The 113,773-nt window shown below is 68.8% G+C and carries 101 protein-coding genes and 4 pseudogenes (1 of these 105 cut by a window edge); 41 read left to right on the top strand and 64 right to left on the bottom strand.

Features of this window, described 5'->3' with window-relative positions; all coding sequences use genetic code 11:
• Positions 1–728 carry the 3' portion of an RNA methyltransferase gene (locus FHR19_RS06745; RefSeq protein ID WP_184026208.1) on the top strand. It extends 1 nt beyond the left edge of the window, so only the last 728 of its 729 coding nucleotides appear in the window; the start codon is cut by the window's left edge — 2 of its three bases fall inside, at positions 1–2; its stop codon occupies positions 726–728.
• Between the two features lie 36 nt (positions 729–764).
• On the opposite strand, the gene desA is transcribed toward FHR19_RS06745, so the two are convergent.
• A complete protein-coding gene (gene desA / locus FHR19_RS06740) occupies positions 765–2,162 on the bottom strand; it encodes a syringate O-demethylase (protein WP_184026205.1) in 1,398 nt (465 codons plus the stop codon).
• Positions 2,159–2,878 carry an alpha/beta fold hydrolase gene (locus tag FHR19_RS06735; protein WP_343053195.1) on the bottom strand — a complete coding sequence of 240 codons (720 nt, stop codon included), beginning with the start codon at positions 2,876–2,878 and terminating at the stop codon, positions 2,159–2,161. The genes desA and FHR19_RS06735 overlap by 4 nt, the downstream gene beginning before the upstream one ends.
• A gap of 110 nt (positions 2,879–2,988) precedes the next feature.
• Between FHR19_RS06735 and FHR19_RS06730 the strand changes: the two genes are divergently transcribed.
• The 3 genes from FHR19_RS06730 (at position 2,989) to FHR19_RS06720 (ending at position 6,827) form a co-directional block, all read left to right on the top strand.
• The gene (locus FHR19_RS06730) at positions 2,989–3,867 is read left to right on the top strand and encodes a methylenetetrahydrofolate reductase (protein ID WP_184026202.1); all 879 of its coding nucleotides are present in this window, start codon (positions 2,989–2,991) and stop codon (positions 3,865–3,867) included.
• Between the two features lie 14 nt (positions 3,868–3,881).
• Positions 3,882–4,733 carry a formyltetrahydrofolate deformylase gene (gene purU, locus FHR19_RS06725; RefSeq protein WP_343053193.1) on the top strand — a complete coding sequence of 284 codons (852 nt, stop codon included), beginning with the start codon at positions 3,882–3,884 and terminating at the stop codon, positions 4,731–4,733.
• Positions 4,734–4,805: 72 nt separating this feature from the next.
• Positions 4,806–6,827 carry an alpha/beta hydrolase family protein gene (locus FHR19_RS06720; RefSeq protein WP_184026197.1) on the top strand — a complete coding sequence of 674 codons (2,022 nt, stop codon included), beginning with the start codon at positions 4,806–4,808 and terminating at the stop codon, positions 6,825–6,827.
• 114 nt (positions 6,828–6,941) lie between these two features.
• Here the strand turns inward: FHR19_RS06720 and mobA are convergent, their stop codons facing one another.
• The 6 genes and pseudogenes from mobA to FHR19_RS06695 all read right to left on the bottom strand — a co-directional run.
• Positions 6,942–7,460, bottom strand: coding sequence for a molybdenum cofactor guanylyltransferase (mobA, locus tag FHR19_RS06715; protein ID WP_184026195.1), 519 nt, complete (start codon positions 7,458–7,460; stop codon positions 6,942–6,944).
• Entirely contained in the window at positions 7,457–8,236 is a 780-nt protein-coding gene (gene fdhD, locus FHR19_RS06710; RefSeq protein WP_184026193.1) for a formate dehydrogenase accessory sulfurtransferase FdhD, read from the bottom strand. Before fdhD ends, mobA begins: the two co-directional genes overlap by 4 nt.
• A 30-nt stretch (positions 8,237–8,266) precedes the next feature.
• Complete coding sequence (locus tag FHR19_RS06705) at positions 8,267–8,668, bottom strand: hypothetical protein (RefSeq protein ID WP_184026190.1); 402 nt, start codon at positions 8,666–8,668, stop codon at positions 8,267–8,269.
• A 23-nt stretch (positions 8,669–8,691) separates the two neighbouring features.
• Positions 8,692–9,573, bottom strand: coding sequence for a tyrosine recombinase XerC (locus FHR19_RS06700; protein WP_184026188.1), 882 nt, complete (start codon positions 9,571–9,573; stop codon positions 8,692–8,694).
• Positions 9,574–9,598: 25 nt separating this feature from the next.
• A pseudogene (copM, locus tag FHR19_RS17495) lies at positions 9,599–9,817 on the bottom strand (CopM family metallochaperone); the annotation flags it as partial.
• 54 nt (positions 9,818–9,871) lie between these two features.
• Positions 9,872–10,597, bottom strand: a pseudogene (locus tag FHR19_RS06695) (glutaredoxin domain-containing protein); the annotation flags it as partial.
• A 44-nt stretch (positions 10,598–10,641) separates the two neighbouring features.
• On the opposite strand from FHR19_RS06695, the gene FHR19_RS06690 reads away from it, so the two are divergent.
• Both FHR19_RS06690 and FHR19_RS06685 read left to right on the top strand, forming a co-directional pair.
• Positions 10,642–11,058, top strand: coding sequence for a MerR family transcriptional regulator (locus FHR19_RS06690; protein ID WP_246359381.1), 417 nt, complete (start codon positions 10,642–10,644; stop codon positions 11,056–11,058).
• 53 nt (positions 11,059–11,111) lie between these two features.
• Complete coding sequence (locus FHR19_RS06685; RefSeq protein ID WP_246359380.1) at positions 11,112–12,563, top strand: DUF1593 domain-containing protein; 1,452 nt, start codon at positions 11,112–11,114, stop codon at positions 12,561–12,563.
• 1 nt (position 12,564) lies between these two features.
• Here FHR19_RS06685 and FHR19_RS06680 read toward each other — a convergent pair whose 3' ends face one another.
• From FHR19_RS06680 to FHR19_RS06665, 4 genes are read right to left on the bottom strand one after another with little or no spacing between them, the layout of a single operon-like run.
• On the bottom strand, positions 12,565–13,839 hold the full coding sequence (locus tag FHR19_RS06680; RefSeq protein WP_184026182.1) for a dihydrolipoamide acetyltransferase family protein: 1,275 nt from the start codon (positions 13,837–13,839) through the stop codon (positions 12,565–12,567).
• Positions 13,840–13,841: 2 nt separating this feature from the next.
• The gene (locus FHR19_RS06675) at positions 13,842–14,846 is read right to left on the bottom strand and encodes an alpha-ketoacid dehydrogenase subunit beta (protein WP_184027569.1); all 1,005 of its coding nucleotides are present in this window, start codon (positions 14,844–14,846) and stop codon (positions 13,842–13,844) included.
• Positions 14,847–14,896: 50 nt separating this feature from the next.
• Positions 14,897–15,727: an alpha/beta fold hydrolase gene (locus FHR19_RS06670; RefSeq protein WP_184026180.1), complete on the bottom strand. Its 831-nt coding sequence runs from the start codon at positions 15,725–15,727 to the stop codon at positions 14,897–14,899.
• The gene (locus tag FHR19_RS06665; RefSeq protein ID WP_246359379.1) at positions 15,724–17,004 is read right to left on the bottom strand and encodes a 3-methyl-2-oxobutanoate dehydrogenase (2-methylpropanoyl-transferring) subunit alpha; all 1,281 of its coding nucleotides are present in this window, start codon (positions 17,002–17,004) and stop codon (positions 15,724–15,726) included. Before FHR19_RS06665 ends, FHR19_RS06670 begins: the two co-directional genes overlap by 4 nt.
• A gap of 186 nt (positions 17,005–17,190) precedes the next feature.
• On the opposite strand from FHR19_RS06665, the gene FHR19_RS06660 reads away from it, so the two are divergent.
• From FHR19_RS06660 to FHR19_RS06650, 3 genes are read left to right on the top strand one after another with little or no spacing between them, the layout of a single operon-like run.
• Entirely contained in the window at positions 17,191–17,934 is a 744-nt protein-coding gene (locus FHR19_RS06660; RefSeq protein ID WP_184026178.1) for an ImuA family protein, read from the top strand.
• A complete protein-coding gene (locus FHR19_RS06655; protein ID WP_246359378.1) occupies positions 17,849–20,092 on the top strand; it encodes a DNA polymerase Y family protein in 2,244 nt (747 codons plus the stop codon). Before FHR19_RS06660 ends, FHR19_RS06655 begins: the two co-directional genes overlap by 86 nt.
• Before the next feature lie 6 nt (positions 20,093–20,098).
• Positions 20,099–23,410, top strand: a complete 3,312-nt coding sequence (locus FHR19_RS06650; RefSeq protein ID WP_184026176.1) for an error-prone DNA polymerase — start codon at positions 20,099–20,101, stop codon at positions 23,408–23,410.
• Positions 23,411–23,413: 3 nt separating this feature from the next.
• Here the strand turns inward: FHR19_RS06650 and FHR19_RS06645 are convergent, their stop codons facing one another.
• The 3 genes and pseudogenes from FHR19_RS06645 to FHR19_RS06635 all read right to left on the bottom strand — a co-directional run.
• Positions 23,414–24,193: an SDR family oxidoreductase gene (locus tag FHR19_RS06645; protein WP_184026174.1), complete on the bottom strand. Its 780-nt coding sequence runs from the start codon at positions 24,191–24,193 to the stop codon at positions 23,414–23,416.
• 87 nt (positions 24,194–24,280) lie between these two features.
• Entirely contained in the window at positions 24,281–25,384 is a 1,104-nt protein-coding gene (locus tag FHR19_RS06640) for an OmpA family protein (RefSeq protein WP_184026172.1), read from the bottom strand.
• A gap of 266 nt (positions 25,385–25,650) precedes the next feature.
• Positions 25,651–26,025 (bottom strand): annotated as a pseudogene (locus FHR19_RS06635) (ATP-binding protein); the annotation flags it as partial.
• A 573-nt stretch (positions 26,026–26,598) separates the two neighbouring features.
• Here FHR19_RS06635 and FHR19_RS06630 point away from each other — a divergent pair.
• The gene (locus FHR19_RS06630; RefSeq protein ID WP_184026170.1) at positions 26,599–27,687 is read left to right on the top strand and encodes a DUF5677 domain-containing protein; all 1,089 of its coding nucleotides are present in this window, start codon (positions 26,599–26,601) and stop codon (positions 27,685–27,687) included.
• A gap of 5 nt (positions 27,688–27,692) precedes the next feature.
• On the opposite strand, the gene FHR19_RS06625 is transcribed toward FHR19_RS06630, so the two are convergent.
• Positions 27,693–29,012, bottom strand: a complete 1,320-nt coding sequence (locus FHR19_RS06625) for a M24 family metallopeptidase (RefSeq protein WP_184026168.1) — start codon at positions 29,010–29,012, stop codon at positions 27,693–27,695.
• Between the two features lie 99 nt (positions 29,013–29,111).
• Here FHR19_RS06625 and FHR19_RS06620 point away from each other — a divergent pair, with 99 nt between their 5' ends.
• Genes FHR19_RS06620 through FHR19_RS06595 form a run of 6 tightly spaced genes read left to right on the top strand, consistent with a single transcriptional unit; the run spans position 29,112 to position 35,562 of the window.
• Positions 29,112–29,588 carry a dihydrofolate reductase gene (locus tag FHR19_RS06620; RefSeq protein ID WP_246359377.1) on the top strand — a complete coding sequence of 159 codons (477 nt, stop codon included), beginning with the start codon at positions 29,112–29,114 and terminating at the stop codon, positions 29,586–29,588.
• A complete protein-coding gene (locus FHR19_RS06615) occupies positions 29,585–30,784 on the top strand; it encodes a dipeptidase (protein ID WP_184026164.1) in 1,200 nt (399 codons plus the stop codon). Before FHR19_RS06620 ends, FHR19_RS06615 begins: the two co-directional genes overlap by 4 nt.
• 8 nt (positions 30,785–30,792) lie before the next feature.
• Positions 30,793–31,722, top strand: a complete 930-nt coding sequence (locus FHR19_RS06610; RefSeq protein ID WP_184026162.1) for a bifunctional riboflavin kinase/FAD synthetase — start codon at positions 30,793–30,795, stop codon at positions 31,720–31,722.
• Positions 31,723–31,764: 42 nt separating this feature from the next.
• Complete coding sequence (gene ileS / locus FHR19_RS06605) at positions 31,765–34,614, top strand: isoleucine--tRNA ligase (protein WP_184026158.1); 2,850 nt, start codon at positions 31,765–31,767, stop codon at positions 34,612–34,614.
• On the top strand, positions 34,614–35,132 hold the full coding sequence (gene lspA / locus FHR19_RS06600; RefSeq protein ID WP_184026155.1) for a signal peptidase II: 519 nt from the start codon (positions 34,614–34,616) through the stop codon (positions 35,130–35,132). Before ileS ends, lspA begins: the two co-directional genes overlap by 1 nt.
• Positions 35,125–35,562, top strand: a complete 438-nt coding sequence (locus FHR19_RS06595; protein WP_184026152.1) for a DUF3035 domain-containing protein — start codon at positions 35,125–35,127, stop codon at positions 35,560–35,562. Before lspA ends, FHR19_RS06595 begins: the two co-directional genes overlap by 8 nt.
• Before the next feature lie 73 nt (positions 35,563–35,635).
• Here FHR19_RS06595 and FHR19_RS06590 read toward each other — a convergent pair whose 3' ends face one another.
• The 4 genes from FHR19_RS06590 to FHR19_RS06575 all read right to left on the bottom strand — a co-directional run bounded on the left by FHR19_RS06590 (position 35,636) and on the right by FHR19_RS06575 (position 38,062).
• Positions 35,636–36,478, bottom strand: a complete 843-nt coding sequence (locus FHR19_RS06590; protein WP_184026149.1) for a TorF family putative porin — start codon at positions 36,476–36,478, stop codon at positions 35,636–35,638.
• Between the two features lie 206 nt (positions 36,479–36,684).
• Positions 36,685–37,149, bottom strand: coding sequence for a RidA family protein (locus FHR19_RS06585; protein ID WP_184026146.1), 465 nt, complete (start codon positions 37,147–37,149; stop codon positions 36,685–36,687).
• A complete protein-coding gene (locus tag FHR19_RS06580) occupies positions 37,146–37,787 on the bottom strand; it encodes an HAD family hydrolase (protein WP_184026143.1) in 642 nt (213 codons plus the stop codon). The genes FHR19_RS06585 and FHR19_RS06580 overlap by 4 nt, the downstream gene beginning before the upstream one ends.
• Positions 37,784–38,062 (bottom strand): DUF3572 domain-containing protein, encoded by a 279-nt coding sequence (locus FHR19_RS06575; protein WP_184026140.1) that lies wholly within the window; start codon positions 38,060–38,062, stop codon positions 37,784–37,786. Before FHR19_RS06575 ends, FHR19_RS06580 begins: the two co-directional genes overlap by 4 nt.
• A 36-nt stretch (positions 38,063–38,098) precedes the next feature.
• On the opposite strand from FHR19_RS06575, the gene FHR19_RS06570 reads away from it, so the two are divergent.
• Complete coding sequence (locus FHR19_RS06570; protein ID WP_184027563.1) at positions 38,099–38,488, top strand: response regulator; 390 nt, start codon at positions 38,099–38,101, stop codon at positions 38,486–38,488.
• Here the strand turns inward: FHR19_RS06570 and FHR19_RS06565 are convergent.
• The 5 genes from FHR19_RS06565 to hemA are packed head-to-tail and all read right to left on the bottom strand — an operon-like array spanning position 38,401 to position 41,357.
• Positions 38,401–38,784, bottom strand: coding sequence for a hypothetical protein (locus FHR19_RS06565; RefSeq protein WP_184026137.1), 384 nt, complete (start codon positions 38,782–38,784; stop codon positions 38,401–38,403). The genes FHR19_RS06570 and FHR19_RS06565 overlap by 88 nt on opposite strands.
• On the bottom strand, positions 38,785–39,051 hold the full coding sequence (locus FHR19_RS06560; RefSeq protein WP_184026135.1) for a hypothetical protein: 267 nt from the start codon (positions 39,049–39,051) through the stop codon (positions 38,785–38,787).
• A gap of 3 nt (positions 39,052–39,054) precedes the next feature.
• Positions 39,055–39,627 (bottom strand): hypothetical protein, encoded by a 573-nt coding sequence (locus FHR19_RS06555; RefSeq protein ID WP_184026133.1) that lies wholly within the window; start codon positions 39,625–39,627, stop codon positions 39,055–39,057.
• 3 nt (positions 39,628–39,630) lie between these two features.
• Entirely contained in the window at positions 39,631–40,059 is a 429-nt protein-coding gene (locus FHR19_RS06550; RefSeq protein ID WP_184026131.1) for a hypothetical protein, read from the bottom strand.
• A 53-nt stretch (positions 40,060–40,112) separates the two neighbouring features.
• On the bottom strand, positions 40,113–41,357 hold the full coding sequence (gene hemA / locus FHR19_RS06545) for a 5-aminolevulinate synthase (RefSeq protein WP_184026128.1): 1,245 nt from the start codon (positions 41,355–41,357) through the stop codon (positions 40,113–40,115).
• Positions 41,358–41,580: 223 nt separating this feature from the next.
• Between hemA and FHR19_RS06540 the strand changes: the two genes are divergently transcribed.
• Positions 41,581–41,751: a hypothetical protein gene (locus FHR19_RS06540; protein WP_184026126.1), complete on the top strand. Its 171-nt coding sequence runs from the start codon at positions 41,581–41,583 to the stop codon at positions 41,749–41,751.
• Between the two features lie 62 nt (positions 41,752–41,813).
• On the opposite strand, the gene rpoZ is transcribed toward FHR19_RS06540, so the two are convergent.
• Positions 41,814–42,158, bottom strand: a complete 345-nt coding sequence (gene rpoZ, locus FHR19_RS06535) for a DNA-directed RNA polymerase subunit omega (RefSeq protein WP_184026124.1) — start codon at positions 42,156–42,158, stop codon at positions 41,814–41,816.
• A gap of 126 nt (positions 42,159–42,284) precedes the next feature.
• On the opposite strand from rpoZ, the gene FHR19_RS06530 reads away from it, so the two are divergent.
• Positions 42,285–43,490, top strand: a complete 1,206-nt coding sequence (locus FHR19_RS06530; protein ID WP_184026122.1) for a phospholipase D-like domain-containing protein — start codon at positions 42,285–42,287, stop codon at positions 43,488–43,490.
• On the opposite strand, the gene gpmA is transcribed toward FHR19_RS06530, so the two are convergent.
• A complete protein-coding gene (gpmA, locus tag FHR19_RS06525; RefSeq protein ID WP_184026120.1) occupies positions 43,472–44,158 on the bottom strand; it encodes a 2,3-diphosphoglycerate-dependent phosphoglycerate mutase in 687 nt (228 codons plus the stop codon). The genes FHR19_RS06530 and gpmA overlap by 19 nt on opposite strands.
• Positions 44,159–44,229: 71 nt before the next feature.
• Between gpmA and FHR19_RS06520 the strand changes: the two genes are divergently transcribed.
• On the top strand, positions 44,230–44,955 hold the full coding sequence (locus FHR19_RS06520; RefSeq protein WP_184026118.1) for a dienelactone hydrolase family protein: 726 nt from the start codon (positions 44,230–44,232) through the stop codon (positions 44,953–44,955).
• Positions 44,952–45,980, top strand: a complete 1,029-nt coding sequence (locus tag FHR19_RS06515; protein WP_184026114.1) for a DUF2332 domain-containing protein — start codon at positions 44,952–44,954, stop codon at positions 45,978–45,980. Before FHR19_RS06520 ends, FHR19_RS06515 begins: the two co-directional genes overlap by 4 nt.
• On the opposite strand, the gene FHR19_RS06510 is transcribed toward FHR19_RS06515, so the two are convergent.
• The 9 genes from FHR19_RS06510 to FHR19_RS06470 form a co-directional block, all read right to left on the bottom strand.
• Positions 45,970–47,241 (bottom strand): sugar porter family MFS transporter, encoded by a 1,272-nt coding sequence (locus FHR19_RS06510; protein ID WP_184026112.1) that lies wholly within the window; start codon positions 47,239–47,241, stop codon positions 45,970–45,972. The genes FHR19_RS06515 and FHR19_RS06510 overlap by 11 nt on opposite strands.
• Entirely contained in the window at positions 47,238–48,746 is a 1,509-nt protein-coding gene (locus FHR19_RS06505) for a tryptophan halogenase family protein (protein ID WP_184026110.1), read from the bottom strand. The genes FHR19_RS06510 and FHR19_RS06505 overlap by 4 nt, the downstream gene beginning before the upstream one ends.
• 72 nt (positions 48,747–48,818) lie before the next feature.
• Complete coding sequence (locus FHR19_RS06500; RefSeq protein WP_184026108.1) at positions 48,819–52,019, bottom strand: TonB-dependent receptor; 3,201 nt, start codon at positions 52,017–52,019, stop codon at positions 48,819–48,821.
• Between the two features lie 148 nt (positions 52,020–52,167).
• Positions 52,168–52,872: a GDSL-type esterase/lipase family protein gene (locus tag FHR19_RS06495; RefSeq protein ID WP_221228433.1), complete on the bottom strand. Its 705-nt coding sequence runs from the start codon at positions 52,870–52,872 to the stop codon at positions 52,168–52,170.
• Positions 52,872–54,329, bottom strand: coding sequence for a carboxylesterase family protein (locus tag FHR19_RS06490; protein WP_184026103.1), 1,458 nt, complete (start codon positions 54,327–54,329; stop codon positions 52,872–52,874). Before FHR19_RS06490 ends, FHR19_RS06495 begins: the two co-directional genes overlap by 1 nt.
• Positions 54,326–57,739 (bottom strand): glycosyl hydrolase 2 galactose-binding domain-containing protein, encoded by a 3,414-nt coding sequence (locus FHR19_RS06485; protein WP_221228432.1) that lies wholly within the window; start codon positions 57,737–57,739, stop codon positions 54,326–54,328. Before FHR19_RS06485 ends, FHR19_RS06490 begins: the two co-directional genes overlap by 4 nt.
• Positions 57,740–57,809: 70 nt before the next feature.
• On the bottom strand, positions 57,810–58,748 hold the full coding sequence (locus FHR19_RS06480; protein ID WP_246359376.1) for an ROK family protein: 939 nt from the start codon (positions 58,746–58,748) through the stop codon (positions 57,810–57,812).
• Positions 58,749–58,853: 105 nt separating this feature from the next.
• Positions 58,854–60,059, bottom strand: a complete 1,206-nt coding sequence (locus FHR19_RS06475) for an ROK family transcriptional regulator (RefSeq protein ID WP_184026101.1) — start codon at positions 60,057–60,059, stop codon at positions 58,854–58,856.
• A 58-nt stretch (positions 60,060–60,117) separates the two neighbouring features.
• Entirely contained in the window at positions 60,118–61,452 is a 1,335-nt protein-coding gene (locus tag FHR19_RS06470; protein WP_184026099.1) for an MFS transporter, read from the bottom strand.
• Positions 61,453–61,563: 111 nt separating this feature from the next.
• On the opposite strand from FHR19_RS06470, the gene FHR19_RS06465 reads away from it, so the two are divergent.
• From FHR19_RS06465 to FHR19_RS17490, 4 genes are all read left to right on the top strand, one after another.
• Positions 61,564–62,472: a helix-turn-helix domain-containing protein gene (locus FHR19_RS06465; protein WP_184026097.1), complete on the top strand. Its 909-nt coding sequence runs from the start codon at positions 61,564–61,566 to the stop codon at positions 62,470–62,472.
• A gap of 78 nt (positions 62,473–62,550) precedes the next feature.
• Entirely contained in the window at positions 62,551–64,830 is a 2,280-nt protein-coding gene (locus FHR19_RS06460; protein ID WP_184026095.1) for a TonB-dependent receptor, read from the top strand.
• 20 nt (positions 64,831–64,850) lie between these two features.
• Positions 64,851–65,852, top strand: coding sequence for an alpha/beta hydrolase (locus FHR19_RS06455; protein ID WP_184026093.1), 1,002 nt, complete (start codon positions 64,851–64,853; stop codon positions 65,850–65,852).
• 19 nt (positions 65,853–65,871) lie between these two features.
• Positions 65,872–66,579 carry an esterase/lipase family protein gene (locus tag FHR19_RS17490; protein ID WP_221228431.1) on the top strand — a complete coding sequence of 236 codons (708 nt, stop codon included), beginning with the start codon at positions 65,872–65,874 and terminating at the stop codon, positions 66,577–66,579.
• 203 nt (positions 66,580–66,782) lie between these two features.
• Here the strand turns inward: FHR19_RS17490 and FHR19_RS17485 are convergent, their stop codons facing one another.
• A complete protein-coding gene (locus FHR19_RS17485) occupies positions 66,783–66,953 on the bottom strand; it encodes a hypothetical protein (protein ID WP_221228430.1) in 171 nt (56 codons plus the stop codon).
• Positions 66,954–67,160: 207 nt separating this feature from the next.
• Here FHR19_RS17485 and FHR19_RS06445 point away from each other — a divergent pair, with 207 nt between their 5' ends.
• From FHR19_RS06445 to FHR19_RS06425, 5 genes are all read left to right on the top strand, one after another.
• The gene (locus tag FHR19_RS06445; protein ID WP_246359375.1) at positions 67,161–67,535 is read left to right on the top strand and encodes a MerC domain-containing protein; all 375 of its coding nucleotides are present in this window, start codon (positions 67,161–67,163) and stop codon (positions 67,533–67,535) included.
• A 75-nt stretch (positions 67,536–67,610) separates the two neighbouring features.
• Positions 67,611–69,527, top strand: a complete 1,917-nt coding sequence (locus FHR19_RS06440) for a CocE/NonD family hydrolase (protein ID WP_184026089.1) — start codon at positions 67,611–67,613, stop codon at positions 69,525–69,527.
• 166 nt (positions 69,528–69,693) lie between these two features.
• The gene (locus FHR19_RS06435) at positions 69,694–69,990 is read left to right on the top strand and encodes a PadR family transcriptional regulator (protein ID WP_425505948.1); all 297 of its coding nucleotides are present in this window, start codon (positions 69,694–69,696) and stop codon (positions 69,988–69,990) included.
• Positions 69,987–70,622 carry a hypothetical protein gene (locus FHR19_RS06430; protein ID WP_184026087.1) on the top strand — a complete coding sequence of 212 codons (636 nt, stop codon included), beginning with the start codon at positions 69,987–69,989 and terminating at the stop codon, positions 70,620–70,622. Before FHR19_RS06435 ends, FHR19_RS06430 begins: the two co-directional genes overlap by 4 nt.
• A 15-nt stretch (positions 70,623–70,637) precedes the next feature.
• On the top strand, positions 70,638–72,095 hold the full coding sequence (locus FHR19_RS06425; protein ID WP_184026084.1) for an alpha/beta hydrolase: 1,458 nt from the start codon (positions 70,638–70,640) through the stop codon (positions 72,093–72,095).
• Here the strand turns inward: FHR19_RS06425 and FHR19_RS06420 are convergent.
• From FHR19_RS06420 to FHR19_RS06390, 7 genes are all read right to left on the bottom strand, one after another.
• Entirely contained in the window at positions 72,087–73,100 is a 1,014-nt protein-coding gene (locus tag FHR19_RS06420; RefSeq protein WP_184026082.1) for an inorganic phosphate transporter, read from the bottom strand. The genes FHR19_RS06425 and FHR19_RS06420 overlap by 9 nt on opposite strands.
• A complete protein-coding gene (locus FHR19_RS06415; protein ID WP_184026079.1) occupies positions 73,100–74,188 on the bottom strand; it encodes a DUF47 family protein in 1,089 nt (362 codons plus the stop codon). Before FHR19_RS06415 ends, FHR19_RS06420 begins: the two co-directional genes overlap by 1 nt.
• Before the next feature lie 106 nt (positions 74,189–74,294).
• Positions 74,295–74,984, bottom strand: a complete 690-nt coding sequence (locus tag FHR19_RS06410) for a DUF2490 domain-containing protein (protein WP_184026077.1) — start codon at positions 74,982–74,984, stop codon at positions 74,295–74,297.
• A 58-nt stretch (positions 74,985–75,042) separates the two neighbouring features.
• A complete protein-coding gene (locus tag FHR19_RS06405; protein WP_184026075.1) occupies positions 75,043–76,662 on the bottom strand; it encodes an NAD(P)/FAD-dependent oxidoreductase in 1,620 nt (539 codons plus the stop codon).
• Positions 76,663–76,716: 54 nt separating this feature from the next.
• Positions 76,717–77,418, bottom strand: a complete 702-nt coding sequence (locus tag FHR19_RS06400; RefSeq protein WP_184026073.1) for an anti-sigma factor — start codon at positions 77,416–77,418, stop codon at positions 76,717–76,719.
• Positions 77,411–77,977, bottom strand: a complete 567-nt coding sequence (locus FHR19_RS06395) for a sigma-70 family RNA polymerase sigma factor (protein WP_184026071.1) — start codon at positions 77,975–77,977, stop codon at positions 77,411–77,413. Before FHR19_RS06395 ends, FHR19_RS06400 begins: the two co-directional genes overlap by 8 nt.
• Complete coding sequence (locus FHR19_RS06390; protein WP_184026069.1) at positions 77,977–78,705, bottom strand: Crp/Fnr family transcriptional regulator; 729 nt, start codon at positions 78,703–78,705, stop codon at positions 77,977–77,979. Before FHR19_RS06390 ends, FHR19_RS06395 begins: the two co-directional genes overlap by 1 nt.
• 156 nt (positions 78,706–78,861) lie before the next feature.
• On the opposite strand from FHR19_RS06390, the gene FHR19_RS06385 reads away from it, so the two are divergent.
• From FHR19_RS06385 to FHR19_RS06375, 3 genes are read left to right on the top strand one after another with little or no spacing between them, the layout of a single operon-like run.
• Entirely contained in the window at positions 78,862–79,827 is a 966-nt protein-coding gene (locus FHR19_RS06385; RefSeq protein WP_184026066.1) for a ferritin-like domain-containing protein, read from the top strand.
• A 32-nt stretch (positions 79,828–79,859) separates the two neighbouring features.
• Positions 79,860–80,852: a ferritin-like domain-containing protein gene (locus FHR19_RS06380; protein ID WP_184026064.1), complete on the top strand. Its 993-nt coding sequence runs from the start codon at positions 79,860–79,862 to the stop codon at positions 80,850–80,852.
• Between the two features lie 31 nt (positions 80,853–80,883).
• On the top strand, positions 80,884–81,720 hold the full coding sequence (locus FHR19_RS06375; RefSeq protein WP_184026062.1) for an outer membrane protein: 837 nt from the start codon (positions 80,884–80,886) through the stop codon (positions 81,718–81,720).
• Positions 81,721–81,784: 64 nt separating this feature from the next.
• On the opposite strand, the gene FHR19_RS06370 is transcribed toward FHR19_RS06375, so the two are convergent.
• The gene (locus FHR19_RS06370) at positions 81,785–82,015 is read right to left on the bottom strand and encodes a hypothetical protein (RefSeq protein WP_184026059.1); all 231 of its coding nucleotides are present in this window, start codon (positions 82,013–82,015) and stop codon (positions 81,785–81,787) included.
• Between the two features lie 201 nt (positions 82,016–82,216).
• Here FHR19_RS06370 and FHR19_RS06365 point away from each other — a divergent pair, with 201 nt between their 5' ends.
• Complete coding sequence (locus FHR19_RS06365; protein ID WP_184026057.1) at positions 82,217–83,506, top strand: c-type cytochrome; 1,290 nt, start codon at positions 82,217–82,219, stop codon at positions 83,504–83,506.
• Between the two features lie 15 nt (positions 83,507–83,521).
• Here the strand turns inward: FHR19_RS06365 and rhaT are convergent, their stop codons facing one another.
• From rhaT to rhmD, 5 genes are read right to left on the bottom strand one after another with little or no spacing between them, the layout of a single operon-like run.
• Positions 83,522–84,577, bottom strand: a complete 1,056-nt coding sequence (rhaT, locus tag FHR19_RS06360; protein ID WP_184026055.1) for an L-rhamnose/proton symporter RhaT — start codon at positions 84,575–84,577, stop codon at positions 83,522–83,524.
• Positions 84,574–85,470: an amidohydrolase family protein gene (locus FHR19_RS06355; protein ID WP_184026052.1), complete on the bottom strand. Its 897-nt coding sequence runs from the start codon at positions 85,468–85,470 to the stop codon at positions 84,574–84,576. Before FHR19_RS06355 ends, rhaT begins: the two co-directional genes overlap by 4 nt.
• Positions 85,471–85,481: 11 nt before the next feature.
• On the bottom strand, positions 85,482–86,225 hold the full coding sequence (locus tag FHR19_RS06350; RefSeq protein ID WP_184026049.1) for an SDR family NAD(P)-dependent oxidoreductase: 744 nt from the start codon (positions 86,223–86,225) through the stop codon (positions 85,482–85,484).
• A complete protein-coding gene (locus FHR19_RS06345) occupies positions 86,222–87,076 on the bottom strand; it encodes a 2,4-didehydro-3-deoxy-L-rhamnonate hydrolase (protein WP_184026046.1) in 855 nt (284 codons plus the stop codon). Before FHR19_RS06345 ends, FHR19_RS06350 begins: the two co-directional genes overlap by 4 nt.
• Before the next feature lie 11 nt (positions 87,077–87,087).
• Positions 87,088–88,281, bottom strand: coding sequence for an L-rhamnonate dehydratase (gene rhmD / locus FHR19_RS06340; RefSeq protein WP_184026043.1), 1,194 nt, complete (start codon positions 88,279–88,281; stop codon positions 87,088–87,090).
• A 52-nt stretch (positions 88,282–88,333) separates the two neighbouring features.
• Here rhmD and FHR19_RS06335 point away from each other — a divergent pair, with 52 nt between their 5' ends.
• The 3 genes from FHR19_RS06335 to lldD are packed head-to-tail and all read left to right on the top strand — an operon-like array spanning position 88,334 to position 91,040.
• On the top strand, positions 88,334–89,134 hold the full coding sequence (locus FHR19_RS06335) for an IclR family transcriptional regulator (protein ID WP_184026039.1): 801 nt from the start codon (positions 88,334–88,336) through the stop codon (positions 89,132–89,134).
• The gene (gene lra1 / locus FHR19_RS06330; RefSeq protein ID WP_184026036.1) at positions 89,134–89,898 is read left to right on the top strand and encodes an L-rhamnose 1-dehydrogenase Lra1; all 765 of its coding nucleotides are present in this window, start codon (positions 89,134–89,136) and stop codon (positions 89,896–89,898) included. The genes FHR19_RS06335 and lra1 overlap by 1 nt, the downstream gene beginning before the upstream one ends.
• A complete protein-coding gene (lldD, locus tag FHR19_RS06325; RefSeq protein ID WP_343053227.1) occupies positions 89,898–91,040 on the top strand; it encodes an FMN-dependent L-lactate dehydrogenase LldD in 1,143 nt (380 codons plus the stop codon). The genes lra1 and lldD overlap by 1 nt, the downstream gene beginning before the upstream one ends.
• Positions 91,041–91,052: 12 nt before the next feature.
• On the opposite strand, the gene FHR19_RS06320 is transcribed toward lldD, so the two are convergent.
• The 9 genes from FHR19_RS06320 to FHR19_RS06280 form a co-directional block, all read right to left on the bottom strand.
• A complete protein-coding gene (locus FHR19_RS06320; RefSeq protein ID WP_246359374.1) occupies positions 91,053–94,343 on the bottom strand; it encodes a glycosyl hydrolase in 3,291 nt (1,096 codons plus the stop codon).
• A gap of 16 nt (positions 94,344–94,359) precedes the next feature.
• Positions 94,360–94,809: a hypothetical protein gene (locus FHR19_RS06315; protein ID WP_184026031.1), complete on the bottom strand. Its 450-nt coding sequence runs from the start codon at positions 94,807–94,809 to the stop codon at positions 94,360–94,362.
• Positions 94,806–96,113: a family 1 glycosylhydrolase gene (locus FHR19_RS06310; protein ID WP_184026029.1), complete on the bottom strand. Its 1,308-nt coding sequence runs from the start codon at positions 96,111–96,113 to the stop codon at positions 94,806–94,808. Before FHR19_RS06310 ends, FHR19_RS06315 begins: the two co-directional genes overlap by 4 nt.
• Complete coding sequence (locus FHR19_RS06305; RefSeq protein WP_184026027.1) at positions 96,110–96,934, bottom strand: alpha/beta hydrolase; 825 nt, start codon at positions 96,932–96,934, stop codon at positions 96,110–96,112. The genes FHR19_RS06310 and FHR19_RS06305 overlap by 4 nt, the downstream gene beginning before the upstream one ends.
• Positions 96,934–97,884 carry an MBL fold metallo-hydrolase gene (locus FHR19_RS06300; RefSeq protein WP_184026025.1) on the bottom strand — a complete coding sequence of 317 codons (951 nt, stop codon included), beginning with the start codon at positions 97,882–97,884 and terminating at the stop codon, positions 96,934–96,936. The genes FHR19_RS06305 and FHR19_RS06300 overlap by 1 nt, the downstream gene beginning before the upstream one ends.
• On the bottom strand, positions 97,884–100,250 hold the full coding sequence (locus FHR19_RS06295; RefSeq protein WP_184026024.1) for a TonB-dependent receptor: 2,367 nt from the start codon (positions 100,248–100,250) through the stop codon (positions 97,884–97,886). Before FHR19_RS06295 ends, FHR19_RS06300 begins: the two co-directional genes overlap by 1 nt.
• A gap of 27 nt (positions 100,251–100,277) precedes the next feature.
• Positions 100,278–101,123 carry a fumarylacetoacetate hydrolase family protein gene (locus tag FHR19_RS06290; RefSeq protein WP_184026022.1) on the bottom strand — a complete coding sequence of 282 codons (846 nt, stop codon included), beginning with the start codon at positions 101,121–101,123 and terminating at the stop codon, positions 100,278–100,280.
• Positions 101,120–102,649, bottom strand: coding sequence for a bifunctional 3-(3-hydroxy-phenyl)propionate/3-hydroxycinnamic acid hydroxylase (locus tag FHR19_RS06285; RefSeq protein WP_221228429.1), 1,530 nt, complete (start codon positions 102,647–102,649; stop codon positions 101,120–101,122). The genes FHR19_RS06290 and FHR19_RS06285 overlap by 4 nt, the downstream gene beginning before the upstream one ends.
• Positions 102,650–102,745: 96 nt before the next feature.
• Positions 102,746–103,639, bottom strand: a complete 894-nt coding sequence (locus FHR19_RS06280; RefSeq protein ID WP_184026019.1) for a LysR family transcriptional regulator — start codon at positions 103,637–103,639, stop codon at positions 102,746–102,748.
• Positions 103,640–103,746: 107 nt separating this feature from the next.
• Here FHR19_RS06280 and FHR19_RS06275 point away from each other — a divergent pair, with 107 nt between their 5' ends.
• Both FHR19_RS06275 and FHR19_RS06270 read left to right on the top strand, forming a co-directional pair.
• Positions 103,747–104,661, top strand: a complete 915-nt coding sequence (locus tag FHR19_RS06275; protein WP_184026016.1) for a VOC family protein — start codon at positions 103,747–103,749, stop codon at positions 104,659–104,661.
• A gap of 13 nt (positions 104,662–104,674) precedes the next feature.
• Complete coding sequence (locus FHR19_RS06270; protein ID WP_184026013.1) at positions 104,675–105,655, top strand: cupin domain-containing protein; 981 nt, start codon at positions 104,675–104,677, stop codon at positions 105,653–105,655.
• A gap of 18 nt (positions 105,656–105,673) precedes the next feature.
• Here the strand turns inward: FHR19_RS06270 and FHR19_RS06265 are convergent, their stop codons facing one another.
• The 3 genes from FHR19_RS06265 to FHR19_RS06255 all read right to left on the bottom strand — a co-directional run bounded on the left by FHR19_RS06265 (position 105,674) and on the right by FHR19_RS06255 (position 110,514).
• Positions 105,674–107,959: a hybrid sensor histidine kinase/response regulator gene (locus tag FHR19_RS06265; protein ID WP_184027551.1), complete on the bottom strand. Its 2,286-nt coding sequence runs from the start codon at positions 107,957–107,959 to the stop codon at positions 105,674–105,676.
• Positions 107,960–108,030: 71 nt separating this feature from the next.
• Complete coding sequence (locus FHR19_RS06260) at positions 108,031–109,518, bottom strand: ATPase domain-containing protein (protein ID WP_343053187.1); 1,488 nt, start codon at positions 109,516–109,518, stop codon at positions 108,031–108,033.
• A 111-nt stretch (positions 109,519–109,629) separates the two neighbouring features.
• Positions 109,630–110,514 (bottom strand): LysR family transcriptional regulator, encoded by an 885-nt coding sequence (locus tag FHR19_RS06255; protein ID WP_184026001.1) that lies wholly within the window; start codon positions 110,512–110,514, stop codon positions 109,630–109,632.
• Between the two features lie 93 nt (positions 110,515–110,607).
• Between FHR19_RS06255 and FHR19_RS06250 the strand changes: the two genes are divergently transcribed.
• Positions 110,608–111,711, top strand: coding sequence for an aldo/keto reductase (locus tag FHR19_RS06250; RefSeq protein WP_184025997.1), 1,104 nt, complete (start codon positions 110,608–110,610; stop codon positions 111,709–111,711).
• Here FHR19_RS06250 and FHR19_RS06245 read toward each other — a convergent pair.
• Both FHR19_RS06245 and FHR19_RS06240 read right to left on the bottom strand, forming a co-directional pair.
• Positions 111,708–111,857, bottom strand: coding sequence for a hypothetical protein (locus FHR19_RS06245; protein ID WP_184025994.1), 150 nt, complete (start codon positions 111,855–111,857; stop codon positions 111,708–111,710). The genes FHR19_RS06250 and FHR19_RS06245 overlap by 4 nt on opposite strands.
• 182 nt (positions 111,858–112,039) lie before the next feature.
• A pseudogene (locus tag FHR19_RS06240) lies at positions 112,040–113,209 on the bottom strand (IS3 family transposase).
• Positions 113,210–113,435: 226 nt separating this feature from the next.
• Between FHR19_RS06240 and FHR19_RS06235 the strand changes: the two are divergent.
• The coding region (locus FHR19_RS06235) for a transposase (RefSeq protein WP_184025991.1) at positions 113,436–113,773 on the top strand (338 nt) is incomplete at its 3' end.

Raw genomic sequence — 113,773 nt, 5'->3', positions numbered from 1 at the left:
TGACCGAACCCGCTGCCCCGCCCCCCGTCATCGTCCTCGTCCGCCCGCAACTGGGCGAGAATATCGGCAAGGCGGCGCGGGCGATGCTGAATTTCGGGCTGACAGAGATGCGCCTCGTCGCCCCGCGCGACGGCTGGCCGAACCCCGCCGCGGGGCCGGCGGCGAGCGGCGCCGACGTGGTGCTGGCGAAGGCCGAGGTGTTCGAGAGCGTCCACGATGCCGTTGCCGATTGCGCGCATATCTATGCGACGACGGTGCGCAAGCGCGGCGTGACCAAGCCCGTCGTCACGCCCGAGGAAGCCGCGCGCGGCATCCATGGCCGCGCCGGCCGCTCGGCGATCCTGTTCGGGCCGGAGCGGTCGGGCCTCGAAACCGACGACGTGGCGATCGCGCGCGAGATCCTGACCGTGCCGATCAATCCCGAGTTCGGCTCGCTCAATCTCGCACAGGCGGTGATCCTCGTCGCCTATGAATGGTCCAAGCATGTCGCGCTGGTCCAGCCGACCGACACCGAACTCGACCCGCCCGCGCCGCAGGGCGACCTCGACGGGATGATCGAGCAGTTCGACGCGATGCTGGAGGGCGCGGGCTATTTCTTCCCGCCGGACAAGGTGCCGACGACCAAGCGGATGATCCGCACGCTGCTGACCAAGCCCGCCTGGACCGCGGGTGAGGTGCGGACGGTGCGCGGGATGCTGTCGGCACTGGCGCGGCCGCAGAAGCGGTAAGGGCGGCGCGCTCCGCACCGCCCTCCCCCGCCCGGATTACGCCGTCTGCTTGGTCCGCCAGCCCTCGGCGTAGCTATCCCGCGCCACTTCCGAATAGGGCACCGAGCTCACGATCGCCTTGATCTCGGTCTGGACGTGGCGTTCGACGGTGGGCTTGCGCGTTCCGCCGTCAGGCTCGCCCCACAGCAGCGTCACTTCGGTGCCCGGCTCGGCGAAGTCGGCCTCGACCATCGCGAGCGTCAGCATCGTACCTTCGTTCGCCGAATAGCCGATCCAGGTCGACACGCCGATCGTCCGCCCGTCCTTCAGCACCGCGTCATAGGGGTGCATCGAGTAGACCGCGCTCGGAAACTCCATATACTTGGCGCGTTCGCCCTTTTGCAGCGCCGAGCTCATCACCCGCATCACGTCGGCATTGTCGAGCGCGAGCGTCACCTTCTTGCGCTGCGGCACGCCCGCCATCCGCTCCAGCGCCTCGCGGCCGATGAAGTCATGGTCGAACTTGACGAACGGGCCGTAGCCCAGGTCCCACGGCGTCAGGTAATAGCCCTCGACGCTGTCGGGGACGAAGCTGCCGCCGATCGACGCCTTCGCCTCGTAGCTGTTGGCCTTGAGCCACTCGCGATAGGGCTTGAGCGCCTCGCCGGTGTAGATGGCGGGCAGCGGCGAGGGGATCCAGCCGCTTTCCAGCGTGTTCGACGAATAGGTGCGACCGCCGACCAGCGTTAGCCCGTGGTCCTTGCCCGCCTCGATCAGCGCATTGCGGACGGTGTCGTAGTCCTTCCACGGGCCGAACAGCTCGTAGCCCGGCTGGCCAGCCATGCCGTGGCGAAGCGCGCGAACCTCGACCCCGGCGATGTTGATGCGCGCCATGTGGAAGAATTTGAGGTCGGGCGGCGTCTGGCCCATCGCCACTTGCAGCACCGCCATCGCGTTCGGCCCCTGAAGCTGGAAGCGATAGTTCTTGCGGTTTTCGGGGTCAGGGCGGACGGCGGTGCGCTCGTCACGTTCGACCGTCACGTCCCAGTCGCCGGTCGCGGCGTGATATTCCACCCACTCGATCGTCGGTGCGCGCCCGACGAGGTTGAAGCGGTTCTCCTCGAGATAGAAGAGGATCACGTCGCCGATGACATAGCCGTCGGGCGTCACCGGCACGAACTGCTTGGCGCGGTCGGGCACGAAGCCCTTGAAGCTGTTGATGCCGAGGTGGTTGAGCATCGCGAACGCGTCGGCGCCGCGCACCTCTAGATCGACCATGTGGAACGACTGGTTGAACAGCACCGCGGTCTTGGCCCAGGCGATCTGTTCGCTGCGCCAGTTCGAATATTCGGCGGGAACGCCCGGATAGACATTGGGGCCGACCTGCTGATTGCGTAGCAGGTCGACGATGTCGCCGCTGGCGTCGAGAATGGCTTGCAGGCTCTGGTCGGTCATCGTGTCTCTCCATCGGAATGCGGGGCGGCGAGCCAGTCGCGGATCGCCTGGTTGAAGGCATCGGGCGTTTCGGCGGGCAGCATGTGGCCGGCGCCGGGAAGGATGCGGAGGCGCGCGCCCGGAATGCGCGCGGCGATGGCCGCATGCTGGTCGGGCGGTGCCCAGCCGTCATGCTCGCCCGTGGCGACGAGCGTCGGCACGTCGATGCCGGGCAGCAGGCTGTCGATCTCGGGACGGTCCAGGAGCGCCGCGATCTGCGCAGCATAGGCGTCCACCCCCTGATCGATGCACATCGTCCGCAGCGGCGCGGTGATGGCGGGATCGTCGCGGTGCTCCGGGGCGAACATCGGCGGCATCCACGCGTCGACGAGCGCGGCCATGCCGTTCGCGCGGCCGAGATCGAGCAACGCGTGCCGTTTCTCCGCCTCGCCCGGCCGGGGCGAATGCGTGCCGGTGTTGACGAGCGCGAGGCGATCGATCCGCGCCGGCGCGCGCCGCCACATCTCGATCGCGACCCGCGCGCCCATCGAATGGCCGAAAAGCGCGAAACGCGGCGGCGCGGCAGCAAGGATCGTCTCCGCCATCGCGCCCAGGCTGCGCTGCGCGCCGTGGCCGCCGGCGGCGATCGCACCGTCGAACGCGACCATCTGCGCCGCGAACACCCGCGCGTCGCAGATCAGACCCGGCACCATCAGCAGGGGCAAGGACGTCGACACGCTGATTGGGCCTCCATTCACTCTCCCGAAGTTTTCGCCTATACGAATTACTCGGCCTCGGATAGAGGATTTGTGGCGACGCGGTCGAAGCGTTCGGCGGGAGAGCGAAGATGGTCGATGCAAGCGAGGCGCTGCACCCCGCCTGGGCGACGATGCCGGCGGTCGTGACCGATGGCTATTCGCTGGAAATGACGGCGAAGGATTTCGACGCGCTGCACGAAGCCGCGCCGGGCATCGCGCCGGAGACGCCGGTGGCGATCACCTTCCTGCCCGGCGAGACGATCGACGCACGCGTCGCCGCCGCCGCCGCGGTCCGCCGGCTGGGGTTCGAACCGATGCCGCATCTGTCGGCGCGGCGGATCGGGGCGCTTGGCGAACTCGACACGATGCTGGGCCGCGCGGTCGACGAGGCAGGCGCGCGGCGCGCCTTCATCGTCGCGGGCGACCCGCCCGAGCCGGCGGGGCCGTTCGCCGACACGCTATCGATCATCCGCACCGGCCTGCTCGAGAAGCACGGCTTCCGCGCGGTCGGCGTGGCCGGCCATCCGGAGGGGCATCCGAACATGGCGGGCGAGGCGCTGTGGGACGCGCTCGTCGCCAAGCTCGATGCGCTGGAGGAACGCGGGCTGGGGTCGCTGATCGTCACGCAGTTCGGCTTCGATGCCGATCCGTTCATCGACTGGCTGACCGAGCTTCGCGCGCGCGGGATCATGGCGCCGGTGCGGATCGGCGTGCCGGGGCCAGCGGGGATCAAGACGCTGCTCCGCTTCGCCGCGCGCTGCGGCGTTGGCGCATCGGCGGCGGTGATGACGAAATATGGCGTGTCGATCACGCAGCTTCTGGGCAAGGCGGGGCCGGACAGGCTGGTCGATGCGCTCGCCGCGCGGCTGACGCCCGCGCACGGGCCGGTGCGGCTGCATTTCTATCCGTTCGGCGGGCTAGTTAACACGGTCGAATGGATCAACGGCTATCCGGCGCGCACGCGCTGACGGGGGAGAGACGAGTGACGACGATCTGCACGCTGACGCTGTCGTGCGACGACAAACCGGGCCTCGTCGCCGCGGTCGCGGGCTTTCTGGCGAGCCATGGCGGCAACATCGTCGATGCGCAGCAGTTCGACGACCGGCTGACGCACCGCTTCTTCATGCGCGTCGTGTTCGAGCTCGATGGCGAGGTCGAGACGCTGCGGACCGCGTTCGCGGATATCGCCGCGAAGCACGGCATGGCGTGGAAGGTGCGCGCCGCGGGCGAGCGGCAGCGGGTGGTGCTGATGGTCTCGCGCTTCGACCACTGCCTCGGCGATCTCCTCTATCGCAAGCGAATCGGCGAGCTCGACATGGAAGTGGTCGCGATCATCTCGAACCACCCGCAATCGGCGCTCCATGTGTCGATGGTCGGCGACACGCCCTATCACCACCTGCCGATCACCCGCGACACCAAGCCGCAGCAGGAAGCGCAGGTGAAGGCGATCGTCGAGGAAACCGGCGCCGACCTCGTCGTGCTCGCGCGCTACATGCAGATCCTGTCGGACGACCTGTCGACGTTCCTGTCGGGGCGCTGCATCAACATCCATCACAGCTTCCTGCCCGGCTTCAAGGGCGCCAAGCCCTATCACCAGGCGCATGCGAGGGGCGTCAAGATGATCGGCGCGACCGCACATTACGTGACCGAGGATTTGGACGAAGGGCCGATCATCGCGCAGGACGTGGAGCCGATCAGCCATGCCGACACGCCCGACGATCTGGTGCGAAAGGGCCGCGATATCGAGCGGCGGGTGCTGGCCGCGGCGGTCGCCTATCACCTGGAGGATCGGGTGCTGCTGAACGGGCACCGGACGGTCGTCTTCCGCAACTGATAACGGTCGAAACCGCTTGCGCGGCGGCGCGGGCCGCGCGACGTTCCGCCCCGACCAAGGGAGGAATTACCGATGCTTCGCCATGCCCTCGCGCTGCTGCTTGCCGGCGCCGCGCTTCCGGTGCTCGCGCAAGATGCGCCGAGCCGCACCTTCACCGGCAGCGACCTGTTCAACCTCGAACAGGCGTCGGACCCGCAGATCAGCCCGGACGGGCGCCGCATCGCCTATGTTCGGCGTACCGGCGACGTGATGGCCGACCGGATGGCGAGCGCGATCTGGCTGATCGACACCGCCACGGGACAGCAGACGCCGCTGGCCGCGACGGGCTCCAGCCCGCGCTGGTCGCCGGACGGCACCCGCCTCGCCTATGTCGCGGCCGAGCTGGGGCAGGCGCCGCAGCTGCACGTCCGCTGGATCGCGACCGGCGCGACGGCGCGCGTCACCGGCCTGCCCGACAGCCCCGACGCGCTCGCCTGGTCCCCCGATGGCCGCCAGATTGCGTACACGATGCGCGTGCCGGGCGAGGGCATGAAGCTGGGCAAGGCGCCGCCCAAGCCCGAGGGGGCGAAATGGGCCGAGCCGCTGGAGATCATCGACCGGGTAACGTACCGCGCGGACGGCGCCGGATACCTCAAGCCCGGCTTCGACCACCTGTTCGTCTTGTCGGCGGACGGCGGCGCGCCGCGCCAGCTGACCTTCGGCAATTTCCAGGACGGCGGGCCGCTCAGCTGGTCGAAGGACGGGCGGAGCATCGTCTTCTCCGGCAATCGCCGCGCCGACTGGGAGCGCGAGCCGAACGATACCGAGGTGTTCAGCGTCGATGTGGCGTCTGGCGGCCTTCGCCAGCTCACCAAGCGCTACGGCCCCGACCAGTCGCCCGCGCTGTCGCCGGACGGATCGAAGATCGCCTATCTCGGCTATGACGACAAATATCGCAGCAACGAGCCGGCACAGCTCTACGTCATGGATGCCGACGGGTCGAACCCGCGCTCGCTGACCGCCAATCTGGACCGCGAGATCGATACCGCGGTCTGGGCCGGCGACGGGCGCAGCATCTATGTCAGCTACGACGACCATGCCGAAAAGAAGGTGGCGCGCGTCGGGCTCGACGGGCGGATGACGCCGGTGGTCGGCGGGCTGGCGGGCGGCGGGCTGGACCGGCCCTACACCGGGGGCACGTTCAGCGTCTCCGACAAGGGGCAGGTCGCCTATACGAGCGGCGACTGGCGAAAGCCCGCCGACGTGTATCTGGGCGGGAAGCCGCTCACCCGCCTCAACGAGACGTGGATGGCGGGCAAGACGATGGGCGACCTGCGCCCCGTGCCCGTCACGTCGAAGGACGGGCGCAAGATTGACGCGTGGATCGTGCTGCCGCCCAATTACCAGCCGGGCACGCGCGTGCCGACGATCCTGGAAATCCATGGCGGGCCACACACCGCCTACGCGCCCGTCTTCGCGAGCGATTACCAGCTCTATGCGGCGGCGGGCTATGCGGTGGTCTATGCCAATCCGCGCGGGTCGACGTCCTACGGGGCCGAGTTCGCCAACCTCATCGACAAGAACTACCCGAGCGAGGATTACGACGACCTGATGGCGACGGTCGATGCCGCGATCGCGCAGGGGTTTTCGGACCCCAACAACCTGTTCGTCACCGGCGGCTCGGGCGGCGGCGTGCTGACGAGCTGGATCGTCGGCAAGACCGACCGGTTTAAGGCGGCGGCGACGCAGAAGCCCGTCATCAACTGGATCAGCGAGGCGCTGACGATGGACGGCACCGGCTTTACCTCGCGCTACTGGTTCAGGAAGCAGCCGTGGGAGGACCCGATGGGTTACTGGGCGCGCTCGCCGCTTAGCCTCGTCGGCAACGTCAAGACGCCGACGCTGGTCGTGGTCGGCAGCGAGGATTACCGGACGCCGGTCAGCGAGAGCGAGCAATATTACGCCGCGCTCCAGATCCGCGGCGTGCCGACCGCGCTGGTCAAGGTGACGGGTGCCAGCCATGGCGGCTTCACCGCGCGGCCCAGCCAGTCGGCGGCGAAGGCGTCGGCGATCCTGGCGTGGTTCGACAAGTACCGGGCGGCGCAGGCGCAGTAGTAAGAAGAAAGAAGCGGGATCCCGGATCGAGTCCGGAATGACGATCGGGGTAAGCCAAACCCTCCCCAATCTCGTCACCCCGGACTTGATCCGGGGTCCCGCTTCTTCGTTTCTTCAACCCAAGCGATCGAGGTCGGCGGGCGTGTTGATATTGGCAAGCGGTCCGGCCGCGACGCCGACCGCCCCGCACCGCGCCGCCCAACCGCGCACCGACCGCCGCGGATCGGTGACGACGAAATCTTCGAGCAGCGGCGACAGGCTCGTGGGCCAGATGCCGATAACGGGCAGATCGTCGAGTAACGCGGGCGTCTCCCGCGCCGCGAGATCAGCCAGCAACGCCTCAGGCACCAGCGGCGTGTCGCAGCCGAGCGTCAGCACCCGCCTCGCCCCGATCGACCGCGCATGATGCAGCGCCCCCGCCAAGCCACCAAGCGGCCCCAGATCGGGCGCGGGCCGGTCGGGCGCACTTGGCACGCCCGGCCACTCGCGTCCCACGACGACCAGCGCCCCGCAGTGCCGCCCGAGGGCCGCCAGCGCATGGTCGATCAGCGCCCGCCCCTCGAACAGCGCCGCGCCCTTGTCGCTGCCGAACCGGCTCGCCCGCCCGCCCGCGAGCACCGCGCCGAGGATCATGGGTCCACCGCCAGCATCGCATCGGACCGCGCGAGCACCACCAGCCGCACCGCCGCCGCCCGTGCCCGCTCGACCGCGAGCGCGGTCGGCGCCGACACGGTGACGAGCAGCGGACAATTCGCCAGCGCCGCCTTCTCGACCAGCTCGAACGAGCAGCGCGAGGACAGGAGCGCGAAGCCGCCGTCCCAGCCGAGCCCGCCCTGCGCCATCGCCCCGATCAGCTTGTCGAAGGCGTTGTGCCGCCCGACATCCTCGCGCGCGAGGCGGATCGTGCCGTCGTGCGCCACCAGCGCCGCGGCATGGACGCCGCCGGTTTCGCGATTGAGCGGCTGATGATCGCGAAGCGCCGCGAGCGCCGCAAAGATCGCCGCATCGTCCGCGTCGCTGATCGCGGTGACGCGCGGAAGCGGGCGCAATGCCTGCTCCAGATTCTCGATCCCGCAGAGGCCACACGAACTTTCGGACACGCGGTGCCGCACCCGGTCGGCGACCCGGGCCGCACGCTTGGGCACCAGCGTCGCCCGCACGATCATCCCGCGCTTGGTGCGATGCACGTCGATCTCGGGCAGCTCGTCCGCTCGCTCGACCAGCCGCTCGGCGAGCGCAAAGCCGGTGACGAGGTCATTGAGGTCGGCCGGCGTCGCCATCAGCACGGCATAGCCGATGCCATTGAACTCCACCGCGATCGGCATTTCGGCCGCAACGGGTCGAACGATTGCCGCGCGTGTGCCATCGGCGGCGATACGGATGAAGGACAGCGGCCGGGTCGGAATCATGTCACGCACAACGCCCATGCGGCGAAACGATCACCACGGCGCACGGATCACGCCGCGCACCTCGACATAGAAGCGATTCCGCCAGCTTGCGAACGGCGGTGTCCGGCACAGAGGACCCGACTCGATAACGACGATCGCGGCCCCGCGGGCCGTCAGCGCGTGGGCGACTTCGCGAAATGCCTGCCAGATCCTCGACGCATCGGCATCGCCGTCGCCGCGCTGGATACAGAGGCTAAACGCCGACAACGCCGGTCCGGTCCAGCCGGCGACAGCGTTGTCCAGCACGCCGGCATCCTCGATCGCCCCCGTCGGATCGACGAGCACGCCAAACGGTCCCGGGACGGGATCATATTCAGAGGGCGGTGGCGGCGGTACCGGACGCTGGGCAAGCGCCGGCCCCGCCAGCATCAGCATCACCGAAAGCGGGATCACCCGCGCGCCTTGCATCGCCGTGCTCACGCCCGCGGATGCGCGTTGCGATAGACGTCGAGCAGATGCGCGGCATCGACCGCGGTATAGATCTGCGTCGAACCCAGGCTGGCATGGCCGAGCAGTTCCTGAAGCGCGCGCAAGTCCGCGCCGCGGCCGAGCAGGTGCGTGGCGAAGCTGTGGCGCAGCGCGTGCGGCGTCGTGCGGTCCGACAGGCCCAGCCGCACCCGGGCGGCGCGCACAGACCGGCGGATGATCGCGGGCGACAGCGCTCCGCCCTTCGCCCCGCGGAACAGCGGTGCCTCCGGGGTCAGCGCATACGGGCAGGCGGCAACATAGGCCTCGACCGCCGCACGAACGGCGGGGAGCAGCGGCACGATCCGCACCTTGGCGCGCTTGCCCGTGACGCGCAGCGTCTCGCCGAGCGGCAGGATCGCGGGCGTCAGCGCCATCGCCTCGCCGATGCGCAGCCCCGCGCCGTAGAGGAGCAGCAGCACCGCCCAGTCGCGCGCGGCGATCCACGGCTCGGCGGCATCCTCCGACACTTCCTCGGCCAGCGCGATCACTTCGGCCGGGGCGATCGGGCGCGGCACGCCCTTCTTGACGCGCGGGCCGGCGAGGCGCGGGGACGTCGCACCGACAAAGGCAAGGAACGCGCGCGTTGCCGACAATTCGCGCGCGACGGAGGTGTTGGACAACCCCTCCCCGCGCCGCACCGACAGGAACGCGCGCAGGTCGGTGGCAGTCGCCTTGACCAGGTCGGCAGCCTCGATCGGCCCGCCCCAATGGTCGCGCAGGAAGGCGAGCAGCCGCTCGGCCGTCGCCTGATAGGCGCGCACGGTATGCGCCGAGCGGCGGCGGTCGCGCGTCAGGTGCCGGGCAAAGGCGATGGGCAAGGGCTCGGCCATTCGCGCGACCTTAGGCGAAGGCGTGTCAGTGCGCCATGCCGCCCGCGGGTTGGCCGCGGCGGGCAAGCCATGCCTGCATCTGCGCGATCTCGGCATCCTGCGCGCGGATGACGTCGGCGGCGAGCGCACGAACGTCGGGGTCCTTGCCGTCGCGCAGCGCGACCTTCGCCATGTCGATCGCGCTGCGGTGATGCGGGATCATCCCTTGCATGAACGCGGTGTCGGGATCGCCGCTCGTCGGCATCGTCATGCCGTGCGCGGTCGGCGGCGCGACGTGCGGCGTCCAGCCGAGCGCGCCCGCCGTCATCCACAGTGCCATCGCGATCATCATCAGATTCTCGGTCAGCGACACGAAACCGAGCGGCACGTTGCTGTCGCCGCCGACGCACGCGCATTTGAGCTCGCGCTTGTCGAGATACACCGCCTTGAACACCGACACTGCGCCGATCGTCCCGATGAAGAGTGCGATCGGCACCGACGCCCAGGTGGCGATCCCCGCGACCATCAACAGCCCCGCCAGCCCCTCAGCATAGGGATAGACATGGCCGTACCGGACCCAGCGGCGCGCGAGCAGGTCGTAGTTGAGGAACATCGTCGCGAACCGGTCAACGTTCTGCAGCTTGAGCAGCGCCAGCACGACCATCGAGAAGGCGACGAACCACTCGCCCGCGCGCGCCGTCAGCGCATCGCCGTAAGCGGCGTAACTCGCCGCCAGCGCCATCAGCGCGGTCAGCGCGAACAGGATTGCGACCGGGCGATAAGTCGTCGCCTTCGGATCGGCGACCTTCAGGCCGAGGAAGCGGCGAAGGTCGTCATGGCCGCCGATCCGCTCGCCATCGATGAAGACCTGCGGCGTGGTGGCGACGCCGTATTGCGCCTTGAATGCGTCGGTTTCCTCGCGGGTCGTCAGCCAATGGTCGTCGACAACATAGCCCTTGCGGCGCAGCAGATGCCTTGCCTTCAGCCCATAGGGGCAGGTGTGGCCGGGCATCACCATGCGATAGAGCGTTGCGGTGCGGGTCATCGTCCTTCTCCGACTGGCTGGCCGCCCCCATATGGGTCCGTACCATGGTACGGGATCAAGCGATGACGATCGGCGCGCTGGCGGAGGCCGGCGGCGTGGGCGTGGAAACGGTGCGTTATTATCAGCGCCGCGGGCTGATCGGCCTGCCCGACCGGCCGGCGGGCGGCGGGTCGAGCGGCGGCATCCGGCGCTATGGTTCGGGCGATGTCGCGCGGCTGCGCTTCATCCGGTCGGCACAGGCGGCGGGGTTCACGCTCGACCAGATCGGCGAACTGCTCGCGCTCGACGCCGCCAACGACCGCGCGGGCGTGCGGCGGTTGGCGACCGCACGGATCGCCGCGCTCGATGAACAGATCGCTGCGCTGTGCGCGGCGCGGACGGCCCTCGCGGACCTCGCCAGCGCGTGCAGCGCGGCGGGCCCCGGCCCCTGCCCGATCCTCGAGGCGTTCAAGGCCGATTGACGAGACGTTCGGTTTCCGCGGATGATAACGATAACGAAACCGGGGAGAGGGCGATGGGACTGCGCAAATGGCTGGCGATGGCCTGCCTCGTTCCGCTGGCGAGCGCCCCCGCACAGGCACAACAGGCGGCCCCGAAGCAGCGTCTGTTCGTCCTGACCGATATCGAGAACGAACCCGACGACACCCAGTCGCTGATCCGGCTGCTGCTCTATTCGAACGAGATCGATATCGAGGGGCTGGTCGCCACCACCTCCGTCCACATGAAGACGCGCACCGCGCCCGAAACGATCCGGCGGATCATCGGCGAATACGCCAAGGTGCAACCGAACCTGCTGCGGCACGCGCCGGGCTATCCGGCGGCGGCGGCGCTTGACCGCCTCGTGGCGCGGGGGCAGACGGCCTATGGCATGGGCGGCATTGGCGCGGGGAAGGACAGCGAGGGATCGCGGCGGCTGATCGCCGCACTCGATCGGCCTGATCCGCGGCCCCTATGGGTGACCGCATGGGGCGGGCCGAACACGCTGGCACAGGCGCTGCACACGCTGCGCGCGACGCGATCCCCGGCGGACGTAGAGCGGCTGGTCGCCAAGCTGCGCGTCTATACCATCTCCGACCAGGACGATTCGGGTGCGTGGATGCGGCGTGAGTTTCCCGGGCTGTTCTACATCGTCAGCCCCGGCGGCTATGGCGCAGCGACGTGGACGGGGATCATGACCGTCGTCGAGGGGGCGGATAACAAGACGATCTCGAACGACTGGCTCGCCGCCAACATCCAACAGGAGCACGGGCCGCTGGGCGCCGCCTATCCCGATGTCGCATATGGCATGGAAGGCGACACGCCCTCGTTCCTCGCGCTGATCCCCAACGGCCTGAGCGTGTCCGAGCGGCCCGACTGGGGCGGCTGGGGCGGACGCTACACGCTGCGCACCCCGCCGCTTGCCGAACTCGATCCCAAAGGCTTCAACGGCGGCGTACCGGTCGATCCCGAAACGCGGCCGATCTGGACCAATGCGATCGACAAGGTGACGCCGTCCCTCGCCAGCCCCCACGGCGCGGCGATCAAACCCGGCGAGCGCTCGTACGAGGGTTATCGCGAGACGATCTGGCGCTGGCGCGACGATTTCCAGAACGACTTCGCCGCGCGGATGGACTGGACGACGCGCACGCCGGGGGAGGCGAACCATGCGCCAGTCGTGCGGCTCGGGCATTCCGAGCGGCTGACCGCAAGGGCGGGCGATCGGCTGACGCTCAGCGCGCGGGGGACGGCCGATCCCGACGGCGACAGCCTCAGTTATCACTGGTTCGCCTATCCGGAAGCGGGCACCTGCCCCGGCGGGATCAAGCTGTCGGGCGCGGAAAGTCTCTACGAACGATCGATCACCATCCCCGCCTTCGATCGGCAGTGCGAGGCGCATTTCGTTCTTCGCGTCACCGACAAGGGATCACCGCCGCTCACCCGCTACGCCCGCGTCATCGTCACGGTCGAGCCGGCGAGCGGCAAGTAGATCAGTCGGCGAAGAGCAGCACTGGCGTCTCGAGCAGCTTGCGCACCGCCTGGACATAGCTTGCCGCGTCCCAGCCATCGACGACGCGGTGGTCGCACGAAATCGACAGGTTCATCAGCTTCGCGCGGCGGATGTCGTCGCCGTCAAAGACGGGGCGCTCGACGATCTTGTTCGGGCCGATGATCGCGACCTCGGGCCGGTTGATGACCGGCGTCGTCGCGATGCCGCCGAGCGGGCCGAGCGAGGTGACGGTGATTGTCGAGCCAGACAGCTCCTCCGACTTCGCCTTGCCGGTGCGCGCGGCTTCGGCCAGGCGGCTGATCTCAGTCGCGAGCTGCCATACATTCTTGTCCTGCGCGTCGCGGATCACGGGGACCATCAGGCCGGCATCGGTCTGCGTCGCCATGCCCATGTGCACGCGGCCGGAGCGCGTCACCACGCCCGCCTCGTCGTCGTAGCGGGCGTTGAGCATCGGGAAGTCGGGCAGCGTGCGACAGATCGCGACGATCAGGAACGGCAGCATGGTGAGCTTCGGCCGGCCGCCGCGATTGGCGTTCAGGTCGCCGCGCATCGCCTCCAGCGCGGTCACGTCGATCTCGTCGACATAGGTGAAGTGCGGGATCGCGCGCTTCGACGCGGCCATGTTCTCAGCGATGCGGCGGCGCATGCCGATGACCTTCACCGCCTCGTCCTCGCGCGCGCGGCTGGCGTGCGGCGCGTGATAGCCCTGCGCGCCGTTGTAGCGCAGGAACGCGTCGAGGTCGGCGTGGCGGACATGTGCCCCCTCGTGCCGGACCTGGGTGAGGTCGACGCCGAGGTCCTTGGCGCGCGCCCGAACCGCGGGGCTGGCGAGAACCTTGCGCTCGTCCTCGACACGGATTGGCTCGGGTGCAGCGGGCGCCGCCACGACCGGCGCGGGCGCAGGCATGGGCGTCGGGGCGGGTGCCTCGACGACTTCCTCGACGCCGGGATTTTCCGCTTCGACCACCGCCTCGGTGACCGGCGCGGCGGGGGCCTCGGCCGCCTCGTCCGCGCCTTCGGTCTCGATCACGACGAGCGTCGAGCCGATCGGCACCTGGTCGCCGACCTCGCCCGCCAGTTCGACGACGGTGCCGGCGACCGGCGATTCCATCTCGACCGTCGCCTTGTCGGTCATCATGTCGGCGAGGCTCTGATCCTCCTCGACGCGGTCGCCGACCTTGACGTGCCACGCGACGATCTCGGCCTCGGAAATGCCCTCGCCAATGTCGGGCAGGCGGAACTTGAACAGCGCCATCGTCAGTCCTTCATGATCTTCTTGAGCGCCTGGCCGATGCGCACGGGGCCAGGGAAATAGGCCCATTCGAGGCTGTGCGGATAGGGCGTGTCGAAGCCGGTCACGCGCTCGACCGGCGCCTCCAGATGGTGGAAGCAGCGTTCGGTGACGAGCGCGGACAGCTCGGCGCCGAAGCCGCCGGTCCGCGTTGCCTCGTGCACGATCATGCAGCGGCCGGTCTTCTTCACCGACGCCTCGATCGCCTCGATATCGAGCGGCACGAGCGTGCGCAGGTCGATGATCTCGGCATCGACGCCCGTCTCCTCGACCACCGACTGCACGACATGCACCATCGTGCCATAGGCCAGGATCGTGAGGTCGCCACCCGCGCGCACCGTTGCCGCCTTGCCGAGCTCGATCCGGTAATAGCCGCCGGGCACCGCACCCGCCGGATGGTTCGACCAGTTCTTGGCCGGGCGGTCCCAGTTGCCGTCGAACGGACCGTTATAGATGCGCTTGGGCTCGAGGAAGAGGACGGGGTCGTTGTCCTCGATCGCGGCGATCAGCAGGCCCTTTGCGTCATAGGGCGTCGACGGGATCACCGTCTTGATGCCCGAGACGTGAGTGAAGATGCCCTCGGGCGACTGCGAGTGCGTCTGCCCGCCGAAGATGCCGCCGCCGTAAGGCGAGCGCACGGTGATCGGCGCGGTGAACTCCCCCGCCGAGCGATAACGCAGCCGCGCGGCCTCGCTCACGAGCTGGTCGAGCGCGGGATAGATATAGTCGGCGAACTGGATCTCCGGCACGGGGCGCAGGCCATAGGCGCCCATGCCGATCGCGACGCCGATGATCCCGATCTCGGTGATCGGCGTGTCGAACGCGCGCGTCTTGCCGTATTTCTGCTGAAGGCCGGCGGTCGCGCGGAACACGCCGCCGAAATAGCCCACGTCCTCGCCCATCACGAGCACGTCGTCGTCGCGGCCCATCATCACGTCGAGCGCAGAATTGATCGCCTGGATCATGTTCATGCGCGTGATTTCGCCCTCGGCCGGGGCGGCGGTTTCGATCATCTCGTCGGTCATGCTGCTTTCACCACGAAGCGGTCGCCCGCAGGCGCCGTCCATTTGCCGAGGCCCGCCAGCGCCTTAGTGTCGCCGCTGCCGTAGCCCGACAGGAAACGGTCGATTGCCGGCGCATAGCGCGCGAGTGCCGCCGCATCGGCGACAAGTTCATGCGCGCCGCCCTTTGCGACGATCGTGTATGCCGGGCCGGGTGCGGTCTCGCCGACGAACAGATGGTCGGCGGGATCGGCGACGAAGCCGGGCACGCGATCCTCGGTTCCGGTCACGACCATCACCGGCACGGCAAGCGTCGTATAGGCGGCAGGCTGGATCAGGCCGGGCACCTTGCCGGGGGTCGAGAAGCCGAGCACCGCCTTCACTCGCGGCGCACGGAATGGCGCGATATAGCCCAGCGCCCCGCCAAGGCAGAGCGCGCTCAGCGTGCCGAAGCTGTGCCCGACCAGCACCACCGGCTGCTCCGCCGGAACGCCCGCGATCGCGGCGTTGAGGTCGGCGATCCGCTCCCCGAAGCTCGCCTGCATCGTGAACTTCGCGCGATCCGGGTAGCGCATCGAATCGACGTGGACGGGCGCGATCACGGTCCAGCCGGCCGCGGTCAGCCGGGTCGCCAGTGCCTCATATCGCGCGGGCCACGAACCATGGCCATGCGAGAACACGACGGTCCCGCGCGACACCGCCGGCCGCCATGCGAACAGCGTGGTCGTGCGCGTGGGCGAGATGCGCAGCTCCTCCTCGACCGGCGTGACCGCGGCAGCGAGCGCCGGCCGCGTGAGCAGCAGCGCCGCCGCGTTCGCCGCACCGGCGATCAGGGTGCGACGGTCGATCACTTCCTTGCCCACGGACGGCCGCTGGCTTCTTCCTCGGCCAGCATCTGCGCCTGCTGCTCGCGAAGGTGCCAGGGCATCTCCTCGAACACGCCGTCGAACAGCGTATCGAGCGGCTGATGCAGGCCGTGGCCGAGGATGCCGTTGGTCTCGGCCTCCTTCTGCGCTTTCTTGACCAATTCGGCGAGTTCGAGGTCCTGTGCCGCATGGGCATCGAGGTCCCATTCGCCGAGCGCGATCAGATGGTCGCGAAGCCGCCGGATCGGGTCGCCGAGCGGCCAGCCCGTCGCCTCGTCGGCGGAGCGATAGGCACTCGGATCGTCGCTGGTCGAGTGCCCCTCGGCGCGATAGGTGAAGTGCTCGATCAGCGTCGGGCCGGCATTGGTGCGCGCGCGCTCGGCGGCCCATTCGGTCGCGGCATAGACGGCGAGCGCATCGTTGCCGTCGATGCGCAGCCCGGCGATGCCGTATCCAACCGCGCGCGCCGCGAACGTCGTCGCCTCCGCGCCGGCAAAGCCCGAGAAGCTCGAGATCGCCCACTGGTTGTTGACGACGTTGAAGATGACGGGCGCTCGATAAACGGTGGCGAAGGTCAACGCCGAGTGGAAGTCACCCTCCGCCGTCGACCCCTCGCCGCACCAGGTCGCGGCGATCCGGCTGTCGCCCTTCGCCGCGGACGCCATCGCCCAGCCCACCGCCTGCGGGTACTGGGTGGCGAGATTGCCGGAGATCGAGAAGAAGCCGTAATCCTTCGCCGAATACATGATCGGCAGCTGCTTGCCCTGCAGCTTGTCGCCCTTGTTCGAGTAGATCTGGTTCATCATCTCGACCAGGCTGTAGTCGCGGGTGATGAGGATGCCCTGCTGGCGATAGCTGGGGAAGCACATGTCGTCGCGCTGCATCGCCATCGCAGCGGCAACCGAGACGGCCTCCTCGCCGGTCGACTTCATATAGAAGCTGGTCTTGCCCTGTCGCTGCGCGCGGAACATCCGCTCGTCAAAGGCACGGACGAGCGCCATGTTGCGCAGCATCTGGCGCAGCATGTCGGACGACAGGCGCGGCGCCCATGGGCCGACCGCGTGGTTCTCGTTATCGAGGACGCGGACGAGGCCGAAGGAAAGCTCGTGAAAGCTCGCTGCCGCATCACCCGGCTCGGGGCGGCGCGCGGTGCCTGCGGCGGGCACCTCGACATGGGCATAATCGACGGCATCGCCGGGCCGGAACCGCGGCTCGGGGACATGCAGCGACAGGGGCGGACGATTGGCGGGGGCGCCGGTCAAACCATACTCTCCAGATCGCGCCGGCCCTTTGCGAACGGGCGCCGAGTCATCGTTGCTGCGCTATTATAAAATTACAACGCGCTTGGCGAGTGCCCAATCGTCACAGGCGATACCAAGTGTACGAACCCGGTTGACTCGTCGGGCGGTTGGAACAGAATAGGAACATTCTAGTTCGATCGAGTCGTCATGTCCGCCACCCTAGCCGAATTGCGTCAGACGCTGAACGCCATCGAGGGTGGCGGGTATCGCCGTCGTCCCGCGTTGCCGTTCGGCATCGGTGCGATCGATGCGAAGCTGGCCGGCGGCGGTCTGCGCCTCGACGGGCTGCACGAGGTGGTGGGCGCGACGCCCGACCTCGCCGACGATGCGGCGGCGACCTTGTTCCTGACGGGGATCGCCGCGCGTGCCTGGGGCACGGTGCTCTGGATCGTCCGCCGGCGCGACCTGTTCGCCCCCGGCCTGTCCCAGGCGGGCCTCGCGACCGAACGCGTCCTCTATGCCGAGGCGGCGGACGATGCCGAAGTGCTGGCGCTGATGGAGGAGGGGCTGCGCCACCGCGGCCTCGGCGCCGTGATCGGCGAGGTGAAGCGCGTCGGCCTGCCCGCCACCCGGCGGCTGCAACTGGCAGCGGAGGGCGGGCGCACGATCGCGCTGATGCTCAAGCGGCATGGGCGCAGCGGCGTCGATCCGCTGGGCGTGCCCTCGGCGGCGGTGACGCGCTGGCGGATCGGCTGCGCCCCCTCGACCCCACTGGCGGTCGAGGGGGTGGGCCGGGCGCGCTGGCATGCGGCGCTGGTGCGCCAGCGCGGCGGCGAAAGCGGTGAATGGCAATTGGAGGCTAGCGATGCGACGGGTCGCTGCGCTCTGCCTGCCCGACTGGTCGATCGACCGGCTGCGGCGGCAGGGCACGATTCCCGCGCCGCCGCCTGAGCGCGGCGTCGCGGACATGGGCGCGCTGGCGGCAGCGGTCGCCGACGAGCGCGCGGGTGAATGCTCGGTGCCGAACACGCCGGGCTGGCGACCCGGTGCGCGCTGGGCACGGTCCGAATCGCGCGCGGCGGTGCAGACGGAGATCGACGCCCTGCCCGCGCACCAGCGGCCGCCGATGCGCGAACTCGGCCGGCGCAGCGAAGCCGCCGACCACCCCTTCCGCGCGCTCCGCCCCGACGAGGCACGCGGCCATGTGCCGTTCTCGCTGAAGCAGGCGCCACCGACACTGCGCTCCGAACCCGCATCGTGCTCCCGCGAAGGCGGGAGCCCAGGGCCGCAGGCGCAACCGGCCGTCGTGCTGCCCGACCCTGGGTTCCCGCCTTCGCGGGAACACGGGATTCATGGAACGGGAGCCGTCGGCGCACGGGCTTCAACTCGATCTGTGGCTGTCAAAGCGCGCGCCGTGCTGCGACCTTCATCCTCACGCGAAAGCGCCACCGCCCCGATCGTCACCAGCCTGCGCGAAGGGGCGAAGGTCGTCATCCACGCCGCCTGCCCAGCCGCGCGCGCACAGGGGCTAAGGCGGGGCATGGCGCTCACCGCGGCGCGCGCGATGGTGCCGGGCCTGATCGTCCATCCCGCCGATCCTGCCGGCGATGCCGAGGGTCTGCGCCGCCTCGCCATTGCGCTAGCGCGCAAATGGAGCCCGCAGGTGGCGGTGGGGGGCGAGGACTTGATCTTCCTCGACCTCACCGGCGCGTCGCATCTGTTCGGCGGAGAGGCGGCGATGGCCGCGCGCATCGTCGCGGTGCTCGCGCGTGCAGGACACCATGCGCGGATCGCGGTCGCGGGCGCGCCGGGCGCCGCCGCCGCACTCGTCCGGCACGGCGCACCGCCGGGGTCGGCCCGCTTTTCCGCCCCGCGCCCGCGCCATGCCGGGATGCGGCAGGCCAGCTTGTCCGACGCGCCCGATTTCCGCATCCGCCACCCACGCGACGACGGCAATCCCTATGCCGCGCGATCGAAGCGTCGTGAGGCGACGGCAGAAACCGCACCCGACACCGTCATCGTCTGTCCGCCGGGCGAGGATGCCGCTTGGCTCGCCCCCCTCCCCGCCGCCGCGCTCCGCCTCGACCCCGCCGATGTCGAGATGCTCCGCCGCTTCGGGATCGAACGGATCGGCCAGCTTGCCGAGCTGCCGCGCGGCCCGCTCGCGCGCCGGTTCGCGCGCGCACTCGAACGCCTCGACCAGGCGCATGGCCGCGTCGCCGAGCCGCTCGATCCCGTCATCCCGCGCGCCGCGATTGCCTGCCGGCAGGGCTTCCTCGAACCCATCGCGACGGCGGAGGGCATCGCCCATTGGCTCGGCGCCCTAGTCCCGCGCCTGACCGCCGAGCTCGCCGCCGCTGGCCTCGGCGCGCGCGCGATCGAGCTGGTGGCCGAGCGCGTCGATCATGTGCCGCAGCGACTGCGCATCGGCCTCGCCCGTGCCAGCCGCGACCCTGCGCACATCCTGCGGCTGATCGCCCGCCGGATCGAGGAAATCGAACCCGGCTACGGCATCGACGCGATGACGCTCCACGTCCGCCGCGCCGAACCGCTTGGCCCCGTCCCCTTCGACGAACGGCTGGATGCGGAGGCGCCGCCCGACCTTGCCCCCCTGATCGACGCGATCGCCAACCGCATCGGCATGGCCCGGTTATGGCGCGTGCGCGCGGTCGAGAGCGACGTACCCGAACGATCGGTCGGGACGGCCCCGCCGCTTGCCCCCGATGCCGCCACGCCGCCGCGCCTTGCCGCCGACGATGTGCGCCGGCTGGGTGACGGCGATCAGGTACCCGCCTGGCATCCCGCCTGGCCGCGTCCCGCCCGGCTACTCAGACGACCGGAACGACTCGACCACGTCGTCGCCGAACTCCCCGATCGTCCGCCCGCCCGCTTCACCTGGCGCGGTGTCAGTCACCGCGTCGTCCGCGCCGACGGGCCGGAGCGCATCCACGGCGAATGGTGGCGAAGGCTGGGCGAAGCGCATGCCGTCCGCGACTATTTCCGGGTCGAGGACGAGGCGGGCCGCCGCTACTGGCTCTATCGCCGCGGCGACGGGATACGCAGCGTCTCGGGCGATCTGAGCTGGTGGCTGCACGGGCTGTTCGGGTGATGCCCCATGCCCGCCGCTGACTCCCCTTACGCCGAACTCCAGGTCACGACGCATTTCTCGTTCCTGCGCGGCGCTTCCTCGGCAGAAGAGCTGTTCGCCACTGCCAGCGAGATGGGCCACGCCGTCCTCGGTATCACCGACCACAACTCGGTCGCCGGCATCGTCCGCTCGCTGGTCGCTGCCGAAAAGGTGAGCGCGCAGGCGCAGCCGATCCGCCTCGTCGCCGGCTGCCGCCTCGACCTTGTCGACGGCCGCTCGCTGCTCGTCTGGCCCGAAGATCGCTCCGGCTGGAGCCGCCTCACCCGTCTCCTCACGCTCGGCAAGTCGCGCGCCGACCGCCGCCGCGGCGAGAAGGGGCAGTGCTTCCTCCACTGGGAGGACATCGCTGCCCACGCCGCCGGCCTCGTCGCCGCACTCGTCACCCGCGCCGCCGAATTCGAGGACGAGACGGGGATGCGCTGGCTCGCCGATATCTTTGGCGCCGACGGCCATGTTGCTCTCGCCGCGCATCGCCGGCCGGAGGATGTGCGCCGTCTCCACGCACTCGCCCGAGCGGCCACCTCGCACGGATTGAAACCGGTCGCGACCGGCGACGTGCGCTATCACCATCCCGACCGCCGGATGCTGCACGACGTAGTGACCGCGATCCGTGAGAAGACGACGATCGACGCGCTCGGCACCCGCCGTTCGCGGATCGGCGACGGCCACCTGCTGCCGCCCGAGGTCATGGCCCGCCGCTTCGCCGACCTGCCCGCGGCGCTCGCCTCGGGCCTTGCCATCGCCGAACGCTGTCGCTTCTCGCCCCGCGAACTCAGCTACCAATATCCCGACGAGATCGTGATGTCGGGCCGGACGCCGCAGGAAGCGCTCGCGCTCATGGCCCGCCGCGCGCTCGCCGACCGCTTCGACGGCGCCCCACCCGAAGAATATACCAAACTACTCGAACACGAACTCGGGCTGGTGGAGCGCATGGGCTATGCCCGCTACTTCCTCACCGTCCAGTCGATCGTCCAGTTCGCGCGCAGCCAGGACATTCTGTGCCAGGGGCGCGGGTCGGCGGCCAATTCGGTGATCTGCTTCGTCCTCGGCATCACCTCGATCGACCCGGTGAAGCACAAATTGCTCTTCGAGCGGTTCATTTCCGAAGATCGCGCCGAGCCCCCCGATATCGACGTCGATTTCGAGCATGAGCGGCGCGAGGAAGTGATCCAGTGGATCTACGAAACCTATGGCCACGATCACGCCGCGTTGACCGCCGTCGTCAGCCGCTTTCGCGCCCGCGGCGCGGTGCGCGAGGTCGGCAAGGCATTGGGCCTGCCCGAGGATCTGACCGGCGCGCTGGCGGGCCAGATCTGGGGCTGGTCGTCGGAGGGGGTGGCCGATCGACATGCCGAGGCGCTCAATCTCGACGCGACCGATCCGCGCATCGCTCTCACGCTCGACCTCTCGCGCGAGCTGATCGGCACGCCGCGCCACTTGTCGCAGCATCCGGGCGGCTTCGTGCTGACGCGCGACCGGCTCGACGATCTCGTGCCGATCGAGCCCGCAGCGATGGTCGACCGCCGCGTCGTCGAATGGGAAAAGGAGGATATCGAGGAGCTCGGCTTCATGAAGGTCGATATCCTCGGTCTCGGCATGCTCGGCTGCATGCGCCGGGCCTTCGACTTGCTCGCCGATCACAAGGACAGGGCGCTGACGCTGGCGTCGCCCGCGCTTCAGGACGACGACCCCGCGACGTTCGAAATGATCCGCCGTGCCGACACCTTGGGCGTGTTCCAGATCGAGAGCCGGGCACAGATGGCGATGCTGCCGCGGATGAAGCCGACCAATTTCTACGACATCGCCATACAGGTCGCGATCGTCCGCCCCGGCCCGATCCAGGGCGACATGGTCCACCCCTTTCTGAAGCGCCGCGAACTGAAGCGCCGCGATCCCAATGCCATAATCGACTATCCGAGCGAAGCGCTACGCGAAGTCCTCGAAAAGACATTGGGCGTGCCGCTGTTCCAGGAACAGGCGATGCAGGTAGCGATCAAAGGCGCGGGCTTTTCGGCGAACCAGGCCGATCGCCTGCGCCGCGCGATGGCGACGTTCAAGATGACCGGCGGCGTCGGCGAGTTCCGCGACAAGCTGATCGCAGGGATGCAGGCGAACGGCATCGCGCTCGATTTCGCCGAACGGCTGGTCAAGCAGATCGAGGGGTTCGGCAGCTACGGCTTTCCCGAAAGCCACGCGGCGTCGTTCGCCAAGATCGCCTATGCCTCTTCATGGATGAAGTGCCACCATCCCGACGTCTTCTGTGCCGCGCTGCTCAACGCGCAGCCGATGGGCTTCTACGCCCCCGCCCAGATCGTCCGCGACGCGCGTGAACACGGTGTCGACATCCGCCCGGTCTGCATCAACGACAGTCGCTGGGACACGCGGCTCATCGGCAAGGGCGAACGAGTGCCGCTCCGCCTCGGCCTGCGCGTCGTCGCGGGGCTATCGAACGAACACGGCGCCGATATCGTCAAGGCGCGAATGAACCAGCCCTTCGCATCGATCGAGGATGCGTGGCGCCGCTCGGGCGTGCCGCTCGCCGCGCTCGGGCGGATCGCGCGCGCCGACGGGTTCCATGCGTTCGGCCTCGACCGGCGACAGGCGCTGTGGACGATTAAGGGCCTCGGCGCTGCCCCGCTCCCGCTCTTCGCCGCCGCCGATGCGCGTGAGGGGGCGACGCGCCCTGAACTCGACGAAACCGCCGTAGCCCTTGACCCCCTGACCGCAGGGCGCGAGGTAGTGGAGGATTACCGCGCGACCCAGCTGTCGTTGCGTGCGCACCCGCTCGCCTTCCTGCGCGACGAACTCACCCGCCGCCGCATGACCCGCTGCGGCGACCTTCGGCGGATGAAGGACGGCAGCTTCCTCGAACTTGCGGGCATCGTCCTCGTCCGGCAGAAGCCCGGCAGTGCCAAGGGCGTCCTCTTCATCACGCTCGAGGACGAGAGCGGCATCGCCAACATCATCCTGTGGCCCGACCGGTTCGAGGCCAATCGTCGCACCGTCATGTCGGCGGCGATGCTCGGCGTGCGCGGCCGGATGCAGCGCGAGGGCGAGGTGATCCACGTCATCGCCGACACGCTTCAGGATCTGAGCCCGATGCTCCATTCGATCGGCGAGATCGATATGCCGCGCCTCGGCCGGCCCGGTGGCGGCGGCTCACCCGATCGCGGCGACCCCGAATGGCGTCCCAAGGGACGCAGCCTCTACCACCCTGCGTTTCGCGACGGCTGCGATCCCGAGGATGCGATCCGCCAGAAATCGCGCGACTTCCACTAATGCTCAGCCGGGCGAAGCCGCCGATCCGGCAAGCAGGCCGCCGTCGATGTTGAACTCCGTCCCCGTCACATAGCCCGCCTCGTCCGACGCGAGCATCACCGCCACCGCCGCCACCTCTTCGACCGTGCCGAAGCGCCGAAGCGGCGTATCCGCGACGAACGCCGCCATTCGCGCCTCACGATCCTCGCCCGTCCCCAGCATCGCTTCCCACATCGGTGTCAGGATCGCGGCGGGATGGATCGAGTTGCAGCGGATCGCCCAGCCCTGCTGCGCGCAATAGAGCGCGACCGACTTGGTATGATTGCGCACCGCCGCCTTTGACGAGGCATAGGCGGCCGCCGCGGGAATGCCGACCAGCCCCGATCGCGACGAGATATTGACGATCGATCCCGTACCCGCCGCCTTCATCGCCCCGATCGCGTATCGACAGCCGAGAAACGTCCCGTCCAGATTGACCCGGTGGACCGCCCGCCAGTCCTCGAGCGTCGCATGCTCGGGATCGTGCGCGACCGGTCCGTTCTCGAAACCGGTGATCCCGGCATTGTTGACCACCACCTCCGCGCGCGGAACGAGCGCGGCCAGTCGCGCCCAATCGGCTTCCTCGCGAACATCCAGCGATTCGAATGTGCAGCCGATCGCAGCCGCCGCTGCCTGTCCGGCCTCACGGTCGATGTCGGTCAGCACGACCTTGCCCCCTTCGGCGGCCATTCGCCCGGCAATCGCCCGACCAATCCCACGCGCGCCGCCGGTGACGATGCAGATCTTTCCTGCCAGCCGCTCCATTCGCCCCTCTCTTCTCCACGCAAGAAAAAGGGGAGGCCGGTTGTCCGGCCTCCCCTATTCTTTCCAGTCCCGTCGGGACCGGCGCGATTACATGCCCGCGCCGGGACCGTAGGTGACTTCCACGCGGCGGTTCTGCAGCTCGCGCACACCGTCGGCGGTGTCGACGCGCGGCTGGGTCTCACCGAACGCTTCGGTCGAGATGTTGCCGTCGGGGATACCGCGGCCCGACATGTACGAGCGGACCGAGTCAGCACGACGCTGCGACAGACCGACGTTGTACGAAGCGGCACCCGACTTGTCGGCGTGGCCGGCAAGCATGACCTGCGCGTTGCCACAATTCTGATACGCCGAGATGGCGTTGTCGAGAATGCTGGCAGCCTCAGGCGTGATATCCGAGCGATCCCACTCGAAGAACACGATGTACGGCCCAGGCGTGCAGACGGTTTCGACCGGCGGCGGCGGGGGCGGCGGGGGAGGCGGCGGCGGCGGGGGCGGCGGCGGCGGCGGCGGCGGCGGGGTCGGCTCGCCGAAGTTGAACGTCACGCCACCGAGCAGGCTGTGCGAACGGAAGCGCGAGTCGAGCAGAGCGCCGTTGTTTGCCTGCACCGTCACGCTGTCGGCGTTGAAGAAGCGATACTTCAGCGAGACGTCGACATTCTCGCTCAGCGGCGCGCGGACGCCCGCCAGAGCCTGCCACGCGAAGACGGTGTCGCTGTCGTCGAGCAGCGTGACCGGCGCAATGCCGTACTGCTCGTACTTCACGCGCGCCACACCGGCACCACCGCCGACGAAGCCCTGCACGCCGTCGTCCGGACCGAAGTCCAGAAGGCCGTTCAGCATGAAGCTCAGCGCCGAGGCGCGACCGAACGCACGGTCGTCGCCATAGATGCCAGCGGGAATGCCAGCCAGCGCGACCGAGGTCTGATGCTCTTCAGCAGCCGCACGGCGATAACCGACTTCGGCCTCGAGGCGGAACGCACCGAAGTCATAGCCGACGATGCCATCGACATCCCAGCCATAGTCGGAGTCGGTGCTCAGGACCTGCGTGTTGGTGTCGGCCAGCGTGAAGTCGATATCCTCGACGATCATCGCGCCGCCTTCGAGACCCACATACCACGCATTGTCGCGGGCGAGGGCAGGCGTGCTAAGAGCAGTGGTCGCAAGCGCCACTGCTACGGCAAGCTTCCGCATAAAAAATTCCCCTTTCACGGTTGTCACTACGGACAGCGCAAACTCACTACATTTGGCTTGGTTTCCACGCAAGCGAAACAAAGTCGGGGACTGTTGCAGGAACGCAACATCAGCTCGGCGCGACCAGCCCGTGAGCCATCATCGCCGCGATGATCCGGCCGACCGCCGCGCGCGCCTCGACGTCGACGATGCCGCCTCCTTCCGGGCCGTCGATCGCCGGCTGGCGTGCACCCACCACTGGCTCGCCGCCGACGACGATCCGTCGGGCCGCGACCATGCCCGTAGTCCAGCCCCACCGCGACGATCCCGCAAGCGTCGCCATCCGTGCCGGCCGGCGGGTCCACCCCCACCACCACGCGCACCAGCGCCGGTGCCGCCCGCACCCGGCACCCCTCGATCAGCGCCCGCGTCCACAGCGCCCCCGCGAGATCCTCGACCAGCTCGCCGTCGAGCTCCTGCCGCCCCAGCCGCGTGCCGCCATAATCGGCGATCATCGCCCCCACGAAGCTCGCCGGCAGGTGCGGGTTGTCGCGCGTCCGCCCCAGCGTCTGCACCAGCCCGTCGAGCGCCATCACTCGCCGCATCAGCGCGGTCGGCCGCGGCGTCGTCGTCACCAGCATCCGCGGCCGCTCGCCGAGCCGCCGGTCCTCGGCATCGCCCGTCAGCGTCAGCGGCAGGCCCTCGACCTCGATCGCATTGACCCCGCCGCGCGCCCGTTCGAGCAGCGCGCCTTCGAGTGCGTCATACCCTTGCGCCATCGCCTCGGCGAACAGCTCGGCAAAGGCGTGGTCCCGCTTGCGAAGCGCCCAGGCGCTCGCGCCATTGACCCCCACCGCCCGCGCCGCCAGCGCGACATTCGCCGACGCCGCCAGCACATCCAGAAACCGCTGCCGCCGCTCCCGCGTCCAGCCGGTCGTCCGCATCCGAACCTGCGGTGCCCGATCCGGCCCGCTGTAGATCACCGCATCCGCCATATGAAAAGGCCCCCGCCCCAACGAAAACGGGCCGGAAAGCGTCCCCGCCCCGGCCCGATTCGCAATTCTCCAGCGTCATGAGGAATGCCAGATCAGCGTCGCGCTGTCAAGCGAAATGTGCCAAATGGGTTATATTCTTTCGGAACGGCGTTAGGAGTATAGGACTGGCTGTCCGGCCGCATTAGCCATAGTCTTGAATGCGGCCGAGCACTACATGCCGGGCATAGATCGTAGGCTTCTATGAAGGACAAACACGGGCCGAAGCGCCAGCGAGTAGACGGTGAAGCGTGGGCTATGAATGAGCTACAGATGGCCTTCGAAGAGATTGTCCAACAAGCTCACAATGACGGCAAGCGGCTTTCCGAAAAGCAAATCGAGCGCGTGGCGTCTGGGACGGTGCAGTCAGCAGGTCGAGTCTACTATCGGTCGCTTATGGAACGAGCACCCCCAATGCTCGTCGAGCACCGCAAGCAGCAGGTAGGCTTTGAACGCCGAAATCTACGCCGCTGGCGAAAAGCATTCGACCTACTTGAGACAATTTGGGTATGCTGCGAGGAGATAGGACGGGAATTTAATAATTATTATCGTCCCATCGCCGTTCATGAGGATGATTACGTCTTTGAGGCCATGACGTATCTTCACGCAAAAGCACTTCTCGTAGGGTCTGAGATCATTTGCCTACTAAAAGGCGGTTTTGCCGATGGCGCTCTGACGCGATGGAGAACTCTCTATGAGAACAACGTGGTAGCGGCCCTAATTCGTCAAGAAGGGCAAGAACTCGCGCTCAGATACCTTGCACATTCACGGGTGCAAGCTTGGCAGAGGATGGCGGCGGACCCGAACACCGACGACGCAGCGCAACTTCAAGCACAAGCGGAACATGCAGTTGCGATGTTTGGCGACGATATGAAGCGCAGACGTGGATGGGCTTCCCAGCTTCTAGGAAAGAAGGCACCCACTTTCAGTGACATTGCGGCAAAGTGTAACCGATATACGAAAGGTGGTGTTTATGAATATGCATCAGATCATATTCACGTCGACCACAGAATGTTTGATGATCTCCTAGCCACATGCGAAGCACAGGAAAACGTATTACTCGTTGGACCTAGCAACTCAGGAATGGTCGGACCTTTGACGTTAGCCGCAACGAGTTTGGTGGAGTCTACGCTTTTTCTGATGCTTCATAAGCCGAATCTGGATCGCCTTGCGATGCTGAATTCACTTTTGCGCATGTCAAAGCGAATGCACAAATTGGCCACCGGCCTCGAAAAGCGAACGCTCGAAGCGGCACGAAAACGAATGAGCGGGGCTAGTCTCCCTGCCGGGTAGCCCCCTCACCGCACCAGATAAAACCCCGTCTGCCGCCCATTCAGCCACGTCACGCGGCGCCCGTCGAAGAACGCATCCTCCTCCTGCCGGAACTCGGCGACCTGCCCGCCCCATTCGGGCACCGGCGCCTTCGCCATCAGTTCGATCGACCAGGTCGTGCGCGCGCGGACCGGCCCGGCCCCGCGCGGGTCCGCCGCCTGATTGTCCCAGAAGCCGATGGCGCTCCCCGCCGCATGGCCGTGAAAGCCGATCGGGTGCGAATAGATGCTGGGCACGATCCCCTCGGCGATCGCCGCCGTGCGCGCCCGCGCGAGGATCGCGTTGCCGCTCTCCCCCTCGCGGAACGACGCCATGGTGATCGCCTGCAACCGGTTGGCGGCGGCAAGGCCGGCGCGCAGCCCCGCCGGCGCCTCGGTCTCGCCGGGCTTCAGCACATAGGCCAGATGCTGCGTATCGGTCGCCAGCCGCTCGGTCACGATCCCGAAATCGACCCACAGCATGTCGCCCGGCTGGATGACCGTATCGCCCTCCAGCATGCCCTTCGCCCCCGCCCGCTGGATCCCGACCGAGGGCTGGAACCACGTCTCGAGCTTCAGCGCGGCGATCTTCTCGCGGTACCACCAGACGAGGTCCGCGCTCGTCGTCCGCCCCGGCCGTATCGCCGCGTTGGAAAACCCCTCCGCGATGATCGCCTGCGCCGTCCCCACGATCCGCGGATAGTCGGCCAGCTCACGCTTCGACCGGCTCTCCAGCCACCGGATCGCAAGGGTATCGTCGCGCACCACCCGTGCCCGGTCGGCGGGGGCAAGCGCGGCGTTCATCTCCTCCCACGCCGACAGCGTCATCCCATCGGCATAGGCGGACGCGGCCGAGCTGTTGACCGCGATCCGCTTCGGCTTCCGCTGCGCCACGATCGCCGCCAGCGCCTTCCACTGGTCGGGTTGGCGGGCCGGGTCCCAGGCGGGCGCGAACAGCCCGCCCATTCCGTACCGGCTGACCGTCAGCCGCTCGACCGGCCTGCCCTTGCCGGGGTCGAAGAACACGAGGATCGTCCGCCGCCGCGCCGCGAAACTCTCGGCGTCCAGCATCGTCGCAATGACCGGCTCCTCGAAATTCTCCCGCGCGACGACGATCCACATGTCGACGCCGCGCTCGCGCATGATCGCCGGCACAACGGTCTCCAGCCGATCCTTCAGCGAGGCATCCACCGCCACCGCCCGCTCGCGCAGCGAAGGCACCGCGGGATAGGCGGGCCGCGCCCCCTCCCCCAATTGCGCCGCGGCGGGCGCCGCCACCAATGCCGCCGCAAGTCCCCAATGCTTCATGCCACTCCCCTTTGCCCCCAGCTTCGCCCACCCGCCGCCGATTGCCAAGCGCGGGCCTGCGCCCCATGCTGGCGGGCAAAGCACAACGGGGGCCGGGGTTTGCAGCAGATCGTCTTCTATCTGGCACGCGCGGCGAATGGCGTGATCGGCGCCGACGGCGACCTCCCCTGGCGCCTGCCCGCCGACCTGAAACGCTTCAAGGCGCTCACCATGGGCAAGCCGATGGTGATGGGCCGCAAGACCTTCGAGAGCTTCCCCAGCCCCCTCCCCGGCCGCCGCCACATCGTGCTCACCCGCGACCCGAACTGGCAGGCGGAGGGCGCGGAGGTCGCCCACACCCCCGCCGCTGCCCTCGCCCTTGCCGCCGACGCGCCCGAGATCGCGATCATCGGCGGCGCCGAAGTCTTCGCCCTCTATCGCGACGCCGCCACCCGTATCGAACTGACAGAGGTACACGCCGAGCCCGGGGGCGACGCGACCGTCCCCCCCTTCACCGACTGGCACGAAACCGCGCGCGAAGACCACCCCGCCGACGGCACCCGCCCCGCCTATTCGTTCGTGACGCTCACGCGATGAAACGCCCCGCCCTCATCGCCCTCGCGCTGCTCATCGCAGCCGCCACCGCCTTCTTCCTCCTCGCCCCCGGCATCGCAGAGCGGTCGATGAACAAGATCGCCCCCACGCCCCTGCCAACCGTGACCCCCGAGACGAAAGCCCTCCACGACCGCCTCACGATCGCGGATTTGCACTCTGACAGCTTGTTGTGGAAGCGTGATATTTCAAACGCTTCCGACCAGGGCCATGTCGACATCCCCCGCCTGCTCGCCGGGAACGTGGCGATTCAGGTCTTCTCCTCGGTCACCAAGACCCCCGCCGGCCAGAACTACGACGCCAACGGCGCCGACACCGACCAGATCAAGTGGCTCGCCATCGGCCAGCTCCAACCCGTGAAAACCTGGACCTCCCTGCTCGAACGCAGCCTCTGGCACGCGACGAAGCTCGAACGGGCGGAGGCACGCTCGAACGGACGCTTGCGCATCATCAACGACCCCGCCGAGCTCGACGCCCTCCTCGCCGACCGCGCCCGCGGCCGAAAGGTAGTCGGCGCCATCCTCTCGGTCGAGGGGCTCCAAAATATCGAGGGCAAGCTCGCCAACCTCGACAAGCTCTACGCCGCCGGCTTCCGCATGGCCGGCCTCGCGCACTTCTTCGACAATGAGGTCGCCGGCTCGATGCACGGCCTCCAGAAAGGCGGCCTCACCCCGCTCGGGCGGCAGGGCGTCCGGCGGATGGAGGCGCTCGGCATGATCGTCGACGTCGCGCATTCGAGCCACCGGACCGTCGCCGAGGTGCTGGCGATCGCCCGCCGCCCCGTCGTCTCCAGCCATGGCGGCGTGCAGGCCACCTGCGCCGTCAACCGCAACCTCACCGATGCGGAGATCCGCGGCATCGCCCGCACCGGCGGCGTCGTTGGGGTCGGCTATTGGGACGCCGCCGTCTGCTCCACTGCGCCCAAGGCCATCGTCGCCGCGATCGAGCATGTCCGCGACGTCGCCGGCATCGACCATGTCGGTCTCGGCTCCGACTTCGACGGCAGCGTGACGACGGGCTTCGACACCGCCCGCCTCGCCGTCATCACGCAGACGCTGAGGGACCGCGGTTTCTCCGACACCGATATCGCGAAGGTGATGGGCGGCAACGTCGTCCGCCTGCTGCGCGACGGGATGCGGCCCCTTGGTCCCCCTTCCCCGCCGGCGAACGCCCCCCTATAGGCCCGCCGATGGAGCGTCTGGACGGCGGCTCGCCGGTGCCGGCGGGCCTGCGCGGCGGGATCGTCGCGCTCGGCAATTTCGACGGGTTTCACCTCGGCCACCAGGCGGTGATCGGCCGCGCGATCGAGCGTGCGCGGGCCGAGAACCGCCCCGCCATCGTCGCGACGTTCGACCCGCACCCAATGCGCTATTTCCGGCCCGACACGCCCGCCTTCCGCCTGACCACGCTCGACCAGCGGCAGGAACTGTTCGCCGCGGCCGGCGCCGACGCGATGCTCGTCTTCCCCTTCGGCCCCGCGCTCGCCGCGCAGACGCCGGAGGATTTCGCGGCTTATCTCGCCGACACGATCGGCGCGGGCGGCGTCGTCACCGGCACCGACTTCACCTTCGGCAAGGGCCGCGCGGGCGACGTCGCCCGCCTCGCCGAATTGGGCGCGCAGCACGGCTTCACCGCCGATACCGTCGCCCCCGTGACACTCGACGGCGAGCCCGTCTCATCGAGCCGCATCCGCCAGGACCTGATCGCCGGCGAGCCCGACAAGGCCGCCCGCCTGCTCACCCGCCCATTCACGATCCGCGGCGAGGTCGAGCACGGCGCCAAGCTGGGCCGCCAGCTCGGCTATCCCACCGCGAACTTGGCGCTCGGCAATTACCTCCGTCCCCGCTACGGCATCTACGCGGTGCGCGGGACGCTCCCCGACGGCACGATCCTCACCGGCGCCGCCAATCTCGGCATCCGCCCGACGATCGAGGGCGAGCCGATCGAGCTGCTCGAACCCTATTTCTTCGACTTCTCGGGCGACCTCTACGGCCAGATCATCGACGTGGCGCTGATCGCGTTCCTGCGCCCCGAGCAGAAGTTCGACGACCTCGACGCACTCAAGGTCCAGATGGCGAAGGATTGCGAAGAGGCCCGCACGATCCTCTCGCGCGCCTAGCTTGCCGAAGGGGGGGCGAAGGCCGTAAGGCCGCGCGCACCCATGACCGATACCCCCGACTCCGCGCGCGACTGGCGCGACACCGTCTTCCTGCCGAAGACCGACTTCCCGATGAAGGCCGGCCTCGCGCAAAAGGAGCCCGCGATCCTCGACCGCTGGGCGCGGATCGGCATCTACGACCGCCTTCGCGAACAGCGCGAGGGGCGGGAACGCTTCATCCTCCACGACGGCCCGCCCTACGCCAATGGCGACATCCATATGGGCCATGCGATGAACAAGGTGCTTAAGGACATCATCGTCCGCAGCCAGTCGCTGATGGGCAAGGACGCGCCCTACGTCCCCGGCTGGGACTGTCACGGCCTGCCGATCGAGTGGAAGATCGAGGAAGCGTACCGCGCCAAGAAGCGGTCGAAGGACGAGGTACCCGCCGCCGAGTTCCGCGCCGAATGCCGCGACTATGCCGCCAAATGGGTAGGCGTACAGGCCGCGCAGTTCGAGCGCCTCGGCATCGCCGGCGACTGGGCGAACCCGTACCTCACGATGAACTACGCCAGCGAAGCCGCGATCGCCGGCGAGCTGCTCAAGTTCGCCATGTCGGGCCAGCTCTATCGCGGCGCCAAGCCCGTCATGTGGTCCCCCGTCGAAAAGACCGCGCTGGCCGAGGCCGAGGTGGAATACGAAGACGTCACCTCGACCCAGGTCGACGTGGCGTTCGAAATCGTCGAGGCGCCGAACGCCCCCGAGCTGGTCGGCGCGCACGCGGTCATTTGGACGACGACGCCGTGGACGATCCCCGTCAACCAGGCTTTGGCTTATGGGGAAGCGATCCATTATCAGCATTTCAAGGCCAGCGACGGGCGCCGCTATGTTGTCGCTTTTGACCTGATTGACCGCTTCAAAGAGCGCACGGGCCTCTCGCCGCTTAAGCTCGATAATGAGCCAGACGGCCTTACCGAGACGCAAGGTCTCGCTAAATTTGTGTCGGACGGCTTCGAAGGCTCCGCCCTTGCCGGCGCTGTCGCCCGCCACCCGATGCACCATCTCGGCGGCTTCTTCGCCAAGCCCCGGCCGTTCCTCGCCGGCGACTTCGTCACAACCGATGCGGGCACCGGCCTCGTCCACATGGCGCCCGACCACGGCGAGGACGATTTCGCCCTCTGCAAGGCGGCGGGGTTCGACCCCGTCTTCGCCGTCACCGACGATGGCAAATACCGCGACGACTGGGCGTGGCTCGGCGGTCAGGGCAGCGTCATCAACCAGAAGTTCACCGGCCCCGACGGCCCAATCTGCGAAGACCTGCGCGCGGCCGGCGCGCTTCTCTCCGCCGCCCCGTTCAAGCACAGCTATCCGCACAGCTGGCGGTCGAAGGCGCGCGTGATCTTCCGCTGCACGCCGCAATGGTTCATCCCGATGGACCGCCCCGCCGCCGGCGCGTCTACCGGCAGCAACGCTGGCGCGACCGCGACCGACAACGCGCCTACCCTCCGCAACCTCGCGCTCGACGCGATCGAGCGCACGCGCTGGGTCCCCGCCCGGTCGCAGAACCGCATCCGCTCGATGGTGGAGGGGCGCCCCGACTGGGTCATCAGCCGCCAGCGCGCCTGGGGCGTGCCGATCCCGCTCTACGTCAACCGCAAGACCGGCGATTACCTCCGCGACGAAGCCGTCAACGCCCGCATCCTTGCGGCGTTCGAGGCGGGCGGTGCCGATGCGTGGTTCGCCGCGGATCATCAGGCACTCCTCGGCCCCGACCGCGCGCTGGCCGATTACGAGGTCGTCAACGACATCCTCGATGTCTGGTTCGACTCCGGCTCCACCCACGTCTTCACCGTCGAGGCGCGATACGGCGAGGGCGTCCGCGCCGACCTCTATGTCGAGGGCTCGGACCAGCATCGCGGCTGGTTCCAGTCGTCGCTGCTGGAGTCCTGCGGCACCCGCGGCCGCGCGCCCTACGACGCCGTCCTCACCCACGGCTTCGCGCTCGACGGCAATGGCCGCAAGATGTCGAAGAGCCTCGGCAACGTCGTCGATCCGCTGAAGATCATCGGTGAGAGCGGGGCCGACATCCTCCGCCTCTGGGTCGCGCAGACCGACTATTTCGAGGACGTCCGCATCGGCAAGGAAGTGCTCGCGGGCACCGGCGATACCTATCGCAAGCTCCGCAACACCTTCCGCTACCTTTTGGGCGCGCTCGACGGCTTCACCGATGCCGAGCGGGTCGAGGTGGCCGACATGCCCGCGCTCGAACGCTATATCCTGTCCGAGCTTTCGCGCCTCGACGCCGAGTTGCGCGGCGCGGCGGAGGCGTTCGAGTTCAACCGCTACACCCGCGCGCTCGCCGACTTCGCCAATGACGACCTCTCGGCCTTCTTCTTCGATATCCGCAAGGATTCGCTCTACTGCGACGCCGCGGACAGCCCGAAGCGGCGCGCCTATCGCACCGTCCTTGACACGCTGTTCCACGCCCTCGTCCGCTACGCCGCCCCCGTCCTCGCCTTCACGGCGGAGGAAGTGTGGCAGGCGCGCTTCCCGTCGGAGGACGGCTCGGTCCATTTCCTCGAATGGCCCGACCTCCCCGCCGCGCCCGCGGTCGACCACGCACAATGGGCGGAGCTCCGCCGCCTTCGCCAAGCGGTGACCGAGGCGATCGAGCCTTATCGCCGCGAAAAGACCGTGCGCTCCAGCCTTGAGGCCGAAGTGACGCTCCCGTCGCTGCCGCTGCCGCCGGAAGACCTCGCCGAGCTCTTCATCACCTCGACCGTCCATCCCGGCGGCGAGGGGATCGCGATCGCGCGCAGCGAGCATCACAAGTGCGGCCGCTGCTGGCGCCTGCTGCCCGAGGTTGAAGCGGACGGCGCGCTGTGCCACCGCTGCGAAGAGGTGGTGAAGTGATGACGTCCGCACGTTCCTGGGGCTTCCGCATCGCGGGGCTGGTGTTCCTGGTCGACCAGCTGACCAAGTGGCTGGTGACCGGGCCGCTCGGCGTCGACCGGATCGGCGCGGTCAAGCCGCTGATCGGCATCTTCGACCTGCGTTTCGTCCCCAATGTCGGCGTGTCGCTCGGCCTGCTGCCCGCCGATTCGAGCTGGATGCGCTGGGCACTGGTCCTCCTGACCGGCGCGATCGCGGTCGGCGTCGCGATCTGGATGCGGCGCGAGGAAAACCCGCGCGACAAGGCGGCGCTGGCGCTGGTCCTCGGCGGTGCGCTCGGCAACATCCTCGACCGCATCCGCTTCGGCTACGTCGTCGACTTCGCCGACCTGCATTTCGGCGAGTGGCGCCCGTTTCTCGTCTTCAACGTGGCCGACGCCGCGATTACCATCGGCGTCGTCATCCTTCTGATCCGCGCGCTGTTCGTGCGCGAAGGCAAACCGGCGACGGCCGCTCCCGTGGAGAAACCCAATGCGTAAGATGTTCGCGCTCGGCCTCGTGGCCCTCTCGCTCGCCGGCTGCGGCAAGAGCGGCCTCGACCGCAATCGCCCCGACGAGTTCGCCACGGCGCGTCAGGCGCCGCTGGTGATCCCGCCCGACTTCGCGCTCGTGCCGCCGCAGCCGGGCGCCCCGCGCCCGCAGGACGTCAGCCCCTCGGTCCAGGCAGCCGACGCTCTCTTCGGCGGCCCCGCCCCGCGCAGCGCGGGCGAAAGCGCGGCGATCCGCGCGGCCGGCGGCAACACCGCCGATGCCGGCATCCGCTCGGGCGCAGGCGACCCCTCGACCAACGTGATCGACAAGGGAACGACAGTACGCGACGTCGTCGCCGCCCCGCAGGGTGACGGTCAGGACGCGCGCGCGGTCGCCGGCACGCCCGCACCGGCCACGACCACCCCGCCCAAGAACTAAGGGCTTCTGCCCAGCAAAAAGGGGCCGCGCTTCGCCATGAAGCGCGGCCCCTTTTTCGTGCCCTAAGCCAGCGTCAGAACGCCGCGGTCAGCGACGCCACCACCGCGCCGTCTGCGATCGGATCAGTCCCGCCCTTCGAGAAGTTGGGGAGCAGATAGGCGCCATCCGCACGGCTGATGTCGGTGTCGACGTACGACAGACCGAGCGTCAGGTTCTTGTAGGTGAAATCGGCGCCGAGCGTCCAATCCCAGTATTTGCCCGTCGGCGCGACACTGGTGCCGTTCGGCCCCAGGCCCGGATTGCCGTCCGAATAGCCGATATGCGCGCGAAGCGAGACCGGCGTGTTCGGGATCGCCGCGACCGCGTCGCCCGACAGATAGAGGTTGTCCTCCTTGTCGCCCGGATCGTTGTAGACGCCCGTCACAGCATCGGCGCCGGTGAACCACCAGTTGCCCAGTGCCTCCTGCTGCGGCGCATAGAAGACGCCCGCGGTCAGCGTGACCGGCCCGGTCGTGCCCGAGAGCTTGACATAGGGTTCGGCGAAGTCGGTCTTGTCGGCGCCGCCGGGGTACATGTACCAGGTGACACCCACATCCAGCGTGCCGCCGCCGCCAATCGGCGTCTTGAAACCGCCGATCAGGTCGAGCTCCATATTGGCGCCGCCGAACGTGCCCCAGCCAGCCAGGTTCGAGCCCCAGGTACCGACATAGAAGCCGCTTTCGTGGGAAATGGTGATGCCGCCCTGGATCGCCATTTCCTTGTCGGACTGGCTAACGCCGCGGAATCGATAGTCGGAAGTGATCGACGCGCTGCCCGACACCGCGATCGGTGACGGCGGGGCGGTTTCCTCCTGCGCGAAGGCAGGGGTGGCACAGACGAGAAATAGGGCCGGGAGCCCGAAATTAGAGAACCGCATCGTAGGCCCTTTCATAAAGAGGCGATGGTTCTCTCCTGCTGCCGGGATGCCGCGTCTGTCTGAGGTGCTGAAAGCACGCGCGGTCGTTCACCGACCCGCCTTGTGTGCCGCATCATGCCGCAGCGCACAAGACGAGTCGAAAACGAACTGTCACAAAAGAAGGATCGCTGTGGGAAACGCGCAACAAAAGTTGCACGCGTTACCGATCAGCGGACCGCTATGATCGCGTCGATCTCGACCACCGCGCCCAGCGGCAACACCGCGACGCCGACCGCGCTGCGCGCATGACGGCCGATATCGCCCATCAACTCGATCATCAGCTCCGACGCGCCATTGGCGACCTTGGCCTGGTCGGTAAAGTCGGTGGCCGAATTGACGAACACGCCCAGCTTCACGATCCGCTCGATCCGCGACAGGTCGCCGCCCAGCGCGCGCTTGGCCTGTGCCAGCACCATCAGCGCGCACCGCTTCGCCGCTTCCTGCGCGAAGGACAGCTCGCGGTCCTCGCCCACCCGGCCCATCATCAGCGCGCCATCGTCGAACGGCAGCTGGCCGGAAATGTGGAGAAGCCCGCCATGCTCGACCACCGGCACATAGGCGGCGACCGGCGCGGCGGCTTCGGGAAGCGAGAGGCCGAGTTCGGCCAGGCGGGTTTCGATGCGCGTGCTCATGCCGTCGCTCTGCCCGCGGGCGCATCGGCGGGCAAGCCCGAAGCGAACCGCGCCTCGATCCAGTCCGCCGCCTGGCGCCAATCGTCGATCCGCGCATGCGCGGCGGGTGCCTTGCCCACCAGCGGCGCAAGGTCGGGCTCGGCCACCATGTGCAGCCGGTGGACGCCGGGCGCGGCCTCGGCGACGGAAGCGTGGTGGACGCCCAGATCGTCGACGAATACCGTTACCGGATCGCCATGCTCGGCCACGAGCCGCGCGACTGCCTTGCCCTTGCCGCCCTGATTGCACTCGACCCGGTGCACGATGCCATGCATGGCAAGCTGGTCGACGCGGTGCGTCTGGCAATGATCCTCAAGGTTGGTGAGCACGACGATCTCCGCCGTCTGTGCGATCCGTGCCAGCGCCTCGCGCGCATGGGGCACGATCGTCTGGCGGTGCATCTGCTCGGGAAAAAAGCCGCCGAGCAGCGCCCACATCTCCCGCTGCGTCGGCTTCGACCCGTCCGCGCGCGTCATCGCGTTGGCGAAATCCTGCGTAAAGGTGAAGTCGATCGCGTGCGCCTCGTCCAGCCAGCCACGGAAATGCCGCACCATGTGCAGCAGCACCTCGTCGCAATCGGTAATCAGCAGCGGCTTCATTCGCCCTCCAGCCGCATCCGCGCGCGCACCAGCAGCGCGGGCTCGAGACCTAGCGCGTCGGCGCAGGCGATCAGGTCGGGCTCGTGCGCCTCGATGAAGCCCAATACCGCCGCCAGCACTGCCGGCTCGCCCGCCCGCGCGCGCAGGTCCGCAGGGTCGAGGCCCGTCGTCGCAAGCAGCCGGTCGGCGCGCGTGCCGTCGCTCACCGCCCAGCCGAGCGCGCCCAGCGCGACCGCTTTCGGATCGGGTTCGGCGTTTGTTTCGCGGATCGGCATCGGATAGGACGAACCTCGATGGAAGAAGACGCCGCCTTGCCGCGACCCGTGCTGGTTGTCGAGGACAACGAGCTCAACCTCAAGCTGTTCTGCGATCTCCTTCGCGCGCACGGTTTCGTGCCGACCCCGGTCCGCGACGGGCGCGAGGCGGTGGCAAAGGCGCGGGAAACCGCGCCCGACCTGATCGTCACCGACATCCAGTTGCCGCACGTCACCGGCCTCGAGCTCATCCAGCGGTTCCGCGCCGATCCCCGGCTCAAACATGTGCCGATCATGGCGGTCACCGCCTATGCCGGGCATGACGACGAGGCACGCATCCGCGCCGCGGGGGCAACCGCCTATGTCTCCAAGCCAATCTCGGTGCTGCGCTTCATCGAGGAGGTGCGCGCGCTGCTTGCCCCGCCCGCGGACAGCGCCGCCACCTGACCGGCGAGCGCGTCGACACGCGCCGCCAGCCCCGCGATCGTCCGCGCCTGGTCCTCGCGCGCCAGCACCGCCCCGAACGCTTCAGCCAGCGGCAGATCGAGGTCGCTCAGCAATGCCCTCACCCCGCCGAGCAGCGGCGTCCCGTCGGGTCGCCCCGCCAGCCTCAGAACCACCTCGCCGCCCCGCACCTCGAACGCATCGCTCCCCGGCGGCGCCCCGCGCGCGGCGAGGAGCACCGGCGCGCCTCCGCGCTCGATCGACAGCGTCCCGCCCGCCGCCGCGGCGCCCTCGACCACTTAGACCAGCCCGGCCTCGGCAAGCTGCCCGCTCGTCACCCGCCCCGCGCGCGTGCCCAGCATTTCCGGCAACGTGCGCAGCCGACCGATCCGCGGTTCCAGTCGCGCTTCGGTCCAGCGATCGATCCGCGACTGCACCGGCAGAAACAGGATTGCTACCGCCGCGGTCGACAGCGCGGCGAGCGTCGTCGCATCGAAGCTCGGGTCGATCCGCGCCACCGCGATCTTCGCCACTTCCTGCCCCGCGTCCCACAGCCGGTATCGCATCAGCTACACCAGCACGCCGGCCGGCAGGATCAGGAAGCCCAGGTTGAACAGCACCATTCCGCCAAGCAATACCCACGGCCCTGCCGGCCCGACCATCACGAGCACCGCTCTGATCAGCAGCACCACAAAGGCAAGCGTGAACCCCAATCCCACCCATTTCAGCTGCTGCCGCTCGATCCCCGGCGGCGTACGGCGAAAGCGAATGACGGGCATCAGCCCGGCAATCAGCGCACTCACGAACGACAGCGACGCGATCACCGGCAGCGGCAACGCGTTCGCGACGATCAGGACGAACAGTACCGGCGCCCATAGCGCCAGCCAGCGCCCGCGCCGCGGCACGAACCGCCCGCCGGGAGAGGCCGGCAGCGCGACGAGGAACAGCGCGAAGAACGCCGCCGTCGCCAGATCGTGGAAATCATACGAGCCAAGCCACGCCAGCGCGGTCGCGGTCACGGGCAACGCCGCCGGGCCCATCGCAAAGGCATAGACAAGCAGCATCGACATTGGATCCTCCGGCCGCCGCTCGGCCAGGATCAACCCGCCTGCGAGCAGGCCGAGGATGGCAACGAACTGCAAAGCCTAGAGCGCCAGGAACTGCGGCAACAGCGCCCCCGGCCCTGCGGCAGCAGCGGTCGCCAGCGCCGCACTTTTGCGCAGCGTCACGACCATGCGTTTTCCCGCCGCCTCCAGCGTCAACCCGACCGGCCCTTCGCCCGCCAGACGCGCGGCCGCATCCTCGCCGCTCAACACCAACGCACCGTCGATCGCGATCAGCCGCGCCCCGTCCTCGGGCACGCCCGCGACTGACGAGTCGCGTGGTTCGACCAAAATCCGCGCCGCGTCCTCCGCATCGACGACAAGCCCCCGCACCGCGAAAGCCGGCTCGATGCGATAACTCGCCACCCAGCCGCGCCACAAACACGTCAGCGCCAGCAGCAGCACCGCCGCCGTGACCAGTCGCCATCCAAGTCCCGCAATCCGCGCTGCCCGCGGCCTGAGCGGCGACAACGCCCGCGCCAGCCCTGTTCCATCCCCTCGATCTCCCTCGGGAGTAAAGGCTATCAGGCGGCGGCGCGCATCTCCAGCCGGCCCCAGATCTCGACCAGCGCAGCAGTCAGATCGCGCATCATGCCCTCGTCATGCGCCGGGCCGGGGGTGAAGCGGAGCCGTTCGGTCCCGCGCGGGACAGTCGGATAATTGATCGGCTGGACGTAGACGCCGTACTCGGCGAGCAGGATGTCGCTGATCCGCTTGGCGCGGACGGGATCGCCGACCATCAGCGGGACGATATGCGTCGTCGTCGCCATCACCGGCAGGCCAGCATCCTCGAACATCGCCTTCAGCCGCGCCGCCGCCGCCTGCTGGCCGTCGCGCTCGATGCTGGAGGCCTTGAGGTGGCGCACGCTCGCCAGCACGCCCGCCACCAGCACCGGCGACAGGCTGGTGGTAAAGATGAAGCCCGGCGCATAGCTGCGGATCACGTCGACGATCGTCTGATCCGCGGCGATATAACCGCCCATCACGCCGAACGCCTTGCCCAGCGTCCCTTCGATGATCGTCAGGCGATGCGCCGCCTCATCGCGCTCCGAAATCCCGCCGCCGCGCGCGCCATACATGCCGACAGCATGCACCTCGTCCAGATACGTCAGCGCATTGTACTTGTCGGCAAGGTCGCAGATCGCGTGGATCGGCGCCACGTCGCCATCCATCGAATAGACGCTCTCGAACGCGATCAGCTTCGGCACCGACGCGTCCTCGGCCGCCAGCAGCGACTCGAGATGCGCGAGGTCGTTGTGCCGGAACACCCGCTTCTCGCAGCCCGAATTGCGGATGCCCGCGATCATCGAGGCATGGTTGAGCTCGTCGGAAAATACGACGCAGCCGGGCAGCACCTTGGCGAGCGTCGACAGCGTCGCTTCGTTCGAGACGTACCCGCTGGTGAACAGCAGCGCCGCTTCCTTGCCGTGCAGGTCGGCGAGTTCGGCCTCGAGATCGACGTGGTAATGCGTGTTGCCGCCGATGTTGCGCGTGCCGCCGGAGCCAGCGCCCACATCGTGGAGCGCCTCCTCCATCGCCGCGATCACCTTCGGGTGCTGGCCCATCGCCAGATAGTCGTTCGAGCACCAGACGGTGATCGGCTTCGGCCCGTTATGCCCGGCAAAGCATCGCGCATTGGGAAACGCGCCCTTGTTGCGCAGGATGTCGATGAAGACGCGGTAGCGCCCCTCGGCATGCAGCCGGTCGATGGCCTGGGCGAAGACGCGGCCATAATCGACCGCGGGGGGCTGGTTACGCACCTCGATCATGGCGGCCCGATACCTTGTTCGGGCGCCGCTTTCCAGCGCGAACCGCTCGCAGCACGAGGCGAGTGGTGACGACGGCGCGCCCGGATTTTCGCGTCTTATCCTCGATCATGATGGCGGGGCGATGACTGTGATAGACAATCTCCATCGCCGGCAAATCGACTCATCCGAGCATGCCGGCGGCTGAGAGACCCACCGCGCTCCCGCTTGGACGAGGAGAACCGTGATGGAACCGCAGGACCGCAGCTATTTCCTGACCCGCGCCGAACAGGAGCGCGCGATCGCCGCACGCTGCACCGACGTCGCCGCGCGAAAGGCACACGCCGAAATGGCAAACCGCTACGTGGCGCAGGCAGAGAAGGCGGCTGACCTCATCATCAAGCCCCGCGCCGCCTGACACGAAAAGGGCCGCACCTCTCGACGAGGCGCGGCCCTTTCTCAAACGCGGTAAGGCGGCGATCAGCCGTCGTAGTCGCCGCCGGCATTCTGGTTGCGCGGCGGGGCGGCGGCGGTCAGGCGCAGCGCCTCCGCCGAGGCCGACAGCGAACCGATCTCGTCCGGCGCTTCCTCGTCGTCGATCTGCACGCGCTGGAGGCTGGAAACCAACGCTTCCTGCATCGCGTCGGGGCGGACCCGCTCTTCGGCAATCTCGCGCAGCGCGACGACCGGGTTCTTGTCGCGATCGCGATCGAGCAGCAGTTCTGCACCGCCCGAAATCTGGCGGGCGCGCTGGGCCGCGAGCAGCACCAGGTCGAACCGGTTGGGGATCTTGTCGACGCAATCCTCGACGGTGACGCGCGCCATGAACGCTTCCTTCGCTTGATACCGATGGGTTCGGGAAAGCGAGCCAGCTAAAGCGGGCGCCCGCCAAAGTCAAGATTTTGCGCATCCGCGTTGCTTGTCGCCCCGCCACGGACCATCTGGGACGGCATGGCCGCGCCTATCGAACAGCCGACATTCGAGGTCGCGGGCAACGCCATCCGCCTGCTCGACACCGGCCCGCGGCGGATGCAGGCGCTGCTCGACCTGATCGCTGGCGCGCGCGATAGCCTGCGCGTCCTCTATTACATCTACGAGGATGACGACGCCGGGCGCGCGGTCGGCGCCGCGCTGATCGCCGCCGCCGCGCGCGGCGTCCGCGTCACGCTGATCGTCGACGGCCTCGGCAGCGAACCCGCCGCCCGCGCGCACTTCTTCGCGCCGCTGGAGGCCGCAGGGATCGAAGTGTGCCGCTTCATCCCCCGCTTCGGCCGCAAATACCTGCTGCGCAATCACCAGAAGCTGGCGCTGGCCGACGACACCCGCGTCATCATCGGCGGCTTCAACATCAAGGCCGATTATTTCGGCGTACCGGGTGAAGATGGAGAGGCATGGCGCGATCTCGGCCTCCATCTCGACGGCCCCGCCGCCGGTCGCCTCGCGCCTTATTTCGATGCGCTCGCCCGCTGGAGCCGCCAGGAAAAGGCGCCCGTCCGCGCGCTCGCCCGCGTCCTGCGCCGCCACAGCGAGCATGAGGGGGAGGTCCGCTGGCTGCTCGGCGGCCCGACCCGCCGCCTGTCACCCTTCGCCCGTGCGCTCCGGCGCGAGATGCACGCCGCGGCCAAGGCGGGCGAGCCTATCGACCTGATCGCCGCCTATTTCGCCCCCGGCCCGTCAATGCTGCGCCGGCTGAAGCGCGCGGCGCGGCGCGGGATCGTCAACGTCGTGCTGCCCGCCGTCACCGACAACTATATGGCGATCTGGGCGTCGCACTTCACCTATGCCGGCCTCCTGCGCCGGGGCGTGCGCATCTGGGAATATCAGCCGACCAAGCTTCATACCAAGCTCGTCGCGATCGGCGGCGCGGTGCATATCGGCTCGGCCAATTTCGATATCCGCAGCCTGTTCCTCAATCTGGAACTGATGCTCCGGATCGAGGATCCCGCCTTCACCGCGCATGTCCGCGCCTATGTCGATGGCGAGATCGCCGCCTCGAAGCGGATCACGCGTGAGGATCACCGCGCCGCGATGACCCCCTGGACGCGCCTGAAACAGGCCGCCGCCTATGCGGTGATGGCGGTCCTCGACCCTCAGATCAGCCGCCGGCTGATCGCCTGGGGCGAGAACCCCCGCCCGCCTCAGCGTTCCGACAGATAGTAGCGATCGACCGCGTTCAGGTCGTTGTCCAGCTGGTACACGATCGGCTGGCCGGTGGGGATTTCGAGGCTGGCGATATCCTCGTCCGAAATGCCCGACAGATGCTTGACCAGCGCGCGCAGCGAATTGCCGTGCGCCGACACCAGCACGCGCTGGCCGGCGCGCAATTCGGGGGCGATCCGCGCCTCCCAATAGGGAAGGACGCGCGCAATCGTGTCCTTCAGGCTCTCGGTCGCGGGGATCGGGATGCCGGCATAGCGGCGGTCGCTCGAAAGGTCGAACGTCGACCCCGCCTCGGGCAGCGGCGGCGGGATGTCGAAGCTGCGGCGCCAGATCTTGACCTGCTCGTCGCCGTGCAGCGCCGCCGTCTCCGCCTTGTCCAGGCCGGTAAGCCCCCCGTAATGCCGCTCGTTCAGCCGCCAGTCCTTTTCGACCGGCAGCCACAGCCGCCCCATCGCCTCCAGTGCGAGGTTCAGCGTCTTGATCGCCCGCGTCTGGAAGCTGGTGAAGCACTGGTCGAAATCGAGGCCCGCCGCCGCCAGCGCTTCGCCCGCCGCCCATGCCTCGCGCGTCCCCTGCTCGGTCAGGTCCACGTCCCACCAGCCGGTGAAGCGATTTTCGAGGTTCCAGGCCGACTGGCCGTGGCGGATGAGGACGAGTGTCGGCATAGCTGCTCCCCGTGAATGATCGGCCCCGTCCATACCGATTGGCGCGCGGCTGGCAAAGCGAAGGGACGGCGATGACGATCGAGCGGCGCACGCATGTGTACGACGGCCCCGGCGGACCGTTCGAAGGCGTCCTCGCCTTCGATGCCGAGGCCACCGCCCCGCGCCCCGGCGTCCTCATCATCCCCAACGTCCTTGGCCAGAAGGAGGCGGACAATCTCGTCGCCGAACGGCTCGCCGGACTCGGCTATGTGGGGTTCGCTGCCGACGTGTTCGGGCAGGGCAAGCGGACGACGCGCGAATCGCCCGATCCGGCAGTTCATATGAACGCGCTCAACGCCGACCGCACATTGCTGCGCGATCGCCTCCACGCCAGCCTCGCGGCGCTGAAGGCGCAACCCGAGGTCGATGCTGACCGTACCGCCGCGATCGGCTATTGCTTCGGCGGCAAGTGCGTCCTCGATCTCGCGAGATCGGACGCGGATGTCCGCGCCGTCGTCGCGTTCCACGGCCTGTTCGATCGCCCCGACTATCCGACCGTCACGCCGATCCGCCCGCGCGTCCTGGTTTGCCACGGCTGGGCCGACCCGCTCGCCCCGCCCGACAGCGTCACCGCACTCGCCGCCGAGCTGACAGCGGGCGGCGCAAAGTGGCAGCTTCACGCCTATGGCCACGCCGGCCACGGCTTCACCGACACTTCGATGCAGGGCTCGACCCGTCCCGGCTTCGGCTACGACGCCGATGCCGACGCTTCCAGCTGGGCGGCGATGACCCGACTGCTCGCCGAAACCCTCGCATGAGCGAGCGCAGCGTCCGCAGCGCCTTCCTCGCGCAAGCCAGGTTCTGCGACACGATGGACGCGCCGCTCACCGGCCGCGTCGCGGCGGGACTGGCCGAGGCGCTCGACGACACCACCGAAACCGGCCGCCGGGTGCTGGCATGGCCGGGCAACCCGATCGAGGATGCGCTGCCGCTTCGCCTCGTCGGCGGCCTGCGCGCGCTGGCATTGCGCGGCCAGGCCCCCGACCTAGCCGCGCTTTTCGAGGGGCAAGGCGATCCCGTACCAATGCTCAAAGCCGTGCTAGGCGACCACGACGCCGCGCTGCTCCCCTGGCTCGACGGCCCGCCCCAGACCAACGAGGCCGGCCGCTCGGCCGCGCTGATGCTCGGCCTGATGCTCGCTGCGCGCACTTGCGGCCTTCCGATCGACGTGATCGAGATCGGGTCGAGCGCCGGCCTCAACCTGCTGATCGGGCGCTACGCCTACAACCTCGGCGGCACATCCATCGGTCCGCCGTCGCCGGTCACGCTTCGCCCCGAGTGGCGCGGCCCACCGCCTGACCCCGTCGCGGTCACGGTCGCCTCGACCCGCGGCGTCGATATCGCCCCGCTCGACCTCACCGACCCGGCCGACGCCGACCGTCTGCGCGCCTATGTCTGGGCCGATCATCCCGACCGCTATGCGCGCCTCGACGCCGCCATCGCGATGTTCGCCGCCGACCCGCCGCTGCTCGAACGGGGCGACGCCGCCGACTGGGTCGAGGCGCGCCTCGCCGAACCCCAGCCCGCCGGCCACACCCGCGTCCTGATGCACTCCGTCGTCTGGCAATATCTCGGCCCCGAGCGCCAGCGGCGGATCGTCGCCGCGCTCGACGCGGCCGGCGAACGCGCGACGGCCGACCGCCCACTCGCCTGGGTGCGGCTGGAATCCGACCGCGACCTCGCCCGGCATCAGGTCCATGCGACGCTCTGGCCCGGCGGCGAGACGCAGCACCTGGCCATGAGCCACCCGCACGGCCGCTGGATCGAACCCGTCAGCCGCTGATCGCCTCGAGCGTCCGTTGCTTGGTTTCGGGAAAGAAGCGCCAGACGACGAACGACTGGAGCAGCATCGCCGTAGCAAAGCCGTAGAATGGGAGCGCCGGCCCCGCGACGGTGAGCATCGGGAAGACGAACGCGATGACCGCATTGGCGATCCAGTGCGTCGCGCTGCCGATCGCCTGACCCCGCGCGCGCACGTCGGTGGGGAAGATCTCGCTCAAATAGACCCATATCACCGCGCCCTGCGACATGGCGAACGCGACGATGAAGAAGACGAGCAGCGGCAACAGCCACCCCGCCCCCAGCACGCCGGCATAGGTGAGCGCGACGCCCAGCAGCGCCGCCGCGCACCCGAACCCGCCGCCGATCAGCAGCGGGCGGCGCCCCACCTTGTCGATGATCGCGATGCCCGCCAGCGTCGCGATCAGGTTGGCGGCGCCCACCGCCACCGCCTGCGTATCTGCCGACAGCCCCTCGAACCCGCCCGCGGCGAAGATGTCGTTGAGATAATAGAGGATCGCGTTGATGCCGGAGAGCTGGTTGAACAGCCCCACCGCCACCGCCAGCAGGATCGGTCCGCGATGCCGCCGCCAGTCGAGCCGGCCGGTTCCTTCGTTAGACTCCGGAGTGGTCAGGTCCACGCCCAGCCGTTCCGCCGCCTCTGCCGCCTCTACCCGCCGCCCGCGGGCGTTCAGCCAGCGCGGGCTCTGCGGCACGCCGGCCAGCAGGATCAGGAACAACGCGGCGGGCAACGCTGCCGCCGCCAGCTTCACGCGCCACGCCAGATCGCCCGGAAACACCGCACCGATGATCCCGTTGACGAGATAGGCGGCAAGGATGCCGACGACGATGTTGAGCTGGAACGTCCCCACCAGCCGGCCGCGCCGTTCGGGCGGGCTGATCTCGGCGATGTAGACGGGCGCGAGGACTGAGGAGGCGCCGATCGCGAACCCGCCGATGAAGCGGAACGCCGCGAACGCCCACAGCCCGGTCGCCAGCGCACAGCCGATCGCCGAGACGAGATAGAACAGCCCCACCCCGCGCAGCACCGTCCGGCTGCCATAACGGTCGCCCGGCGCGCCGCTGAGCAATGCGCCCGCCAGCGTTCCCCAGAGCGCGGACGACACCGCGATCCCCATCGACACCGCATCGGGGGCGAAGCCGCCGCGCAGCGCCTCGGTCACGCCCGCGACGACCGCCGTGTCGAACCCGAACAGCAGGCCGCCCAGCGCCATCGCGCCGATCGCACGCCCCTGGACGCTCATGCCGCGCGCCTACCCTGGCGGGCGAGGAAGTCGGCGTGCGGTTCGGCAGTGCGCGCCGCCCGGTCGATCGCCTCGCGCATCCGCGCAAATGCCGTCAGCAATTCCTCTTCCCCCAATTGGTCGGCGAGCGGGCTCGTGCGCTCGGGCAACAGGCCGAAGCCGGCATACATACTCAGCCAGCTCGGGTCCTGGAACGTGTCCCATTCGCGCCGGACGAAGACGCCGCCCGCGCGCCACGCCTCGACCCGCTCGGCAAGCGATTCGGGCAGGTCGAGAGCGCGCATCGCGTCCCAGAAGGGTTCGCCCGTTCGCCGGTTCGCCCAGTAATGCAGGAGGATGAAGTCGCGGATCCGCTCGAACTCGAGCACCGACTGCCGGTTGTATGTCGCCGCCAGCCGCGGGTCGCCGCCACGGTCGGGGAACAGCGCGACGAACCGCTCGAGCGCCGACTGGATGAGCACGATGCTCGTCGATTCGAGCGGCTCGAGAAACCCGGCCGACAGCCCGACGCCGACGACGTTGCCCGCCCAGAACTCGGCCCGGTGGCCGGTGACGAAGCGCAGGCGATTGGGCTCGGCGATCGGCTCGCCCTCCAGCGTCGCGCGCAGCCGCCCCTCGGCCGCCTCGTCGGACAGGTGCGCGCTCGAATAGACGATGCCGTTGCCCACCCGGTGCTGCAGCGGAATGTGCCAGCGCCAGCCCGCATCGTGCGCGGTCGCGGTCGTGAAGGGCCGGTGGACGCCAGCACTGCGGCACGGAATGGCGATCGCCCGGTCGCAGGGCAGCCAGTGCCGCCAGTCGACATAGGGGACGCCCATCGCCTCGCCGAGCAGCAGGCTGCGGAACCCCGAACAGTCGATCCAGAGGTCGCCCTCGATCGTGCGCCCATCGGCCAGCTGCACCGACCGCACCCCCGCCTCGCCCCGTGTCACGTCGACGATGCGCCCGTCGACATGCGCGACGCCGTTCGCCAGCGACAGCCGCCGCAGCAGGTGCGCGAACTTGGTCGCATCGAAATGCAGCGCGAAGTTGAAGACGCCAAGGTCGCTGCCCGGCTGGCTCGACGGCGGCAGGAACAGCCCCCGCTCGGCCAGCTGCGTCGCCAGGCAATAGTCGCCGAGCGGCAGGTCGTGCCCCGCTGCCTTCAGCTTCAGCCAATAATGGTGGAACGCCACGCCGTTCGCCGGCACGCCGTACAGGCCGAAGGGGTGGAAGAAGCCATGCCCCTCCCCGCCCCATCCGGCGAACCGGATGCCGTATTTGATCGTCCCCTCGGTCGCGGCGAGCACGTCGGGTTCGCCGAGCTCGACCGCGGCGAGGAAGTCGCGGATCGCCGGCACCGTCGCCTCGCCGACGCCCACGGTGCCGATCTCGACGCTGTCGACGACGGTGATCGCGATCGGCAGATGCGACAGCCGGCGGGCCAGATACGCGGCCGACATCCAGCCGGCGGTGCCGCCGCCGACGATGACAACACTTCGCACGGGGTCCGCGGCTGCCTGCATTACCCCTGATGCTCCCAAAAAAATGGTCCGTCATGGCCCTTCTAGAACGACGACGGACCGAGGGGGAGGGCTTTAGAAGCGCGCGCGCACGCCCGCGATGAACCGCCGCTCGTACAGGTTTTCCCAGAGCACCTGGTCCTCGAACGTCAGGTAATAGCGCTCGGTTTCCGCGGTCAGGTTCGACGCCTGACCATAGATGGTGATCTGCGGCGTGATATCGTACGCGATCGAAGCGTCGAGATAATTGGTCGGCTTCTGATACTGGGCAAGGCCGGTGATGCCCGCATAGTCCGACGACACCAGCCGCTCCGAACGGTAGTTGTACGCCACGCGCGCCGACAGGCCATATTTCTCGTACCAGAGCGCTACGTTCGCCTGATGCTTCGAATTGTCCTGAAACGGCTGCTTGTTGCCGGCCAGGTCGGTGCGGCCCGTATCGCCCAGCGACAGCGTGTAGTTGGCGTCCACGCCGAACCCGCCGAAGAAACCGTCGACGCCGTAATCGGCCAGCGACTGACGCGCCGACACTTCGAGGCCCTTCAGCGTCCCGCCCGCGCCCTGCACGATCGTGTTCACCGGCACCGTCCGGCGGATCACGCCGTCATTGTCGGGAATGTCGTTCCGGTTGATCGTCGCATTCTCGATGAAGCTTTCGACCGACAGGTAATAGGCGCCGACCGCGATCAGGCTCGACCGGCCGGTATAATATTCGAGGCTCGCCTCGACATTGTCCGACCGCCACGGATCGAGCTGCGGATTGCCGCGCGAATTGGCGCCCGTCGCGGCAAAGATCGGTGCGCCACCGCCCGGATTGGTCTGGATCGCATAGTTGATGTTTAGACCGCCGCCCCACTGGAGGAAGTCGAGCAGCGTCATCGTCTTCGAATAGGCACCGCGCAGGCGAAGCTTGTCGGTGATGTCGAACGCGACGTTGAAGGCGGGGAGGAAGTCGGTGAAGTTGCGCTCCACCGTCACGTCGCCGCCGTCGACGCCCGAGACGCCGTAAGGCTGCGGCGCGCCGACCACGTTCTGGCGCACCTGGAAACGGGTGTTGACGATCCGCACGCCGCCATTGGCGCGGACGGGCATCCCGAACAATTCACCCTCGCCATCGACCTGGAGATAGCCCGAGATCTGCTGAAGGTTGATGCCGAACGAGTCCGCCGGGTTCACGTTGTTGATGCTGCCCGGATAGAATTTGTTCTGGAACGACTCGCTATCGTCCATCGCCTTGGGATCGAGCACGTAGATGCTTGGTGCGCCAGAGGCGGGCAGGCCATATTGCTTGAGCAGGCCAGCAAAGATCGGGTCGTTGCCTTGCCGCGTCAGGCCTGCGGTATAGGGAACGCCGGCGGCGTCGCGCACCTGACAGTTCTGATCGTTCAGGTTGACGTCGAACGCCTTCCACTTGACCAGACACCCCGCCGCCGGATTGGCCGGGTTGTCGGTGTTGCCAGCATAGAAGGGCGACACGCGCTCGAAGGTGAACTGCTCGACCGACCGCTCGCCATAACGCGCGCCGAACTTCAGCGTCACCGCGTCGTTCGCCTTCCACTCGGCATCGCCGCGAACGGCCCAGAGGTCGCCGTCCTGATAGACGTTGTTCTCCGAAGAGATCGTCTTCAGGCCATATCGGCTGACGTCCTGGACCTGGTTCAGGAACGCATCGGAGAAGCCGAACACCGGCGCGCCCGACGAATAGTCGACCGTCGCCTTCTGGCTGTAGACGCGGTAGCCGGTCGGGTTGAACCGGCGGTCGCCGCCGACCGAGGCGGGATAATTGCCGACGCCCTCATAGGCCCACTGATAGCCATCGGTCAGGCTGAACTGGGCATAGCTCTGATCGCTCTTGCGGCTTGCCTTGCCATAGACGCCGCGCAGCGTCGCCTTGAAGTTGGTGTCGTTGTCCCAGTCGAGCTGCAGGTTGTAGTTCTGCGATTCCGACTTGATGCGGAACGTCTCGGCATAGCTGTCGAAGTTCGCGAGGTCGTAGCTGTAGGTCTGGACGGTGTTGAGGTTGTAGCCCCCGACCACCGCGCCGGTATCACGCGAGTTGGTGGGCAGGTACGGTGCCGACTGCCAGTCGACCATCTGGAACTGGAAGCCCGCGGTCCGGTCGTACTGCGTCTGGCGCGTGTAGAAGCCGTCGGCGGTCAGCTTCAGCGCGTCGGAGAGCTCGATCTGGAGCGAGGCGTTGGCACCGAAGCGTTCGCGGCTGGTGATGCGGTTCCAGGCGGTATGCGACTGGGGCGTGATGAACGTATCGTTGGCGTCGCCGTCGCCGTTGACGTCGTAGCCGACGATCGCGCCCGCGGCATTGCGCACCGGGGTGCCGCGGCTGGCGGTCAGCGGCGCACAGCGCGTGCCGCCGATCGCGGGCACCACACTGGTCGCCGCGGACGGGACGATGCATGAGGTCGCCGCGTTGGTGTCGTTGTTGGGCGAGGTGTCGTAGAGGATGTTGCCCGCGGCATCGCGGCGATAATTGCCCGTCGCGAAGTCGCCCTGGTTGGTCGCGCTGCCGCCCTCGTTGCGCAGCGCCACGCCGTAATCCTGGATGCCGCGATAGCTGTTGGACAGCGTAAGGTCGCTGTACGCCGCCGACACGAGCAGGCCGACCCGGCCGCTATTATACGCGATCAGGCCATTGAACGACGGGTTCCACTTCTTGACCTTGTCGCCATACTGCGCCTCTGCCGCGCCCGCGATCGTCAGGCCCTGCTTCAGGTCGAAGGGACGGCGCGTCAGCAGGTCGACGGTGCCCGACAGGCCCGCCTGCTGGAGCGAGGCGGTCGGCGACTTGAACACCGTCGCGCCCGAGAAGAGCTGCGAGGGGATGTCGTTGAAGTTCGGCTGGACCGTGGTCACCGAATTGGCGCCCAGGAACTGCTCGCCGTTCATCAGCGTGTTGACCTGCGGCAGGCCGCGGATGTTGATCGCGCCGCCTTCACCCGCCTCACGCCGGATCTGGACGCCGGAGATGCGCTGAAGCGAGTCGGAGATGGTGACGTCGGGCAGCTTGCCGATGTCCTGCGCGCTGATCGCCTCGACCACGCTCGATGCGTTGCGCTTCACGTCGATCGCGCGCGCCTGGGCGGCGCGGATGCCGGTGACGATGATATCGTCCTCGGCGCCCACCCGATCGGCCTGCGGCTCGGCAGCGGCGGCCGGATCGCCGGCGGGCGGCGTTTCCTGTGCGAACGCCGGCGTCGCCAGCATGGCAAATCCCGACGTTGCGAGCAGCAACGTCTGGCGAACAGTCATCCCCTTCATCACCTTCTCCCGGATTTCGGCGACTGACGCGCCTTTAATAAAATCGATTTGTTTATCTTACGCCGGGCGCGCGGGTGTCAAGCGCCAACCCGCACTGCAAGCGCGAGAACGCTCAAATAAAACGCATTATTTTTGGATTAAGTTAGACTCAAAGACCGCGCTTGGCGAGGATCGGCGACAGCACGCGCTCCATCGCGGCATAGCCCTCGGGCGTCGGATGCACTCCGTCATAGGCGAGTGCCTTTGGGATACCGCCGCGCCCGTCGGTCAGGGCGGGGCCGTAATCGACATGGATCGCGCGCGTCTCGCGGGCGTAGCCGGCGATCCAGCGATTGATCTCGGCGATCGGCCCGATCGTTTCCAGCCCCGGCCGCCACGGAAAGGACGAAGCGGGCGGCACGCTCGCCAGGATCACCCCGATCCTGTTGGCGCGCGCCAGCGCCGCCATCGCGGCAAGATTGTCGAAGCTTTGCTGGCGCGTCATCGGCCCGGTATTGCCCGCGATATCGTTGGTCCCGGCCATGATGTGCACCGCGCGGGGGCGAAGTGCGATCACGTCGGCCATCATCCGCACCAGCATCTGCGGTGTCGTCTGCCCGCTGATCCCGCGCCCGACGCGCCCCTCGCGAAAGAAGTCGGGTCGCTTTTCGCGCCACCCCTGCGTGATCGAATCGCCCATGAAGACGATGCCCGTCTTTGCGCCCCGCGCCTTGAGCGCCGCATTCTCCTCCGCATAGCGGCCGAGCCATGCCCAATCCTCGCGCAGGCGGCGGTCGGCGGCATCGTCGGCGCGTGCGACGGCGGGGATCAGCGGCAGCAGCGCCCCCGCGGCAAAGAGCTGGCGTCGATTCATCACAGGGCCTCCGTCAACCGGCAGATGGGCTCGCGAAGGCGCGCGCCGGTGGTGACGCCCCCGTTTCCGAACACGATATGCCGCTGCGCGCCCACCTCAAAGCGCGGCCATGCCGGCAGAGCGCCGCCATTGGGATCGCCGGTCCGGGCGAAGTTCGCCCAATAGTCGAGGAGCGACAGCCCGCCCGCCTTCGCCGTCCCCCAGAAATAGCCGACGTCGACCGCATGCGCCGTCCGTCCGCCATCCCCCGACACGTCGAAGTCGTAGCGCCAGACCGGCGCGCCCTTCGCCACCATCGCGCTCGCCATCCGCCCGGCGGGGCAACGGAACGTGGCGTCGGTCGAAATCTGCTGGTCTATCGTTCCCATCCGCGGATCGGCCGCCGGATCAGGCTCGCCCAGCCCATAGAACGCCCGCGCCGCTTCCTCGTTGGCGCCGAAGCTCAGCGCCACGAACGCATCGCGCGCCGGTCGCCCGCCGGGCAGGTCGAGCTCGAAGCGGTTGGAGCCAATAATCGCGGGCCGCGCAGGCGCCTCGGCCAGCAGCCGCACCGGGTCGGCGGGGATCACCGCGCCATCGATCGTCGTGCGCAGCCACATGTAATCGTCGGCGGTCAGCCGGGCGTCATGCAGCTTCAGGTCCGCCGCCAGCAGCGCGTTAGCCGACGCCGAGCGCAGCGCCGCGATCGACCCATCGGTGCCGAGCGCGGCATCGACCTGATCGCCGAGCCGCAATGCCTCGCCCAGCGGGCGCGGGGGCAGCCCGAAATTGGGCGTTCCCGACTGCATCACCGCCTGTGCGAACAGCCCGCGCGCGGCGGGGCTGGCGACGAGCAGGCCGACGTCCTGCGCACCCGCACTCTCGCCCGCAATCGTCACGCGCGTGGGATCGCCACCGAAGCGGGCGATGTTCGCCTGTACCCAGCGCAGCGCGGCGATCTGGTCCATCAGCCCGTAATTGCCCGCATGGCCGCCCTCGACCGCGCCGCGATGCGCGAGGAAGCCGAAGATGCCGAGCCGGTATTGCATCGACACGACGACGATATCCTTGCCGACCATCGGCGTGCCGCCCATCCCCGCGCCTGAGCCCGCGCGATTGCTGCCGCCATGGATCCACACGAACACCGGCCGCTTGCCGGTGAGTGCCGGCGTCGCGACCTCGAGGGTCAGGCAATCCTCGCTCGCGAACACGTGATGCGCGCGATTCCAGCCATAGTTGTTCTGAAGGCAGGCGGGCGCAGGCCGCGTCGCATCCGCCACCCCGCGCCACGCCTCGACGGGTGCGGGCGCACGCCACCGCCGGTCGGCGAGCGGCGGCGCGGCATAGCGGATGCCGCGAAAGACGAGGCGATCGGCCTCGGCGCTCCCCGCGACCCGCCCTCCCGTCACCGCGACGACGGGCGGATCGGCGGCCGCGACCATGAGCGGCGCGAGCAAGAGGGCGAGCAGCCGCCTCACCGGATCGCCACCCCCGCCTCGGCCACGTTCCACCCGCGCAGCGACAGGCGCGGGGCCGCCGTCACGCTCGCGGGATAGCGGACGGTGATCGTCCGGCTCTCGCCCGGCAGCAGCGCGACGTAATTGTCGCTGTAATAGGCCGGCAGAATGCGCACGCCCTTGTCGTCGGTGAGCGTCAACTTGGCATTGAGCGCCGGCACTGTGCCGCGATTGGTCAGCGTCACCGCGATCGCGCGATCCTCGCCCTCGGTCGTTGGCGCCGCACCCACCGCCTCGACCGTCGCCGCGCCCATCGTGTTCAGCGCCTGGTACGCAGCCTCGTTCGCGCCGCGCCAATAGAAGTTGTCGGCGACGATCTTGCCGCCGGCATCCACCAGCTCAAGCTTCACCAGCACCATCGGATTGGCCGTGAACAGTTGGCCAAGCGGCACCGCCTTGAGCGGCGTCGCGCGATTGGCGAGCGCGTCGAGCTTGTCTTCTCGCGTGAACAGCTCGCGATTGTCGAGCCCGACGACGCGCGTGCGCACCGACAGCCCCCGCGCGTCAGCCTGCGTCGTGTTGAGGACGACCAGTTCGTTGCCCGGCAGGTTGAGCTGGACGTGGAGCGGCTGCGTCGCCTTCTTCGCCCCGTAGTACGCTGCGTGCGTGTCGTAATCCCATGAATAGATCTGCCACGCGTTCGACGGCCAGGCGGGATGCGTCATCCACAGGAGCCGCCCGCTATTCTTGGTCCAGAGATGGCCCAGGAACCCCTCGTACATCGCCTTGTGCGTTTCGAGGTTCATCATCTGCGCCTTGCGCTCGAAATCCTCGAAGCTGGTCGCCGGGCCGAACATGGTACCGAGCGCCTGCATGAACGTCTTGGTGTCGCCGTTCCCGCCGAAGTGCCAGTCGTGATAGGCGAGCACGTCCGACAGCGGCCAGCGGTCCGCCTGCGGCACATAGCTGCGCACCGACTCCAGCGTCGACAGCGACGGCGTTCCCGTCTCGACCGAGAAGCCGGTCGCGAGGTCGGTGAAATAGCCCACGGGCGGCCTGTAATTATACGGTCCCGACCCCTGGAGGTTCACGACGTTCGAGCTGCCCGTGAACCAGCGCGTGCCGTCCAGGTCGAAGACGGCGTCGTCCAGCCCTTCGTTCAACGCAGGATACGGCACGCCCTCGTTCCGCCCGAACCACAGGATAATCGAGGGGTGGTTGCGATAACGCGCGATCGTGTCGCGGGCGTTCTTCAGGAACAGCTCGGGGTCCTGCGGCTCGACCTGAAAGTTCTGCGTCGACTGCCAGAAGTCGTTGAGCACCATCATGCCGTGCTCGTCGGCCAGGTCGTAGAACTCCTCTTCGCTGTTGCTGCCCATCCAGTTGCGGATGACGTTCATGTTCGCCTCCTTCTGGAGGCGGAAAAAGGGTTTCAGCCAGTCATAGCTGACGCGCTTCATCGCGTCGTCCATACCCCAGTTGCCGCCGCGCGCGGCGATGCGCACGCCGTTGACGCGGATCGTCAGGTGCGGCTCGGGCAGGTCGTCGCCGATCGCGGTAACGGCGGGCGAGGTCTCGCCCGCGGCGGTCAGCGATTCGGCCCAGCCGGTCACGCTCTGCTTGATGGCGGTATGCGTCACGTCGATCAGCTTCGTGCGCTTCAGGCCGCCATCGGTGGTCTGCACATTGACGCGGCGGAGCTTGCCCGCCCGGTCGAACAGCGAGAGGTCGTAGCTCACCTCGCGAATGCCGAAGCGGTCCTGATGTGTGTCGGACACCGCGCCATCGACCACCGCCTCGAACGCGATGTCGTAGAGCGCGGGGTCGCCATAGCCATTCGGCCACCACAGCCGCGGGTTGCGCACGCGAAGCTGCGCGAACTCGGTCGGGGTGAAGCGGACCACGCCGTCGCCGGGGGCGATCGTCGCGGTCTTCTCAACCGACACGCCCTCGAACCTTGCGCGCACGGTCACCGCCTTGGCCGCGTTCGATCCGTTGCGGACGGGGACGTTCAGATACACGTCGGCGCTGTCGGTGCGCGGCAGCGGCAGGTCGGTGACGATCTGCGGGTCAAGGATGCGCACGTCGCCATGCGCGACCAGCTCGACCGGGCGCCAGATGCCGGTGTTGCGGTCGCGGATACCGGGGATCCAGTCCCACCCCTCGGTCGCGACGAAGGTCGGGCCGTCGATCGCGAGCTGGCCGCCATTCTCGCCCACGCCCGCCGCGATCGACTGTTCGTGCGGAATGCCCGGATGCGGCGGCGGCGAGACGCGGACGGCGATGACATTCTCGCCCGCCACTGGTATAAAGTTGAACTGCCCGCGAATGAACGCGCCCCGGGTATCGCCCAGCCGCTGCCCGTTCACCCACATCTCCGCCGCATAATTGATGCCGCCGAAGACGAGCGTCGTGCGCTTGCCCGCCGCTTCCGCCGGCACGGTGAATGACGTGCGATACCAGTAATCCTGCCGCGCCAGGCTCTCGGGGATCTTGAGGTTGTTGAGCCCGTAATAGGGGTCGGGATAGACGCCGCGATCGACCAGCGTCTGGAGCACCGTACCCGGCACCGTCGCCGCCACCCAGCCCTTGGCCGAGCCGCCCGGCCGCGACAGTGCCGCGCCGTCCGCCTTCACCTCGGGCGCGGCGGCGAGCTGCCAGCCGTTGATCTGCCACCGCCCGGCGCCCGTCGGCTGGAGCGCAGGCCGGTTCGGCACCGGCTTGGCGACCGGCGGGCTATAGGCGACCTTCGACTGCGGCAGCGTCCACGGGTCCTGCTGGCGCCAATAGCCGGTGTTCGCCTGCTTCTGCCATTCCCAGCCTACGCCCACGTGCCAGACCTGTACCAAGTCGAATTGCGGGCGCGCGGCGACCAGCGCCGCCACGCCCTGCGCAGGCATCGCCCCCGGCGTCACCTTCGCCTCGATCAGCGTGCCGCCGAAGTGGCGGGCACCCGGCGGCGCGATGGCGATCTTCGGAGCCACCACCGCGGCCTTTGCCGAGCCGCCGCCCGCGCGCTTGCCGTCGATATAGAGCGTGACGGTCGATCCATCCGACACCGCCGCGACGTGCGTCCAGCGCCCCGCCGCGATCGCGGTTCGCGCCGACACGCGGGCGTCGCCGTCGCGCAGGCTCAGCCGCCCGTCGTCGAGCGACAGGCACCGGCACACGCCCTTCGGATCGCCAAGCGCCACCAGCACCGCTTCGCCCGGCTGACGCGCCTCGGGCTTCACCCACGCCGAGATGGTATAGGGCGCACCCGCGGCTACCAGCGCCTCGGCGCGCTCCAGCGGCCGGTCGATGCCGATCCCGCCCTCAAGGAATGCGGCGTTGTACGGCCCGACATTGGTCGGCCCCGCCACCTGTTGCGCGGTCGCGGCGAGCGGCAAAAGCGGCGCCCCGGCAAGCAGAAGCTTCGAGAACATGCCCATCGGCCAGCAGCCTCCCTTTATTCGATCGTTTTTATGATTGTTCTGGTTGTGCGAAATGCGTCGCCAGCGATCAAGCGGTTTCGAGCATCGCCGCCGTCATCGCGATCGGCCCCAGCGGCCCCGCCCCGTCGCCCAGCCCGGGCGGGGTCACCAACGGCTCGCCCGGCAGCTCGACATAGCCCGCGATGATCGCGCGAAGCCGCGCCTCGACGCGCGGCAACAGGAACGGCTGGCCGCCCGCGACCCCGCCACCGATCAGGATGCGTGCCGCGCCCGTCGCCAGCACCACCGCCTGGCAAAGCTGCGCCACCGTCTCGACCACCCCGTCCCATACTTCGTGGTCCGCACTGACGCTCGCCACCGGCACGTCGCCCAGCCGCGCGGCGATCGCGGTGCCGGAGGCCAGGCCCTCGACGCAATCGCCGTGGAACGGGCAGCTTCCCGGCCAGTCGTCCCCCGCAAGGCGAGCGACATGCATATGCCCGATCTCGCAATGCCCAATCCCGCGCGTCGGTCGGCCATGCACGATCAGCCCCACGCCGACACCCGTGCCGAGGGTCACATAGGCAAAGTCGCTCAGCCCGGCCGCCGCACCCCACCGCGCTTCCGCCAGCGCCGCGCCGTTGACGTCGGTGTCGAACGCGGTCGGAACGCCGTAGCGATCGCGAAGCCGGGCGCCGACATCGGTCTGCTGCCAGCCGGGCTTGCTCGTCGAGGTGATATGGCCCCAGTCGCTCGCTGCCGGATCGAGCCGTACCGGCCCGAACGAGGCGATGCCGAGCGCGCCGAGCGCCGCCGCCCCGGCCCAGCCGTCCAGCGTCCGCTCGATCGCGCCCAGCGTCGCGTCGGGGGTCGTCGTCGGCACCGTCGCCTGATCGAGTATCGTGCCGTCGGCCGTCGCCAGCGTGCAGACGCATTTCGTCCCGCCAAGCTCGACCCCCGCGATCCGCGTGGCACCATTTGCCATGATCGAGGTCGCCGCATCCAGCGACGCGACCGATCCCGCCATCTCACCTCTCCCTCGCCGCGCAGCTTCGCGCCACGCATTCGCCGCAAGTCATAGCCGAGCGTGGGAAAGGCTCAATCGAAAAGTGAAAATTGATTTCCTAATTGGTTAGGCCGCGACCAGCGACGCCCGCCGCGCCGCGCCGGCATCGGCGGGAAGCAACAGGTCTTCGAACGGCAGCAGCGCCGCGCCGACCGCCGCGGCATCCTCGGCCTGCGCCGCTGCCTGTACCGGCGCCAGCACCGGCGCGTTGCGGCCGTGGATGCGAAGGAGCGCATTGGTCCGTTGCGCCAGCTGATCAACGATCGCCACCGGCAGCCGCCCGCCGATCAGCACCGTCTCGGGATCGATCAGGCAATTGACCGCGATCAGCGGCTGGACAAGCGCGCGCGCCGATTGCTCGACCCAGGCCTGTACCTCGCGCGCGACCGCCGGGTTTGCCTGGTCGGGCGACCGCACGCTCGCCCCCGCCAGCCCCGCCGCCTCGAACCGGCGGGCGAGCCCGGCGAGCGAAACGAGGTTCTGGAGCGGCACCTGCCGCCCCGTGCCGTCATCGACCATCAGGAAGCCGATCTCGCCCGACCGCCCGTTCGCCCCGCGATCGTAAAGCGAATTGACGACCAGCCCGCCGCCCAGCGCATAGGTGACGAGGAGGTAGAAGAAGCTGCCGTAACGCTGCCCCAGGCCGAACTGCATCTCGCCGATCGCGGCGGCGGCGGCGTCGTTCTCGACCCAGACGCGCAAGGGATGCGGTTCGGCGAACAGCGCCGCCACGTCGGTCTCGGCCCATTCGCCATAGCCCGCGGGGCGCCCCGGCAACTCGACCTCGCCGATCTGGTCGGGCAGCGCGACGCCGACGCCCGCCACCTGATCGCGCCCGATCCCCGCCACCGCCAGCAACCGGTCGACTTCCTCGCGATAGAAGGCGCGCACGTCCGCGGGCATCGGGAACGCCATGTCGCGGCTGATCCGCGCGCGCACCGCGCCGCCGAAATCGACCGCGACCAGGGTCAAATGGTCGCGATCGACATTGACCCCGATCGAACACGCCCCCGCCGGATTGATCGTCAGCCGCATCGCCGGCTGGCCGCGCGCACCGCGCCGTTGGCCAGCGCGGGCGAGCAGGCCGTCGTCGAGCAAGCGGTTGGTGATGTTGGTGACCGTCGCGTGCGTCAGTCCGGTGACCGCGGCGATATCGGCACGGGTGACGGTGCCGTTGACGCGGATGGCATGCAGGACGACGCGCTGGTTGTGCTGACCGGCATGTTCGATATTGGCCCCCGCCAGCAACGCCGACCGCTCACGTCCGTCCATTCGTCATCCTTTGCCCGCTGACCCGAACCATGCGCTTTCCGCGATAACAATCAACCGCTCAACGCGCGGCGACCCGTCCCGCCGCAAAGGCAAAGGCGCAAAGAGCGACATAGCAGGCCGCCGGCACCAGCATCGCTGCGGCATAGCCTGCGACATCCGCCAGCGATCCTACCGCCAGCGGCAGGATCGCGCCGCCGACGATCGCGGTGCACATCAGGCCCGCGGTCGCCTCGCTGCTGGCGCTCGAACGCTCGAGCGTCAGCGTGAAGATGACCGGGAACATGATCGAGTTAAACAGCCCGATCGCCAGCGCGACAAAGCCCGCGCTCACGCCGCCGACGCCCGCGACATAGAGGCACATCGCCGCCGCGATCGCGGTGGCGGCGGCGAGCAGCTTGGTTGCCGACACGCGCGCCAGCAGCACCGATCCGATCGCGCGTCCGACCATCGCCCCGCCCCAGTAGAAAGCGACCGCCTTGGCCGCTTCTTGAAGCGAGACGCCCGGCACCCCGTCCGATCCCATCGCAAAGCCGAGCAGCGGCACGCCGAACGCCGCATCCGACCGACCCCAGACGCTGTCGTCGTTGAGGAACAGCGCCATCTGCGTCCCGATCGACACCTCGGCCCCGACATAGAGGAAGATCGCCGCCGCGCCGAACAGCGCCCATTTCGAACGCAGCGCCGCGCCGATGCCGCCGGTCCCGCTCGCCGCGGGGGCGGCGGCGGCGATCACCCGCTTGCCGAAGAAGAAGAACAGTGCCAGCACTGCGATCATGCCGCACAGCCACAGATAGGCGGTATCGATGCCCGCCAGCGCCTGTGCCCGCGCCGCCGGATCGACCGCGGCGCCCGGCTTCACTTCGATCCCGTTCAGGAACAGGTGCGCGCCGACGATCGGACCGATGAACGTGCCGAACGAATTGAACGTCTGGCTCAGCGTCAGGCGGAAATGGCTGCGCTTCGGATCGCCGAGCGCGGCGGCCAGCGGATTGGCCGCCACCTGCAACACGGTGATCCCCGCCGCCAGCGTGAACAGCCCGGCGAGCACCAGCGCATAGACCGCAAGGTTGGCCGCGACGAGCATCGTTAGGCAGCCGGCGATCATCGCCGCCAGCGCGATCAGGATCGAGCGGATCGACCCCACCCGCGACACCAAAGCCGCCGCCGGAAACGAGACGAAGAAATAAGCCGCGAAAAAGGCCGACGCGACGAGCTGCGCTTGAAGGTTCGAGAGCGTGAACACCCCCTTTACCGCGCCCACCAACGGGTCGATCAGCGAGGTGATGAGCCCCCAGGCGAAGAACAACGTCGTGATGACCGCAAAGGCGACCCGCGTCGCCGCCCCTGCGGGCGCGCTGCCGCCATGCACCGTCCCCGACGAAGTCGCGACCATCGGACATCCCCCATAATCAAATCATTTTGTACTGATCGACTAGCCAGCGGAGCCGATCCTGGCAAGCCGCTGTCTTGTCGCCCGCCGGTGCCGCGGATAGCCTCACGCTCAATGGAATTGAAGCGAGCGATCGAAGGGGCGGCGCGCGCCGCGGCGGCGGCGGCGGACGAGACCTGGCACTTGTCGCGCCGTCCGCTGGCGCGCGGGACGACCGCGTTCATCGGCCAGACGCTGCGCGACGCGGGCAGCGTGGGCGAGGCCGCCCGCCGGATCGGCCATGCCTATAACGTCGTCCATGCCGGCCATTACAATCGCGTCGACCTGCGCCCCGATCGCTTCAGCTATATCGTGGACGACCGCGAGTTTCCTTATGGCGACGACGTAACGCCAGCGGCGGCGTTCGAGGCGATGACGCTGGTCCTGGTCCTCGTGCACACGATGCTGTCGCTGGTCGCGGGCGGCGATCTTCGCCCCTCGCTGCGTGCCGTCCACGCACGCTCGCCCGGCTGCGACGATGGCGAGGTCGCCCGCTTCTGGGTCGCGCCGATCCGCCACAACGCCCCCGTCTGGCGGCTCGACTACCGGATCGAGACCGCCGACCTGCCCGTTGCCCCCCGGTTCGAGGGGTTCGGCCAGGCGGAGGTCTTTGCCGAAGCGATCGCGCTGGCCGATGCCGTCCCTACCGGCCGCGACATCGCCGCCCGCGTCCGCGCCGCACTCGACGCGGGCGCCGAGGATCAGGCCGCGGTCGCCCGCCGCCTCGGCCTCAGCCCGGCGACGCTGCGCCGCCGGCTCGACCAGGCGGGGACGAGCTTTCGCGACATTCGCGCCGACGCGCTCAACGACGCGGCGCAGCGGATGTTGGCGGCGGCGCATCCTTCCGCCGACATCGCGCAGGCGCTGGGCTTTGCCGACGGGCGCAGTTTCGCGCGCGCGTTCAAGGCCTGGAACGGCGTCTCGCCGGGCCAGTATCGCGCAGCACCGCCCCAAGCCTTGAGCGGAAATGTCCCTTCAGTTTGACCGGCTCTGTCCTCGACGCTGAACGCGGGCGGGCGCTAGCTCTTCCGCATCCGGCCGAGACCGGACAGGGGAGAGGCAATGACGACAACGGGTTTCGCGCGCCGGCACATCGCCGGCCTCGCGCTCATGAGCGCGGCGATCGCATTTTCGGCACCGGCCATGGCGCAGGAGACGTCCGCCACCGAGACCGCGGCCGAGGAAACCGCGCCGGGCGAGATCGTCGTCACCGCGCGCCGCCGCGCCGAATCGCTACAGGACGTGCCGATCGCGATTTCCGCCTATGATTCGACCGCGCTGTCGAACCTTCAGGCCGATACGCTTTCGGGCATCCAGTATGCGACGCCCAACCTCTATCTCGATCAGGGCGATGCCGGGAATGCGGTGATCTACATCCGCGGCGTCGGACAGAACGACTCGCTCGCCTTCGCCGACCCCGGCGTCGGCGTCTATGTCGACGACGTGTTCATCGCACGCAGCCAGGCCGCGTTCCTCGACGTGTTCGACGTCGAACGGATCGAGGTGCTGCGCGGGCCGCAGGGGACGCTCTACGGCCGCAACACAATCGGCGGCGCGATCAAGTTCGTCTCGACCCGCCCGACCAAGGATTATTCTGCCTATTTCGAGGGCGGGATCGGCAACTACGATTCGGTGCTGGCCAAGGGGCGGATCAGCGGCCCGCTGTCCGACACCGTCCGCGGCAAGATCGCCTATTCGTGGCAGCGGCGGACGGGCTATGCATATAACACGACCAAGGGCGCGGACGACGGCGACGTGCGCACGATCAGCGGCCGCGCGTCGCTATTGTTCGAGCCGAGCTCCGATTTCGAGGTGCTGCTGACCGGCGACGTGAAGTTCGACCGCCCCGACACCTCGCGCAGCCCGGTGCGCGCGACGCAGATCACGGGCTTTGCCAACGGCCGCCTCGTCACCCTGCCCGCGGCGACCGATCCGTACCGCGTCGACACCAACGCCAACGGGCTCAACGACCAGACCGGCTGGGGCACCTCGCTCACCGCCCGCTGGAACGCGACCGAGGCGCTGACGATCGAGGCGATCAGCGCCTATCGCCGGTTCGACTTCGACCTCAATCTGGACACCGACGGCTCGCCGCTCTCGATCCTCGACATCTATCTGAAGCAGCGGCAGAACCAGTTCAGCCAGGAAGTGCGCGCGACCTATGCCGTGCCTGATCGCTTCGCGGTCACGGCGGGACTCTATTATTTCCACGATCGCGACGTAACGCTGTCGGGCTATGACGACGGCGCAGCGACGCTGTTTGGGTTCCCCGTTACCGCCTTCAACTTCCCGACGTCGAGTCTTGCCGACACGCGCCAGACGACCGACAGCTATGCCGCCTTCGCCGATGCGACGGTCGAGCTGACGCCGCAATTGAGCCTCGGCGCGGGCCTTCGCTACACGCACGAAAAGCGGTCCTCGTCGCGCGCGTTCGAGTTCTTCTTCGATCCCGCCGTCAGCGTCATCGGCGGCAACCCGCCGCCGTTCTTGGCTGGCGCTGGGATCGCGGGCTTGCCGATTGCGGGGAGCGCCGATTTCGACGCGCTTACCCCGCGCGCCTCGATCTCGTACCAGCCGGACCGCGATCTTCTGCTCTATGCCTCCGCCTCGCGCGGGTTCAAGAGCGGCGGGTTCGACGGGCGCGCGAACAGCGACTTCGGCTTCCGCCCGTTCCGCCCAGAATATGTCTGGGCGTATGAGGGCGGCATCAAGAAGAGCTGGGCGGGCGGTCGCCTGACCACCAACCTCGCCGCCTTCTACAACGACTATACCGACCAGCAGGTGACGTCTTTCGGCGCCGATCCGGTGACCGGCGTCTTCGCCAGCCTGTTCACCAACGCCGCCGCCGCGCGATCCTTCGGCCTCGAGTTCGAGCTGGCCGCGCGGCTCGCCGACGGGCTCGACCTCACCGGCTCGGTCGGCCTGCTCGACGCCAAGTATCGTCGCTTCGACCAGCTCGTCGGCGGTGTCGTTACCGACGTTAGCGACCGCCGCGTCGTCAACGCCCCCGACTTCAACGCCAGCGTGGGGCTCACCTATACCCGCCCGCTGGGCGGCGGCGACGTGTCGGGGGTGTTCCACATCGACGGCGCCTATCGCTCGACCGTCGCGACCGAGATCACCGACAGCCCGCTGCTGCGCCAGCCGGGCTACGAAAAGATCAACGCCTTCATCGGCGTCGTCGGCCCGGAAAAGCGATGGGAACTGCGCGCCGGGGTGGAGAATCTGACCGACCAGGCACTGCGGGTGCAGGGCTTCAACCTCAGCGAATTTCCGGGCGTCCAGCTCGGCTTCTTTGCAGCACCGCGCACCTACGACCTGCGCCTGATCCTGCGGTACTGACCATGGCGAGCCCTGCACCCATGATCGACGCGGTCCCCACCGGCCTCGAACCCGGCATCGTCCTTGACGACCAGTCGCGCGCACTGCTTGCCGACTATGACGCGATGAAGGCCGGCTGGATCGAACGCGTAATGACCGAGGGGATCGGCGCCAGCCGCGCCTTTGCCGACGCGGTGTTCGACCGCTTTCGCGGGCCCGAGCGCGACGTGACCACCCTTCGTGTCGAGGGACTCGGCCTGCCCGGCGGCAAGGGGGCGCGGCCCGCGCGCCTCTATCATCCGGGCGGCGAGGGGCCGGTGTCGGTGATCCTGTTCCTGCATGGCGGCGGCTGGTCGCTCGGCGGGCTCGACAGCTATGCCGGTTTCGCCATGTCGATCGCTGGCTTGAGCGGCTGCGCGGTGGTCGCGCTCGACTATCGCCTCGCGCCCGAAAACGGGTTTCCCGCCGCGCTCGACGATTCGCTCGCGGCGGCGCGCCACCTGCTCGACCATGCCGGCATGTTCGGCGGCGACCGGACGCGCGTGGCCGTCATGGGCGACAGCGCGGGCGGCAACCTCGCCGCCGTCGTCGCGCGCGAACTGGCACTCGCGGGCGACACGCGGCTCAAGGGGCAGATCCTCGTCTATCCGATGACCGACGTCGTCTCGCCCGACGATCGCTTCGTCTCGCGCACGCTCTATGGCCAGGGACAGCATTTCCTCGCCAATGCCGGCATCGCCTTTGCCCGCGACACCTATCTGGCGGGCAGCGACGCCAGGCCCGGCGACCCGCGTATCTCGATCCTCGACGCGCCTGTTCCCGCCGGGATCGCCCCAGCCTTCGTCCTGACCGCGGGCCACGACCCGCTGCGCGACGAGGCGGCCGCCTATCATGCGCAGCTTGAACGGGCGGGCGTCGCCAGCCGCTATCACTGCGCCGGCTCGACGATCCATGCCTTCGCCTCCTTCGGGGTGCTCGACGTGGCGCAGGACGCGCGGCGGATGCTCGCCGATGCGGCGCGCGGGATGCTGACCAAGGAATAACAACGAGAGGGGAACCGTCATGCGCCGTCTAGCCGCCGCCATCCTCGCGCTCTTCGCCGCCGCGCCTGCTGCGGCCGGAGCGCCGGTATGGGAACAGACCTTCATGTCGCCCGCGAACGGCTGGGCACAGGTCGAACGATGGCGCGATGGCACGGGAGGCATCGCGACAGAAGCGTTCCCGACCGATGGCCGCGGCAACCAGAGCGGCCAGCGCGCGACCTTCTTCGGCTCGGCCCAGCCGGCGGCGTCGAAGATGCTGCTCTATTATGCGCCCGGCTGGAACACCGGCGCGCGTCAGGTGCCCGTCCTCCTCGTCCACGGCGCCAACCAGGATGCGGACCTCGCCTGGGCCAATCCCAACGAGGCGGGCAGCTATGGCTGCGGCCGGTCCACCTGTCCCACCCGCGGGCTGATGCAGCAATTGTCGGGCAAGGGATACCGCGTTTTCGCCCTCGGCCTCGCGCACAAGAACGGTGACGGCTACGGCTGGGCCGAGCAGATCGCCAACGCCATCTCGATCATCAAGCAGCGGACCGGCGCGGCGAGCGTCGATGTCGTCGCCTGGTCGAAGGCGGCGTCGAACGCGCGCATGTACATCTCGAACGTGCGCAAGTCGTGGGGCACCGCTTACCGCGGCGACGTTCGGCGGCTGATCCTTCTGGGCTCGGCCAATAACGGCATCGACCTGTCGTTCCGGCATGGCTGGACGTTCAGCCTCACCGTCTAGCCGGGCTGCGGCGGGGTCATCAACGGGCCGACGCCGCACAACCGCCTCGTCTGCTACGGCGTCTGGCAGAACGGCGATGCCTGGACCTATGGCTCGCCCTATTTCCCCGGCTCGGCGCAACTGCTGAAAAGCTGGGTCGACCGCTTCCCGCTGCCGACGACGGAGCAGGACTGGTACACCACTTTCCATGGCGGCACCGGCTTCTACAGCGCGGGGCCGGGGATCGGCGCGTATCTCGGCGCGTCGCTGGTCGACACGATCCGCAATGCGCCCTCGCCCGCCGGCATTCGCGTCCACAATATCTGCGGCAACCAGCCCGACATCACGCTGCTCCACAACGAGCATACCGGCCCGTCCGACGGCGTCGTCTTCATCGAAAGCTGTCGCGATATCGTCGGCATCACCAATCACGGCGGCAGCCAGACGGTGCCGGTCAACCATCTGGAGCTCGGCTGGGACAGTCCCTCGACATCGTGGATCGAGACCTATCTGGCCGCCAGCTGAGCCCGGCTTGACGTTGATGTGACAATGTATCATTTCCATCGCCCGGCGGCGTTCCCTGCCGGGCGATGGAGGTTTTAATGGCAACGCTGCGCCAGGATCTGTTCGACCGGCTTGCGATCGGCGCCTCGACGCTCTGCCTGATCCACTGCCTCGCGCTCCCGGCGCTGCTCGTCGCGATCCCCGCGCTGTCGGTGTTTCTTTCGGTGCCGGAGGGGTTCCACGCGCTTGCCTTCGCCTTCGCGGTCCCGACCAGCGCCGCGGCCCTCACGCTCGGCCATCGTCGCCACCGCCGGACGTGGCCCGCGGTCGTTGCGGTCCTCGGCCTGACCGCGATCGGCATCGGCGCGCTCGCCCCATTGTCGGAGGCGGCGGAGACCGCGATCACCGTCGCCGGCTCGCTGCTCCTCGCCGCCGGGCACGCGCTCAACGCCCGCGCGATGCGGCACGGCTAGGGGGATTGCCGCGCGCCCGCGACAGGCGCACACCTCGCCTCGACCCATTCTCTCCCCCGGCAAAGGTCCCGTCTGATGGCCCGTCTGCGTTCGCTCCCGCTGCTTACCCTCGCGCTCGTCTCGGCGCTGCCCGCCGGCGCGCAGCAGCAATTCCCGCCGAGTGACATTCCCGCGACCTTCACGCCGCCGATCGATGCGCGCGACTATGTGAAGCGCGAGGTGATGATCCCGATGCGCGACGGCGTGAAGCTGCACACCGTCATCGTCTATCCCAAGGGCGTTACCAATGCGCCGATCGTGCTGACGCGCACCCCCTATGACGCATCCGGCCGGGCGAACCGGATGGACAGCCCGCGCATCCTGTCGACGCTGCCGCTCGCCGACGAGCCGTTCGTCAAGGCAGGCTATATCCGCGTGTACCAAGACATCCGCGGCAAATACGGGTCGGAGGGCGATTACATCGTCACCCGCCCCGTTCGCGGGCCGCTGAACCCCACCAGCACCGATCATGTCACCGACGCCTACGACACGATCGACTGGCTGGTGAACAAGGCGAACCTGCCCGAATCGAACGGCCGCGTCGGCATGATCGGGTCGAGTTACGAGGGGTTCACCGTCGTCATGGCGCTCCTCAACCCGCACCCGGCGCTCAAGGTCGCGGCGCCCGAAAGCCCGATGATCGACGGCTGGCGCGGCGACGACTGGTTCCACAACGGCGCCTTCCGCCTCGCCAATATCGGCTGGATCGGATCGCAGACCGGCTACAAGGGTCCGGGCCAGGATCCCGCCACCGGCATCTACGACAATTACGAGGAGTTTCGCCGGCTGGGCGGCGCGAACGAATGGGCGCGCAACTCCGGCTTCGACCAGCTGCCTGCTTGGCAGAAGATGGTCGCGCACCCCGCCTATGACGGTTTCTGGCAGGGGCAGGCGCTCGACAAGCTGCTCGCCGCCAATCCCTCCAACGTCCCCACCATCTGGGAACAGGGCCTGTGGGATCAGGAGGACATTTACGGCGCGATCACCGCATGGGAGGCGCTGAAGGCCAAGGGCAAGACCGGCAACAACTTCCTCGTCATGGGTCCGTGGCGGCACAGCCAGGTCAATCGCGAGGGGACCGAACTCGGCCCGCTCAAGTGGAACGGCGACACCGCGCAGCAATTCCGCGAGGAAATGGTGCTGCCGCTGTTCGACCAGTATCTGAAGGACGGCCCGCCCGCGAACCTGCCCGCCGCGACCATCTACAACACCGGCGAGAACAAGTGGGAGCGGTTCGCCAACTGGCCGCTGGCGTGCGAGGCGGGGTGCGCCGCGCCGCTCACCCCCATGTACCTCGCTGCCGACAGCGGCCTTGCCTATGCCAAGGGGTCGGCGGGCGAGGACAGCTATGTCAGCGATCCCGCAAAGCCCGTCCCGCACCTGCCGCGGCCGGTCAATTTCGGCGACGGCCGCTGGCCCGACTGGCTCGTCAGCGACCAGCGCCATGTCGACGGCCGATCCGACGTGATGACCTATACGACGCCCGTCCTGACCGCGCCGGTCCGCATGTCGGGCGCGCCGATCGCCGACCTCTATGCAAAGACCACGGGCACGGACGGCGATTTCGTCGTCAAGGTGATCGACGTCTATCCCGACGAGGTGGCGAATGATGCCAAGATGGGCGGCTACCAGCTTGCCGTCAGCCTCGACATCTTCCGCGGCCGCTATCGCGACAGCCTCGAAAAGCCGTCCGCGATCCCGGCGAGCAAGGTCCAGCGCTATCGCTTCCGCCTGCCCGCCGTGAACCACGTCTTCCAGCCCGGCCACCGGATCATGGTGCAGGTGCAGTCGAGCCTGTTCCCGCTCTACGACCGCAATCCGCAGAAATACGTGCCCAACATCTTCCTCGCGAAGAAAGCCGATTACCAGAAGGCGACCGTGACGCTCGAACGCGGCGGCGGCGCGGCCAGCGCGGTGTGGCTGCCGATCGTCAAGACGCCGCCCGCGCCGTAATGCGGGGCGTCCAATCCGCCGTTCCCTTTGCGTCATCCCGGACTTGATCCGGAATCCCGCTGCCTTTTCGACGCCTGAAGAAGAAGCGGGACCCCGGATCAAGTCCGGGGTAACGACCGAACAGAGGGCAATTGACTCATAAATCTACATATGTTGTTATGCGCAAATGGTCCGAACCCGCCGCCCCTCGCCGCAGATGCGCCGCCTCATCGAAAGGCTATACGCGCACGCCCCCGCCGCGCAGCACGGCTATGAACTGATGAAGGAAACGGGGCTGGCGTCTGGCACGCTCTATCCGCTTCTGATGCGGATGACCGATCAGGGGCTGGTCGAGGCCGAATGGCATCCCCCCGCCCAGCCCGGCCGCCCGCCGCGCCACGCCTATCGCCTGACGACGGCCGGCCTCGCGCTGGCTCGCGAACTGACCGGGCAGGGGCCGCTCGGCGAAGGCGTCACCGCATGACCCGCCGCCTCGCCTGGATCGTGATGGCGCTGACCGCGCGCAGTCTCGGCCCCCGCCGCGCCGACTGGGCCTGGGCGATGGCCGCAGAGCTCGAGGCGGCGGAAGCGGACGGCCGCCCGCTGCGCTTCGCGCTCGGCTGCCTCGTGGCGGCTTGGCGGACGATGCTGACCCATGCCGAGGGGCGCTTCACGCTGGTCTCGCACGCGCTGGCGATCGGCGTGATCCTGCCCGTCGCGGGCATGCTGGCGGTCGCGGCGATCTTCGGCTTTCCGTTCATGGCTGCGAGCGACGGGCTGGCCGGCTATCTCTACGGCAGCGGCGAGCACCGGCTGCTCCTCAACGTCGGCAACATGATCGCCGCGCCGTCGCTCCTCTGCCTGATGCTGCTGACCGCCGCACTCCACTTGCCCGTTGCGTGGTGGATCCTCGACCGCGATTGGGCGCGCGTCGGCATGGCGAGCCGTTTCGGCGCCGCGGCGGTCACGACGCTGACGATCGTCTCGGGCTGCGCGGCGATTGATCCGACAAGCCTGATCCTGCCGATTTGGGTGCTTGCCGCCGAGACCGCCGCGATCTTCACCCTCGCGACCTGGCAGTCACAGCTTCCCCGCCACGAACAGCCCGCTTTCTAGCCGAGGAGTCCCCCGATGAAGGCCTCGATCCCCCTCGCCATCGCCGCCTTCATCGCCAGCCCCGCGCACGCGCAGGTCGAAGATGCCGGCCGATGGGTCATCTACGGCACGATCTCGACCCACGAGCGCGACGCGGGCGTCCCCGGTGGTGCGATCCGCGCGGCACAGCCGCCCGCGACCCACGCCGAGCCGTGGACCAGCGGCGCGGTGCTCAAACTCCCGCAGGCGATCGCCGCCGGCGAAACGGTCGCCGCCACCTTCTGGGCGCGGGCTGCGAAGCCGATGCGTACGACCGCCGCGATTCAGGGGCCGGAACCGAGCTATACGCGGGTCGCGAGCACCGACCTTGCACTGACGCCGCAATGGCAGCGTTTCACGGTCGCGGGCACCGCCCCGGCGGCGCTGGCGGCCGGCTCGCAGGCGCTCGTCGTGACGCTCGGGCAGGTGGACAGCGCGGTCATGCTCGGCCCCGTCGCCTGGGTACCCGCATCAGGCGCGGCAAAGGCGTTCGCCGCCTATCGCCCGGCCGCGGTCCCCGTCGACCTGACCATTCCGTCGAAGGCGGCGACGCTCGCCGGCACGCTCCACCTGCCCGTCGGCTGCGGCCCCTTCCCCGTCGCGATCGTTCTCCAGGGGCACGGCCCCAACGGCCGCGGCGGCTTCGACGAGGTGATCGCCCGCCTCAACCGCGACGGGATCGCGGCGCTTGAATATGACAAGCGAGGCATCGGCCAGTCGACCGGCACCTATGTCGAGGATATCGGTTTGCTCACCGCCGATGCGCAGGCCGCCGTCGCCGCGATGCGTGCGCGGCCGGACATCGACGGTAGCCATGTGGCGCTGATCGGCCACAGCCAGGGCGGTGTCGTCGCCCCCGCCGTCGCCGCCGCCGATCCCTCGATCGGCGCAGTCGTGACGCTCGGCGGCTCGGTCGGCGACGGCTTCCCGATGCTGGCCAATGCGCTGCGCCAGCAGATGATTGCCGCAAGACGGCCACCGGCCGCGGTCGAGCCTGCGGTTGAAGCGGCGATGGCGCTGCTCAAGGCGCGCGCGGCCGGACGGAGCGACGCTTCGGTCACGCCCTTGCGCACTGCTCTGGTCGATCGGATCGAGGCGCTCGGCTTCACCCGGCCCGAAGCGGAGGAGGGCCTGAAGCGCATCGACACGCCGGAGGCGTGGAGCGCCGACAAGGTCCACTCCGCCCGCGACCTTGCCGCCACGAAGGCGCCCGTCCTCGCGGTCTATGGCGGCAAGGACCCGCTCGTCATCGCCGCGCCCGAAGCCGCCGCCGCGCGCACCGCACTCGCCGCCAACCCCAAGGCAAAGGTCGTCGTCTTCGACGATCTCAGCCACTGGTTTCAGGACGGCGCCGTCACCGGCGACGAAAAGGAAGTGGAGAAACTCGGCCCCAATATCGGCTCGCCCCGCGTCGTCGCGCTCGTCGGCGACTTCGTGGCGGGCGCCTTAAAATAGCGTCGTGAGGAAGTAGAACAGCGCACCCACCGCCGCCGACGCGGGGATGGTGATGAGCCACGCCGTCACCACATTGCTCGCCACGCCCCAGCGCACCGCCGACGCGCGCCGCGCGGTGCCCGCACCGATGATCGATCCGGTAATGGTGTGCGTGGTCGACACCGGGATACCGAGCGCTGACGCGCTGAACAGGATGATCGAGCCCGCCAGCGACGCGCTGAACCCCTGATGCTGCGACAGCTTGGTGATGCGGCTGCCCATCGTCTCGATGATCTTCCACCCGCCGCTCAGCGTGCCGAGCGCGATCGCGACGTAGCAGGCGATGGCGACCCAGTGCGGCACCTCGAATTCGCCCTGCAGATAGCCGGTCGAATAGAGGAGGACGGTGATGATCCCCATCGTCTTCTGCGCATCGTTGAGGCCATGGCTCAGCGAATAGGCGCCCGAGGAGAGGAGGTGCAGGAACCGGAACGTCCGCTCGGCCCGCACCGTGGTCGCGCGACGGAAGATCCAGCTCGTCGCCAGCATGATGAACATCGCCAGGATCATGCCGAGCGTCGGCGACAGCACGATCGCGATCAGCGTCTTGTTGAGCCCCGACCATTGCACCCCGGTCAGCCCCGCATGCGCGACGCCCGCGCCGATCAATCCGCCGACCAGCGCATGGCTCGACGACGACGGAATCCCCTTCAGCCAGGTGACGACGTTCCAGAACATCGCCCCCACCAGCGCGCCGAACACGACCGCGGGCGTCACCAGGTCCTTTTCGATCAGCCCCTGCCCGATCGTGCTCGCGACCTTGTGCAGGCTGGGAAAGGTGATCGTCAGGAAATAGGCCGCGCCGTTGAACACCGCGGCGAAGACGACGGCGTGGACGGGCTTCAACAGCCGCGTCGCCACCACCGTCGCGATCGAATTGGCCGCATCGTGCAGGCCGTTCAGAAAGTCGAACGCCAGCGCCACGATGATGAGCGCGACCAGCAGCGGAAAGGCGAGCTCGTGCATCAGGCGTGATCGATGACGATGCCGTCGATCTCGTTGGCGACATCCTCGAATTTGTCGACGATGCGCTCGAGATGCTTGTAGATCTCGCGCTGCACCGAGAAGCGCAGCGTATCGGTCGGGCCGAGCTCCTTGAACGCGCGCTTCAGGCCGGCGGCATGAATCTCGTCGGCATGGCTTTCCATGCGGACCAGCCGCTCGGTCAGCTCGTGCAGGCGCGTGGCGTTGCCCGCGACGTCGCGCAGCAGCGGCATGGCCTCGGCCGTCAGGCGGGCTGCATCGACGATGATGCCGGCGATATCCCGCATCTCGGGCTCGAACTGCGTCACGTCATAGAGGTCGACTGCCTGAACCGTCGCCTGCATCTCGTCGATCGCATCGTCCATCGAGCCGATCAAACTGATGATCGCGCTGCGGTCGAACGGGGTGAGGAAGGTCACGCGGACCGTGCGCAGCACCTCGCGGATGATCTCGTCCGCGTCGCGCTCGCGCTCGACCACTTCCTGGATATGCTCGGCGCTGCCGTCCTGCACCAGCCGGGCGAGCGCATTGCCGCCCGCGACGACGGTGGCGGCGTGCGCCTCGAACATCTCGAAGAAATTGCCCGTGCGGGGCAGCAGCTTCTGGAACCAGGCGAACATGTGAGAGACTTTCGATCCTTGCGCGACGGCCTGGATAAAGCCGGTGCGCTGCGTTGCTGCCTTGAATTCGCGATTGCCGAAGGAGCGGATCAGGTCCTTGAGATCGGCCTCGTCCACCGCCTGCGCGGCGGCCTCGAGGCTGAACCAGCGCCGCTCGCGCTCGCCCTGCTCCTTCCATGCCTCCTGCTCGTCGCGCACCGCCAGCGGGAACACGTCGACGTCGAGCATCAGCGACGCCCCGCTCGCCCGCTTCTTGCGATAGCGGTACGAACCGAGCGCCACCGGGCAGATCGTGCCGCGCACGCCCGCCTCCTCCTCGGCCTCCAGCGCGGCGGCGTCGTGCGGGCTCAGCCCCTTGGACGCATTGCCCTTGGGAATGACCCAGCGACGATTCTCGCGCGAGGTGACGAGGAGGATGCTGACCGGGGCATCGGGGGCGGTCCCCTCCATCCGGTACGGCAAGGCGGCGATCTGACGAATGGGAAAGCTCCGGGGTTGGCGGGCGCGCCATTACCGCGTCGTGGGCCGGACTCCAACCGCTAACGTACGATACCGGTCAGTCGTGCAGCGTCGCGATGCCCAGCTTGTCGAGGTTGACCGTCAATTGAACCGTCAGCGCATGATCCATCTGAGCCCGCGCACCCCCGCGGGCGAGCCGATACTGATTGAGATAGCCGATATCGGCGCTCAGCGCCTTGCCGATCGGCACGTTGACCCCGACGATGTTGCGCATCCGCTCATACCCCGCCCGCTGCCCCCAGACGGTCGAGTTGGGCAGGATGAAACTCTCGTGGCTGCCGAACAGCGACACCCGGCTCCGCCCGAGCGGCAGGTTGTAGCGGACGAGCGGGCGGACCCGGAAGCCAATCTCATCTCCGCCGGGATTGAACCGCTCGTCGAGGCGAAGGCGCCCCGCGAATCGCCCGCGCGCGATCACGATCTGCTGGCGGATGCGCTCCTCGTCGGCGGCGGTGTTGGCGTTGAAGAACCCGACATGGCGATAGCCGACGCCGAGCTCGACGCCCTTCGCGATCTGGACGCCGACCAGCACGCCGTACTCGGTCGTGTAGATACCCTCCTGCCGGTCGCTGGTCCGGGCGATCTGCTCTGCGGTGACGCGCACGCCCTTGGCGACGGGCAGGACGACGTTGAGCTGCTCCCAGAGCTGCTCGTCCTGTTGCTGCGCGAGCGCCGGGACGGGCGCGGCGAGCGCGATGGCGGCAGCAAGGATCGGAAACAATCGCATCGCCGCGCCGGTGCGCCTGCCGCCCGCGAAGATCAAGAGCGGCGCGGCGAGGCGTCGGTCAGGCCGCCCCGATCATCGACCGTGCGACCGCTTCGGCGACCTTGATCCCGTCGACCGCGGCCGACAGGATGCCGCCGGCATAGCCCGCCCCTTCGCCCGCAGGATACAGGCCGGCGGTATTGAGGCTCTGGAAATCGTCGCCGCGGGTGAAGCGGACCGGGGAGGACGTTCGCGTCTCCACCCCCGTCATCACCACGTCGGGATGATCGTAATCGGGGATCTGCCGGCCGAAGACCGGGATCGCCTCGCGCATCGCCTCCACCACGAAGTCGGGCAGGCATTCGTCGAGGGCGGTGGGCGTGACCCCGGGCTTGTACGACGGCACGACCGAACCGAGCGTGGTCGACGGGCGGCGGGCCATGAAATCGCCCAGCCGCTGCGCCGGGGCATGATAGTTCGAGCCACCGGCGACGAACGCCCGCCGCTCCCAATGGCGTTGCAGGTCGAGGCCCGCGAGCGGATCGCCGGGGAAGTCGCGCTCGGGATCGATCGCGACGACGAAGCCCGAATTCGCATTGCGCTCGTTGCGCGAATACTGGCTCATGCCGTTGGTGGCGACGCCGCCTTCCTCGCTGGTGGCAGCGACGACGGTGCCGCCGGGGCACATGCAGAAGCTGTAGACCGTGCGCCCGTTCGAGCAGTGGTGCGAGATGTGATACTCCGCCGCGCCCAGCACCGGGTGGCCGGCATTGGCGCCGAAGCGCGCGCGATCGATCCAGCTTTGCGGATGCTCGATCCGGACGCCGATCGAGAAGGGCTTGGCCTCGACGAACACGCCCGCGTCGTGGAGCATCCGGAAGGTGTCGCGCGCGCTGTGGCCGATCGCGAGGACGACGTGGCTCGCCTCCAGATACTCGCCGGTGTGGAGGTGCAGCCCCTGCATCCGCCGCACGCCTGCGCCGTCGGTGCCGATGTCCACGCCGACGACGCGCTTCTCGAACCGATATTCGCCGCCCAGCGCCTCGATCGTCGCGCGCATGCTCTCGACCATCGTGACGAGGCGAAAGGTGCCGATATGCGGATGCGCCTCGGTCAGGATCTCGGGCGGGGCGCCGGCCTTGACGAACTCGGTCAGCACCTTGCGGTCGAGGTGCCGGGGGTCCTTGATCCGGCTGTAGAGCTTCCCGTCGGAAAAGGTGCCCGCGCCCCCTTCGCCGAACTGGACGTTCGATTCGGGGTTGAGGACGCGCCGCCGCCACAGGCCCCAGGTGTCCTTGGTCCGCTCGCGCACCACCTTGCCGCGATCGAGGATGATCGGGCGGAATCCCATCTGCGCCAGGATCAGCCCCGCGAACAGGCCGCACGGCCCCGCGCCAATGACGACGGGGCGCGGCGCGCCCGCGGGGGCGGTGCCGACATGGCGGTAATGCGTGTCGGGCGTCTTCTGGACGTCGCGATCCTTGCGGAAGCGCGCGAGCACCGGCGCCTCGTTCCGCAGCGTCACGTCGACGGTATAGACGAGCTGGATATTCGCCTTGTCGCGCGCGTCGTTGCCGCGGCGCACGACCTGATAGCGCACCACGTCGCGCGGCGTGACGCGCAGCCGCTTGAAGATCGCGGACAGCAGCGCTTCGTCGGCATGGTGCAGCGGCAGGGTCAGGTTGGTCAGGCGCAACATGCCCCGCCCTTAGCGCCTGAGCGCGCCGGGCGCGACACTGCCGATCACCAGACCCTAGATGCGCGTGATCTTGCCCGTCGCGATCGGCGCGGCGCTGGGCGCCTGATGGGGCGCCCCGTCCGGCAGCTCCAGGCTGACAGCCAGCGTCGCGCCGTCGACGATCAGCGCCTGGAGCGCGGCGGGCACCTTGACGCGGGTCGTACCGGCTCCCTCCAGCAGCCCCAGCGACCGCGGCACGCCGTCGGCGGGGATGACCCAGAGCTCGGGCACGCGATCGCTTTGCGGCAGCGACACCGCGCGGATACGCAGGTCGCCGTCGCCCGGCGCGTAATTGGCCGCCAGCAGCGTCCCCTCGGCCCCGCCGAGCTGGGCGACCGTGGCCTCCGCTGGCGCGCGCACCACCTCCCGCACGATCGTCACGGGCTCGGGCCGGGCGAGCAGGAAGGCCGCGGCGAAGGCGGCGGCGATCCCGGTGCTGCCGATCGCGGTCCACCGCCAGCGGCGCAGCCGTTTGCCCATGTCGGCGCCGCCCGGGCCGAGGCGCGCGGCGATCGCCGGCCAGACATCGGGCGCCGGCTGCGCCTCGAACCCGTCGTACATCGGATCGAGCCGCGCCCGCCAGGCATCGACCGCCTCGGCAAAGGCGCGGTCGGACAGCGACAGGCGAAGCGCCCGCGCCCGCTCGTCACCGGTAAGCAAGCCGAGCGCCAGCTCGGCGGCCAACGCGTCGAGATCGGGGTCGAGCGGTTCAGCCATGACCGAGACATTCCTTCATTTGGGCCAGCCCGCGGCGCACCCAGCTCTTCATCGTGCCGAGCGGCACGTTCCGTACCACCGCCAGTTCGGCATAGGTCAGGCCGTCGAAAAAGGCCGAGCGGATCGCCTCCCGCTGCTTCGCGCCGAGTTGCTCGATGCAGTGGAAGATGCGTGCGCGCTCCTGATCGGCGGCGATCACCTGTTCGGCGTCAGCTCGGTCGTCGGCGAGGTCGGCAATATGCTCGTCGCCGACCATCAGTTGCGGCCGGTGCGACCGACGCCAGTCGATGGCGGCGTTGCGCGCGACGGTACACATCCAGGTGATCGGGCTTGCGCGTCCCGGATCGAAGCCCGCCGCACGCCGCCAGATCTTTAGATAGACGTCCTGAAGGATTTCCTCGGCCGTGTCGCGGTCCTGCACGACTCGCAGACAGACGCCGAACAGCTTTGCCGAGGTCAGCGCATAGACCTCGCGCAGCGCATCGCGATCGCCGCCGCCGACCTGCCGCAACAGGCTGGACAAGTGCGCGCGGGCCTCTGCCTGCGATGATCGATCCATCATGTCGCCCCACCCCGGCCGGGCCAGACCCGATCCGTCACGGCATAGGCGATACCGGCATGCGCCTCCAAAAGCGAGCGCGAGCGCACGACGATCCGCCCGCGGGTCGAGGTGATGAGGCGCTCGCCCTCGAGAACGTGGAGCGCGTCGGTCACCGTCGCGCGTCGGACGCCGAGCATCCCGGCAAGCAGGTCGTGGGTGAGCATCAGTTCGCCGTCGTCGACCCGGTCGTGCCAGAGGAGCAGCCAGCGGCTCAGCCGGACGTCGACGGGATCGCACATGCCCGAGCGCAGCGTCGCGCCGAGCTGGCAGGCGAACTGGAAAGCGAAGCCTACCAGCCGCATCGTCAGCGAGGGGTCGATCAAGCACAGGTCGCGCAGCACGCGCCCGTCGATCGCCAACATCGTGCCCGCCGAGACCGCCACCGCCTCCTGGCTTCCGGGGACCGGAACGCCGGCGACGAGGCCCCAGTTGAGCGCGCCCTCGCGGCCGATCAGGCCGAGGCCCTGCTGCTTTCCCCCAGGCACGCAGGCGCGCAGGCAGAAGACGGCGGTCTCGGGAAAATGAACCACATCGGCGCCCGCCGCCCCGCTTTCGATCACGTCCCCCTGCTCGATCCGCTGCCGCGCCAGATGCGGGCGCAGCGACGCGAGGCTGGGCGCGAACAGCGAGGCCAGGAGATGGTTGCCGCAGGGCGGCGGGGATCGGTCTTCGGCAGTCCGGAACATGCGCGCTCGCCCTCTTCGGGTAATTGGCCGGCGAACGAGATACGAAAAGGTTCCGGGCGCGGATGCACAGCGTACGGCTGGCGTACGCACGCTTTAAGCGGCTGAAATCCTGATAGCCTCCTGCGTTGTGATGGCGATCTTCAGGGAGTTCCGGGCATGGCCGATAGCAGCGACCTTCTCGACGCGATGGAGGCCCGTTCGCAGCGGCGAGCCGACCGCCGCGCCTTCTTCAACGCGTTCAGCACCGCCTCGGCGATTGCGGGCGGCTTCGTTCTGACCGCAGGGGCGTCGCCCGCCGCGGCACAGACGTCGACGATCACCGACGGCGACATTCTGAACTTCGCGCTGAACCTCGAATATCTCGAGGCACAGTTCTACCTCTATGCCGCGACCGGCGCGGGGCTGCCGACCACCAGCCTGTCGGGCACCGGCGCGGCCGGCGCCGCAACCGGCGGGCGCCGCGTCAATTTCACCGACCCCGTCGTCGCCCGCTACGCGCAAGAAATTGCCGCGGACGAGCGCGCGCATGTCGATTTCCTGCGCACCGCGATCGGTGCCACGGCCGTCGCACAGCCCGCGATCGACATCAGCGCCGATCCGAACGGTGCGTTTTCGAACGCAGCGCGCGCCGCCGGGCTGGTCGGGCCGGGCGTCGCCTTCGACCCCTATGCCAGCGACGAGAACTTCCTCCTCGCCGCCTTCATCTTCGAGGATGTGGGCGTCACCGCGTACAAGGGCGCGTCGCCGCTGGTCAGCAACAAGACCTTCCTGGAGGCGGCCGCCGGCATTCTCGCGGTCGAGGCGTATCATGCCGCGATCGTCCGCACGACGCTCTATGCCAAGGGCATGACCACCCCCGCGCTCATCGACGCGACAGAGGCGATCTCGAACGCGCGCGACAGCCTCGACGGGACCAGCGACCTCGACCAGGGCGTGCGCGCCAGCGGTACCGGCAATGCGACGACCAGCAACATCGTGCCGCTCGACGCCGACGGCCTCGCCTACAGCCGCACCGCAGGCCAGGTGCTCAACATCGTCTACCTCAACCGGGCGGCGGTCACGGGCGGCGGGTTCTTCCCGAACGGCGTCAACGGCACGCTGCGCATGAGCGCGGCGAACTGATCCAGCAATACGCTTCCGAACGGGAGGACGACATGAGCCAGACCGACCAGCTATCCCAGATTCTCGACGCCTGCGACCATCGTCGCGAGGAACGCCGCCGTTTCCTGCGCACCGCCGGCACCGCCTCCGCCGCGGTGGCCGGGGCGTCGCTGCTCGCCGCCTGCGGCGGCGGCAGCAAGAACGACTTCCAGCCGATCATCCAGCCGACGCCGACGCCCACGCCGGCGCCGCTGACCGACGCGGACGTGCTCAATTTCGCGCTCAACCTCGAATATCTCGAGGCGCAATTCTATTCGTTCGCGGCGTTCGGCACCGGCCTGCCCGCCAATCAGCTGACGGGCACGGGCACGCAGGGCGGCGTCACCGGCGGGCGCGCGGTGAACTTCACCGATCCGCTGGTGCGCCAATATGCGCGAGAAATCGCCAATGACGAGATCGCGCACGTCGCCTTCCTGCGCCGCAATCTCGGCGCCAGCGCGGTCGCACAGCCCGCGCTCGACATCGGTACCGACCCCAACGGCGCCTTCTCCTCGGCCGCGCGCGCGGCGGGGCTGATCGGCGCGGGCGCGTCGTTCGACCCCTATGCCAGCGACGAGAATTTCCTACTCGGCGCGTTCATCTTCGAGGATGTGGGCGTCACCGCCTACAAGGGCGCGTCGGTGCTCATCACCAACAAGGGGTTCCTGGAGGCCGCCGCCGGCATCCTCGCGGCGGAGGCGTATCACGCTGGCCTCGTGCGGACCGTCCTCTATCGAAAGGGCGTCAACACGACAGCGCTGATCGACGCGACGGAGGCGATCTCGAACGCGCGCGACAGCCTCGACGGGACCAGCGACCTCGACCAGGGCGTCCGCCCGAACGGCAATGCGTCCAACATCGTGCCGACCGACGGCTCGGGCGTCGCCTATAGCCGGTCGGCGGGACAGGTGCTCAACATCGCCTATCTCAACAAGCTGGCGACCGATCGCGGCGGGTTCTTCCCCGCGGGCGTCAACGGCAACATCCGGCTGAGCGCCGCCAACTGACGCGCAAGCGGACCAAAGGGGAGTTTCGACCATGCGACACCTGATGCACGCAACCGTGGCGGCGCTGGCGCTCGCCGCCGCGCCCGCCATGGCGCAGGACGCGCCGAGCGACGACAATTTCAACGGCCCCTATGTCGGCGGCTCGTTCGGGATCGGCGTCCAGAACAATGACGTGCGCGAGTTCCAGCGGTTCGACCGCGGCTTCGACGGATCGTATGACACGATCACGACGACGACCGGGGCCAATGCCTTCTCGCCGGGCTTCTGCAACGGTGCGGCGAACGGCCCGCGACCGGCCAATGCGTGTCGCAACGACAAGGACGACATCGCCTATCACGGCCGCATCGGCTGGGACGCGCGGATCGGCGATTTCGTCGTCGGCGTGCTGGGCGAGTTCGGCCGGACGGAGGTGATCGACAGCGTCAGCTCGTTCAGCACCACCCCCGCCTTCTACACGATGACGCGCGAGATCGAGTGGGAGGCCAATATCCGTGGCCGCTTCGGCTATGCCGCGGGCGGCAAGACGCTGTTCTACGCGACCGGCGGTCCGGCCTATGCGCGGATCAAGAACAGCTTCACGACCAGCAACACCGTCAACGCCTTTTCCGACAACGGCCGCAAGCTGTTCTCAAAGGGGGCGGTGTTCGGCGGCGGTGTCGAGCAGGCGCTGGGCCGCAATTTCTCGGTCGGGCTCGAATATCTCTATACCCGCTATACCGAGGACGATTACCGCGTCCGCGCGACCGCGGGCAATGCGGTGGCGAGCAATCCGTTCGTCCTGAACGGCCAGCCCGGCACCGAGTTCAGCCGCAGCGACCCGCGCTTCGACTTCCACACGATGCGCGTGACCGCCGCGTTCCGCTTCTAGCTTCGGACGTCCCCTGGGGAGGCGAGCGCGGCCATGGGGCCGTCTCGCCGAACCCGCTCGTCGGCTATACCGCCGATCGCCGCCCGCTGATCGCGCCCGTCCAGGCCCAGATCCGCCGGCGCTGCGGCTTCCACAGAACGATCGCCGCATTCGCCAGCACCACGGGCGTGCCGACGAACAGGAACCATCGCGTCGACCCGGTCAGGAACGCGACGCCCATCAGCACCCCCATCGACGGCAGGAACAACAGCGTCACGAGCAGCAGGACGCGGGCGGCGATCAGAAAGCGTTTCAACGGCGACCTCTGCATCTGAAGCGGGATGCGCATGCGCCGTCCCTCTCTCGTGGAACGCCAGCGTACAGGATTGCCGGCAATTGCCAATGCACGAGGCAGGACGGACGGTTACGGACATTGGTCCATCGCCGCGGGCCGCATCGGAACCAGCGCGGCATCCGCGGGTTCGCGGAAAGATGCATTATTGATGGAAATCAGTTCGTGACCGATCCCCGCCCCCCCGTCCGTCGCGAATTCTTTCCCAGGAAGATCCGTCAGTGGCTCGTTCCGCTGGCGACCGCGGGCCTGATCGGCGGCATCGGTGCGGTGCTGCTGGCGATGTCGGGGGTGCTCAATCTCGCCGCCTCGACCCCGCATCCGCAGGGGTGGGCGAGCTTCCTCCATTTCGCCTTCCAGCGTTCGGTCGCCTTCCATTCGCGCAATCTCGACCCGCCGGCGGAGATCAGGTCGGCCGCGCTGATCGAAAAGGGCGCGACGCATTACGACCGCGTCTGCTCGAACTGCCACGGTGCGCCGGGGATGGGCCAGAACCCGATCGCGCTGTCGATGCGCCCCCAGCCGCAATATCTGATGGGCTCCTCGCTCAAGGAATATACGCCGTCCGAGCTGTTCTGGATCGTCAAGCACGGCGTCAAGTACAGCGCGATGCCCGCCTGGCCCGCGGGCGACCGCGACGACGAGGTGTGGGCGATGGTCGCCTTCCTCGGCGCGATGAAGAACATGAACTATCAGCAGTATCGCGACGTCACGCTCGGTGCGTCGAAGAATGCGACCGGCGCGCTGCCGATGCTGCCGCCGGGTGACCTCCGCCCGCAGCCCTATGTGATCGGCGGGACGCGGACGGCAGAGGCGGCGGTCAACTTCTCCACGCCCGCGCTCGGCTTCGGCCATAGCGCCGAAGTGGCGGAGATCGGCAAGAGCTGCGTCGCGTGCCACGGCGTCGACGGGCGTGCGCGCGCCAGCGGCGGCATCCCGAACATCGCCCTGCTCACGCGAGAGCAGATCATCCGGCAGCTCAATCTCTACCGCACCGGCGTCCGCCAGAGCGGCATCATGCAGAATGTCGCGGTCCAGCTGACGCCGCAGCAGATCGCGGGCCTTGCCGGCTATTATTCGTCGCAGCCCAAGGTTTCGGGCGCGGCGGTCAAGGCCGATCCCACGACGCTGGCGCTTGGCGAGCGGATCGCGGTCCGCGGCCTTCCCGATCGCGGCGTCGCCGGGTGCGCCAGTTGTCACGGTGTCACCGCCGCCGCGAGCAAGGCCTATCCGGGGCTCGACGGGCAGTATCCGCTCTATCTGCGCGACCAGCTGCGCCTGTATCGTACAGGCGTTCGCGGCGGCGACGTGCCCGCCAACCCGATGCCCGCGGTCGCCGCGAAGATGACGGACCGGGAGATCGAGGCCGTGTCACTCTATTACGCCAGCCGCTCGCCCGCCGCCCCGCCGGTCGAGGCGAAAGATATCGCCCCGGCGCGCCTCGCGGCGAACTGACCCTGCCGCGAGCCGTCAGGCGAGGCTGTTGCCGTAACCGATGACGACGGTAGCGAGGACGAGGATACCGACGCCGCTCCACACCGCCGCGCGGACGGGTGCACTCGCCGCCTTCCATTCGCGAAACGCGAAGCCCCAGAGCGTGCCGAAGATGATGATCGAGGCCATGTGCAGCGTCCAGCTCGAAAAGCCGAGGCTGCCCATCTGGCTCTCCCCCATCGAATAGAAGAAGAACTGGAAGTACCAGGTCGTACCCGCCAGCGCCGAGAGGAGATAGTTGGGCAGCAGCGCCGCCCCCGCCGCCTCGCCGCGGCCGGTCCACTGGCCGGCGCTCTTGTTGCGGGCGATCAGGATCGCGCACCAGATCGCATTGGTGACGAGACCCCCGGCCATGACGAGGCAGAGGATCGGCAGCCCGGTCCAGAGCGGCCCGGTGCCCGCGGCGGCCGACAGCGCCTTGATCGGCTCGCCCGCCGCCAGCCCGAAGGCGAAGCAGGAGGACATGACGCCCGAGAAGATCGCGACGGCAAGGCCCTTGCGAAAATCGAACTCGGCGACGGCGGCGGCCTTCTGCTCCGCCGACAAGCTCGCATCCTTGCGCGCGCCCGCCATCGCGACGACGCCGATGCCGAGCAGCGTCACCGCCAGCCCGATCAGGATGACGTTGCCGCTGGCGGTGCCGAGCAGCTTCGGCCCGAACTCGCCGGTGAAGATCGGCGGGATCAACGTGCCGAACACCGTGCACAGCCCCAGCACCACCGCCATGCCGAGCGACAGGCCGAGATAGCGCATGGTGAGCCCATAGGTGAGACCGCCCAGTCCCCACAGCATCCCGAACACGAAAGGCCACAGGATCGCGCCGGACGGCGCCGCGCCCAGCACACCGAGCAGGTCGCTGGTCTGGAGCGAGGCGAAGAACCACGGCGCGATCGCCCAGGAAAAGATACCGCCGGTCAGCCAGTAGATTTCCCAGCTCCACCGCTTCACGCCGCGATAGGGGACATAGAAGCTCGCCGAGGCGAAGCCGCCCAGCCAGTGATAGAGGACGCCGATCAGCGGATTGGGGGTCATAGCGAGAGGCCCAGGCGATAGAGGCGGTTGGCGTTGCCGGCGAACATCGCCCGCTGCTCATCCTCGGTGAAATCGGCGACGGCGGCGGCGCAGGCGGAAAGCTGCGCGTCAAAGGGGCCGAAGAGCTTGTCGGTCGGAAAGTCGCTGGCGACCATCACCCGGTCGGTCCCGAACCAGTCGATCGCCGACAGGATGATGCCGCGCGCGTGATGCGCATCGAACGGCCGGCGGGTGAAACCGAAGCCGGACAGCTTGACCGCGACATGCGGGACGGCGGCGAGCGCGCGCATCCCCGCATGCCACTCTGCCTCCTCGCCGGGCACCATCATGCCGGCGTGGTTAAGCATCACCGGCGTGCCCGGATGGCGCACGATCAGCCGGGCGAGTGCGGGGAACTGGCCGGGATAGGCCTGGAGGTCGAAGCTCAGGTCATGCGCGGCGAGCCGGGCATATCCCGCCTGCCACGCGTCATCCTGCGTCACGTCGCGCGGGGTATAGCTGCGCCGCGGATCGGGGTGCCAGTTGACGATATGCCGGATGCCGCGGACGTTCTTGTGCGCGACATGGGCGGCGAGCAGCGCGTCGAGGTTCGAGCCGGCGAGGTCGGCGAACGCGACGATCGCGCTCGGCAAGCCGGTCTCTTCGGCCAGCCCTTGCAGCCACGCGGTCTCGTCCAGCGCCTGTGCCGGATCGGCCCCGGCATCGACATGGACGATCCCGCGCACGTCCCAGCCGGCCGCATCCGCACGATAGTCGGCGAGGCCGTAATCGCGCGCGATTCTTTCGACCGATCCGTTGGGGCCGTCATCGGCGAAGGGCGGCGTCAGCCACGGATAGCGGATGCGCGAGAGGTCCCAGAGGTGGACGTGCGCATCGACGAAGGGCGGCGACATCGCCGGCGCCTTCAGTAAGTGGTGCGCCCGCCCGACGTGTCGAACGTCGCGGCGGTGGTGAAGCTGCATTCCTCGCTCGCCATGAAGCACACCATCGCCGCGCTCTCCGCCACTTCGCCGAGGCGGCCCATGGGGATTTTGCCGCGCATGTAAGCGACCTGCTCGGGGGGAAGCTGCGCGAGGATCGGGCTCTCGAACGTCGCGGGGGTCAGCGCGTTGACGATGATGCCCGCGCCCGCCAGCTCCTTGCCCAGCGACTTGGTAAAGCCGATCACGCCCGCCTTCGACGCCGAATAGGCGCTGGCATTGGGATTGCCCTCCTTGCCCGCGACCGAAGAGACGTTGACGATCCGTCCATAGCCGCCCGCCAGCATCAGCGGCACGACCGCGCGATTGCAGAGGAACACGCCGTCGAGGTTGATCGACAGCGTGCGCCGCCACCCCTCGAACCCGAATTCGTGCACCGGCACCGTCGGCCCGGTGATGCCGGCCGAGCAGACCAGGATGTCGACGCGGCCGAGCGCCGCCTCGCTGGCGGTCGCGGCGGCATCGACCGCATCCTCGTCCGATACGTCGACGCGTACGGCATGCGCGCCGAGCCGCGCGCAGGCAGCGTCGAGCGCATCGCTCATGTCCCAGAGCGAGACGCGCCCGCCCTCCGCCACGATCCGCTCTGCGACGGCAAGGCCGAGGCCCGAGGCGCCGCCGGTGACGATCGCGGCGCGGCCCGCGAACCGGCCCGCAAAGACGCTCATCCGAGCACCGCGTCGCCGAGGTGCCGCCACGCTACGACCTGCTGGTGCTGCTCACCGAGGCCGGCGATGCCGAGCCGCATCGTGTCGCCAGCCTTCAGATAGGTGGCGTTCGGCTTCTTGCCCTCGCCGACACCCGGCGGGGTGCCGGTAATCATCACATCGCCGGGGTAGAGCGTGACGAAGCGGCTGACATAGGCGATCAGTTCGGCGACGCCGAAGATCATCGTTCGGGTATTGCCGGTCTGCATCCGCTCGCCGTTGACGTCGAGGAACATGTCGAGCGCCTGGGGGTCGCCCACTTCATCGGGCGTCACCAGCCAGGGGCCGAGCGGACAGAATGTGTCGTGGCCCTTGCCCTTCGACCATTGCGATCCGCGCTGTTTCTGGTCGAAGCGTTCCGACACGTCGTTGGCGATCGCGTAGCCCGCGACGTGCGAAAGCGCGTCGGTTTCCTCGACATGGCGCGCGATCCTGCCGATGACGACGGCGAGCTCGACTTCCCAGTCGGTATGCGTCGATCCCTTGGGGATCATCACCTCGTCGTTCGGGCCGGTCAGCGACGACAGCGCCTTCATGAACATCATCGGCTCGGCCGGGATCGGCAGGTTGGATTCGATCGCGTGATCCTCGTAATTGAGGCCGATCGCGACGATCTTGCCGATGCCCTTGACCGGCACGCCGAGGCGCGGGGTGCCCTCCACCAGCGGCAGCGTTTCCGGATCGACCGACAGGCCGGCGATGGCGGCGACGGTCACGTCGTCGATACGGCCCGACAGGTCGCGGACGCGGCCATCGGCGTCGATCAGGCCGGGCTTTTCGGCGCCCTGCGGGCCGTAGCGGCAGAATTTCATGGGATCGTTCCTCAGTGCGGATAGGGGCGGTGGTAATTGAGGTCGCGGTTCAGCTCGACGCCGAAGCCGGGCTTGTCGAGCGCGGAGACGGGCAGCCGGCCGTTCACGGGCACGGGCTCCCCGATCAGTTGAGGATGGAACATCGGCACGACCTCGGTCGGGCCGGGATGCATCATCAGGAACTCCGCGAAGGGCGAGTTGTGGCGCGTCGCGACGAAGTGATAGCTGTAGACCGACGAGCCATGCGGCACGACCAGCTTGCCGCGCGCATCCGCGAGCGCGCTGATCTTCAGAAGCTCGGTCACGCCGCCGCACCAGCCGACATCGGGCTGGATGATGTCGCAGCATTCCATCTCGAGCAGCAGGCGGAACCCCCAGCGCGTCGCCTCATGCTCTCCGGTGGTGACGAGCATTCGGCGCGGCACGTTGCGGCGCAGCTCGGCATAGCCCCAGTAGTCGTCCGGGCTGATCGCCTCCTCGATCCATTTGAGGCCGTGTTCGTGCGCGGCGATGGCGAGGCGGGTGGCATAGTCGACGTCGAGCGCCATCCAGCAGTCCCACATCAGCCAGAAGTCGGGGCCGACGCGGGCGCGCATCTCGGCCAATTCGGCGATGTTCTTGTGGAACCCCTCCAGCCCCTCGGCCGGGCCGTGGTGCAGCGGCATCTTGCCGCCGATGAAGCCCAGTTTCTTCGCCACGTCGGGCCGCGCGCCGGTCGCATAGAATTGCAGCTCGCCTCGCACCGCGCCGCCGAGCAGATGGTGAACCGGCTCCTGCCGCAGCTTGCCCAGCAGGTCCCAGAGCGCGAGGTCGACGCCCGAGATCGCATTCACGACCAGGCCCTTGCGCCCGTAATATTGGGTCGAGAAATACATCTGATCCCAGATCTTCTCGACCACGCGCGGGTCGCGCCCCTCCAGAAAGCGGGCCAGGTGCCGTTCGACGATGAAGCAGGCGGGCTCGCCGCCGGTCGTCACCGCGAAGCCGATCGTGCCGTCCTCCGCCTCGATCTCGACCACCAGCGTGCCGAGCACGTTGATGCCGAAGCTCTGCCGCGACTGGCGGTATTCGGGATAGCGGCTCATCGGCGTGGCGATGTGGTCGTCGATCCAGTGGCCCGCCCCCTGGTCATGATAGTCGGCCCCGCCGCCACGCACGGTAAAGGCGCGGACATGGGCAATCCGGGGAAACGAAATCGCGGCCATCACATCCTCTCTGCGCTTTACATTCCCATATGATGGGACTAGCTTTCGCAATATGGAACGTGATGCCGCATCCGCCGATGCTTTGCAAGTTGCCAGCGGCGGCGGCAGCCAGACGCTGCTGCGCGGCCTGGCGATGCTCGATGCGGTCGGCGGCGACACGGTAAAGCTCGCCGATCTGTCGCAGCGGATGGGGCTCAGCCGCTCGACCACGCATCGGCTCGCGAATGCGCTGGTCGATACCGGCTTCCTCACCTTTCGCCCCGGCGACGGCTATCGGCTCGGGCCGAAACTGATGCAGCTCGGCTTTCTCGCACAGGCGCAGGCCGACCTCGTCCAGGTCGCGCGCCCGCATCTGGAGGCGCTGGCGGCGGCGTGCGAGGATACGGTGCATCTCGGCCGTCGCGAGGGTGACGTCGCGCTCTATCTCGACAAGCTGCCCGGCCGCCGCCGGATCGAGATTTCGAGCCGCATCGGCGACCGCCACCCGCTGACCTCGACCGGCCTCGGCAAGGCGCTGATGCTCGACGACCCGCACACCGGCTGGCGCGGCCAGTTCGACGCCGACCGCGCGCGCGGCGCCCCGCCCGCCGATTTCGATCGCTGGACCGCGCGGATGCAGGATTATGTCGCCGCGGGCCACGCCTTTGACCTCGAAGAGAACGAGGACGCGATCCGCTGCGTCGCCGCGCCCGTACGCGACGCCGCCGGCCGGATCGCCGGCGCGATCAGCGTGTCGAGCGCGGCGCAATATATGGACGACGCGCGGATGGCCGCGCTGGCCGACACCGTCCGCGCCGCGGCGCAGGCGATCGGCCGCGACCTCGGCTGGAACCCCGGAAAAGAGAGAAGCTGATGCGACTGCTCGAAGGAAAGACCGTGCTCGTGACCGGCGCATCGACCGGCATCGGTCGCGCCGCGGCGATCGGCGCGGCGAAGCACGGGGCGAACGTCGCGATCAACTACGCCGCCAGCGCCGAAAAGGCGGAAAGCTGCGTCGCGGAGATCGAGGCGGCGGGCGGGCGCGCGATCGCGGTGCAGGGCGACGTGGCGTTGCCGGAAACCGCCACGGCCTTCGTCACGGCGGCGAAGGACGCGTTCGGGCGCATCGACGTGATGGTGTCGAACGCGGGCATCTGCCCTTTCCACAGCTTCCTCGACATGCCGCCCGAGACGCTGGAGCGGACGATGCGCGTCAACCTGCACGGCGCCTATTACATGTGCCAGGCGGCGGCGCGGGCGATGGTGGCGCAGGGCGAGGGCGGCGCGATCGTCGCGGTCTCGTCGATCTCCGCGCTGGTCGGCGGCGAGTTCCAGACGCACTACACGCCGACCAAGGCGGGGGTACATTCGCTGATGCAGTCGGCGGCGATCGCGCTTGGCCGGCACGGCATCCGCTGCAATTCGGTGTTGCCGGGGACGATCCTGACCGAGATCAACAGGGATGACCTTGCCGATCAGGAAAAGCGCGACCGCATGACCGCGCGCATCCCGCTCGGCCGGCTGGGCGAGGCGGAGGATCTGGCGGGGCCGATCGTCTTTCTGGCCAGCGACATGGCCGCTTACGTGACCGGCGCCGCGCTGCTGGTCGACGGCGGCGCGTACGTGAACCTCCAGTGATCCGCCGCGCCGCCTCCGCCATCGACTATCGCGAGCTCGCGCGCCGGCGCCTGCCGCCGTTCCTGTTCGAATATATCGACGGCGGCAGCTATGCCGAGGTGACGCTGCGCCGCAATGTCGAGGCGCTGGAGGCGGTGGCTCTGCGCCAGCGCGTCCTGACCGGCGTCGACGGCGTCGACCTGTCGAGCAGCCTGTTTGGGGAGGCGACCGCACTGCCCGTCGCGCTCGCGCCAGTCGGCCTTGCCGGCATGAATGCCCGCCGCGGCGAGGTTCAGGCCGCGCGCGCCGCGGCGGCGGCGGGGGTGCCCTTCTGCCTCTCGACCGTCTCCTGCTGCCCGCTGGCCGAGGTTGCGCCAGCCAGTCCCCGCCCGCTCTGGTTCCAGCTCTACATGATCCGCGACCGCGGCTTCATGCGCGACCTGTTGGCACAGGCGCGCGCGGCGAACTGCTCGGTCCTCGTCTTCACCGTCGACATGCCCGTTCCCGGCTCGCGCTACCGCGACATCCATTCGGGGCTGTCGGGCGCTAGTGGGCTAAGAGCCGATATGCGCCGCTGGTGGCAGGCGGTGCTCCGTCCCGGCTGGGCCTGGGACGTCGGCATCCACGGACGCCCGCACCAGCTCGGCAATGTCGCGCCCGTGCTCGGCAAGGATAGCGGGCTGGAGGATTTCCTCGGCTGGATGCGCGGCAATTTCGACGCGAGCGTCACCTGGGCCGATCTCGATTTTATTCGCGCCGAATGGGACGGCCCGCTGGTCATCAAGGGTGTGCTCGACCCCGAGGATGCGCGCGCTGCCGCGTCGCTCGGCGCGGACGGCATCGTCGTCTCCAACCATGGCGGCCGCCAGCTCGACGGCGTGCCCGCCACGGCACAGGCGCTGCCGCCGATCGCCGCGGCGGTGGGCGATCGCCTGACCGTGTTGGCCGACGGCGGCGTGCGCTCGGGCCTCGACGTCGTGCGGATGCTCGCGCTGGGCGCGAAGGGCGTACTGCTCGGCCGTGCCTGGGCCTATGCCCTCTCGGCGCGGGGCGAGGCGGGGGTGGCGCACCTTCTCGACCTGATTGCCGCGGAGATGCGCGTCGCGATGACGCTGACCGGGCGGCGCAGCGTCGCGGAGATCGACCGGACCGTTCTGGTCTGAACGGGCCGGGCGCTACCGCCCGCCGCGATCCCCGGCCAACAGCACCACCGGGCCGATCAGCCCCGCCGGGCGGAGCGGCGCGTCCGCGCGATAGGTCGGCAGCGACGTCCACGTCACCTTGGCCGCCCCCGGCTGCGCATCGCCGATCAGGCGATTGACCCAGGTGTTCGCGACCCGCACCTCCAGCACGTTGCGCCCCGGGCGCAGCGACCGGCCGAGATCGACGCGATACGGCGCATGCCAAGCGTTGCCGACGACCGCGCCGTTGACGCGAACCTCGGCCAGGTCGCCGACGCGGCCGAGGTCGAGCGTCATCGCCTCGTGCCGCCCCGCGGGCAGGTCGACGACCCGGCGATAGGTCGCGACGCCCGAGAAATAGCGGATGCGCGGGTCCGCATTCGTGTCGAGCGCGGCTAGCCGGTCGAGCTTTGCCTCGGTCGGCGCACCCCGGCGCGGCTCGAATGCCACCGTCCAGCCGTCGTCGAGCGCCATGACCGGGCGCAGTGCTGCGGCAGCGGGCGGGGCGTCCGCACCGAAGACGACGAAGACGGCCCCTTCCGCCTCGAGGTCGAGGTCGACGATCGTCCCGTCCCCGTCGCGCCGGAACGCGACTGCTTCGCGCCGCCCGGTTTCGGCATGCCACAGCGTCGGCGTGCCGGCGGCGCGAAAGCTCGCCTGGACCCGCTCGGCCCGATCGCGGCGGTTCGACAGGAAATAGACATCGCGGGCGCCATCGCGGCGATGCTGGAACAGCATGTCCCCGCCCGAAAGCCGCACATCGGCACCGATCCCGGCACCTTCGAGCGCGGCGTCGAGATCGTCGCCCGTTATCGGCGTCAGTCGCGGCGCCACTTTCGCGATCAGGCGGCGGACGGCGACGGAATCGTCGGCGAGCGCGGGCGAGTCCTTCGGCGTCCGGCCGATCACGGGGATGCCAGCGGCAAGGATCGCGTCGACCCTTTCCAGCGTCGCCAGTGTCATCCGCTCGCTGCTGCCGCCGAGGTAGAGCGCGCGGTACCGGGCGCTGCCCGCGGAGACGAGCTCGCGCCCCTCGACCTTCAGATCGGCAAGGATCGCGGCATTGACCATGTCGAAGCCGTGCCGCTTGGGCAGGTCGCCCGGCACCTTGTTGGCGAAGATCGCGGTGATCGGCGCTTCCTCGCCATAGAACCAGGCGACGTCGGCGACGTGACGCCCCTGCTGAAGGAGGAAGCCCGTCCGCGCCATGTAGTCGACCCAGGGCCGCGCCATCGTGGCCCAGCTGTCGAAGCGATTGAAATACTGGCCGAACACCGCGAGGCTCAGCCCCGGCTTCTTGTCCTCGACCGGATTGTGGACCGAGGTGTGGACGACCGGCCGGTTGATGCCGAGCGCGAATTCGAGGTCGATGACACGCTTCAGGTCCGCGGGCGCGAAGGCCCAGGGGGCCATGAACGCAGTCATGCTCTCCGCCGCGACATATCGCTTGCCATGGACGTGCGCGACCGACGCGGCGCCGATCGCATCGCCGATCAGCGTCGGGCGCGGGGCCGACCCGCGCGGCCACGTCCACATCGCCGCCATCGGCACGTCGGCATAGGCGCGCATCGCCATGTCGTCGCCAAGCTGCGGTCGCTGATCCTCCAGCGCCTCGCCGTAAACCTTCAGCCCGGCGGCGTGCGCCACCTCGGCCACGGTCGCATAATGCTCGCTCGCGACCAGATCGGCGAGTGTCCGGCGCCAGTCGTAGAGGAACGCGTCGGTGCGCGCGCGGCTGTCGATCACCGCGCCGGTCAGCGTCGGTAGCCATGGCGTCGGATCATAGCCGCGCAGCCGGCGGAACTGCTCGAGAAGCCGCGGCGTCCAGTTCGCCGGCCCCGCCTCGATACTGTCGGTCAGCAGCGCGCGCACGCCGCGCTCGCCGAGCATCCCCGCCCCCGCCGCGGCGCGGTAGCGCGTCAGATAGGTGTCGAGATACCGGCGGACCGCGGCGCCATCCATCTTGTCGACTTCCAGCCCCGTCGATTCGGGCGTGGCCGGATGGTTGGTCTTGCCGATCAGCGACCAGCCGAGCCGCGCGATCCGCCAGCGGCTCCCCCTGGGCGGGGTCCAGTCGAGCGTGCCGTCGGGGCGGAGGCGCGCGGTGAGGTCGATCACCTTGGCGGCCGGGGCTGCCGCCCCCTCGGGCACGCGGCCGGCGATCGCGTGATAGTCGAGCACGGTCGAGAAGCCCGCCTTTGCCTCGCCCCGGTCGACGCGCGGCTCGCCATAGAGGCGGAAGGTGCCGATCGCGATCGTGGTGGCGGGCGGCGCCGGCGGGAAGATGCCGCCCATCGCCGCGCCGGGGGCGGGCGGCTCCATCGGCGGACGCTTCGGCCCGGTATTGGGCCCGAGCACGACGCGGAAGCGCCGCGCTGTGACGGGCGCGAACGCGGCGGTCGTCGGCACCCCGGTCAGCGGCAGCTTCGCCACCTCGACCCATTGCCCGTGCCGCTCGGCCTGCAACACCGGCAGATAGGCCGGATCGCCGAACGGCGGCAGCGCGTCGGGCATGTAGAAAGTGACCGCCTCGACCCGGACGGGCCGCGCATAGGCATAGGTGATCGCCGGCGGGTGCGCCGGATCGCCCTTGCCGATCGAGACGGTGGTCGCCTCGTCGGCGTCGGTCAGCGGAGCCGCGTCGATCCCTCCCTCCACCTGCGGGGCCGGAAGCGCCCGCCCGGTGATGGGCCAGGCGATGACGCGCACGTCGCCATAGGCCGCGGGCTTGGCGGCGGGCCGTCCCGGCTCGAAACCGGCCAGCGGGTCGCTGAAGGGGGCGTTGCCGAACGCGCCCGTAACGCGCGGCGGCGCGGGCAGCGGCCGGGCGAGCGGTTGCCCGCCCTCGACGTCCACCTCGGACCAGACGAGCTTCTTCATCCCGTCGGCGGGCGGCACCCATGGCCCGCCGGTCTCGCTCCACCCCGCCGACGACGCGATGGCGAGCTCGAGGCCGAGCCGATCCGCCGTCCGCGCCGCCAGCGAAAAGGCACGCTGCCATTCGGGCGACATATAGACGACGCGCTTGTCGACGACCTGTTGCGCCATCAGCGAGGCATCGAAGTTCTGGACGCCGCCCAGCCCCACGTCCTTCATCCACTGAAGGTCGCGGACGATCCCCTCCTCGCTGATATTGCCGTTGAGCCAGTGCCACCAAGTGCGCGGCCGCGCCTCTACCGGGGGATCGCGAAAGCCGTCGGCCAGCGGATCGGCGGGCGCGGCCTGGGGCAGTGCGGGACTTGCGAGCGTAAGCGCGAGCGCGCTGCCAACCATCAGACGACGCATGCCCAACCCCCCGAAATTATTGGATTCCCGATTCGCATATGGCGACTTTCACCGCAACCGCGGTGACGATCGCGCCGAGCGCGGCGCCGTAGAGCGTCTTGCCGATCAGCACCGCGCCCCGATCGATACCGGCGCCATCGGCGAACAGCAGCGCCTGAACACCCCATGCGCCCAGCGAAACCGCCGCGGCGACGAGCAGCGCCCGCACGACCGCATGCCCCGCGGTCCGCGTCGCAGCCTCACCCGACAGCCCGCCGCACCGCATCCGCTGTCGCACGAGGAGCGTGGGGACGAGCGTCGCCACAAACGCGACCGCGAAACTCTGGACCGGCGCGTCGGCGACGAGCGCCGCACCGGCGACCACGCGGGCCCCGCCGAACAGCACGAAAGCAAACGCCGCACTCAGCACGCCGTTGATGACCGCGCCGACCGCCGCCTCTCTGGCGATGAGCGCGGACAGGCTCACGCCGCGTTCGCCCGCGCGATCGCGCCGAGTACGCCGGCGCTGGGCTTCGCCGTCCGCTTGAACGTGGCGGGGTCGAACGCGAACAGCCCGTGCTTGAACTTGTAGCCCGAGACCCATTCGTAATTGTCGATGAGCGACCAGTGGACATAGCCCTGCACCGGCACGCCCTCGGCAATCGCGCGCTGGAGTTCCTTGAGCGCGCCGCGGATCAGGTCGACGCGGATGCGGTCGTCGGTCGCCGACACGCCATGCTCGGTGACGATGACGGGCACGCGCGCCTGTTCGTACGCATAGCGCGCGGCATTGGCGACCGAGGGGCCATAGACCTCGCCCCCGCCCTGCGTCAGCACCGCGCCCTTCGGCGGGGGCAGGCGGCCCGACGGTCCCCACCGCACCCGCTCGTAATTCTGGATGCCGATGAAGTCGTCGCCGCGCGCGGCCTCCAGCCACGGGCCGTAGAGCCGCTTGCGCATCGCGTCGCGCATGTCGGGCGCGCCCACCGCCTGGTCGTCGAAGATCGCGATGGTGAGCCCCACCGGCAGGTTGCCGCGCACCGCCTTGATGGCCTGACGCCCCAGCCGATGCGCGGCGAGCAGCGCGGTGGTCAGGCGCGGGATGTCCGCCTGCTTGGTCAAATTGCCGAGCGCCAGTTCCTTCACCCCCAACGACCGCGCCGCGCTGTCCAGCATCGCGCCGATCGCCGGCTGCACCTGTGGCGGCAGGACGACGTCGAGGACGGGGACGATATTGGGTTCGTTGAAGGTCATCACATGGCTGATGCCGGCGCCCAGATGCCGCATCGCCCGGTCGCAGAAGCGCGCGAACAGCGCCGGCGCCTCCTCGTTCAGCCAGCCGCCGCGCGCGGCGAACCAGCGCGGCGTCGTGTAATGGCTGAAGGTGACGAGCGGGTTCAGGCCGCGGGCGCGGCAGCCGTCGATCATCGCCTTGTAATGGTCGAGCATCGCGATCGAGAACTGCCCCGCCTCGGGCTCGATCCGCGCCCATTCGAGGCTGAACCTGTAACTGTTGAGGCCGAGCCCCTTCACGAGGTCGAGGTCGGTTTCCCACAGCGCGAAGCTGTTGCAGGCATCGCCCGACTTCTCGCGGAAGATCGTCGGCTCGACATGTTCGAGCAGCCACACGTCGCTGTTGACATTGTTGCCCTCCACCTGATGCCCCGCCGTCGCCGCGCCCCAGAGAAAGCCCCTCGGAAAGCGCGCCGCCGGGGCCGCGCGGACGGGCGCGGCGGCAAGCGCGGCGGCGCCGAGGCCCCCGGCGAGCATCGTGCGTCGGTCGATCGTCATGCGTGTCGCTCCACAAAATCGAGAATGTCGGAGGCCAGCCGCGCGTCGCTGCCGCCCAGGTGACAGGCGAGGCTGAAGTGATTGTGTCCCGCGACGACCGACAGGCGGGGGAGCCGGCCGGTCGCGGCGAAGACGGCGTCGGCGAGTGCCAGCGTCTCGGCCTGAAAACGGTCGGGGTCGTGCTCGGCACAGGCGAGCAGCATCGGCAGTCCCGCCCCTGCGATTCGGGCAGGTTGGAGCGGGCTGGCCTCGCCCAGATAGGGGACGTCGCGATCCTCGGGCGCGGTCGCGCCGTAAAGGCCGGAGAGCAGCACCACGCCGCACACCGCCGGGGGCAGCAGGCCGAGTTGCATCGCGGTCGCAACATGCACCGACCCGGCCGAGGTGCCCGCGACGACGATCCGCGCGGGGTTGCCGCCCCTATCGGCAACATGGGCGACCAGCCATTCGACCGCCGCCGCCACGTCCTCGCCGCCCGACGGCCAGCGTGCGTCGGGCAGCAGGCGGTAGTTCATGACTGCACCGACCAGCCCCGACCGCGCCGCCCAGCGCCCGACATGCGCGTTGTAGGGATGTGCATCGCTTGCCTTCTCACCGCGCACGAACCCGCCGCCGTGCACCCACAGCAGCACCGGCCGGCGCTGCGCATCGTACGGCGCGTACACGTCGAGCCGCTGCCGCTCGTGCGCGCCATAGGCCGCGTCCGCGACCACCGGCGGCGTCCGGTCGGTCTGCTCGTCGGCATACATCGCCTGCACCGCCGCGAGCATATCGGGGCCGAGGCGCGTGCCGAGCGCGGCGATGGCGGCGGGATCGTGCATCAGCGGCAACCAAGGTCGTAGCTAGACAGGTCGCGCGCCAGCTCGACCGCCCCCCGATAGCTCACGGCGATGCCCGCGCGGATCGCGGCGGCATGCTCGCCCAGCGCACCCGGCATCGCATAATGCGTCACGACGACGCGGCCGACGCCCGCCCCCGCGGCCATCCGCCCGATCGCCTCGGGCTGCAGGTGGTGCGTCGCCAGATGACGGCGCATGTCGGCGAGCATCCCCGGCGGCGCATTGGGCCGCCGCGCGGTAATCTCGGCCACCAGCGGGTCGAACACGACGACTTCGGACACGAGCAGGTCGGCGCCCTTGGCGAGCCGATCGACCGCGGCGCTCGGCCCGGTATCGCCGGTATAGGCGATGCTGCGCCCGCCCGCCTCGAACCGATAGCTGAGCGAGACGCCCGCCCGGCCGCCGCGGCCGTCGTCGAAATGGCTGTTCTCCGCCGCGCGCATCGTCAGCCCGCCGCCCAGATCGGTGACACTGCCCCCCGCGACCTCGATCACGCGCACGCCGTCCTCGGGCCGCGGCGGCAACTTGCCGAGGCCGAAGCCCACCTTTGCGGACGGCCCAAGTGAGGCGATGATGCCATCCACCATCGCCCGCGTCCCCGGCGGGCCATAGACGGTGAGGACACCCGGAAACTGGTTCATCCAGCGCAGCCCGATCACGGCGCCCAGGCCTCCCGCGTGATCGAGATGGAGATGGCTGATGACGACGGCATCAACGCTGCCCATCGTCAGCCCCGCGCGCGCCAGCTGGTCCACGGTGCCGTCACCCGCATCGACCAGGATGCGGCGCTCGCCCAACGTCAGCAGGTTGGCGGGCTCGGACCGCTCGATCGTCGGCGCCGGCCCACCCGCGGTGCCGAGCGTGGTCCAGCCCATCACCGGGCACGCACTCGCCGCCGCGAGCGCCAGTGCAGCGGCGGCGAGGCCCGGCATCAGAAGCGGCCCGACAGCTGGACGCCGATCGTCCGCCGCCCGTCGCGCGTGTTCCAGTTCACCGCGCCGCCGGGCGTCGTGAACGGCAGGACGATCACCGCCGACTGGAACTTGGTATCGAACAGGTTGCGCGCGAACGCCCCCACCCGCCAGCTGCCATCGGGCGCGCCGATGCCGATGTTCAGGCCGACCACGTCATAGCCGGGTTGGCGCGCATAAAGCTCACCGGGATCGTAGGTCACTTCGCTACGGTAATAATAGGTGCCCGACGCGTCGAGCTTCAGCCGGTCGTTGATCGGCAGGTCGAGGTTGGCCCCCGCCTGTACGCTGTGCTTGGGCGCGCCCGACAGCGGCAGGCCCTTGGCCTGGAACAAGGGCGTGGTCGCGGTGGAGCCCGGCGCATTGCACTGCGCCGCCACCGCCGCCGCGCCCGCCGCCACGGTCGAGTCCGGGCACGCGGTCACGTAATCGGTGAAGTAGGTGTCGGAATAGGTGTAGCCGGCATTGACCGAGAAGTTGCGGTTGAACCGCCATGTCCCCTCGACCTCGAAGCCGGCCGCCTCGAACCCGCCGGCATTTTCGGTCAGGAACTCCAGCCCGTTGAAGACCGAGGTCTGAAGGTCGCGATAGGTATCGAAAAAGACGTTGGCGTTGAACGTCAGGCGCCGGTCGAACAGCTGCGTCTTCGCGCCCACGGTGATGTCGACGACGGTCTGGGGCTTGACCTGTACCTGGCTGCCGGTCAGCCCCGAGAACGTGACCGTCGGCCCCAGATAGCCGCGCGCGACGGTGCCGTAGAAGAGGATGTCCTGCGCGGGCTTCACCTCGAACCCGACGCGGCCCGACCAGTCACCCTTTTCCGTGCTGCCCGTCGAACGCGCGCGCGGCGTGTAGGGGACGGTGAAGCCGTTGGGGCCGACGAACGGCGGGAACAGCGGATCGACGACCGAGAAGCTCTCCGCATCCACCCAGTCATAGCTGTAGCGACCACCGAGCAGGATGCGGAATTCGTCGCTCACCTTGATCGCGCCGTCGAAGAAGGCGGCGGCACTGTCGGACTGCGTCTTGGTCGTGGTCTGGCCCGCAGTGATCGACAATTGCGGCTGCGCCGAGAAGGGCAGCGCCGGGCGAAGCTGCGCGCTGTTGTTATAGCCGTCGATGCCCGAACGCTGGCGCGACAGATAGACGCCCGCGACATATTCGAACATCGAGCCGGTGGGCGACGTCAGCCGCAGTTCCTGCGACCAGTAATCGCGGTCGTCACCCGGCCCGCGCGCGACGAAGATCGGCAGCGGATAAGCGTCGATGGCAAAGGTGTTGAATGCATAATCGAGCCGGCGATACGCGGTGATCGAGGTGAGGTTGTAGTCGCCGAGCTTCAGGTTGAGCTCGAGCGAGCCGCCGAAGTTCTTTTCGTCGGTATACCCCTCGCTATCCTCGGCCGACTGTTCGTTGTCGAAGCCCGGCACGATGCCGAGCGCCAGCACGGTCCCGTTGCGCGCGGCGTTGAGCGGGTTGGCGTTCGACGGCAGCCGGTTGAAGGTCCAGAGCTGGCCCGGCCCCTTCTGCTTGGTGCGCGACCAGTCGCCGATCAGATAGGCGCTGAAATTGTCGCTCGGCTCCCAATAGAGCTTGGCGCGGCCGCCATAGGCATTGGTGCCGCCCCACGTCTCGCCCCGCTTCACATTCTCGACGAACCCGTCATAGCCGCGCGCGAAGCCATAGACCGACAGCGCCGCAGTCTTGCCGAGCGGCACGTTGACGCTGGCGCCGACATTGTAATCGTTGAGCTCGCCATAGGCGGCGTTGATCGTGCCGCCGAACGTGCCCAGCCGCGGCTTGGCGGTGGTGATGCTGACGACGCCGGACGAGGCGTTCTTGCCGAACTGCGTCCCCTGCGGGCCCTTCAAGACCTCGACCCGGTCGAGATCGCCGAGGCTCTGCACCGGATTGCCGAACGGAATGACCACGCCGTCGACGACGGTGCCAACATTCTGCTCCGAAGACGACGAGAAGCCGCCGGCCGAGCCGACGCCGCGCAGTCGGAAGCCGGCATCGTTGGGCGAGTTGCCGAACTGGACGCCGGGGATCTGGTACTGGATGTCGGTGAGGCTCTGGAATCCGCTTTCGGCGAGTTGCTCGCCCGACACCGCATTGACCGCGAGCGGCACGTCCTGAAGCCGGCTGGCGCGGCGGGTGGCGGTGACGATGATGTCGCCGGTCTGCGCGGCATCCGCCGCTTCCTGCGCCGCCGCCTCGGGCGGGTTGTCCGCGGTCGCGCCGGGCTGCGCCTCCTGCGCCGCGGCGGGCATTGCGAGCGTCGCGAGGCTGGCCCCGGCCAGCAGCATCAGACCATTGTGCTTCATGATTTCCTCTCCCCAGGTGCCGCGCCTTCAGGCGAGTGCGTCTTCGTGTGCGATGAAATTGGACAGGGTGCCGATCCGGCCGATATCGATCTCGATCCGATCGCCGGGCTGCATCCAGACTGGCGGGGTGCGCTTGGCGCCGACGCCGCCGGGCGTGCCCGTCGCGATCACGTCGCCGGGCGACAGGGCTGTGAAGGCGGAGACGTAGGCAATGATCTTCGCGATCGGGAAGATCATGTCGCGCACCGGCTGATCCTGCATCGTTTGGCCGTTCAACCGCGAGATCACACGCACATCGGCCAGGTCGCCCGCCTCATCCGGCGTCACCAGCCAGGGTCCGAAAGCGCCGGTGCCGGGAAAGTTCTTGCCCGGCGCGAACTGCGTCGTGTGCCATTGCCAGTCGCGGACGCTGGCATCGTTGAAACAGGCATAGCCCGCGACGTGCGCCAGCGCGTCGGCCTCCGAAATCGCGCGCCCGCCCTTGCCGATGACGACGGCGAGCTCGGCCTCGTAGTCGAGGTCGCCCGAGGCGCGCGGGCGGACGATCGGCTGGCCATGGGCGACGAGCGTGTCGGCGAAGCGGATGAAGATCGACGGATGCTCGACCTTGGCGCGGCCGGTCTCCTGCCGGTGCGTCTCGTAATTGTGGCCAACGCACAGGATCTTGGCCGGGTCGGGAATGACGGGCAGCAGCACCAAGTCCGCCAGCGGGTAAGCGGCGCCGGGCGCCAGATCGGCGAGCGGGGTGCCCGCGGCCAGCGCGGCGCGCAGCGTCGCCGGACCATCGGGGCGGCCGAGATCAATCACGCGGTCGCCCTCGACCTTGCCGAAGCTCGGCGTGCCGTCGGGGCGGCGGAAGCTGACGAGTTTCACGCGGGGACTCCTTCGGGGGCGAGGATGCGGGCAAGGCGCTCGATCAGCGCGGCGGGCGATCCGGTGTCGAAGACGTAGAAGTCGGGGCGGACGAGCACTGCTTCGGCGCCGCGCTCGGCGAGCCACGCGGCGACCGCGCCGCCGTCGTCGAGCGCTTCGAGGTCGATTGCGGCGATGCAGGCGGGCGCGGGCGGTGAACCATGCGCGAACAGGCGCCAGCCGCCGCCCGTCGCCGCATCGAGCAATCGCCCGTCGGCCAGGTGCGGTTGAATGAAGCGCTCCCCCGCGCCCTGCCCCTTACCGACGACGCCCGCCTCGATCGCGGGGATGAGGTCGGCGGCGGTCTCGCCCGCGGCGGGGGCGGGCCGGGCGCGCATCTCGGTATCACGTGCCGCGGCGGTCGCGGGGTCGAGCGTGCAGATATAGCGTCCCGCCGCGATCGCCGCGCCGATCACCGCGCGGACGTGCGGGTCGCGCTCGGGCTGATAGCTATCCAGCAGCGCATCGCCCGCCTGCCCCCGTGCGACCATGCCGAGCTTCCACGCCAGGTTCGCGACGTCGCGCATCCCGTGGCACATGCCCTGTCCGAAAAAGGGCGGCGTCTGGTGCGCGGCATCGCCCGCCAGGAACACCCGGCCCTCCCGCCACCGCTCGGCAACGAGGCCGTGGAAACGATAGGTCGTCGCACGCACGATCCGGTGCGGCACGCCGTCCAGATACGGCGCGACCAGCGCCGCCACCGCCTCGGGCCGGTTCATCGCGGCATCGTCCTCGCCGGGCAGCAGCATGAACTCCCAGCGGCGGTGATTACCGCGGCCGGGCACGATCGTCGCGGGACGCGCGGGATCGCACATCATCACCGAGAGGCGCTGGAGATCGGCTTCGGCCGGTACACCGGCGATCGGCGGGAAGCGGACCGCCCCCTCGACCTCGGCATCGACGACCAGCCAGGGCTCGTCAAACTTCAGGTCGTCGAGCGCGATGCCGAGTGTCCGGCGCACGAAGCTGCGCGCGCCGTCACAGGCGACGACGTAGCGAGAGCGGACCGTGCGGTCGCCGGTGAGCGAAAGGGTGACGCCCTCCGCGTCCTGCGAGAGGCCGACGCATTCGGTCGAGGTGAGAAGCGTGGCCTGATCGAACCGCGCCAGCCCCTCGCGCAGCACCGCCTCGAGCTCCGGCTGCCAGAAGAAATAATCGTTGGCCCAGCCGAACGGCTTGGGCCGCCCCGCGGTGCCCATGTAGCGGATGACGCCGCGATCGGCGCCGACATGCAGATGCCCCTCGGTCGCGCGCATCAGCGGCGCGAGCCGGTCGGCGAGGCCGGCGGCCTGGAACAGCCGCATCATCTCGTGATCGACATGCACCGCGCGCGGTTGCGGATGGGGTGCCGCCTCGCGGTCGATCGCCAGCACCGATAGGCCTTCGAGCGCGAACAGATTGGCGGCAAGGGCCCCGACCGGGCCGCAGCCGACGATCGCCACATCGACGATGCCCGCTTTCCCGATGCTGTGGCCGTCGTCAGCCATGCCCCTCACCTCTCCCGTGCCGCCATGATTGCGGCTGAAGCGATAAGCACAGGCGTCAGCAATAATGTAAAATATGCGTTCTTCGGATTTACATAGTCATTGCCTATACACTTTGGCCGCCGCCTCGACGAAGTCGGCGGCCAGGTCGGACAGCGGCCGGCCCTTCAGCGTGCGGATGCCGATACTCCGGCGAAAGGTGACGCCCGTCAGCCGCACCGTCCTCAGCACCCCGATCGACAGTTCGGCGGCGACCACGCCGTGCGGCAGGACACAGACATGCGCGGTCCGGCGGACGATCGCCTTGGTGGTGAGCAGCGAGTCCGACCGGATCACGTCACGCGGCAGCGGCACCTCGCCCGACAGGAACAGCGCCTCGATCTGGCGGCGGAAGCCACCCGCGGCGTGGGGCATCACCCAGCCGAGCGTCGCCGCCCCCGCCAGCGTCACCGCCGGCCCCAACCCGTCATGCGCGCGCCCGACGATGAGGGCGAACGGGTCCTGGAGCAGGCTCGTCTCCTCGATATCGGCGGGCGGCGTTTCGATGCCGGTGGTGCCCAGCCCGATCTCGATCTCGCCGCGGCGGAGCAGGTCGAGCACTTCCTGGTCGGATCGTTCGAGGATGTTGAGTTCGAACCGCCCGCCCGCCTCGATCGCCTCTACTGCCTGGGGGACGAGGCTGACGAGTGCGCCGGGCGTCCCCGCGATCGTCAGCGGCCCGCGCACCCCCTCCTTCGCGCGAGCGACCTCCGCCTCGGCATCGCGGACCAGCGCCTCCATCATCTCCGCGCGGCGGCGCAGCTTGTCGCCGGCGGGGGTCAGCACGATGCCCGCGCGCGTCCGCTCGAACAGCGTGGTGCCGAGCTTTCCCTCGAGCTGGCCGATCGCCACCGATACCGATGGCTGAGAGATGTTGAGCGCGCGTGCGGCCCCGCTGATCGACCCCTCCCGGCAGACGGCGGCATAGGTGCGGAGCAGGCGCGGATCGAGCATGTGCATAGCCTCAGCCAATGGATGCGCGAAAACCTATTATTGGACTTCCCGTCTGCCAAGCGCATGAAGACGCCAATCGGCAAGATTGCGCGAGGGAGAGGCAGGGGATGAGCGACGTGACCGGGGCGCCCGACCCCGCCTTCCCGCTGACGCGCCTGCGCAGCGTCGATCTGGAGCTGGCCGACCTCGACGGCGCGGTCGATTTCTACACCGAGGTCTGGGGCCTGACCCTCGCCGACCGCAGCGCCGACCGCGTCTGGCTGCGCGCGACGGGCGACGATCCGCATGTCCTTGCGCTGCACCGCGGGCCGCAGTCGCGCATCCGCTCGATGACGTTCCGCGCGGCCGATGCGACCGATCTCAAGGCCCTGCTCAGGCGGGCGCGCGATGCCGGGGCGACGCTGAATGCGCCGGTCGGCGACTGGGACGAGCATGGTGCGGGCCGTGGCTTTGCCCTGGGCGACCGGGCAGGCCGGACGATCCGCGTGGTGCAGGGCGATGCGCGGCCCTCGCCCCTGCCCTTCGATCCGAACCGCGCCGAGCGGCTGGCGCACGTCAATTTCAACAGCGACGACACGATGCGCGACGTGGCCTGGTTTCAGGCGGCGCTGGGCTTCGACATGACCGACCGGTCGAAGATGATGGGCTTCGTGCGCACCAACAGCGACCATCACTCGATCGTCATCGCCGACGCGCCCGTGAACACGCTCAACCATGTCGCCTTCAACCTGCCCGGCTGGGAGGGGGTGATGAAGGCGTCGGGGCGGATGGTCGACCATGGCTTCACGATCGGCTGGGGGCCGGGGCGGCACGGGCCGGGCGACAATGTTTTCACCTATTTCGTCGACCCGCACGGCTTCGTCGTCGAGCATACGGCCGAGGTGCTGCAGGTCGACGCGCGTTACCGCGTCGGCGGACCCGAGGACTGGACGTGGCCGCCGGGACGCGTCGACCAATGGGGCCTGTGCCCGCCCAAGACCGACGAATGCAAGGCGGCGCAACTCGCCATTCCCTTTGCCTGAGAGGACCCGACCGATGACCGACCTGCCCGGCGCTCCCCGCGCCTATGTCCTCAAAGCCGGCGAGGGCCGCTGCACGCTGGTCGCGGGGCAGATGATCCACACGCTGGCGGGCACGCACGAAACCGCTGGCGGGTTCGGCGCGGTGGTGTGCCAAGCGCCGCTCGATCGCGGGCCGATCCCGCTTCACTATCACGAGCGCGAGCACGACACCTGGTTCTGTACGCGCGGGCGGCTTCAGGTGTGGTGCGGCGACCAGAGCCGCATCCTCCACCCCGGCGACTTCGCCTATGTCCGCCCCGGCGACGTCCACAGCTATCAGAGCGTCGCGCCGCGGACGCAGTTCTTCGGCATCGTCGCGCCGGGCGGGTGGGAAGAGTTCTTCGTCGATGCGGGCGAAGTCTGGGGCATGACTGCCCTGCCCCCCGCCGACCACCCGTACGACTTCTCGCGCATGGGTCCGGCGATGGGCAAGTTCGGGATCATGCGCGTCGAAGGCGAGTATGTCGCCTCCACCGAGATGGGCACGGGCGACCGCGCGCTACCGGGCGCGCACGCCTCCTACTTCCTCGACGCGGGCTATGGCCGGCGCAGCGTGCTGGGCGGCCATCTATCGACCGCAGTCCTGACTGCCGACGAAAGCGACGCGATGGTCGACATGCGCGTGATCGAGGGCGGGCGCGGGGCGGCGATGCCGCCGGTCAGCCACCGCGACACCCACGTCTTTGCTTATGTCTTGGGCGGCGCGGTGGAATGGACGATCGACGGCGAGACGCATCTGCTGACCGAGGGCGACGCGGTCAACGTGCCGGCGGGCACGCCCTATGCGACGCGGATCGTCAGCGGAACGGCGCGCTGGCTGCTCTGTTCGGCGAACGGCAACGGCGCGGCGCTGTGGGACGAAGGCGGCACGCCGACCGACCGCTGCTCCCACCCCGTCGAGCCTGCCGGCACGCCCCTCATGGTTCCTTCGGGGATCGACGCCGCGATCGATTGAGCGGAGGCCGCGCTCCCGCTAGTGGGCCCCCCCCGCTTCCGCCCCCGTCGTCAGCGCGGCCAGCGTCGCGGCGAGTTCGTCGCGGCGGAACGGCTTGGTCAGGCGGGGAATCGCCGGGTCGATCCCCTCCGCCTCGGCATAGCCCGAGACGATCAGCGCCTTGAGCGACGGCCGGTCCGCCCGCACCGCCTCGACCAGTTGCGCGCCGGTGATGCCGGGCATCAGGTGATCGGTCACCAAAAGCTGCGGATCGAGGCCGGCGGCGAGCATCGACAGCGCGCTTTCCCCCGACGCCGCCTCGACCACGTCGAAGCCCATGTCGGACAGCATGTGCGCCGTGCTCATCCGCACCAGATCCTCGTCGTCGACGAGCAGCGCGGTGCCGTGCGGTTCGTCGCCGACCTCTCCGGCGCGCGGGCGGTGCTCGACCGGCAGCGGATCGTGGCTGACGGGCAGCCACAGCGACACCGCCGTGCCGCGCCCCACATCGCTCTCGATCGTCAGCGCGCCGCCGAGCTGCGCGGCAAGGCCATGCACCATCGACAGGCCGAGGCCGGTGCCCTTGCCGATCCCCTTGGTCGAAAAGAACGGTTCGATCGCACGGGCGAGCGTCGGCTCGTCCATTCCCGTGCCGGTGTCGCGAACGCTCAGGCGGACATAATGCCCCCGCGGAAGCCCCGGACGCCGGTCGCGCACCGACTCGCGGCGAACCTCGACGTGCAGTTCGCCGCCGCCCGGCATCGCATCCCGCGCATTCACCGCAAGATTAAGGAGCGCCATCTCGAGCTGGTTCGCATCCGCGCGCGCCAGCGGCAGGCCCGCGGGCGCATCCACCGCCAGGTCGATCGCGGGGCCGAGGGTCGAGCCGATCAGGTCGAGCATGCCGGCGACCAGCTGCGACACGTCGACCGCCATCGCCTGAAGCGGCTGTCGGCGCGCGAAGGCGAGCAGGCGCTGGACCAGCATCCTTGCGCGCTCTGCCGATTGCAGCGCACCGTCGATCAGTCGCTTCTCGCGCTCCGATCCCAGCCCCTTCCGGTGCAGCATGTCGAGCGAACCGATGATCGGGGTCAGCAGGTTGTTGAAATCGTGCGCGACACCGCCGGTCAGGCTGCCCATCGCCTCCATCTTCTGGCTCTGACGCAGCGCCACCTGCGCCGCTTCCAGCTCGGCCTCGCGCGCCTTTGCGTGCGTTAGGTCACGGCCGACCGCGATGAAGTTCTCGCCGTCGGGCTCCGGCGCGACGGTCCATTCGATCGGCTTCCACCCGCCGTCCTTCGTCGCGATCCGGTTCTCGAACCGCGTTGGCTCGCCGGACTGCGCCATCGCGACGATCGCGGCAAGCGTGGCCCCTTCGTCTTCGGGATGCATGAAGCTGGCATAGCCGCGCGACAGCAGTTCCTCCGCCGACCAGCCGAGCACGCGGGTCCACGCCGGGCTGACCGCCGACATCATCCCGCTGAAATCGGCACGGGCGAGCATGTCCTGCGACAGGTTCCACAACCGATCCCGCTCCGCCGACCTGGCCGCCACCTGCGCCTCCAGCGTTTCGTTCAGCGTCTGGAGTCGGATCTCGGCATCGCGCCGCGCGGTGATATCGTTGAACAGCACCGCCACGCGGCGTTCGGTCGCCCTGCCCACCCGGAACGCATGGACGTCCCACCAGCGGCCGAGCGTCGCCGACCCTTGCTCGACCCGGCCCGGCTCGCCCGTGGCGGCGACGCGGCCGTAGAACTCGAACCAAGAGGATTCGTGATCGGGCACGATCTCTCGCATCCGCCGGCCGGCAGGGTCGAAGCCCGCCTGTGCCGCAAAGGCGGGATTGGCCTCGATGAAGCGATAGTCGACGGCATGCCCGGCCTCGTCGAACAGCATCTCGATGATGCAGAAGCCGACCTCTATATTCTCGAACAGCGTGCGGTAGCGAGCCTCGCTTTCCTGCAGCGCGATCAGCCGCGCGCGTGCCTCGTACTGGCGGCGGCGGGCGCGCACCGCGGACCGGACGATGCTGATGAGCGTGGTGGGATGGAACGGGCGCTCGAGAAAGGTGATGTTGCCGAGGAGGTCGAGATAGCGCGCCGCCGCCGGATTGCGCTCCAGCCCGCCGCCCCGGCTGGTCAGGAGGATGAAGGGCAGGTCCGACCATTGCTCCTGCCCGGCCAGCCATCCGGTGAGCGGCGACAGGTCGGCGGTCGCGATCGCCTCTTCGGTGATGACGACCAGCGCCGCGCCGCGGTCGAGCTCGGCAACCAGATCGCCGAGCGACGCGCAGACCGCGGATTCCAGGCGCGCCTCGCCCAGCATCGCCGCCGCGATCGCGGCGTCGCGACCGCGCGGCGCGAGAACGAGCGCGCGTTCGGAAACCGTCGTCCGCTTCACATCCCGTCGCCGTCCAGCAGTTCCGCATCGCCATGCAGCATCGGTACCCCGCGCAGGACGCCCTGAAATTTCGTCAACGGTTCGCCGAGCGTGATGCCCCGGTCGCCGATCCGGTATTCGCGGATGGTATTCTCGTGCGGCCCGGTCCGCTTCTTGACGATCGAGATCGCGCGGCGGACGCAGCCCAGCGCCTCGAAATAGCGCAGCAGGATGACGGTGTCGGCCAGATAGGTGACGTCGACGGGCGTCTTCATGTCGCCGACCAGGCCGTGCTGCGCCACGGTCAGAAACGTCGTCGCCCCCTGCCGGTTCAGATATTGCAGCATCTCGTGCAGGTGCAGGATCAGCGCCTGCTCACCCGGCATCGCCGCCTGATAGCCGTTGAGGCTGTCGACGACGACGGTCTTCGCGCCATATTCCTCGACACAGTTGCGCACCCGCGCGGAGAATTCGCCCGGCGACAGTTCGGCGGCATCGACCTGCTGGAGGAGGAGCTTGCCGGCGTCGATCATCGCCTGAAGGTCGATGCCGAGACCCTGTGCCCGCTGGATCAGCAGGCCGATCTCTTCGTCGAACACGAACATCGCCGCGCTTTCGCCGCGGGCGATCTCGGTCTGGACGAAGGTTAGCACGATCGAGCTCTTGCCGGTTCCCGCCGGTCCCAGCACCAGCACGCTCGACCCGCGCTCGATCCCGCCGCCGAGCAGATCGTTGAGCTCGGCAACGTCGGTCGTCACCAGATCGCGCGCGAAACGCGTCTTGTGCTCAGCCGAAACCAGACGGGGGTACACATGGACGCCGCCCGGCTTGATCGTCGCATCGTGATAGCCGCCGCGAAACGCACGCCCGCGATATTTGATGACGCGAAGCCGCCGCCGCTCGGCACCATATTCGGGCGCGATCTCCTCCAGCCGGACGACGCCGTGCGCGACCGAATGAACCGTCTTGTCGTTGATGTCGGTGGTGAGGTCGTCGAGCATCAGGACGGTCGCCCGACTCTTCGCGAAATAATGCTTCAGCGCGAGGATCTGGCGCCGATAGCGCAGCGAGCTTTGCGCGAGCAGCCGGATTTCGGACAGGCTGTCGACGACGACGCGGTCGGGCTTCACACGCTCGAACGCCTCGAAAATGCGCTTCGTCGTCTCGCCGAGTTCGAGGTCGGAGGAATAGAGCAGGCTCTGCTGCTGATCCTCGTCGAGCAGGTTTTCGGGCGGCACCAGCTCGTAGAGCTCGACACCCGTCAGGTCCCAGTCGTGCGAGGTCGCCGTCGCGCGCAATTCGTCCTCGGTCTCGGACAGGGTGATATAGAGGCAGCGCTCGCCCGCACGCGCGCCGGCAAGCAGGAACTGGAGCGCGATCGTCGTCTTGCCGGTGCCGGGGCTCCCCTCGAGCAGAAAGGTCCTCGCCCGCTCGAACCCGCCGCCCAGGATATCGTCGAGGCCCAGTATGCCGGTCTCAGCATCGTCGGCAGCGGTCGTCGGCACTCTGTTTCTCCCGAATGATGCCGATACGGCAATGGGAAACCTAGCATGGCCGCGAAAGGTCCGCGCTATCATCGATCGCGATGCGCCACTCGCGGACCGATGCGACCAAGGCTACCAACGAAGCGTATCGATCAGTGCGCGCAGCGCGGGCGTGACGCGGCGGTCGGGGTAGTAGAGTCGGCAACCGGGATAGACCGGGCACCAGTCGGCCAGCACCTGGATCAGCCGGCCGTCGGCGATCTCGTCGGCGACGTCGTGCTCCATCATGTAGCCGAGCCCGGCCCCCGCCCGCACCGCTGCTGCGGCCAGCCCCTCGTCATTGACGATCAGCTGCCCCGGCACCTTCACCCGGATGTCGCGTCCCGCATCCTCGAACTCCCATGGCAGCAGCCCGCCGCCGCCGAGCAGGCGGTAGTTGACACAGACATGGGTATCGAGCGCGGCGGGCGTGTCCGGTATCGGGTGGCGCTCAAAATAGCCGTGCGTGCCGACCACGACGGTGCGAAGGTCCGGCCCCACCGGCACGGCCACCATGTCGCGCTCGACGCTCTCGCCCAGCCGGATGCCGGCATCGAACCCGCCCGCCACCAGGTCGATCAGCCGGTCCTCGACGATCACTTCGACCGACACGTCGGGATGGTCGAGCAGGAATTGCGGCAGCCGGGGCGCGAGGATGGTGCGCGCCGCATAGCCGAACGTCGCCAGCCGCACCGCGCCCGACGGCGCGCCCCGCAGATCGGCCAGCGACGCGAGCCCCGCCGTCACCTGCACCAATGCCGGATCGAGCGACCGCAGGAGCTGCGCCCCCGCCGCGGTCGGCGCGACCGAGCGCGTCGTGCGCGCGAGCAGGCGGACGTCCAGCCGCGCCTCCAGCGCCTTCATCGCGTGGCTGAGCGCGGAGGGGGAGAGGCCGAGCTCTGCCGCCGCCCGCGTGAAGCTGCGGTGCCGGGCGACGCTGGCGAAAGCCGCAAGGTCATCGAGGTCGCCGCGCCGCATTGATGCACCATGCTCACAGGCCCTTGCGGCCCGCAACGACTAATCCGGCGGTCGCCCGTGCCTTACCTCATGGCTGAAGAGGAGTGACGAGCCATGGACATGACCGATTATCGCACGCTGGGCCGCTCGGGCCTGATCGTCAGCCCGCTGGCGCTGGGCACGATGACCTTCGGCGCGGGACGCTGGGGCGCGGACGAGGCGGGGTCGCGGGCGATCTTCGACGCCTATGCCGATACCGGCGGCAATTTCATCGATACCGCCGACGTCTATTCGGGGGGTGAGAGCGAGGCGATGATCGGCCGCTTCCTCCGCGAACGCGGCGACCGCGACCGGATGGTGATCGCCACCAAGTCCGGCTTCGCGCGCGGCGAGGGCGATCCGCTGGCGGGCGGCAATTCGGCGCGCAACATCCAGGGCGGGCTGGAAGGGTCGCTGCGGCGGCTCGGCACCGGGCATATCGATCTTTACTGGACGCATGTCTGGGACCGCACGACCCCGCCCGAGGAGGTGCTGCGCGCACTGACCGACGCGGTGCGGCGCGGCGACATCCTGTATTACGGCTTTTCCAACGCCCCCGCCTGGTACGCCGCGCAGATCGCGACGATGGCGCGTGCGCACGGCCTGCCCGAGCCGATCGGGCTGCAATACAGCTATTCGCTGATCGACCGCGGCGTCGAGCTGGACGTGGTGCCCGCCGGCCGTGCGCTCGGGCTCGGGCTGGTGGCGTGGAGCCCGCTCGGCTTCGGGATGCTGACGGGCAAATACGGGCGCGAGAAGCTGGCGGCGGCAGGGCCGGCGGGCAGCGTGCCGAACAAGGCTGGCGAGCATGGGGGCGGCAGCGACGGGCGCCTCAACGGCGAAAATCCCTATGGCGGCATGCTGTTCACCGAAGCGAACTTCTGCATCGTCGACGCCTTGCGCGAGGTCGCGAGTGAGATCGGCCGGCCGATGGCGCAGGTGGCACTGGCGTGGGTGGCGGGGCGGCCGGGCGTCTCGTCGGTCCTGATGGGCGCGAGCCGGCCGGAGCAGGTGCGCGAGAACGCCGCGTCGCTCGATATCGTGCTGTCGCCCGAACAGCGTGCGAAGCTCGATGCGGTGGGGGCGCCGCCCCGTCCGAACCCCTATTTCATCTTCGACCTGCCGCCCCGTGGCATCTTCGGCGTGGACCGCGTCGCGCCCTGGGGCACCGGACTCTAGCTCGCCACCCGCTTCAGCACCGTCCGGTTGCGCGGCAGCCACTGGTCGGTGCCGTCGGCATCGGGATTGACCGGCCCGGTCGTCACCATCCGATCCCCGTCGCGCACCGTCGTCTCGCGCACCTGCGCGCGGTCGTCGCCGTCCATGCGATGCTCGATCGTGGTGAGCCTCCAGTGCGCGGCATCGGCACCGGGGGTGAAGCGTTCGATCGTCGCGGCACCGGTATCGATGGCGCGCCCGCGGCGCAGAATCGCATAGCGCGCCTCGTTCGAGGTCGCGTCGAACAGCGTGGCGGTGGTGATTGACCTGCTCCCCTTTTCTCCTCCACTTATAAGTAGAGTCCGGGGTTGCCAGGGTGCCCTGGCGGGTGGGGTTGTGCAACTCGCCTGGCAGCATCGGCGGGCGTCAGCCCGCCTATCCCGCTATGCGGCCGCACGTGGTTGTAGTCGTCGCGCCATGCCCGCAGGACCGACCGCGCATGGCTGAGAGACGCGAACAGCGTCTCGTTCAGGCATTCGTCGCGCAAGCGACCATTAAAGCTCTCGACGTAGCCGTTCTGCTGCGGCTTGCCCGGCGCGATGTAGTGCCATTCGATCTGCCGGTCCTGCGACCAGCGCAGGATTGCCAGACTGGTCAGCTCGGTCCCGTTGTCGCTGACGATCATCAGCGGCTTGCCGCGAACCGCGATGATCGCATCGAGCTCGCGCGCCACACGAGCGCCCGATAGCGACGTATCGACCACCAGCGCAAGGTTCTCGCGTGTGAAGTCGTCCACGACAGCAAGGATGCGGATACGCCTGCTGCACACCAGCGTGTCGCTTACAAAGTCCAGGCTCCAGCGCTGGTTCGACCCTTGCGGCAACGTCATCGGTGCCCGTGTTCCCATTGCTCGCTTGCGGCCCCGTCGGCGGCGCACACGCAGTCATGCCGGGGCATCGATCCCCCGGATCGATGCCTATTCCGTCACGATCCCCGCGATATAGCCGAAGCAGCTTCTTGTGGTTCATCACGATGCCCTCGCGGGCCAGCATGATCCCCAGCCGCCGGTAGCCGAACCGGCGACGTTCAAGCGCGATCTCGCGAAGACGCGACCGCAGGTCGCCATCATCACCACGCCGATGCGCATAGCGAATCGACGATCGATCCACGCCAAGGATGGCACAGGCCCGACGCTCGCTGATGCCGAAGGCCTGCCGAACATCCTCGACAGCCCTTCGACGAGCGGCAGGCCTCACCAGTTTTTTGAGGCAACCTCCTTCAGCACCGCATTGTCGAGCATCGCATCGGCCAGCAGCCGCTTCAGCCGTGCGTTCTCGTCCCCAAGCACTTTCAGCTTGCGCGCCTGCGACACGTCCATGCCGCCATACGTCGCCTTCCACTTGTAGAATGTCGCACTGCTCACGCCGTGCTTGCGGCACACATCCCCCGTCTTCGAACCGGCCTCCTGCTCACGCAAGATCCCGATAATCTGCTCCTCGGTGAACCTGCTGCGCTTCATCGTCGTCCTCCTTCATGAAGGACTCTAGCTCAGACTGGCGGAGTTTCAGGGGAGCACGTCAAGTAGCGAAATGGGCTGGCTGGCTTGCGGGGACGTGGCGCAGGCGCTCCATACCACCCTCCCCGTTCGTTGGTGCGGTTCGTTTGACAGTGCCGTCCTAGCTCTAGGGTCAGGACCCATTGATGTGAGCGGCGCGATCTGATTCAGGCTCCGTGAGGAGACCGGGATGAGCGACCTGTTTTGGCTAACGGACGAGCAGATCGAGCGCCTGCGGCCGTTCTTTCCCAAGAGCCACGGCAAGCCTCGGGTGGATGAACGGCAAGTGCTGAGCGGCATCGTTTTCGTCAACCGCAACGGCCTGCGCTGGCGCGGTGCACCCAGCGACTACGGACCCCACAAGACGCTGTACAATCGATGGAAGCGCTGGGGCGCGGCGGGCGTGTTCACGCGGATGATGGAAGGGCTGGCGGCGGGAAGTGCCGAACCCAAGACCGTGATGATCGACGCGACCTACTTAAAGGCACACCGCACGGCATCGAGCCTGCGGGTTAAAAAGGGGACCTC

Source organism: Sphingomonas yantingensis, assembly GCF_014199325.1.
In the GTDB taxonomy this organism is placed as follows: Bacteria; Pseudomonadota; Alphaproteobacteria; order Sphingomonadales; family Sphingomonadaceae; genus Sphingomonas; species Sphingomonas yantingensis.
The sequence above is the reverse complement of the archived record's forward strand: the minus strand, read 5'-3'. Positions and strand labels throughout refer to the sequence as shown.

Excerpts from the sequence above, each read along its gene's own strand:
- rpoZ (WP_184026124.1), bottom strand. The coding sequence starts at position 42,158 with ATGGCGCGCGTCACCGTCGAGGATTGCGTCGACAAGATCCCCAACCGG.
- FHR19_RS06350 (WP_184026049.1), bottom strand. The coding sequence starts at position 86,225 with ATGAGCGTCTTTGCGGGCCGGTTCGCGGGCCGCGCCGCGATCGTCACC.
- FHR19_RS06285 (WP_221228429.1), bottom strand. The coding sequence starts at position 102,649 with ATGGCTGACGACGGCCACAGCATCGGGAAAGCGGGCATCGTCGATGTG.
- FHR19_RS06500 (WP_184026108.1), bottom strand. The coding sequence starts at position 52,019 with ATGAAGGGGATGACTGTTCGCCAGACGTTGCTGCTCGCAACGTCGGGA.
- FHR19_RS06560 (WP_184026135.1), bottom strand. The coding sequence starts at position 39,051 with ATGCGATACCGGCTGTGGGACGCGGGGCAGGAAGTGGCGAAGATCGCG.
- FHR19_RS06345 (WP_184026046.1), bottom strand. The coding sequence starts at position 87,076 with ATGAAATTCTGCCGCTACGGCCCGCAGGGCGCCGAAAAGCCCGGCCTG.
- FHR19_RS06485 (WP_221228432.1), bottom strand. The coding sequence starts at position 57,739 with ATGGGCATGTTCTCGAAGCTTCTGCTTGCCGGGGCGCCGCTTTTGCCG.
- FHR19_RS06655 (WP_246359378.1), top strand. The coding sequence starts at position 17,849 with ATGCGACGGGTCGCTGCGCTCTGCCTGCCCGACTGGTCGATCGACCGG.
- FHR19_RS06385 (WP_184026066.1), top strand. The coding sequence starts at position 78,862 with ATGGCCGATAGCAGCGACCTTCTCGACGCGATGGAGGCCCGTTCGCAG.
- FHR19_RS06595 (WP_184026152.1), top strand. The coding sequence starts at position 35,125 with ATGCGTAAGATGTTCGCGCTCGGCCTCGTGGCCCTCTCGCTCGCCGGC.
- FHR19_RS06515 (WP_184026114.1), top strand. The coding sequence starts at position 44,952 with ATGAGCGAGCGCAGCGTCCGCAGCGCCTTCCTCGCGCAAGCCAGGTTC.
- FHR19_RS06510 (WP_184026112.1), bottom strand. The coding sequence starts at position 47,241 with ATGAGCGTCCAGGGGCGTGCGATCGGCGCGATGGCGCTGGGCGGCCTG.
- FHR19_RS06320 (WP_246359374.1), bottom strand. The coding sequence starts at position 94,343 with ATGCGTCGTCTGATGGTTGGCAGCGCGCTCGCGCTTACGCTCGCAAGT.
- FHR19_RS06495 (WP_221228433.1), bottom strand. The coding sequence starts at position 52,872 with ATGAATCGACGCCAGCTCTTTGCCGCGGGGGCGCTGCTGCCGCTGATC.
- FHR19_RS06280 (WP_184026019.1), bottom strand. The coding sequence starts at position 103,639 with ATGCTCGATCCGCGCCTGCTCCGCACCTATGCCGCCGTCTGCCGGGAG.
- fdhD (WP_184026193.1), bottom strand. The coding sequence starts at position 8,236 with ATGATTCCGACCCGGCCGCTGTCCTTCATCCGTATCGCCGCCGATGGC.
- FHR19_RS06640 (WP_184026172.1), bottom strand. The coding sequence starts at position 25,384 with ATGCGGAAGCTTGCCGTAGCAGTGGCGCTTGCGACCACTGCTCTTAGC.
- gpmA (WP_184026120.1), bottom strand. The coding sequence starts at position 44,158 with ATGCCGACACTCGTCCTCATCCGCCACGGCCAGTCGGCCTGGAACCTC.
- FHR19_RS06380 (WP_184026064.1), top strand. The coding sequence starts at position 79,860 with ATGAGCCAGACCGACCAGCTATCCCAGATTCTCGACGCCTGCGACCAT.
- mobA (WP_184026195.1), bottom strand. The coding sequence starts at position 7,460 with ATGATCCTCGGCGCGGTGCTCGCGGGCGGGCGGGCGAGCCGGTTCGGC.
- FHR19_RS06275 (WP_184026016.1), top strand. The coding sequence starts at position 103,747 with ATGAGCGACGTGACCGGGGCGCCCGACCCCGCCTTCCCGCTGACGCGC.
- FHR19_RS06660 (WP_184026178.1), top strand. The coding sequence starts at position 17,191 with ATGTCCGCCACCCTAGCCGAATTGCGTCAGACGCTGAACGCCATCGAG.
- FHR19_RS06575 (WP_184026140.1), bottom strand. The coding sequence starts at position 38,062 with ATGCCGATCCGCGAAACAAACGCCGAACCCGATCCGAAAGCGGTCGCG.
- FHR19_RS06680 (WP_184026182.1), bottom strand. The coding sequence starts at position 13,839 with ATGGCGCTGTTCAAGTTCCGCCTGCCCGACATTGGCGAGGGCATTTCC.
- FHR19_RS06465 (WP_184026097.1), top strand. The coding sequence starts at position 61,564 with ATGGAATTGAAGCGAGCGATCGAAGGGGCGGCGCGCGCCGCGGCGGCG.
- FHR19_RS06300 (WP_184026025.1), bottom strand. The coding sequence starts at position 97,884 with ATGCCGGGCCTCGCCGCCGCTGCACTGGCGCTCGCGGCGGCGAGTGCG.
- FHR19_RS06405 (WP_184026075.1), bottom strand. The coding sequence starts at position 76,662 with ATGTTGCGCCTGACCAACCTGACCCTGCCGCTGCACCATGCCGACGAA.
- FHR19_RS06255 (WP_184026001.1), bottom strand. The coding sequence starts at position 110,514 with ATGCGGCGCGGCGACCTCGATGACCTTGCGGCTTTCGCCAGCGTCGCC.
- FHR19_RS06720 (WP_184026197.1), top strand. The coding sequence starts at position 4,806 with ATGCTTCGCCATGCCCTCGCGCTGCTGCTTGCCGGCGCCGCGCTTCCG.
- FHR19_RS06530 (WP_184026122.1), top strand. The coding sequence starts at position 42,285 with ATGGCCGCGCCTATCGAACAGCCGACATTCGAGGTCGCGGGCAACGCC.
- FHR19_RS17490 (WP_221228431.1), top strand. The coding sequence starts at position 65,872 with ATGCGCCGTCTAGCCGCCGCCATCCTCGCGCTCTTCGCCGCCGCGCCT.
- FHR19_RS06305 (WP_184026027.1), bottom strand. The coding sequence starts at position 96,934 with ATGCACGATCCCGCCGCCATCGCCGCGCTCGGCACGCGCCTCGGCCCC.
- FHR19_RS06610 (WP_184026162.1), top strand. The coding sequence starts at position 30,793 with ATGGAGCGTCTGGACGGCGGCTCGCCGGTGCCGGCGGGCCTGCGCGGC.
- FHR19_RS06355 (WP_184026052.1), bottom strand. The coding sequence starts at position 85,470 with ATGTCGCCGCCCTTCGTCGATGCGCACGTCCACCTCTGGGACCTCTCG.
- FHR19_RS06460 (WP_184026095.1), top strand. The coding sequence starts at position 62,551 with ATGACGACAACGGGTTTCGCGCGCCGGCACATCGCCGGCCTCGCGCTC.
- FHR19_RS06540 (WP_184026126.1), top strand. The coding sequence starts at position 41,581 with ATGGAACCGCAGGACCGCAGCTATTTCCTGACCCGCGCCGAACAGGAG.
- FHR19_RS06475 (WP_184026101.1), bottom strand. The coding sequence starts at position 60,059 with ATGGACGGACGTGAGCGGTCGGCGTTGCTGGCGGGGGCCAATATCGAA.
- FHR19_RS06440 (WP_184026089.1), top strand. The coding sequence starts at position 67,611 with ATGGCCCGTCTGCGTTCGCTCCCGCTGCTTACCCTCGCGCTCGTCTCG.
- FHR19_RS06390 (WP_184026069.1), bottom strand. The coding sequence starts at position 78,705 with ATGTTCCGGACTGCCGAAGACCGATCCCCGCCGCCCTGCGGCAACCAT.
- FHR19_RS06420 (WP_184026082.1), bottom strand. The coding sequence starts at position 73,100 with ATGCACGAGCTCGCCTTTCCGCTGCTGGTCGCGCTCATCATCGTGGCG.
- lspA (WP_184026155.1), top strand. The coding sequence starts at position 34,614 with ATGACGTCCGCACGTTCCTGGGGCTTCCGCATCGCGGGGCTGGTGTTC.
- desA (WP_184026205.1), bottom strand. The coding sequence starts at position 2,162 with ATGACCGACCAGAGCCTGCAAGCCATTCTCGACGCCAGCGGCGACATC.
- rhaT (WP_184026055.1), bottom strand. The coding sequence starts at position 84,577 with ATGACCCCCAATCCGCTGATCGGCGTCCTCTATCACTGGCTGGGCGGC.
- FHR19_RS06445 (WP_246359375.1), top strand. The coding sequence starts at position 67,161 with ATGGCAACGCTGCGCCAGGATCTGTTCGACCGGCTTGCGATCGGCGCC.
- FHR19_RS06690 (WP_246359381.1), top strand. The coding sequence starts at position 10,642 with ATGGTACGGGATCAAGCGATGACGATCGGCGCGCTGGCGGAGGCCGGC.
- FHR19_RS06270 (WP_184026013.1), top strand. The coding sequence starts at position 104,675 with ATGACCGACCTGCCCGGCGCTCCCCGCGCCTATGTCCTCAAAGCCGGC.
- FHR19_RS06395 (WP_184026071.1), bottom strand. The coding sequence starts at position 77,977 with ATGGATCGATCATCGCAGGCAGAGGCCCGCGCGCACTTGTCCAGCCTG.
- FHR19_RS06580 (WP_184026143.1), bottom strand. The coding sequence starts at position 37,787 with ATGAAGCCGCTGCTGATTACCGATTGCGACGAGGTGCTGCTGCACATG.
- FHR19_RS06685 (WP_246359380.1), top strand. The coding sequence starts at position 11,112 with ATGGGACTGCGCAAATGGCTGGCGATGGCCTGCCTCGTTCCGCTGGCG.
- FHR19_RS06250 (WP_184025997.1), top strand. The coding sequence starts at position 110,608 with ATGGACATGACCGATTATCGCACGCTGGGCCGCTCGGGCCTGATCGTC.
- FHR19_RS06335 (WP_184026039.1), top strand. The coding sequence starts at position 88,334 with ATGGAACGTGATGCCGCATCCGCCGATGCTTTGCAAGTTGCCAGCGGC.
- FHR19_RS06245 (WP_184025994.1), bottom strand. The coding sequence starts at position 111,857 with ATGGACGGCGACGACCGCGCGCAGGTGCGCGAGACGACGGTGCGCGAC.
- FHR19_RS06615 (WP_184026164.1), top strand. The coding sequence starts at position 29,585 with ATGAAACGCCCCGCCCTCATCGCCCTCGCGCTGCTCATCGCAGCCGCC.
- FHR19_RS06400 (WP_184026073.1), bottom strand. The coding sequence starts at position 77,418 with ATGGCTGAACCGCTCGACCCCGATCTCGACGCGTTGGCCGCCGAGCTG.
- FHR19_RS06455 (WP_184026093.1), top strand. The coding sequence starts at position 64,851 with ATGATCGACGCGGTCCCCACCGGCCTCGAACCCGGCATCGTCCTTGAC.
- FHR19_RS06505 (WP_184026110.1), bottom strand. The coding sequence starts at position 48,746 with ATGCAGGCAGCCGCGGACCCCGTGCGAAGTGTTGTCATCGTCGGCGGC.
- FHR19_RS06630 (WP_184026170.1), top strand. The coding sequence starts at position 26,599 with ATGAAGGACAAACACGGGCCGAAGCGCCAGCGAGTAGACGGTGAAGCG.
- FHR19_RS06415 (WP_184026079.1), bottom strand. The coding sequence starts at position 74,188 with ATGGAGGGGACCGCCCCCGATGCCCCGGTCAGCATCCTCCTCGTCACC.
- FHR19_RS17485 (WP_221228430.1), bottom strand. The coding sequence starts at position 66,953 with ATGAAGACGACGCCGTCGGACGGGCCGGTATGCTCGTTGTGGAGCAGC.
- FHR19_RS06295 (WP_184026024.1), bottom strand. The coding sequence starts at position 100,250 with ATGAAGCACAATGGTCTGATGCTGCTGGCCGGGGCCAGCCTCGCGACG.
- rhmD (WP_184026043.1), bottom strand. The coding sequence starts at position 88,281 with ATGGCCGCGATTTCGTTTCCCCGGATTGCCCATGTCCGCGCCTTTACC.
- FHR19_RS06625 (WP_184026168.1), bottom strand. The coding sequence starts at position 29,012 with ATGAAGCATTGGGGACTTGCGGCGGCATTGGTGGCGGCGCCCGCCGCG.
- FHR19_RS06585 (WP_184026146.1), bottom strand. The coding sequence starts at position 37,149 with ATGAGCACGCGCATCGAAACCCGCCTGGCCGAACTCGGCCTCTCGCTT.
- FHR19_RS06645 (WP_184026174.1), bottom strand. The coding sequence starts at position 24,193 with ATGGAGCGGCTGGCAGGAAAGATCTGCATCGTCACCGGCGGCGCGCGT.
- FHR19_RS06435 (WP_425505948.1), top strand. The coding sequence starts at position 69,694 with ATGGTCCGAACCCGCCGCCCCTCGCCGCAGATGCGCCGCCTCATCGAA.
- FHR19_RS06520 (WP_184026118.1), top strand. The coding sequence starts at position 44,230 with ATGACGATCGAGCGGCGCACGCATGTGTACGACGGCCCCGGCGGACCG.
- FHR19_RS06410 (WP_184026077.1), bottom strand. The coding sequence starts at position 74,984 with ATGCGATTGTTTCCGATCCTTGCTGCCGCCATCGCGCTCGCCGCGCCC.
- FHR19_RS06265 (WP_184027551.1), bottom strand. The coding sequence starts at position 107,959 with ATGCTGGGCGAGGCGCGCCTGGAATCCGCGGTCTGCGCGTCGCTCGGC.
- FHR19_RS06480 (WP_246359376.1), bottom strand. The coding sequence starts at position 58,748 with ATGGCGGGATCGGTCGCGTCGCTGGATGCGGCGACCTCGATCATGGCA.
- lra1 (WP_184026036.1), top strand. The coding sequence starts at position 89,134 with ATGCGACTGCTCGAAGGAAAGACCGTGCTCGTGACCGGCGCATCGACC.
- FHR19_RS06430 (WP_184026087.1), top strand. The coding sequence starts at position 69,987 with ATGACCCGCCGCCTCGCCTGGATCGTGATGGCGCTGACCGCGCGCAGT.
- FHR19_RS06310 (WP_184026029.1), bottom strand. The coding sequence starts at position 96,113 with ATGACGATCGACCGACGCACGATGCTCGCCGGGGGCCTCGGCGCCGCC.
- FHR19_RS06730 (WP_184026202.1), top strand. The coding sequence starts at position 2,989 with ATGGTCGATGCAAGCGAGGCGCTGCACCCCGCCTGGGCGACGATGCCG.
- hemA (WP_184026128.1), bottom strand. The coding sequence starts at position 41,357 with ATGATCGAGGTGCGTAACCAGCCCCCCGCGGTCGATTATGGCCGCGTC.
- FHR19_RS06375 (WP_184026062.1), top strand. The coding sequence starts at position 80,884 with ATGCGACACCTGATGCACGCAACCGTGGCGGCGCTGGCGCTCGCCGCC.
- ileS (WP_184026158.1), top strand. The coding sequence starts at position 31,765 with ATGACCGATACCCCCGACTCCGCGCGCGACTGGCGCGACACCGTCTTC.
- FHR19_RS06650 (WP_184026176.1), top strand. The coding sequence starts at position 20,099 with ATGCCCGCCGCTGACTCCCCTTACGCCGAACTCCAGGTCACGACGCAT.
- FHR19_RS06425 (WP_184026084.1), top strand. The coding sequence starts at position 70,638 with ATGAAGGCCTCGATCCCCCTCGCCATCGCCGCCTTCATCGCCAGCCCC.
- FHR19_RS06700 (WP_184026188.1), bottom strand. The coding sequence starts at position 9,573 with ATGGCCGAGCCCTTGCCCATCGCCTTTGCCCGGCACCTGACGCGCGAC.
- FHR19_RS06470 (WP_184026099.1), bottom strand. The coding sequence starts at position 61,452 with ATGGTCGCGACTTCGTCGGGGACGGTGCATGGCGGCAGCGCGCCCGCA.
- FHR19_RS06675 (WP_184027569.1), bottom strand. The coding sequence starts at position 14,846 with ATGAACATGATCCAGGCGATCAATTCTGCGCTCGACGTGATGATGGGC.
- FHR19_RS06590 (WP_184026149.1), bottom strand. The coding sequence starts at position 36,478 with ATGCGGTTCTCTAATTTCGGGCTCCCGGCCCTATTTCTCGTCTGTGCC.